Raw genomic sequence first — 115,343 nt, forward strand, 5'->3', positions numbered from 1 at the left:
CCCTCCCCAAAGGAGAGGGTGACAAAAGGAAAAATTATTTCATTAGTTTGTTTGGTTAAAACAATTTAGTAACCCTGGAGTGGGCTGAACGAAGTACTAAGTATGAAATACAAAGTGCGAAGCTTAAAAGTGTTGAAAAACCGCCTTACTGCAAAAAACATTTAAAATTATGCCAAGAGCAACAAATTCAGTAGCTACAAAAGCTAGAAAAAAAAGAGTATTAAAACAAGCCAAAGGTTTCTTTGGAAGACGTAAAAACGTTTGGACTGTAGCTAAAAACGCGGTAGAAAAAGCAATGTGCTATGCTTACCGTGATAGAAAACAAAACAAAAGAAATTTCCGTGCTTTATGGATTACGCGTATCAATGCTGGTGCACGTTTACATGGTATGAGTTATTCTCAATTTATGGGGAAAGCAAAAGCTAACAATATCGAATTGAACCGTAAAGTTCTTGCTGATTTAGCTATGAATCACCCAGCTGCTTTCACAGCTATCGTTAACAAAATTAAATAATTACGTCTAACTCAGTTTATCTTACTTATATATTAAACCCCGATGAAAATCGGGGTTTTTTATTTTTAGATACGGAATATAAATCCGCGGTATCGAGTCTATTAAGCTTATGATAAGAAAGATTTTGTTAACATTTCAAAAGCTTCATTATCACATAACTTTTTCATTCTTTCGATTGAAGATTTCCTGTATTGCTCAGAAGTTAAATTTTGAGAAATTATAGTTATGTCTTGTTTAAAATTCATTATTTCAAACCAATCTGAATTTTTATCAAAAAGTTCTCGTTCAGTTTTTAAAGCTATTCTAGCCAAACGATCTTCATCACCAGAATATTTTTCGTAAACTTTTAATTTCTCAATCGTAATCATTTATACATTTTTAATTTTGCTAACAACATAGTTTTATTGAAATTTGATTTTGATTGTGGGCCCGGAATGCAATTCATCAATATCGGGTTATCGGGATTTTCGATAACACTTATTTTTGAAGAGCTGTGTAATCAAGATAACTAATGAATAACCAAATAGAAGAATAAAAAATATTGAAACTACTGAAAGGAGCTTATTATTTTTATAAAAAAGTTCACCGACCCAACTGTATCGCCCAGTACCAGGTTTCCTCAATGATAATTCATTGGAATTTAAATATAAATATGTAAAAAAAACAAGCATTATGATTCCGAAAATGATCAACAGAATATTTTTTTTATAATTATATTTTGGTTTTATATTAGACATTTTGTTGTTATAAAATTTCTGGTAATTATTAAATATCATCAAATATAAACATCTTTTATAAATTATACCTTATTAACCTTCCCCAGAATTCAATACCTTTACACTTTAAAAACAATACCTTGAATACAACCAAAACCATAACCGGCTTTCATCCGAAAAACAAACACCACGGCAAATACGATTTCAAAACTTTAATTGCAGCGAATCCTGATTTAGCACCATTTGTTACGGTAAATGAATTTGGCACCGAAACGATTGATTTTGCGAATCCTGATGCGGTGAAAATGTTGAACAAAGCGTTGTTGTTGCATTTTTATGGTTTAAAAAATTGGGATATTCCAAAAGGATTTCTTTGTCCGCCTATTCCAGGACGAGCAGAATACATTCACCAAGTTGCCGATATTTTAGAAGATACTTACGGAACGATTCAAACCAAGCATAAAATTCGCATTTTAGATGTCGGAATTGGTGCGAATTGTATTTATCCGATAATAGGTGTTTCGGAATACGATTGGCGCTTTGTGGGTAGCGAAATTGACAAACAAGCTTTTGAAGCGGCTCAAGAAAATATTAATTCGAATCAAAAATTAAAAGAAAACGTTGCGTTGCGATTGCAAACATCTAAACGAAACATTTTCAAGAATATCATTCTTCCAGAAGATAAATTTGACATGACGATTTGTAATCCGCCTTTTCACAGTTCTAAAGAAGAAGCAAATAAAGGCACGATTCGTAAAAATAAAAACTTAGGCATTGAAGATTCTAAAAAACCAACCTTAAACTTTGGTGGCGTAAATAATGAATTATGGTGCGAAGGTGGCGAACTAACGTTCATCAGCAATATGATTTATGAAAGTGTGCATTTTAAAGCGCAATGCAAATGGTTTTCCTCGTTAGTTTCTAAAAAAGATAATTTAAAACCGTTGCTTTCGCATCTTAAAAAAGTAAAAGCAACCTACCAAATTACAGAAATGAAACACGGAAACAAAGTGAGTAGAATTTTGTTTTGGACGTTTAAGGAAGAGAAGAAAGAGTAAAGAGCAAAGAAATAAGAGAATAGAAAACCCGAAAGTGCTGCTTTCGGGTTTTGTGTTTATGTACTGAAAAGAATGTTATTACTCAAAAACTTCCTCATTTTCCCCATCAAAGCTGGCAAAAACCATACTTGGATGCGAATCTTGATGAAAGATGTTTCCTTGTTTATCAATTCCGATAGCACCTGCAAAACCATCATAAGGTTTTAATTCGGCAAAGGTTTTTTCGAAGGCTTTTTCTATTGCAAATCCGTCGGTAACTCGGGTTACAATTTTTGCTGCTGTGGCGTTACTTACAATGTCCTCGCCTACTCCTGTTAAGCTTACTCCACAAAATTCATTAGCATAATTTCCTGCTACGGTTGCCGAATCTGAGATTCTTCCTGGAATTTCAAATCCTTTTCCACCCGTTGAAGTCGCTACTGCAATTTTTCCGTTATTGTCTAAAGCTACACAACCTACAGTTCCCGTTCCTAATGAGTCTAATTTGGCTTCATATTCGGCTCTTCTTTGTGGAATTTCAGTTGAAAAAGGTTCAAATCCGTGTTTTCTGGCAAAATTTGTGGCACCGCTTCCACCTAAAATTCGGTCATCAACTTGCATTAAAACTTGTGCGACTTGGATTGGGTTTTTTACTTCTTCAATATTGATAACACCACTCATTTTCTGCGATTCGCCATCCATTAAAGAAGCACTCATTCTGATTTTTCCATCTGATTGAATTTGTGACCCAATTCCAGCATTAAACAATTCATCGTCTTCCAACTGAGAAACCGCATACACCACTGTTTCTAATGCCGAATGATTTTGTAAATAGGCATACGAATCTTTCACTATGCGTAAAAGGGCTTGTTGTTTTGCGATTTTTGTTTCTAAACTGGTTGATGATTCTGAGAAAAATCCGCCGTGGATAATTATTTTCATGTTTTTGGGTGAAGGGTGAAAGGTTTTGGGTGAAAGGTTTTGGGTGAAGGGTTATGAAACCTTTTACCTAAAACCCATTACCTTTTACCTAATTAAACGTGTTGTGATGAATGAATCGTCATTTTATGAGTATCTAAATTAAATCTATCATACTGACTCATTACATGTGTAACTAAATGATTGATTGAGATGGGTTGACCTAATTCTACTTGTGTTAAATTGGTGTCTTTTACTTCTCTTCCATCAACCAAAATAACTAAACCAGAACCAATAGCTTCCATTTGACGACCATTTGTAATTAACAAACCTGTATCTTCACCAAGTCCAACTCCTAGTACTTTTGGATTACCAACAACTGCTTGAAATAAACGTCCAATTCTTCCTCTTTTTACAAAATGAGTATCAATTACAACATCATCAATTAAACCTAAACCAGAAGTTATTTTTACTTCACCTTTAAGTAGAGCTTCAGAACTACTGCCTTGATAAATCATGTTATTTGAAGCTGCTGCAGCACCTGCAGATGTTCCTGCGTAGATAAAATCAGAATTTCTATATTTATCAATTAGAATTTCATCAAATGGTGTTCCTCCTAAAATTGAAGTTAATCGTAACTGATCTCCACCCGTAAACATAACAACATCAGCTGCCTTTAGACGTTCTAAAATTTCAGGATCACTAGCTTGTTCTCTTTTTTCAATATAAAGAACATCTGTATTATTTGCTCCTAAATAGCTAAATGCTTTTATATACTCAGGACCAATTTCTCTAGGAATTACAGAAGCAGTAGTTATGACCTCAATACGAGATTCCTCTTTATTTTTTGATTCTTTAATGATTCTTTTTAAGATTCCTGTTTCGAAAAAATTCAAATTCTTTGCAGCATCTTTATCCAAATTGGTTTCTGTAAAACTTCCTTTATCTACAGCACCACCAATAATTATTAATTTTCCTTGTATTTCCATGGCGTAAAAATAACTATTTCTTAATACTACACAAATCAAATTGAGATAAAGAAATGAAACTTTTTAATGATTTTTCAAGAAAGGGTAAAGATCATCTATAAATGCTTATCAAATAAAAACCAAAGTACAACAAAAGCTAAAATTTGATAATTTTACTTAAAAAACATCACACTGTAATATTATTTTTCTATTTTTAACAAAATCATTATCCATTTAAAATACAACTTTCAATTTTTATGAAAATATTAAAAATACAAGCACTTAGAGGTCCTAACATTTGGAGCGTTCAAAGAAAAAAATTAATTCAAATGCGATTAGATTTGGAAGAAATGGAACAATTTCCTACCAATAAAATCGAAGGATTTAGAGAGCGAATCGAAGCTATGTTCCCAACTATGATTGAACATCGCTGTTCAGAAGGTTGCAGAGGCGGTTTCTTTTCACGTGTTGAAAGAGGTACATGGATGGGACATGTAATTGAGCATATTGCCCTAGAAATTCAAACCTTAGCCGGAATGGAAACAGGTTTTGGAAGAACCAGAGAAACTAAAACTCCTGGTGTTTATAATGTAGTTTTTAGCTATACCGAAGAAAACGTAGGCTTATTTGCAGCTGAAAGCGCTGTCTCAATTGCCGAATCTTTAATTGCAGGAACTGAATATGATTTAGAAGCTGATATTCAGAAAATGCGTGAAATTAGAGAACGTGTTCGTCTTGGTCCTTCAACTGGAAGTATTGTAGAAGAAGCTGTTGCAAGAGATATTCCTTGGATTCGTTTAGGAACCAATTCACTAGTACAATTAGGTTACGGTGTTAATCAAATGCGCTTTCAGGCGACCATTACATGTAAAACAAGTAATATTGCTGTAGATATTGCTTGTAATAAGGAAGAAACTAAGCGAATGTTAGAATTGGCTTCGATTCCTGTGGCAAGTGGCGGTATTTGTGTTGATGAAGAAGATTTAGAAAATGTAATTAAGAAAATTGGTTACCCAATTGTAATCAAACCTTTAGATGGAAATCACGGAAAAGGCGCTTCCATCAATGTAAAAAAATGGGAAGATGCCGTTGCAGGATTAGCTTACGCGAAGAATTACAGCAGAAGAGTTATTGTAGAAAAGTTCATTACAGGTTTTGATTTCCGTGTTTTGATTATTGATAACAAATTGGTAGCTGCTGCTAAAAGAGAGCCAGCGCATGTAAAAGGAGATGGAACACATACGATTCAACAATTAATAGAAGAAACTAATAAAGATCCAAGACGTGGTTATGGACACGAAAATGTACTTACACAAATTGACGTTGATAGAGACACAACTGATTTATTAGAAAAATTAGGCTATACTTTAGAAACGGTTCCAAGAAAAGACGAAGTTGTTTATTTAAAATCAACTGCTAATTTAAGTACTGGTGGAACTTCAGTAGATGTTACCGATATGATGCATCCAGAAAATATATTCCTTTGTGAACGAATTTCTCGTGTGATTGGACTAGATGTTTGCGGTGTGGATATTATGGCAGAAAACTTAACACAACCTCTAAAAGAAAACGGTGGTTGTATTTTAGAAGTGAATGCAGCTCCTGGATTTAGAATGCACTTAGCTCCTTCCGAAGGTTTACCAAGAAACGTGGCTGCTCCAGTAATTGATATGTTGTATCCTCCAGGAAAACCAAGTCGTATTCCAATTATTGCAGTAACCGGTACTAATGGAAAAACCACCACTACTAGATTAATTGCACATATTGTAAAAAATAATGGATTCAAAGTTGGTTTTACTACCTCAGACGGAATTTATGTGCAAAATCACATGATGGAAAAAGGTGATACTACTGGACCGATTTCGGCAGAATACATTTTGAAAGATCCAACAGTGGAATTTGCTGTTTTAGAAACGGCTCGCGGTGGAATTTTAAGAGCCGGTTTAGGTTTTAGTCGTTGTGATATTGGTATAATCACTAACATTCAAGAAGATCATTTAGGATTGAATGATATTGATACTTTAGACGATTTGGCAAGAGTAAAAGCTACTGTAGTTAAAAGTATCAAGAAAGATGGCTGGGCTATTTTAAATGCTGAAGACGAATATTGCATGAAAATTGCAAAAGATTTAAGTTGCAATATTGCTTATTTTAGTATGGATGAAAATTCAGCTGTTGCTAAACAATTAGCAAAAGAAGGCAAAATTGTTGCAGTTTATGAAAATGGTTTCATCACTATTAAAAAAGGCGAATGGAAAATTAGAGTAGAAAGAGCTACTCACGTTCCGTTGACGTTAGGTGGAAAAGCAAAATTCATGATTGCAAATGTTTTAGCAGCTACTTTAGCTGCATATTTGCAAGGATTCAAAACTGAAGACATTAGCTTATCATTACAAACATTTATTCCAAGTGCAGCTCAAACGCCAGGAAGAATGAATATTTTCGAATTCAAAAAATTCAAAGTATTGATTGATTTTGCTCACAATCCTGCTGGTTATCGCGGTGTGGAAGAATATTTATCTTCTGTAGAAGCCACTAAAAAAATTGGAATTATCGCTGGTGTTGGTGACAGAAGAGATGAAGACATTAAAGAATGTGCTACTATTGCCGCTCGAATGTTTGATCATATTATCATTCGCCAAGAAAAACACTTACGTGGTAGAACCGAAGAAGAAATAAACAATCTTATTTTAGAAGGAATTGCTGCAAGCGGAAAAACTGTAACACACGAAGTTATAAGTAAAGAAGTAGAAGCATTGAAACATGCTATGAATAGTGCAGAAGATGGAAGTTTCATTACCGCTTTAAGTGATGTTATTACAAATGCAATTGAGGTTGTTCAGGAATATTTAGATAAAGAAAACGAAGAAGCTTAATAAAAGTTAATTCTAAAATATAAATCCCAAATTCCGTAATGGTCTTTGGGATTTTTTATATTTTTATATCATTAAAATAACAACATGCAAAACTTACAAAACTTAATTAGCCAGTTAGAATCTAAAATCTCACAATGTGAAACTACAAATCTTGCGGTTTCTGGTGGAAGTGTAGGTTGGCATATTGAACACAGTCTAAAAACGATTGATCAAATTGTTACAGCTTGTAAAAATTCGAATCCTTCAGATTATCAATGGCATTTTAATTTTAAGCGCTTTTTGATCATGTCAATTGCTAAAAAAATCCCAAGAGGAAAGGCAAGAGCACCAAAAATTGTTAGACCAGAAGGCGATATTTCTACTGAATCATTGACTTTGAGTTTAGAAAAAGTGAAGGAGAATTTAAAGAATTGGGGAAATTTGGACAAAAATGCTAATTTTCCGCATCCGTTTTTTGGAATATTAAACAAGAAAGAAACTGAGAAATTTTTATTACTTCACACGAAGCATCATTTGATGATTGTTAATGATATTTTGAAATCATAACTTTATAATACAAAGAATGTTTAGTACCAAAACAATCAATACTAATAAAACTAAAAATTTATTATTATATGTCTTCAAACTATTCAAATCATTAATTTTTAAGAACTTAAATTTAAACAACAGTAAAGCAAGATTTCCAAAAATGGTGTGAAATGCGATACTTTGTATACGAAAAATGAAAAAACTTATTTTTTATATTATTTTTAGTACAAAATTAAGTTTTCAATTTCTTCTTTCTAGCTGCAGGAAACAATACATTGTTTAATATCAAACGATAACCTGGCGAATTTGGATGTAAATCTAAAACTGTAGGAGCATCTCCTACTCTATGTTGGTAATCTTCTGGGTCGTGACCTCCATAAAAAGTAAACATTCCTTTTCCTTTGGTTCCGTGAATGTATCGTGCTTCTCCGTTGATTTTGCATTCGCCCATTACCAAAACATTAGATTTGATTTTCTCAGCATCAAAAGCAGTAGTTTGTCCCATAAAACCTTTAACTAATTGTGTATGATTTTGACACAACATCGTAGGAATTGGATCCCATTTTGCGGAATATTCCATTAAAGTAAAGTAGTCTTTATCCATAGAAAAAGCTCCTTTCCCGTGTTCTTCGGTGGTATCGATATCTGAAAACTCATAAACCATTGGATTACGAACTAACGTATAATCCTTAAAAGCAAAAGTACTTGTGTAATCTATACGGGATTGATAATTGGCTTCTGAATCATCTCCGTCAAACATCGGTTCGCAAATATCAACTCCTTCTGCCGAAAGCGCAATATCAAAGCTATCAGTAGCCGAACACATCGCAAACATAAATCCGCCACCAATAACAAAATCTCTGATTTTTTTAGCTACCGCTAATTTCTCTTCCGAAACTTTAGTATAACCTAACTTTTTAGCCAAAGCTTCTGCTTCTGCTTTTTGTTGGATGTACCACGGCGTACTTCTATAATTTCCAAAAAACTTTCCGTATTGACCCGTAAAATCTTCGTGATGCAAGTGCAACCAATCGTATAACAATAATTGATCTGACAAAACTTCTTCATCGTAAATTTCGGTAAACGGAATTTCGGCATACGTTAAAACCATGGTTACAGCATCATCCCATGGTTGCTTTCCTTTTGGAGTATAAACCGCAATTTTTGGCGCTTTTTCTAATACAACTGTTTCCATATTTTGTGATGGCGAACTAATTTCTTCTAAAATAGTATTAGTTGCCGCATCCGATAATACTTCAAAAGTTACGCCTCGAATTTGACATTCTTTTCTAATTTCTGGAGCATCAGGTAATAGAAAAGAACCACCACGATAATTTAACAACCAACTTACTTTGTAACTTTTATCTAAAGCCCAATAGGTAATTCCGTAGGCTTTTAAATGATTTTGTTGTCCTTCAGCTTCCATTGGTAATAACACAAAGGAGGCTTTGCTCGAAAAAGAGCTAAGAAAAAACAATATAATATATAAGCTGATCGCTTTAGATTTCATGGTTTGCTATTATAATTGGACTAATTTATAACATTTCTAACAAATATTATTTATTGAAATGTTAAAGTCGCACCCCCGTAAAAATACCTGGTTACCCCCGTAAAAATACCTGGTTTGAAAATCAGGTATTTCTACTCTTACACAGGAATATTTTTTGCTTTAGTTTTGACACATATCAAAATAAAAAAAGATGAACACGAACAGTCGAAATTTATCGTTAATAAACTCGAAAGAAATGAAATTATTAAAAAAAATTGGATATATAGTATTAGCAATAACTATCCTTGTGTATTTTGTTTTAGTTTTTCAATTCTGCAGAAATTACTAATTTCTTTCGAATTTTCAATTATTAAGACTCAATATCATTATTAGAGTCTTCTTCTTCTAAGTTGATAACTTTATTTTGTATGGCAAATATGACTAATCCTGCCATATTTTTTGAGTTGGTCTTTAACAAAAGGTTATTTCTATGACCATCAACTGTTCGAGTACTTAAACTCAACATCTCTCCAATTTCAACTGAACTGTATTGTTTACAAATTAATTCCAAAACTTCCTTTTCTCTTTCGGTTAAGAAATCCTCATCTAAAACAGTTCTTGAAGTTGCATTTGAAATCATGTTTTGATGAATTACTTCCATCACGATTTCATTATAATAAAATCCTTTTTGAGCCACTTCGTTAACAGTTTTAATCATATCAACCGGCGAAGCGTTTTTAACTAAATACGATGCTGCGCCCACGTTAATCATATTAGCAATAAACGATTTAGTATTATAACTAGTTAAGGCAATAATTCGAATTGCTGGAAAATCTTTGTGAATTAACTTAGTTGCTTCCACTCCGTTTAATAATGGCATTTTTAAATCCATCATTATAATATCGGGAAGTTCGGTAGTAGTTTTTAAATGTTCCACTAATTCACCTCCGTTTGAAGCTTCGAAAATAATTTCAATATTAGGTTCACGTTGAAGTAAGAAATAGATTCCTTTTCGGAATAATTCCTCATCATCAGCTAATATTATTCTAATCTTTTGTTCCATTAATTGAAATTAAATATCATTTTTACTCCTTCGTTTGGTTTTGAAGTAAAGCTAAAATTGCCTCCTAAAAAGTTAATTCTACTTTCTATATTCATCATTCCCAAACCTTTTTGATTTTCCTCACTCGAACTATCAAAACCTAATCCGTTATCGATATAAGTACATGTTTTTCGGTCTTCGAAAGTAGTAAATTGTATTGAAACTTCTGTGGCTTTTCCGTGTCGAAGCGAATTATTTAACAATTCTTGAAGGATACGAAATATATGTAAATGTTTTTCAATAGTATAGCTTACAAAATCAATGTTGTTTTCATACGAAACTTTAACAGTTTTGGTACTATTAAACTCTTCTACAAGTTCTTCAATTCCGGCATGAAGTCCAAATTTCTCTAAAACTGGTGGTAATAAATCGTGTGCAATGCGTCTAGAATTCTCTAACGCTTTTTGTGTTAACTCAATAATATTGTTGGTGATTTCTAATTGTTCGGTTTCGTTTAGATTTGGAGTTTTCAATAAATGACTGTTTAGTGAAACCACATTAAGTTTTGAACTAATATCATCATGCAAGTCTTGTGCAATACGTTTACGCTCTTCTTCCTGAGTAATTAAAACCGAATTTAATAACTCTTTTTGGTGTTCAATCTCTAAGTTTTTTTTATCTACTTCAATTTGGACGATTTTCTTTCTTGAAAAATAGAAAAATAAAATCAGCACCAAAAACATAGATAAAAAAGCTAGCAAAATAAAAAAAACCGCATTTGCTAACTCTGCATTCTCTATATTAATTGTATTTGCCATCTTTGTTAAAATAAATTAGTTTCAATTGGTAAAAGAAAAATCCAAATTTGATAAATTGTAGCGTTAAATTTATGGTCATTAAATTTTTATAAAAAATATTACTTCTATCAAAAAATGAATATAATTCGTAAAACAAAAAGACAAAAGTACTTCCAAATAAATATAATAAAATCCCTAGGTTAGCATAATAAAATTCAGTTCTTTGTCCTAAATTATTGTACAAATGCATGGTAGCATAAATGATTATAGGCATTGTAGCTAAATACATTTCTAACAAACTATACTCAAAAAACATTTGAGGGTTAAAAACATATCGCGACAATAAAAAAACAGGAAGTATAATTAATAGAAAATAGACAGATAATAACTGCTTTTTAGTTTGTAAAAGGGTGGCATAAAAATAACTCAGGATTACAAATTGGAACAAATCATAAAAATGCGATGTAAAAATATTATAAATCTTAAACCAATTCCATAAATTAGAGGCAACAAAGTCTATTATCAGCACTCCTAAAATATATAATGTAAAAATTTTATAGGTTTTTCCAAACTTGAAAAAACCTATAAAATAAAGTATGCATAAAATTGCAGAGGTACCAAATAAGTAATAGGAAGAATCCACCTATTTTAAATTAAGCAATTGGCTTTCAATACCACAATTTGGAGGACAAGGATAAGATTTATCAACCAAAATATGATTATCATCTATCAAATCTTGACCATTAGCATCTACACCTACTAATATTACTTTTTGAATGCCGTCGTCATCAACTGCCATATAAGCTCTAATTGCCACAACATCACTAGGCTCCATAACGTCTAATAAAGCTTGTTTTTGAATTAAGTGTGCTTTTGCAGGTTCTTTTGGTAGATTAGTTCTCCAATTTGTAATCCATTTAATTGCGTCTTCGAGAGTAATTTTAAAATCTGACATATTTTTATTTTTTATAATTGAATTATAAATGTAGTAAAAAAATTAATAAAAAAAACAGGCAATTTGCCTGTTTTTAACTTTATTTTGAATTATTTAAAATGGAACATCTGAATCATCATCAAACGAATTCATGGTGCTACCAAAAGCTTCGTTAGGCGTTGGTAAATTTGGCGTAATGAATGGATTATTATCATCCAAATTCATTTTAGAAGGCAATTCATCAAATGGAGAACTAAAATCGTCTAAATTTTCGAACTTTCCTAAGTTTCCTACGAACTTTAATCGGATTTCATCTAAACCACCATTTCTGTGTTTTGCTACGATAAATTCGGCCTGACCTTGTGTTGGTGTACGTTCTTCATCATCCCATTCGTCAATTTTATAATATTCTGGGCGGTAAATAAACGATACAATATCCGCATCTTGCTCAATCGCACCCGATTCACGAAGGTCGGAAAGTAAAGGCCTTTTACTAGAACCACGAGTTTCCACCGCACGCGATAACTGAGAAAGCGCAATAACCGGAACGTTTAATTCTTTTGCTAATGCTTTTAAGTTTCGGGAAATAGTAGAAATTTCTTGTTCACGATTTCCACCGCCTTTTCCATTTCCACCAGCTGTCATTAACTGCAAATAATCCACAACAATCATTTTAATTCCATATTGAGATGAAAGTCGTCTTGCTTTCGCACGTAAATCAAAAATGGATAATGAAGGTGTATCATCAATATATAAAGGTGCCTTTTCTAAGTTTTTTACTTTGATAGAAAGTTGCTCCCATTCGTGTTTTTCTAATTTTCCGGTACGAAGCTTTTCAGAAGACAAACCCGTTTCAGATGAAATCAAACGTGTAATTAACTGAACAGAAGACATCTCCAAAGAGAATAAAGCCACTGGATGATTGTAATCAACCGCCATATTTCGAGCCATTGAAAGTACAAATGCGGTTTTACCCATACCCGGACGAGCCGCAATAATAATTAAATCGGATGGTTGCCAACCTGAGGTTAATTTATCTAAGTTGTGGAATCCTGTTGCTATTCCACTCAAACCTTCTTTTCCTGCAATTTCTTCGATACGTTTTTTTGCTTGAATTACTAAACTTTGAGCCGTTTCTGAACTACGTTTAATATTACCTTGCGTTACTTCGTATAATTTTGATTCGGCTTTGTCTAATAAATCAAATACATCGGTAGATTCATCATAGGATTCTTCAATGATTTCGCTTGAAATTTTTATCAAACTTCTTTGAATGAATTTCTGTAAAATGATACGTGAGTGAAACTCAATATGTGCCGAAGAAGATATCTTTTGTGTTAGCTGAATCAAATAAAAATCGCCACCAGAAAGTTCTAGTTTTCCGTTTTTCTTTAATTGCGCCGAAACGGTTAATAAGTCTATCGGTTGAGTTTCATTAAATAACTGAACAATAGCCTCAAAAATATGCTTGTGAGCATCTTTGTAGAAGGCATCTGGTTGTAAAATATCAATTACTTCATCTACCCCTTTTTTATCAATCATCATGGCACCAAGTACCGCTTCTTCAAGGTCTAACGCTTGAGGAGGTAGTTTTCCTTTTTCCAAATTGATAATCGTAGTTTTATCTACTTTTATCGGGTTCATATTTCTGACATTTTCCATATTGCGAAGGTAACCAAATTTTATAAAATATCCTTTTGAGTTCTTAATAGTGAACTGTTAATAACTCAAATTTATTGTTGATAAGCCAAAAAAAATCCGAAACTTGCGGCTTCGGATTTTTATTTATAATTGAAAATAAGTGGTTATTCTTTGAATTCACCCATTTTGCTGTATTTATCCATTCGTTGCGCCACCAAATCTTTTGTTGATAAATCTTTTAACTCATTAAAAGCTTTAGTTACATACTCAGCAACCGATTTAAACGTAGTTTCTTTGTCGTAGTGAGCGCCACCAAGCGGTTCTGGAATAATATCGTCGATTAACTTTTGTTTTTTCATATCAAACGAAGTTAATTTCAATGCTTCAGCTGCTTGCTCTTTGTATTCCCAACTTCTCCATAAGATAGACGAACACGATTCTGGAGAAATTACAGAATACCAAGTATTTTCCAACATATATACTCTATCTCCTACTCCAATTCCTAATGCACCTCCTGAAGCTCCTTCACCAATAATAACTGAAATAATAGGAGTTTTTAAACGAGCCATTTCGAAAATATTTCTTGCAATAGCTTCTCCTTGACCTCTTTCTTCAGCTTCTAAACCTGGATAAGCTCCTGGAGTGTCTATTAATGTTAATACAGGAATATTAAATTTCTCTGCCATTTTCATTAAACGTAATGCTTTACGATATCCTTCTGGATTGGCCATCCCGAAGTTTCTGTATTGGCGCATTTTAGTATTAATACCTTTTTGCTGCCCAATAATCATAAAAGATTGTCCGTTGATTTGACCTAATCCACCAACCATCGCTTTATCGTCTTTAAAACCTCTGTCTCCAAAAAGTTCTAAAAACGTTCCATTAGTTAAATTTGTAATATATTCTAATGTATAAGGGCGATTTGGATGACGCGATAATTGCACACGTTGCCAAGCTGTAAGATTTTTGTATATTTTTTTCTTAGTTTCTTCTAATTTCTTCTCAATTTGCTTGCAAGTGTTAGACACATCAACATCTGATTCCTGACCAATGATTTGACATTTATCTAATTGGTCTTCAAGCTCTTTAATTGGTAATTCAAAATCTAAATATTCCATAATCGGTTTATTTGGGTTTGTGTTTGTTGTGACAAAGATAAAATTTTCAATTAACTTTGGTAAACTTATCGTTAATTAGTTGTAACTTTTTTATAACTTTTTACAATTCCGTTAGCAATAACAGTTGCTAAAATAATTAAAGCACCTACATAAAACAGAGGCGACATTTCTTCCCCATCTTTGAAAATTAGTAAGGCTAAAATGATTCCGTAAATAGGTTCTAAATTTATGGTTAACATTACTGTAAACGGACTTAAAAATTTCATCACTTTTACCGATGCTGAAAAGGCATAAGCTGTACAAATTGATGATAATAAAAATAACCATATTAAATCGTTTACAGAAAGCGCAAAGAAAGCAGGTGTAAAACTTCCTGCAAAAAACAAGTAAATACTTATGAAGAAAACACCGCTCGATAATTCGTAAAGTGAAATGATATTCGGATCGTATTCTTTAGCGTATTTACCATTAATAACTGAAAACAAAGCTGATAAAAATGCTGATGTTACGGCTAAGTAAATTCCGGTGGTATATTTGGTTTCTACATTGAAAATAATTCCTAATCCTACCACTACTATGATTCCAAAAAGCAACTCGTACCAAATAACTTTTCTCTTATAAAAAATAGGTTCTAAAATAGAAGCAAAAAAAGCACCTGTTGACAAACAGGCCAAGGTTATCGACACATTAGAAACTTTAATTGCTTGGTAAAACGTAAGCCAATGTGCAGCTATAATAATTCCGGAAACTATAAATCCAATTAAAACATTGAATGGAACTTTAATTTTTTCTTTATTGAAAAGCACTACAAAAGTCATAATTACCGATGCAAAAAGCATGCGATACCATACCAAATCTAAAGCTTCTAACGAAATTAATTTTCCAAGAATAGCGGTAAATCCCCAAATAAATACAATTACATGAAGATGTAAATAACTTTTTAAATTATCGTTTTGCATTGCGAAGTAAGTAGGCTGCTAAAATTCCAAAAACAATATTTGGAAACCATACAGCTAAAAACGGAGGAATACTCGATTTTTCAGCTAAAGTTCCGAAAACTTTATCGAAGAAGATAAAAGTAAAAGCGATAACAATTCCGATGGCTAGATTAATTCCCATTCCACCTCTACGCTTCATAGAAGAAACGGCAACTGCAATAATAGTTAGAATAAAAGCAGAAATTGGTAAACTAAATTTCTTGTAAAAAACTACCAAATAAGTATTGATATTTCCGTTTCCTCTAGCTCTTTCTTTATTAATAAACGAGTTTAATTGACCAATTGTCATCGTTTCAGCTACATAAATTACCGGTGTTAAATCATCCGGTTCAAAATTGTAAGCTACTGTTATTTTTTCGGAAGAAGTTAATTGGTCATTAGTTTCGCCAACAATTCTCTTATTATATCCGTACAACATATACTTTTTTGTCACTTCATTATAACGAATTCTATTAGCAGTAACTTTTTCAACCAATATATTATCTTGAAATTTTTCAAACGTAAAATTAAAACCTGTTTGCGATAAATAATTGTAATTACTTACGTAAATATTCTCTTCTATTTTACCTTCCTTTTTAATCTGCCTAAAAACATCTGTAGTTTCTCTGGTTTTAGAGTTGTTTTTTAAGTTTTCATATCTAAAATCATTAAATCCTTTACTTGCCTTTGGTACTAAAAAGAATCCCATTAACAAAGCGAAAACCGAAACAATTACAGCTCCATACATAAAAGGACGCAAGAATCGACCAAACGAAATTCCAGAACTCAAAATGGCAATAATTTCGGTATTGTTTGCTAATTTCGAGGTAAACCAAATAATCGATAAGAATAAAAAAATTGGAAATAATAAATTAGCAAAATACACGGTAAAATCACCATAATAAATTAAAATATCCTTTAACGGAATTTTCTTTTCGATCATTTTGTTTACTTTTTCCGAAACATCAATTGTAATTCCAATTGGAATAAACATAATCAACATAACCGAAAAAGTGACCAAATAGCGTTTTAAAATGTATTTATCTATTATTTTCATTGGCTGAATTTATAATCGTTGACTCATTTGAATCACCATTTTATCTTTCCATTCTCTAAATGTTCCTGCTATAATTTGTCTTCTTGCTTCGCGCACTAACCACATGTAAAAACCTAAATTATGAATGGTTGCAATTTGTTTTCCTAAGAATTCATCTGCTGCAAACAAGTGTCTAAGATATGCTTTTGAATATTCTGTATCTACCCAAGTGTGTCCCATTTCGTCAATTGGCGAAAAATCGGCTTCCCACTTTTTGTTTTTCATATTCATTGTTCCGTGAGCAGTGAATAACATTCCGTTTCTGGCGTTACGCGTTGGCATCACACAATCAAACATATCAATTCCTAACGCAATATTTTCTAAAATATTAATTGGCGTTCCCACACCCATTAAATATCTTGGTTTGTCTTCTGGAAGAATTGCCGTAACAATTTCGGTCATTGCGTACATTTCTTCAGCTGGTTCTCCTACTGAAAGTCCTCCAATAGCATTTCCTTGAGCGCCTGCATTTGCAATATATTCTGCCGATTGTTCTCTTAAATCTTTATAAGTACTTCCTTGAACAATAGGAAAAAACGTTTGTTCGTAACCGTATTTAAAAGGTAACTTTTCTAAATGATTGATACATCTGTCTAACCAACGGTGCGTCATATGCATCGAACGCTTTGCGTAACGATAATCGCACGGATATGGTGTACATTCGTCGAAAGCCATAATGATATCAGCACCAATGGTACGTTGAATTTCCATTACATTTTCCGGTGAAAAGAAATGATACGAACCATCAATATGAGATTTGAATTTTACTCCTTCTTCTTTAATTTTTCTATTCGAAGAAAGCGAATACACTTGATAGCCTCCAGAATCGGTCAAAATATTTCTATCCCAATTCATGAATTTATGTAAACCTCCAGCAGCTTCTAAAATTTTAGTTTGAGGTCTTAAATATAAATGATAAGTGTTTCCTAAAATAATATCTGGATTAATATCATCTCTTAGCTCGCGTTGGTGTACTCCTTTTACAGAAGCAACGGTTCCTACAGGCATAAAAATTGGGGTTTCAATAACACCATGATCGGTAGTTATTTTTCCAGCTCTGGCTTTACTTTTAGGGTCTTTGGTAATTAAATCAAACTTCATATTGTGCTTTTACGAACCGCAAAGATAATTTATTTTAGAATTTAGAAATTGGAATTTAGAATTATTTATGATTAACACTGATTATTAATAACTTCTAACAAAATGATTTGTACCACCAAAAAAATAAAATTACTTTTGCACCTAATTAACACATATATCTTTTATAATGTCTAACACACAACAACTACAAGATTTTACAACACAAGTTCGAAGAGATATTCTTCGTATGGTTCATGCCGTAAATTCAGGTCACCCAGGAGGTTCTTTGGGATGTGCTGAGTTTTTGGTTACCCTTTACCAAGACGTTATGAAACGTAACGAAGGTTTTGATATGAACGGAATTGGTGAAGATTTATTCTTCTTATCAAACGGACATATTTCTCCTGTTTTTTACAGTGTTTTAGCTAGAAGTGGATACTTTCCAGTAGCTGAATTAGCAACATTCAGAAAATTAAATTCAAGATTACAAGGTCACCCTACAACTCATGAAGGTTTACCTGGAATCAGAATGGCTTCGGGTTCATTAGGACAAGGAATGTCGGTTGCCATTGGAGCTGCACAAGCTAAGAAATTGAACAACGACAACCATTTGGTTTTTGCTCTTTTAGGTGATGGTGAATTACAAGAAGGACAAAACTGGGAAGCGATTATGTATGCTTCAGCTAAAAAAGTAGACAACTTAATTGCGACTATCGACTTAAACGGAAAACAAATCGACGGAACTACAGACGAAGTTTTAGCAATGGGAAGCGTAAAAGCGAAGTTTGAAGCATTTGATTGGATTGTATTAGAAATCAAAGAAGGAAACAACATCGACGCTATCAAAGCTGGTTTAGCTGATGCAAAATCAAAATCAGGTAACGGAAAACCGGTTTGTATTTTATTGCATACCGAAATGGGTAATGGTGTAGATTTTATGATGCACACACACGCTTGGCACGGAAAAGCGCCAAATGATGAGCAATTAGCAAAAGGTTTAGCACAAAATGTTGAAACTTTAGGAGACTATTAATTAGTGTTCAGTGTTCAGTTAAAAGTGTTCAGTTAAAAGTATTCCGTTGAATACAGTTAAATTTAAAAACAAATGAAAAAATATACCAACACAGGCAGTAAAGATACCCGTTCGGGATTTGGAGCTGGAATGACAGAATTAGGTCAAAAAAACGAAAACGTAGTAGCACTTTGTGCGGATTTAATTGGGTCATTAAAATTTGATGATTTCAAGAAAAACCACCCAGAGCGTTTCTTCCAAATTGGAATTGCAGAAGCCAACATGATTGGAATTGCAGCTGGATTAACTATTGGTGGAAAAATTCCTTTTACAGGAACTTTCGCTAACTTTTCTACTGGAAGAGTTTACGATCAAATTCGTCAATCAGTAGCGTATTCAGATAAAAATGTGAAAATTTGTGCCTCTCACGCAGGATTAACCCTTGGAGAAGATGGAGCAACTCACCAAATCTTAGAAGACATCGGTTTGATGAAAATGTTACCTGGAATGACCGTTATAAACACTTGTGATTACAACCAAACGAAAGCAGCAACTATTGCTTTAGCAGATCATCATGGACCAGCTTATTTACGTTTTGGTCGTCCAGTAGTGCCTAACTTTATGCCAGCTGACGAACCTTTCGTAATTGGAAAAGCCATTATGTTAAACGAAGGAACAGACGTTACGATTATTGCAACTGGACATTTAGTTTGGGAAGCATTAATTGCAGCAGAAGCGTTAGAAGCAAAAGGGATTTCGGCAGAAGTAATTAACATTCATACGATTAAACCATTAGATGAAGAAGCAATTTTAAAATCAGTGAAGAAAACAGGTTGTGTGGTTACAGCGGAAGAACATAATATAATTGGTGGTTTAGGAGAAAGTGTTTCTAGAACATTAGTTCAAAATCATTTGGTACCACAAGAATTTGTAGCGGTAAACGACAGCTTTGGAGAAAGTGGAACACCAGACCAATTAATGGAAAAATACAAATTAAACAATCAAGCGATTGTGGAAGCTGTAGAAAGAGTCATCAAAAGAAAATGATATTTTAATAAAAAAAAAATCTCGGTATTAACCGAGATTTTTTTTTTATTAAAATCTACAAAACGGATCTAAATGTTTCTTTTTACCATTGCCTCCTCCAGAACAAGTTGGAATATTAACAAAATCATAGTAAACTCCTGAACTAATTTCAATTTCATACTTTGTTAGTCTACCATCTCCATCATCATCTCCATCTAAATAGTCTGGTATATCATCACCATCAGTATCATCTGCTTCTAAATTAAAATTATCATCTTCAGCTCTATATTCATATTTTGAGAGTATTTCATCTCTATCATGGTCTCTATATCGCAAATTATACAACTTAAAATTAAAAATTAACGGAGAATATGAGGGTATATTTCCTGTAGCAGTATTAAAATAACCTAAACCAGAAGGTAAAAACATAACGCCTGCTCCATAATCATTAAATGTAATTGTGCCATCTGAGTTTACTACATTAGTCCCTGTTTTAAACTTTGGTATAATTTCTCCCCAGCCTCTAACAACATCTTCCAATGGAAACCAAACTGGAGTTATAGACTCATCAAATGTAATTGAAACATCAGAAATTAAATTCCCTTTGTAAGAAACAAAAGAAGAATCTACACGTGTTGGACTTTCGCCTATTCCCTCTCTTAAATTAAGATAGTATAACTTATAAGTAATATCATGAAAAGTAACTTCATAATTACGTATTAATTCAGGCATATCCCAAATTGCAGTCTGAGTTCCACCTTCAGGAATTTCAAAAAATTCAGTGTTATAATCCGAATCAATTGTAACATAATGAGTTTGAAGAAACTCTTCAATTTTAGGCAAATCTTCTAAATAAACCTCCTCATATGGTCTTGCAGGTGTAACTTGTGGTCCATTATCATCAGACGGACAAGCAAGAAAAGTAGTTGCAACTAATAACAAAAGTACTATTTTTAAAAGGCTTTTCATTTTTATTTAATTTATAGGGCGCAAGATACAATTTTCATTTATTTTTGTAGAAATATTAACATGGTTTTTTGAATTATATTATGCGAATAGATAAACTTTTATGGTGTTTACGGTATTATAAGACTCGAAGTATAGCTACTGAAGCTGTAAAAAAAGGGCATATAACCGTTAATGGTCAGGTGGCGAAGGCTTCAAGAGAAGTTTTTCCAACAGATAAAATTACACTTCGCAAAGACCAAATCAACTACAAATTAACCATTTTAGATATGCCTCAAAATCGCTTGGGTGCAAAATTGGTCGACATGTACCGAAAAGATGAAACTCCAAAAGAAGCTTTTGAACATCTAGAATTACTAAAATTGTCGAAAGAACATTACAGAGCCAACGGAACTGGAAGACCTACTAAAAAAGATAGAAGAGAAATCGACGATTATTTATGGGAAAGTGATGAAACCGATGATACCAATAAAACCGAATAAATGAATTACTGGGAAGAACGCTATAAAAAAGGAGAAACGGGTTGGGACGCAGGTCAAATTACTAGTCCAATAAAAGAATATATTGATCAATTGACCAATAAGAATCTAAAAATTCTAATTCCTGGAGCCGGAAATGGTTATGAATTTGACTATTTAATTAAAAAAGGGTTTCAAAATGTGTATGTTATTGATATTGCTGAAACGCCTTTAGAAAACATCAAAAAAAGAAAACCAGAGTTTGCTTCACATTTGATACATGCAGATTTCTTTACATTAGAAACTACTTTTGATTTAATCTTAGAGCAAACATTTTTTTGTGCTATACCACCCGAAATAAGACCTCAATATGTCGAAAAAATGGCAGAGCTTTTACTTCCGAAAGGAAAATTAGCAGGATTGCTTTTTGATTTTCCATTAACTACTGAAGGTCCGCCATTTGGAGGTTCAAAAGAAGAATATATCAACCGATTTACTCCAAAATTTGAAATTAAAAAACTAGAACGCTCATATAATTCTATAAAGCCACGAGAAAATAAAGAACTCTTTTTTATCTTTGAGGTCAAATAACAACAACACATGGAAAATATTATTTTAACGCACAAAGAAATTGCACACAAAACCAAACGAATTGCTTACCAAATCTTCGAAACTTTTGTTAATGAAGAAGAAGTTATTTTAGCTGGAATTGCTAACAACGGCTACCTATTTGCTCAAAAAATAGCAGCAGAATTAGCTTTGATTTCTGATTTAAAAGTGACGCTTTGTGAAGTTAAAATTAATAAACAAAATCCGCAATCTCCTGTAAATACCTCAATTACATCAGCCGAATATCAAAATAAAGCATTGGTTTTAATTGATGATGTATTAAGCACAGGCACTACACTAATTTATGGTGTAAAACACTTTTTAGAAGTACCATTAAGTAAATTTAAAACTGCAGTTTTAGTAGATAGAAACCATAAAAAATATCCTGTTAAAGCCGACTTTAAAGGAATTTCATTATCTACTTCTTTACAAGAACATATTCAAGTCGTTTTTGAAGAAAATAACTCGTACGCTTATTTAAGTTAATAAAGTTTCTATTTCATTTGCAATTTGCTCTACCGACTTATTATCAATTGTTACTATTTTAGTAGCTTGATGATAATAAAAGTTTCGGTCGAATAAATGCTTGTTGATAAAATCTTTCAAAGAAACCTCATCTTGATTGTGCAATAACGGACGCTTGTCTTTTTCGTTAATCAATCGATTAACCAAAGTATCCGTAGAAGCTTTTAAGTATATTGAAAAAATGTCATCTTGTTGCAACAATTCATGATTATTAAAGTAACAAGGTGCTCCTCCACCTAAACTCAAAACGAAATTTTCTTGCTTGTTTAGAAAATTTTTCAAGACTTCATTTTCTTTTTTTCTAAAGTAAATTTCTCCTTTGGTTTGAAACAATTCAGAAATAGAACTTTGAGTTACTTTTTCAATTTCTTCATCCAAATCATAGAAAGATAGTTGTAACTTTTTTGCTAAAAAATCACCAATTACCGACTTACCACAACCCATGTAACCTAACAATACTATTTTCATAAATAAATAATCCCTTAAAAATTAAAGGGTTAAGAAATTAATTTTAAAAAAAGACAAATTTATAATAAATTACCATTGCAAACTAAATAAATGTTTATATATTTGCACCCGCATTCAAGGAAATAAATGACTTGGTAGCTCAGTTGGTAGAGCACATCACTTTTAATGATGGGGTCCTGGGTTCGAGCCCCAGCCAGGTCACAAAAACAAAAAAACTTTTCTTGATTGCTACGACTTGGTAGCTCAGTTGGTAGAGCACATCACTTTTAATGATGGGGTCCTGGGTTCGAGCCCCAGCCAGGTCACAAAAACAAAAAAACTTTTCTTGATTGCTACGACTTGGTAGCTCAGTTGGTAGAGCACATCACTTTTAATGATGGGGTCCTGGGTTCGAGCCCCAGCCAGGTCACAAAAATCTAAAAGACGTTGCACTGCAACGTCTTTGTTGTTTTAAGGCCAAGTGGAGAAACGGTAGACTCGCCATCTTGAGGGGGTGGTGCTCGTAAGGGCGTGAGGGTTCAAATCCCTCCTTGGTCACTTTTAATCTTTGAATAATACGTTTAATGCCATTTTTTAAAGAAATTATACTTCCAAACAATACTTCTATTTATTTATGGAAAATAAATGAAGAGATTGCCGATTTAAAACAACATCTTCTTCTTACTGAAATTTCTACCAATCGATTGGTTAAAATGAAATCTGAAAGCCATATAAAAGGTTTTTTAGCCGTTAGAAAGCTATTAAAAGAAATCAGCTATACAGATTCTGATTTATATTATGATTCTTTTGGAAAACCACTTCTAAAGAACGGTAAAAACATATCGATTTCACACTCTCATGGATTTGCTTGTATAATTATTAGTGATAATAATGTTGGTATTGACATCGAATTAAAAAACGAAAAAATTCTGAAAAATATTTCGTTGCTTTTTAATGAAGATTTCATTCTGAATACTAAAGAAAATAAGGAAAGTGCAATTACACTAACCACTTTTGGTTGGGCAATAAAAGAAGCTTTATTTAAGTTAATTCCAGAAAATGATGTTAGTTTTAAAGAAAACATTTCAATACAACCTTTTCAAGTAAATGAAAATTCATGCATTGCGAATGTTGAGATTAATAACAAAAAAAATAGTTATACAATCCACCTTGAAACTATAGAAAACTATGTTTTAGCCTACGTAATTGAATAATAAAATTACTTTCTTAAATCTACAAAACGCGTTGGTTTTCTGTTCATCGGATTAAAGACAATTGGATTAAGAATCTCTTTAGAAACAAATTCAATTTTTGGTGTAACGCGCAATTTAGCTCTAAAATGATCTTTAACTTCAGTTAAGAACTCTTCTGTAGGCGAATTAACCGCTATTTTAATTACGATTTCATCCGTACCTAAATCATTGGTATAAATTTGAATTAAGTAGTTATCAATAGCTCCAAAATCATTCAATACGTCATTCATTGCTGGCGGATACAAAGTAGTGCCTTTGTATTTTATCATTTGTTGTTTTCTTCCCACAACTGGTCCAACACGAAGTGTATTTCTTCCACACGCACAAGAGTTTGTATGCAACTTAACAATATCACCTGTTTTAAAGCGAATTAAAGGCATTGCTTCAACGCCAATAGTAGTAATTGTAAGTTCGCCACTTTCTCCTTCTTTAACAGGCTTATTTTCGTCGTCTAAAACTTCAACAATAATCAATTCTGGATGATGATGACCTCCTACTCCATGCTCGCATTCTGTAAAAGCGGTGCTCATTTCGGTAGAAGCGTAGGTTGAGAAAAGTTTGATATTCCATTTGCTAGTAATTTTATCTGCCAAAATAGAATTTGAAAAATCTTGATTACGCAACGATTCTCCAATACAAATTGCGCCTTTAATTCCTAAATTATTATAATCGATTCCATGAGAATCTGCGTATTCAATAAGCTTTAGAAGAAATGATGGAACTGTAATTAAATACGTTGGCTTGTATTTTAAAATAGAATCCCATTGTAATTCTGGGATACCTGCTCCTACTCTAATTACTCCTACTTTCATTTTTCTAAGACCCAGAAAGTAGGCTAAACCAGCCATAAACCTTCTGTCCATTGTGGTCATGAGTTGCACAATGTCGCCTTCTTTTATTCCAGCACAATCAAACGAAATCGCTTCATTATAAGCTAATCTATCTAAATCGTTATCGGTTAATCCAAAAGTTACAGGATCACCTAAAGTTCCAGAAGTTGTTGCAAAATCAATTATTTTATGCGTTGGAACACACATAAAATCATCGTTATTTCGCTGTAAATCTTCCTTTGTAGTTGTTGGAATTAGTTGTAAATCTTCTAAAGTATTTATTTTAGAAATATCAATATTATGCTCTTGAAATAAATTTTGATAATAAACCGAATTTGCACTTACATATTGCAAAACTTCCTGCAATTTCAATTCTTGAAATGCTTTAATTTCAGCTGTTGTTTGTTTTTCAATATGTGGTATCATTTCAGTTTCTTTATTGATTTTTTTAAATATTTTTCAACCTGAACTTTACTTGTTAAGGTCGTTATTTCGCAGTGTAAAGCCTTTTCAAATTGGGTTTTAGCTTGAGCGAAATCTTTATTGTTGTAAAAGTATAAACCTGCTTTGTAATAAACTATCCAAAAATACGGATTTAAATACTGATATTCCTTAATTTGATTTGAATCGATGCTTTTCTTTTCATTTAAAGCTGAATCCATTTTGGCATCTTCAATTCTAAATTGCTCGTATTTTTTGTATTCTTCTGTTTCCAAAAATGGGTCTTTTGCTATTGATAAATCAGCGCGTTCAAATGATTCGAAGCTATTTTTATCTCTAGTTTCATTAAAAATTTGATTTAAATCATAACAAACAAATTTGCCTAATTGATAAGGATTTGCTGATACCCAAACCAACAATTCTTTTGGTTTAAAGATAATTCCATGATGCGCTAATAACTGATTGAGCGCTTTTTCATTTCCGTATCCAATTTCTTTATCGTTTAAGCCTTTAGTGTTTCTTAAAATTTCTGCAGCAATTGTTGGATTTATTTTTGGATTATTATCGAATAATTCCGTCATTTTATCAAATCTGTATTTAGAATGACTGCCTCTAATTTGGTCTTTATTTCGTTTATCATTTTTTAATTCTTCACTTTGAAAATGATTAGAACAAATAATTTGATTGCTATTTGGCACATCAAAAACTCCAAAATTATTAGGCGAAACTTCAATAAGAATTGCTTTGTTATCAGCTGCGCTTCCCACCATAATGGATTCAGAAACAAAAACCTTTCGTTTTTTAGCAATGGCAATGGCTTCATCAATTGAAGAAGCGTATTGTAAAATTTCTCGAGCTAAAACCGATATTGGTGTTTTTGCAATAAAAGGAATTTTTGATTTTCCTGCATTTATAGTAATCGTTAATCCTTTTGTATTCATTCCTGAAACGGCTCCTGTCATTCCTGCCCAAGTGTATATCATAAACGGATTTCCCTGAGTGGGTTTTATAAAAGCAATTACTTTGTCTTTGGCAAAATCATCTCCGGCATAGAAATCGAAATTTCTTCCTAAAATTAAATTTCCATCTTCTGATTTTGAATCCCAAGCGGCAAAAGAAGAACAACCTACTAATGCTAAATCTTGCAAAGCGTGACCAATATCGTGTGCGCCATGCAAATACAAACTACGCAAATATGCGGGCGCAATAGCATCAAAATCTTTTGAAGAATATCTTGAATAGCCGTAAATTTCTGTTTTGTATTCTTCAGGAATGTTTAGATATAACTTTCGATTGTACCATTTTAAAAAGAAACGCAGGAATTTTTGTTTGGATTCTGATGGAACTAAATCTTTGATTTTTGAGAAGAAAATAGTTTCTTGCTTTTTTAATAAAGAATCGGTTAATGCTCCAGAAATTAATCCAACTTGCAATGGGTCGCCTTCAACATATAGTTCCCAAAGTTGGTGTTTGTTTTTAAGTAACGAATTGTTTCCAGATACAAATAATGTAGCTGCTTTTTTATCTACAACCGGAATTGTTTGATCATATCCAGCAGTAATTGGTTGATGTTTTAATGATTTTGAAATTCCACAGGAAACCATCAATAAAAAAACAACCGCTGAATAAAAAAGAAAAGCAATTCTACTCTTCATAATGCTTACTTCGTTTCTTGATTTATTTTGTCTACCAAATATTCTTTTCCAACAATTTCCGAACAAGTTAAAACAGCTCCAATTGTAACGCCCAAAACACCATGCATATTAATACTTTGACCTGTTAGATATAAATTGTCTAATTTGGTTTTAGGTGCAATAAAAGTTAACATTGGATTATTACAATCTTTAACGTAACCATACATATTTCCACTATTTCCACCAATGTAATCTCTGTAAGAAAGTGGTGTAGAAGTATGAATAGATTGAATACAACTTCTAATATTTGGAAATTTAATTTCAATTTCGTTTAGAAATTTTTCGGTTTTTTGTGCTTTAAATTCTTCGTAGCTTATTCCTCTATCGCTTTTTTCTGAAGTTGTATTAAAGGTTTCCTCCCATTCTTTTACATCTTCATATTTCATGTAAGTAATAAAAGTCATTCCTTCTGCCCAATCACCATTTTTACCTGAATAGTTCATTGAAGCCATATAGGCTTTTGGCCATGAATTTTCATCATATTCGTATGCGATCCAAACGTCATTCGAATTTTTAAAATGATAATAGTTATAATTCAAATATTTGAACGTATTGGGTTTAAAAACAATATATAAACTAAAGGCCGAAATAACACTTTCTAATTTATCAATTCGCTCATAATAAGATTTTCTAAAATGAGACAAACCAACCATTTTTAGAGTTGCTTTTGGATCGATATTAGAGATAAATAAATCAGCTTTAATAACCTCATTTTTTTTTGTTACTACTGATACTACTTTATTATCTTCAACTTCAAATTTCGCAACATCTTTGTATTTGTAGATTTCTCCACCATACTTTTTTAATTGCTTGATTAATTGTTTGGTAATTTGACTACCACCATTAACACAACGCCACGAACTTTGTATGTATGAATTTACAGATAACGCATGCACGTAAAAAGGAGATTTATCAGGAATTCCCGCATATAAAAAATTAGTTCCGGCTAAAACGGCTTGTAATTTTTCGTTATTAGTAATTTCTGCAATGCAGTCTTTGGCATTTAATGCTAATATTTCACTTTGATATTTACCTTCTGCATTTAGATTATAAAGTGGAAAAGTATCGCAAACATCAACTACGAATTTGCAATATTTTTCTAAAGCTTCTTTTTCATCAGGAAAACCTTTAAGCAATTGATTTACAAAATTTTCATAGCCTTGTGCATGCGGAAACTCTTCATTTGTATCTTCAAAAGAAATAACATCAAATGCATCTTCATCCATTTTATGCAATCGTAATTCATCCATTATGCCTAAATACTTGAAGTATCGGTGTAAATTTTGACCTTCAGACAAACCGCCTATGTAATGAATTCCGGTATCAAAAATGGTTTTATCGCGCACAAAAGTTTGCAAATTTCCTCCAAATTGATTGTTTTTTTCTAAGACACAAACTTTGTATCCTTCTTTTGCTAAGATAATAGAAGAAACTAATCCGCCTAATCCACTTCCAACAATTACTATATCGTATTTATCTTTCACTTATCTTATTTTTTTAAAACAATAATTTTATCATCGTTTGAACTAATTTTAAAACCAGTTTGTTCAAATTTATGCAATAATATAGAACAATTGAACAAAATTACAGTTTGAAAATTATTTACGTTATTCAGAATATCTTCAAAATTAAAATCTGGATTAGAAATTAATAAAACATCATTCTTCTTATCATCAATTTCTAAAGTATCAACATAGTTGATATTGTATTTTTTTATCAAATAATTTGAACTTGCAATTTCTCTTTTTTCTATGTCTGAAATAAAAGAATTCACTTTTCTTTTAGGCTCTTGCATGCTTAATAGAAAATCTATTTGACCATAATCTGAAGCTAAATGAACTATTTTTGCTTCTGGATTAATTAAAGAATTTAGCTTGTAATAATTGCTTTTATTCGCTGAAAAATCTGATTTTACTTCCGAAATAATTTCACTTTCTTTATATAAGAAACTTAGGAACAATTTATTTTCAAAATAATTCTCATCTTCTAAATCTGAACGTAATTTATTGAATTCGGTTCTAAAATATTTATTGATAGATTTTGTTCGTTGCGAATAATTTTCACCGAAAGATGTGTCATCTGCTTTTATTCTTTTATCAATTACAACGGTTATGCTTTCATCGTAAATAATATGATCGCCTTTTGGTAAAGTTTCAGAATTTCCGTGAATGTAAACAGGTAAAACATCAATATTAAAATGTTCAGCTAAATAGAACGCTCCTTTATAAAAACGTCCAATTTCATTTGTATTAGAACGCGTTCCTTCTGGGAAAATCATTAACGAATAGCCTTTTTCAATTTTATCTCGAAGATGCTCTACACTTCCTTCAATTCCTTGCGAAGCTGGATAATAACCTGCTAGTTTTACAACTCTACCAAATATTGGTGAATTATAAACCCAATCATTTACTAAATAAATCATTTTTGGCGTTATCATTCCAACTGCCAAAATATCTAAAAATGAAGTATGATTTGAGATGATAACCGCTGGTTTACTAAAATCTTCTTTATAATTATTTATAATTTTTTTCTTCGCAAAAGGATTAGAATACAACACCGATTTCATGAAATTAGATATAATAATTCTAAACCACATCATTTTCTTTTCTTTATTAACAGGAATTAAGAAGAGAATAATTTTCCCAATTAACGAAAAAAACAATCCACCTAAACCATAATATAAAAACGATAAAGTGGAATGAACAAATAATCGCAACGATATAGGTGATTTCCCTTTTTTTACTCGATTAAAGAAACAAATGCGGAATAATATTGGATAGAAAATAAACGTAATTAATAACGCAGCAAAAACACCAATTAATGAAACTGATGAAATTGATTTTAAAGCAGGATGTTTTGCAAAAACCAAAGCTCCAATAGCCAAAATAGTCGTTAAAGCAGCTAAAATAATAGAAGTTCTATACGTTGGCATTTCGTTTTTACCTGTTGTATATTCTTTTTGTAAAGCACTAGTCATGAAAATACTAAAATCGACACCATGACCAAAAATTAGCGTACAAACGATTGTACTAAAAATGTTCAACTGAATTTCAAAAAACCACATTACACCTGCGGTTACAACACCTGTTAATACAATTGGAATGGTGCTTACTATAACTAATTCTGCTCTTCTAAAAAACACAAAAAGAATTAAAACAACGGCAATAAAAGAATAGTTTACTAATGAATTAAAATCGTCTCGAAGTTTTCCTAAAAACGTTTCATTCATTTGTTGTCTATCAATTGCTAAAACATTGGATTTACTATCAATATAATTCACAAATGTATCGCGTTGATTGTCTGAAACTTTTGCAACTGAAGTTATAGTATAAAATCCGTTTTTAGAAGCAACGAATTCATCTAAAAAAAGTGCATTTAATTGTTTGTAATCGTCAAAACTTAATACTTCAAATTTTTGATTTAACAAATCGTAAAAACCTTGATGCATTGTGGGTTTAAAACCAATTGAATTTCCGTTAGAAACAAGTGCATTTTGAACAAATTGCTTTTTATTTTCTGTCCAGAAAGTATTCCACAAATGTAGTTTTTCAGCTTGAGCTTCTTTTGATAATACAATTCCGCCAATAGAACTAAAGTTGATTATTTTATTCTCTGATTTTTCAGTCGAAAGTTTGTCAAAAAGTTTGCTATTGTTTTGGATAGCTTCTTCAATAGAATTTCCGTAAGCCGCCAAATAAATAGATTTTGAAGTTAGATTGGTTCTTTTTTCAAGCTTTTCTTCTGTTTTCTTAATTTCATCTGGAATAAAATTTAATTCGGATAAATTGTTGTTGAAAGAAACTTTTCCAAACGTAAAAAACGAAATGATAATTACAATAGTAGTTACACCAATTAAAATCTTATTGTTTTCAAACGAAAAAGCAGCCAATTTATCGAGTACATTTTCCTTTGGAATTGTATTGTTTTTAGGTTTATACAAATGCGGAATTAGCAAAAGAGAGAAAAAAGCGGATACAACAACACTAATTGCTGCAAAAATTCCTAAATCTTTTAATGCTTCTGAATTTACAAAAAGCAAACATAAAAATGCCACAGCTGTAGTTGTACTACTCATTACTAATGGCATTGTAATATCTTTATAAACGGTTTTTAAATCGTTATTATTCTTATAATGCGTGAGAATGTGAAGCGAATAATCGATTGTAACTCCTAACAAAACAGCTCCAACACTTAATGAAATTGCAGAAATAGTTCCTCTAATAAAATACAAACAAGCAATAGCAGTAACTACTCCAAAAATGGTTGGAATAAAAATAATAACCGGAATGAGTAATTTTCGATAAAAGACAATTAAAATAAGCATTAAAGTTCCTAATGAAGCTAAAATGGTAGTCAAAATATCGGTTTTTATTTGTTTGGCATTTGCAACTGCAATGAACGAAGAACCAAAATAGTCTAAAGTAACTTTGCCTCTATTTACTTCATTGAATTTTGATTTAATTTGGTTTAATTCATCGACAAATAGTGTGTTTTTTTCTGTTTCACTACCGCTTAATTTTGGGTTAATAAATAATAAAAGTGTTGATTCGTCTTTAGTAATTATGAATCCGTCTTTTAAAATAAAATCATCGCCAATGCTTAATTGCTGAAGTTTTTTTAGTGCGATGAACGAAATTCCCAAAGGATCGTTCACGATGAAATCTTTTGCAATTATTCCAGTTGGAGAAATTAAAGTTCTGTAATTGCTTTCAACTTGTTTGGAAATGCTATCATTGGTTAACTTTTTATCTAAAGTTGCATAATCGTTTTCATCTAAAAAGTAAGGCAAGTTTTGGTAAACAAAATCAAAAGTTTGCTGAATATTTTCATCGTCAACCTTTCCTTGAATATTTTTTATGTAAGGTTCGCACGTGTGTAAACTATCAATAAAATCAGTAGCGGTTTGCGTTAAATCATCAATTGAGCCATTTTTATCTTTTTCGATAATAACAGTAATTTTATCCGAAAAATTTAATTGTTTTAAAACTTTTGTCGCAACATCTACGTTTTCGTTTTTTGGAATAATTCGGGTAATATCCTCTTCAAATCTAATTTTTGAAGCAAAAAAACCAAACACTATTAAAAACAAAAATGCAGTTGCTAATGAGAGCAATCTATTATTATGAACAAAATAATGAACCCTAATAAAAAACTTATGCATTTTTAATATTATTTTTTTGATTTTCCCGTCAGCGAAAGTAAGAAATAACTAGAAAATCCGAAAACAAATGCAGTAATTGTAGCTAAAATAAAACTTCCTACAAGGTATTGAGTTGTGTGATTTTTAATTGTTTCAAAAGAAAACTCCTGATTTTGGTTAAAAAACACCTCACCTACAACAAAATATGAACCTACTTGTAAAGATGCAAAAATAATAAAAGGAATCATGGGAGGAATACTAATATTAGAAAATGTAAACGCTAATATTTTATTCCATCTAAATAAAACAGCTAAAAAAATAACTAAGACAGTTTGAAATCCCCAAAAGGGTGCAATTCCTATAAAAACTCCTAATGCAATTGATAATGATTTTACTAAATTAGAATCGTTACTTTCTAAAATTTCATCTTGTATGAATTGCTTTATTTTTTTTTTTTGGAAACTTCTAAAAAAATCTCTTGGTTTAATATATAAAAGGGTTATTAATACTAAAATGGTGTTTAGGATGCTAATTCTTGTAAAATCTTTAAAAGGTCTAAAATGCGTTACGCGTTCGGTTGGGTCGTATAAAATTTTTACAGGAATATTTTTCACAATAGAACCTTTCCAAGCAGAACGAACAATAACTTCGATTTCGAACTCAAATTTTTTGGTAAAATATTTCTTTGGAATGTGTAATAATGGATACAATCGATAACCTGATTGTGTGTCTTCTAATTGAATTCCGGTTTCAAACCAAAACCAAAAGTTAGAAAATTTATTTCCAAAACTACTTTTCTTTGGAACACCTTCCTGGTTCATATTTCGGCTACCGATAAGTAAAATATTACTATCGTTATTATCCAATTCTTCTAAAAAAACAGGAATATCATCAGGAAAATGTTGTCCGTCTGAATCTATTGTAATAGCATAATGAAATCCGTTTTCAATTGCTTTTTTAAATCCTAATCGGAGTGCATTACCTTTTCCTTGATTTTTGGAAATTGAAATAGAATCTATAGAAGAATACGAATTTATAATTTCTGAAGTACTATCAGTAGAACCATCATTCACAACAATGACATTGGTTGTATATTGCAATACACCATCTATAACTCTTTTTAAAGTTTTGTGATTATTATAAGTTGGAATAATAACACATACCTTTTTAAGATTCATTGTTTCTGAAATAGTAGAATTTGAAAGCATTCTATTTGTTTAATTGTTGTTTTTCAGCTTCAGTAAAAACTTTTGACTGATTTACAAAATCTCGTATATATTCTTTTAAATCAACTGATTGTTTGTTAAACAAAAGTACAATTTGTTTTTTATCACTTTCAATATTTTGTTTGTACTTTAATATTTTGGGCGTATTTTCTTGAATACTTAATCGAATTAAACGCGCTTCAATATTATTGGGATTCGATATAATTACCGATTCTAAAATAGTAATTCCTTTGACAAACTCTTCTTTCTTTTGTTTAATTCCAGTTGTATGTTTTGCTTTTAAAGCAATTGAAGCTCCTTTATAAGCTAATAAAGTTTCATCATTTTTTGAATAATTACTCATAAAATTATGGAACTTCATCGCATTGGTTTTAGAAACCGAAGATTCAACATACATTTTTCTAATGTCTGTAACATTATAACTTTGGAAATAAAAGAAAGTTATTAAAAATACTATTGATGAAATTAATTTCAAGAAGTTATTTTTTTATACGTATTTGAAAGTTTTAATGCTACAGTTTCGTCAAAACTTGTAGTGTTTTTTACTTTAATTTCTGAAGCTTCATTTTCAGAAACTTCTAATTCCAAAGTAAGTTTCGCATTAACTTCTGGATTAATTAAAGCCATAAACTTTACGTTTGAAGTGCTTACCATAGTCAAAGAAACATTTAAAATACTTTCTGTAATTTCTTTAATTATTTGCATCATGCAAACTCCTGGTGTTACAGGATTTCCTGGAAAATGTCCTTTAAAAATGGCGTGATCTTTATTTAAAGTAATCGAAGCAACATATTTGCTATCGCTAATTGTGTTTAATGAATCTACGCTATAAAAATCCTGTAACAACATAAGTTTTATTTTATTATTTTACGTCAAATTTATAAAATCCACCAAGAGAAAACACAACATTTGTATGATTTCCATCAGAGTAATCTAACACAGGAATAATTCCTTTTTTAACTCTTGCTTCAACACCAAAATTTGGAGTAATGTCGTATCCTAAACCTAAGAAAAATGCTAAATCTACACTTGCATCTGTATCAAAATTTTGATCTACAACAAATTCAAATGTTGGTCCAACATGAACATTAAATTTATTGAAAGTAAATTTATTAGCAATTCCTACAGCTAAATAAGACACTTCTAAATCTTCAGTTCTGTTTGACATAGAAGAATCATCATAATATTTATATTCCGAACCTTGTCGAGAGTAATTAATTTCTGGTTGTAATGAATAATATTTTGTTAATTTTAAATCTCCAAAAAAACCAAGGTAAAAATCGGTTCTAGATCCAAAATCTCTATCACTAGTAAAACCATCGTCATAGTATGAATCATTTCCTTTTGAAAAGTGTGAAAAATTAACACCACCTCTAAAACCCGGTTTAAAAGTAACTTGAGCATTACTAATAGTAACACATCCGAATAAAATGACTAATAAATAAAATGCTTTTTTCATGTTAATTGTTTATTTGATTAAAATCTATTTTAAGTTTAATATTATTATGTTGAATATTGATATTTTCAGCAAAAGTAGTTTTTTTTGATTGAAAAGTAAATAGAACTTTTTCCTTTCTTTTGTTAGTCTTAATTATCTTAGTTAAATTGTTTGAAAATTCATCAAAGAAGTAATAAACATTATTTTCTGTTTGATAAATTACTTCATTATTTCTTTTATAAGTTTTAAAAACTTTACTATTTACTTGTAACAACGTTCTAAAGTCGTCTCTTAGTGTATTAATGATTATTTTTTTATCGAGATTATCAATTACAAAATTTACTTTAAAACTGCTTTCTGAAATTTCAAAATCTAAGAGTTTATTTCCAAAATCGGTGGTTAAAACCATTCTATGAATACTGTCGTTAATACGTTTTGCAATAAAAATTCCGCCCATTTTGTTTCCATAAATCTCTATGTGCGTTTTATAAACATAATCCAACGAAGAATCTGAAAAGTATTGATTTTGAACAAATTGCAAAGAATTATCTACAGAAACAGCATCTTTAATTTGATACGATTTACATGATATAAAAAGGCTAAAGAAAGCACTAATTAGTAAATACCGAATCATCAAATTTTGCATTAATTACTTTGTTTTTGAAAATGATTTTTGTGTAATCTCCAGATGATTCAATTAATTTAACTTCTGAAACTGTAGCATCTTTTAAAGGAAAATACAAATCAATTTGCTTAATCATCTTTTTTATCGAGGCTATTTTTGGAATCAACTTAGCGATGTAATGTTCCTTTGTTTTGAAATACGAAATGTCAAATTCCTTATCATCAAACATATTACCACTAACACTTCCAACTATAAGCTTATTAATTTTTTCGAAAATTTTACTTTTTGCATCTACCGTACTTTTATTGCCTTGATCGTTTATGTACACTTTATTATTTTTAAAAACAATACTGTATTGGTAAGGCTTAGTGTATTGCCAATTTAACAAATTTGGAGATTTGAAGTACATTTTACCAGAAGTTTCAATGTCTTTCGTTAAAAAATCCATATGTTTTATTTGAACAAAATCAGTTTTTATAGTTTTAATACTTTTTGACTGATTTTCAATAGTTGCTTTAAATTTAACTATTTCCTGAGCCGCCATTTTTTGCTCTTGTGCGCTCATTTTAAAGCTACAAATTAAAATAATCAGCACTAAAAATTTAGTTTTCATAAGCAGAAATTTCTAATAATTCTTCAATAGTTACTGTTTGATAACCTTCTGATTGCAAAAATAGCAATAACTGTTCCAAAACTAATACTGTTTTAGCAGAAGTATCATGTAATAAAATAATTCCTCCAGGTTTTACTCTATTTTTAATTCGATTTGAAATAGAGTTTTCACTTTCAATAACCGTATCTAATGAACGAATATTCCAACCAATTACGATTTTATTTGTTTTAGCAACAGCTCTAGCTATATTAGGATTAGTCACTCCAAAAGGTGGTCTAAAAAGTTTTACTTTTTTATTAACGACTTGAGATACTAAAGCATTGGTTTGATCAATTTCTGAAACTATTTTTTGGGTAGAAAAAAAACCATTCCATTTAGGATGCGAATATGAATGATTTCCGATGTTATGACCTTCATTTAAAATGCGTTTAAGAATTTCAGGGTGCTTTTCAATTTGTTTCCCAATGCAAAAAAAAGTGGCTTTTGCATTATATTTCATTAAAACATCTAAAATCTCTGGAGTTTTTTCATGAGGACCATCGTCAAATGTGATAGCGATATTTTTTTTATGTCTTGAATTGCCTTTGCAAATTGCTTTAGTAAAATAATTCAATCTTATATCAAAAGCGCCCCAAGTTGTAATAATTAAAAAAGATAATAAAAGTAGTACATAAAAAAGCATACTCGCTTTAGTGAAAAACAAAATCGCAAGCAGTACAAAAAATATAAATACAGAATATTTATGTCTTAACATTTTGATAAAAGTACTAAGCTATGGTCTTTTCCTTGAAACTGATTATAAAGTAATACTTTTGAAAAAGTAGTTTTTTCAATAGAGTTCATTTTTACAATTTGTGGAATTGCTTGACTTTTAAGAATGGATGCACCAACCCAAAATCCAAATGCCGAAGCTGTATTGAATTCACCACATAAATGTTTGTAATAAACTTGCGGAATTTGGCTAAATAACGAACCAACAGCTGTGTAATAAGTATCAAAATTAATATCTCCGTTATTTCCTAAAACAACAACGTCAATATCTTGAATTTTTAAATGATTTTTATCTAAAAAATCTCCAATGAAATTATCAACATCATTAACATTCAATTCGTTTTGAATTTGTAAAGCTTCTAAAACGGCATACGAATTTTCCTTTTTTACATTTTCTAAAGTCACGAAAGTTGCGCCTTCGCTGTAAACAACACCTGTAGAATTAGAGTTTAAAACAGAATAAGGTTGATCGCTTTCTTTTTTAATGATGTTAACCAGTTTAAACAACTCCATTGTATGTGAAGAGGTTTCGTCTGCTGCACCAACTAAAATGGTATTTTCTTCTTCGTTTTCAAGTTGTAATTTTGCATCAAGCAAAGCTGATTCAAAAGAAATTGAACCATTAACATACGTGAAATTATAACCTTTACAACCTAATCCTAAAGCAATTTGTGCACCAACAGTATTGTGTGTAGATTGAATAAAATTGGTTGGTGTTAAGTATTCCTCGTTATTATCAATTAGTGCTTTTAAGAATTTTTCAGAATCTTCAATACAACCCATACCAGTTCCTGTAATTATGGCATCTGGAACTTCAACATTTGCTTCTTTCAATGCTTTTGTTGATGCTGCTAAACCCATTTTAACTCCTTTTGCCATTCGTCTTGCTGCGGCTGGCGGAATTAATTCTTTGTACGAAGGTTGTTTAGCATAAACTATGTTTTCGGTTGTATTAATTTCAACCGATTCTAAGAAAGATGTTTCATATGTATCTTGCGAAGAGACGCATCCCATTCCGTTAATGTAGCACTTTTGCATTAGTTCTTTGAAAATATTAAAGTGGAACAATTCCCTCCAAATCCGAAAGAATTTGAAAGCACATGATGTATCTCTTTTTCTTTAAGCGTAAGTTGTGGCGTTAAATTGAATTCTTCCATGTTTGTTTTAAAATTCAAATTAGGAAAAATAATATTATTCTGAATTGCCAAAATACTATAAACTGCTTCAATACCAGCAGCTGCTGCTAAAGTATGACCTGTAAAAGGTTTGGTTGAACTGAAATCAGGGACATTTTCTCCAAATATCCTGATAATAGCTCTTCCTTCAGATAAATCGTTATTTGGAGTTGCCGTTCCGTGGGCGTTTATATAATCAATTTCGCTTGGTTGAATTTTAGCCATTTTGAAGGCTTTGTTCATTGCTAAAAAAGCACCATCACCGTTTTCCGAAGAAGCTGTTTGATGAAAAGCATCGTTTGCATTTCCAAAACCGGTAACGTAAGCCAAAACTTCTTTGTTTTCATTTTTCACAATTGTCTCCGATTCTAAAACTAAAAATGCTGCTGCTTCACCTAAATTTAATCCTTTTCTGTTGTTATCAAACGGAGCATTGTAGTCATCAGACAAAATCATCAACGTTTTAAATCCATTTATGGTAAATTTTGCTAAAGCATCTGTTCCTCCAACCACTACTCTATCTAATTCGCCTGATTGAATTAATCTTGCGCCTAACATAATTGCATTTGCTGCAGAAGAACAAGCCGTACTAATTGTAGTAACCATACCTTTCAATCCGATACAATTAGCAATTTTTTGAGAATTATCGCCAATATCGTGACTGGCTATGTATTTTTGGCAAGCTTCGTTTTCAAAATATTCGTAATAATATTTTTCAGTCATATCCATTCCACCAACGCTTGTTGCTGAAATTAATCCTGACTTATATGCATTCATATCGCTAATTTTTGCATTTTCAACTGCTTGTTTAGCTGCAATAGCACCTAATAATGCGGTACGAGAATAATTATTATCACTTGGTAAATTAAGTTGCTCGGCTAATTGCTCATTAGTCAGTTTAATTTCACCCACTTTAATGATGTCTTTATGAATCGTTTTAATGTTTGAAATTGTAGAAAGTCCCGTTTTTAGGGAAACTAATGAATGGAAGTTTTCCTCAACAGTATTTCCTATTGAAGATATAATTCCCATGCCTGTAATTGCAACTTTCATTTATGATTGTATTATTTAGTTCTGTTTTCAGCAATATAAGCTGCCATAGTTTCAATAGATTCGAAAATTGCTTTTCCTTGTTTTGGATCGGCTAATCTAATTCCGTATTCTTTATCTAAAAGCACGATTAATTCTAAAGCATCAATTGAATCTAAACCTAAACCATCGCCAAATAAAGGATCGTTATCGTTAATATCTTCAATTGTAATATCTTCTAAATTTAAAACTTCAATGATTTTTGATTTTAATTCTTGTTTTAAAGCTTCCATAATTATTGATTGTATAATGTTTGTATATTTTGTTTATCGTGTGCAATTGTTCCTGATTTTTCTACTAAGTAAACAAAAGCTTTGTATTCGTTTTTATAATATTCTACCCAACCGCAAAGTACTTTTTCTGTTTTACCGCTTTCTAACAAATACGATGCGTAATTTGACATGAAATCGGGTTTAAAATCATCAAACACAAAAAAAGCATTCTCTGTTTTTAATTGATGTTTGATACTTATTTCGCCCACACAAATATTAGGTAATGTGTACACAAAAACGGCAGGACTTGGAAAATAATTTTCGGAATCAGAAATTGAATCTTGATATTTTACATCCGTATCTAAACTTGATGATTTATTAGCAAATACAAGTGCTATATCGTTTTCATTCTCTAAATCGATGTTATCTTTTAAGATTGCTTCTGCTCCTAAAAAGGCTAATTTACTTAAATTATCCATTTTAAAAAATTTTGGATATTCTAAGCCGATTGTTTTTGATGCATTTTTAATAAATTCAGGAAATAATACATCGTTCATTTCTAAAACGGTTGTTCCGTTTAGTTGAAGTGTATTATTTTCTATTTTGCAATAGCTTGATATGTGATAATTTGTTGTCAATTTTAATTTATTTTTTCAAACAATATTGCTGTATTACATCCGCCAAAGCCTGATGCTGTTTTTAAGAAATATTTGATTTCTTTTTTTCTATTTTCTTTTAAAATAGCAATAGGAATAGAAACCCCAGAGTTTTTAAATCCTTTTGATGCTAATAGTTCTTCGTTGTAAACCGATTGCAATCCGATTACAATTTCTAACAATCCAGAAGCACCTAATGTGTGTCCGTAGTAGCCTTTTAAACTATTTATAGGAACAGTATCAATATGGGAACGAGAAAAAGCTATTGCTTCCATTTCATCATTATATAAAGTTGCAGTTCCGTGAGCCGAAATGTAATCTAATTTATCTTTTGTAATATTTGCTTCTTTAAAAGCACTTTCAATACTTTTAAACAAGCCTTCACCTGTTCTTGATGGTCCAGAAATATGATTGGCATCGTTTATAGCTCCATCTCCAATAATTGCTACAGCATTGTCAGTTGGTTTTTCCGAAGAAACATAAACCGCTGCAGCTGCTTCGCCAAGAGTTACTCCATTTCGAGATTCATCATAAGGAGCACAAGGCAAACTACTCATCGCTTGAAAGGAATTAAAACCTGACAAAACGAATTCGGAAATTTCATCTCCAGCAATTACAAATGCGTTTTCATAAGCGCCAAATTGAATCATTCGTTTAGCAACAGAAACCGCTAAAACTCCAGAAACACAAGCATTAGAAACCACAATTGGCTCTGCTTTAAATCCAAAAAAAGTACTTATTTTTTTTGCCAATGTTGCTAATTGCGCTTCTTCAATTGGTAATTCTTGATTTTCTAATAACGAAATATTTCCTTTTGTTGTAGAAAGAATTAAAACTGATTTTTCGGCAACTTTATTTTTATTTACGATTGGATGTAATGCTAAAATGAGCATCTTTTCTAATTTGGTAAACGTGTTTTCATTAGAAACTTTTAGAAAACTTTCATTTAACTTTTCATCTTCAATGATAGAAGCATAAATAGAAGAAAGATTTCCGCATTTTTCTTGAAATTGAATTCCCGATTGCCCTTTTACAAGCGCACTCCAATTGGTTTCTAAATCAAAACCTAACGGAGTAACGCAATTCGCATCGGTAATGTAAATTGTTTTATTTGCTATCATTTTAATAATCCAACGCTTTTTTTCCATTCTTCATAAAAAGAAGGAGCATTTAAAACTAAATTTCCATCACTATCTAAAAACACTTGAACGGTTTCACCTGTACAAGCGACTTCATTATTGCTATCGTAAATTACATATCTAAAAATCATTTTAGCAGCTGGCGAATCTACAATTGTAGTTTCAATTCGAGCTACATCGCCATATTTTAATGACAATTTATGTTCGCATATCGATTTTACAATTGGTGTTGTATAACCGTGTTTTTGAACATCTAAATATGAAATACCGTGCAATCTTCCAAAAGCTTCTCTTCCATCTTCAAAATAAGTGATATAATAGCCGTGCCAAACAATTCCTAATGGATCTGTTTCGTTAAATCGAACTCTAATATCTTTAGAAACGCTTAAATGAGAGGCCTCGTTATACTGCTCTTTTCTTTTTATCATATTGGATGGCAATAAAAATTGTAATTATAAAGAACAAAAGTAGTAAAAATATTTCGGGAAGAATTTCTATAGCATCAGCTTTACGAAGTAAAACATCATAAAATGCGTTTAATCCCCAATTCATAGGTGAAATATGCGAAATAACTTGCATTACTTTTGGCATGGCAAATACGGGAACCCAAACACCACCAATGGCAGCCAAAATTACTACCGAAGTTGCTCCAAAAGGTGCTGATTGTTCTTGAGTTTTAGCAATAGTTCCAAGTAAAATTCCGAATCCAATTGCTGCTAATCCTGAAAATAATGCCACAACACTCATTAGAAAGAATTTTCCATCTAAATCTAATGTTGGTAAACTTAAATACGGAAATAAATACATTCCAACTAAAACCATTAGATAAAACTGAATCATACAAATTACCAAATACGTAATTGTTTTTCCAGCAATTACAACATAATATGGAACAGGATTAGTAAGTAATCGAATTTGTGTTCCTTGCCCTTTTTCTTTAACAATATTAATAGAAAGCGGAACAATTATAAAAAAGATGGCAAATAAAGTCCAAGCCGGAACGTTATGTTGCACCGAATTTGGTAAAATTTCTTTATTATCTACCGTTGGAACAATTTCTTTAAACGTAATGAAACTTTCTTGCTCAAAGATGGGTTCTTCTCCTTCACCTAATTGCTCTTGAAAAGTAGCGTAGATGGATTTGGTTTCAATTTGAGAAATCATTTTATCAATACTACTTTTTACATTACTTTTAAAAGTGGCTTGCGTAGCAGGATCAAAATAAAGTCGGACTTCTTTTTTGTTTATTATTTGTGGAAGTGAATCTTTTTTTGGCTCTTCTGAAAGATCACCAATTCCAAAATTTGAAATTATTTTGTCTACGTTTTGATTTACTTTTAATTGCAAATCTTTACTTAGATTTTCGGGAATAATAATAGCTAATTGAAATTTCCCTTTAAAAACAGCTTCTTTTGCTGAATCTTCTGTTAAGTTTTTTCCATCTAAAGAAGAAACAATTTCAAACTGACCACTATTATTTAGGTTTTCTATTACCGATTTAGAAATTTCGCCTTTATCGTTATCAATTAAAACAACAGGAATTTTACTTTCGGTAACCGTTCTAAACGTGCTATCTTGAATTAAAGTAATGGTAATAATTAATACCAAAGGCATCACAAATAAGATGATTAAACCTCCAAAATCTCTTTTCAATAAAAGAAATTCTTTGTAAACCGACATCCATAATTTATACATCATCGCGAAGTTCTTTACCGGTTAATGAAATAAAAACATCTTCTAAATTATGTGCACCAGTTGTGCTTTGAATCAATTCGCTTGGTGTTCCTTCTGCATAAATTGTTCCTCTATCGATAATGGCAATTTTAGTACAAAAATCCTGTGCTTCGGTTAAATGATGCGATGTATAGATAATTGTAGTTCCTTTTGCATTTAATTCTCTTAAATAATCAATAATTACATTTTTAGATTGCACATCAACTCCAACGGTTGGTTCATCTAAAAACAAAATTAATGGTTCGTGTAAAATTCCAGCAATAAGATTAATTCTGCGTTTCATTCCGCCTGAAAAAGTTTCGATTTTCTTATCAGCAAACTTCAATAAACCTAATTGGTCAAGAGCTAAATTTACTTTTTCTTTCAGAATTTTACCTTTAAGTCCGTACATACTTCCAAAATACAACAAGTTTTCTCTAGCCGTAAGTGTTGGATATAATGCGTATTCTTGTGGAACTACACCAATTGTTTTTTTAATTTCAAATGCGTTTTTTTCATAAGTAAGATTGTTAATGCTAAAATTACCCGAAGTTGGTTTAATAATTCCGCAAAGCATTGATATTAAAGTGGTTTTTCCGGCGCCATTTGGACCGAGTAAACCGTATATTTCTTTTTCCTCAATACTTAAATTTAGATTATTTACTGAAAAATAATCTGCCTCTTTATATTGCTTAAAAAGTTGATTAATTTGAATTATGTTTTTATTGCTACTCACTTTAGATGGCTTTTTTAAGTTTCTTAAAAAACGCTTCTTCTAAATCTGCAATATGAAGCAATTGATCTGCTAATGTATTGTATACATCTTCCAAATTACTTCGATTTTTGTATACGCGAGAAGCATCTACGGCGAAATCTCTCCATAAATCACCAATTTGAGTAATTTCTAACGAAAGTTCTTTTAGCTTATCATTTTTTAAAATTACTGCAGCTTCTTGTAAAAAAGCACCATAAATAAATCGGAAACCACCGCCTCCAGTTCCTATTTCTTCTTGCATACGAATCATTTGAGCTAAATAATGATTCGCTACCTTAACTCCTTTAGTTTTTGGCCATTTACGAATACTTTTTGCTAAAAATCGCATAGCTGCAACGCCAACAATTGGCACCGGAGCTAACATGTCGTTACAGGTATTCTTGATTCCTTTTTTAATGGCTTTTTCCCAATTAATTTCAGATGGAATATTAGTTGGATAATACATTTGTCCTTTTGGAGAAAGTACGCCTTTTGCAAATCTTACTTTTTCTAATTCAGATTCTGATAACGTTGTAACGGTTTCCATTACAGGATCGCTGATTAAAAAAGTATTATCTTTTTTTCCGTAAACTACTAAATTGTGAGCATTAAAATGAAAACGATATTCATCTGGAAAATATGTTAAATTATAAACTCCAACTTGTAAACCTGTTGGAATGTTATTTTTAAGGTTATTTTCTAATGCTATTTGTGCCTTTTCAGGACTTGAAAATTTTATTCTCTTAACTGTAATTCCTAATCGTTTTGCTGCTTTATTGAAAATAAAACCTGGCATAGGACGATAGCTTATTGCTGGTGCTTGATTAACTTTTAATAATGGAAAATAAAAAAAGAACAATCCCGAGCCAATACCAAAAACCATTGGTTCGCTGATATTTATTCCGTTGAATTTTAATAAATTAGAAGCAACTCCATTTTCACAATGTGCTGATTGATGATGTGTAAAATTGGTTTCCATTAAGCTCCTTTATAATTTGTTAATTCGGCTACCGAAATCTGAAAAGTATCTGCATATTTTTGCAGTATTTTTTGATTTAATTTTTTAAAAACAGCAGGTTTTGCATGTCTTTTTACTCTCCATTTCCACATTCCAACATAATCGGCTAGTGTAATCCAGTCCATTCTATGAAGTTCCATGAAATATACAATTGGACTTGCTTTTCCTGATTTTATATCTTGTTTTGCTTCTTCTATACGTTCGTTAATTGCATTTATAGAATTTTCTAAAGCAATTGTTTTAGGTTCCCAGCCGGTGCTTAATCCTGTAGTGTAATTTCCGTTTTCATCAGTTGCGTAACATAATTCTTTTACATTACTTTTAGATAAATTACTTTCATCTTGAGGTATTTCTTCTTTCTTCATATTACTTTACTTCTTGAATGAATAAATTTATTTCCGATTCTAATAAAAGATTTTCGTCTTGATAGGTTTGACATTTCATAGTACAAATACTGTAATCGTCAGTGTCAAATCTTGAAACTAATGTAGCAGATGTTTTAATCGTTTGATTTACCATAGGCAACATAAATACTGATGCTTTTTTGATTCCGCTAATAAAGCCAACTAATTTTACATCTTCTTTAATTTCATTATCTCTCGTAAGAAAATAAGATTGTCCTACAATGCAAGAACAAGTTTGTGCTGCATTTTCTATTAATCCTACTTCTGAAAAATAATTATTTTCTACAAAAACGTTACTTGAATTGATTTCAAAAACCGAAGTTACTGAAGTGGTTGTTATTTCTTTTAAAACATCAACCATAAGCATAGGTGCTCTATGTGGTAAAAAGTGATTGATATTTATTTCTGCTTCCTTCAAAACCTGATTCATTATGTTATGCTAAAACGGTTTTCATTTGTCCACGAGCAATTTCAACTTCATTAAGAAGTACTGAAATATCTACTAATGTAATACCTGCAAACTCTTGAAGCACATTTACTTTTGTGACAAGATTATCGTTTAATTTTGGTAATTGAAAAATCTCAATTGATTTAATTGACCCAATATAACCTGTTGGTGCTGGTTCCTGCTTTAAAAAAAACTGATAACCCGTATACAAAGCCACTGATTGTGCCATATGTTCGATTAAACCTGCTTCTTGAAAAATTGCGTTTTTGGTAAAAATATTTGTTTCTTCAACTGTAAATCCTGAATTGATGAAATTTTCGCCAAAAGCCAAAACTTTATCTACCATTACAAATGGAAACTTTTGCGGAATAAGATTTCCTACAAAATTGCGATCTAAAATTGGTAAAGTAATGTTTTCCATTAGCAAACCGTTAAATAAGCATATGAATATGAAAAACGTCCGCTTTCTGGGACAGATAATAATACTTTATCACCTTTTTTCAAATTACCCGAATTCATTAATTCTTCTAACATCAAATAAATAGATGCTGAACCAACGTTTCCAACGTGTTTTAAATTCATAAACCAACGTTCCATTGGAATCTCTGTATTTTGCTCTTTTAAAGCTTCATATAAACCTTTTACAAAGTAATGAGAAGAAACGTGAGGTAAAAAGTAAGTTATTTGATCTGCACTTAAATTATTTTTATCCAAAGCTGCTTTCATACTCAAGGCACCTTTTTGTAAAATATGAGCGTCTAACAATTTTACATCTTGCTTAATAGCAAATACAGATTTTGAAAGCCATTCTGAAGATTTATAATCGCTCCAAGGTTTTATGCTTCCGTCTGGTCGTTTGTCTCCTCCAGCATACATACAAGTTTCTAACTCATATGCATATGAAAAAGCTTCCATCCATTCTATTTTTAAAGAAATATTTCCACTTGGTTTATTTTCTAATAAAAATGCAGCGGCACCATCTGATAACATCCATCTTAAAAAATCTTTTTTGAAAGCAACGATTGGTTGTTCTTCTAATTTTTTAAGATTGATAATTTCGTTTTCAAATTTATCGGCTAACATCCAAGTTGAAACTCTTTCAGAGCCAGTACAAATTGCATTATTCGTATTTCCTGATTTTACAGATAAATATCCGAATTTTAAAGCATTCATACCTGCATTACAAACTCCAGAAGAAGAATTTAATTCAACTGATTGATTTTGTAACAATCCGTGAACCATAGCGGAATGCGATGGCAAAAGTAAATCGGGAGTTGAAGTTCCACAAGATAATAATTCAACATTTTGAGAAGTAAAATGGTCATCAAATAAACCATTAATTGCTAAAAAGGTTAAATCGGCATTAGAATGAGTAGGATTCCCATTTTCATCAATTGCATAGAATCTATTTTTAATTCCGTTATTTCTCAAAACTATTCGTCTTGCTTTTGAGGTTTCATCATTAATTAGACCCAACATATTTTCCATTTCATCATTTGAAATAGGATTATTCGGCAAGAACTTACTAGATTTTGTTATGTAAACTTCAGACATTCTTATTAAACTTTATATCTTTTTGTAAAGAGCTTTTTCTTTTGCTATTTTATTAGCAATAAATGGATATTTTAAAAGGTGCAATATAAATACAATTGGTGAAATTACCCAAATAGCAACCCACAAATATGCATTAAACACTTTTAACCAAAATTCTCTTGATTTTTTTTTATTTATGATAAAATTTGACCATGTTTTAAACATTTTATTCGCTTTTTTGTCCATTTCAACTAAAAACGGTCTAATTTCAACAGCGTCTAATTTTAATAATTCGTCTTGCAAATTGTTAAAATTTTTATTTAAGAGCGATTCTTTGATAACATTTCCAAATTTTGAGGCATTTTTAATTTCAGAATCGGCAACTCCTGGCAAAGGAAAAATGCCAAGATATTTTGTTTTTTTGCCTGAAAACATCCAATGCACAATTGTAACCACGCTAATATGATTAATATTTCTATCTACCAAAGCTATATTACCCACTAAATTTGCTTGTACATCTAAAAGCAAAACTTTCATTTTTTCTTGTGCCTTTACCCACATATTTCTTGCTCCAATAACTGTAATTACGGGAGTGTTTTTGAATAGTTGCTTTGCAAAAGAGCTTTTAAGAAATGAATTAACTGGAATAGAAGGCGATAAATACCAAACTTGATAACCTAATATAATTAAATCATATTGTTTTTCTAAAATGGCATTTGATGGTGCTTTTATTGGTGCTGGAATTTGTAAAAAAGATTCGGGAAATGCATTAAAAAAAGCTGATTTTTTCCAGGGAAAAGGAAAATCATTCTCCATTTCAATGGTATAATGCGTAATATCAATTTCTTCATCTGAAGAAAATGGAAGTGTCAAATTATCAAGAATTTCAGTTAATTGACCCGATTGCGAGTAGTGTATTACTAAAACGTTTTTCATGTTTACTGTTATTAACTTACGTTAATTTTCTTAAAATTTCTGATTTTATCTTCTCTTTTCTTGTGAACAAACACGCTCCATGTTGTGCTATCTTCGGCATCATAAATTTTAATTTTCTGAGAATCATCATTAATTAATAAATCATCTGAAGTACAATTTAAAATTTGAGCAGCTGCTGCTAAACCAGAATAAGTAGCGCCCGTTACCCCATGAGATAATGTACTTGCTCCACATAAATACAAATTCTCAATTTCGGTTTTATTTTTATATGAAAATGGCCCTACTTGATTTAGTGTTTTATTTGTTCCGTATACATTTCCGTTTGTAGAATTGATGTAAAACTGATTGGTTTTTGGAGTTCCTAATTCGGCTTGAACGACATAATTTCGTACATTAGGAATAAACTCATCCATATTGTTTAGGAATTTCTCAACGATTCTTTTCTTATATAACTCATAAGCTTCTGAATGATAATCTTCTGAAGAATTAAAGTCTTTAAAACTATCATAATCTACATAAGTAACCACTTCAAAATTATGGTATTTCCCATTATAACTAACTGGATCTTTAAGCGTAGTGCAACTAATAAAAAGGGCTGGAAATTTATCTCCTTCAATAATATTCCCTTTTGTTAAAGTATCAAAATGATTGTCTATATTTTCGTCTTCAAACTTCCATATATTACCCGAATCGATACCATATTTGGTTACATCTACTTCTAGAGTTAAAAATAAGATTAAAGAAGTTACTGAATATTTTGTTTTAGATAGTTTCTTGTCTAATTTTTTACTGATATTTTCTTTACCTATTAACTTTAAAAAAGTGATAGATGGATCGGCATTTGAAACAATTGTATTAGCTAGAATAGTTTCACCCGTTGCTAATTCGACTCCTTTTGCTTGGTTATTTTCAACAATAATTTTTGTAACTTTTTGACTCACTCGAACTTCTCCGTCAAAACTTTTAATTTTACTAGTCATAGCTTTAACTATGCTACTTGCCCCACCCATTGGGTAAAATCCACCATCAAAATAATGATTCATAACCGAGCAATGAACAGGAAAACAAGCTTGTGAAGGAGGTAAACCATGATCGCCACATTGCGAATTTAATATAGCTTGAAGCTTTGAATCTTTAATATGCCAACCTATTACACGCTTTAAGCTAAAAAGGGCAAACTTTCCAAAATGTTTTGTTCGAAAAGGAACGGTGATTTTTTGCCATAATCCTTTTAATTTTGGCATTAATTGAAGTTCGTAATTTACTTTTTGAATTAAAGAAAGGTATTCTTTGATGTTTTTTTCTTCTTTAGGAAATGCTTCAATTAATTTGTTTTGAAAATTATTAATTCCTGCTGGAATATCGAATTTTTGGTTACCAATTATGCAATGATCATAACCGTTTTTGTTCATTCTAAAAAAGGTTAAGTCATTAGCAATTCCTAAACCTTTATATAAGTCATTTGTTGATTGCCCTTCATCGAGTAAACCAATATAATGTACGCCTGGACTAAACCGTTGCCCATTTAACGTAAAAGTATGACACCATCCTCCTGGAACATAATGTTGTTCTAACACTAAAACTTTTTGACCACTTCGAGCCAAACATAAAGCAGTAGACAAACCACCAGCTCCCGAACCTATAACAATTGCATCAAATTTTTCCATTATTTCTACATAGCAATAACTGAAAAATACAATTTTGCTTTTTAATTATTACTATTTATTTCCAAAAATCAAAATAATTGAACCATTGTAAAGGATATTTTTTCAACATACTTTCAAGGCTTTCAGTGTATGATTTTAGAAGTGCTTTTTCATCTCTATGTTTTGCATTTGATTGTCTCGTATAAAGATGATAATGCAAGTTAGCTTCTTTCATTACATAAACAAACACTACAGGAACATTTAATCTCGAAGCAATTAAGAAAGGGCCAGATGGAAAACTTGCTTCTTTTCCTAAAAGAGTTTCTCTCATTACTTTTGTTCCTTCAAAATATCTATCTCCAGTAAAACATACTAATTCATTATTTGCTAAAGCACCATTAATTTCATAAATATGAGATAAATCGTCTTTAATTAGAATAAATTTTATAGATGATTTTTGAGTGACTGTATCTAAATATTGTTTTATAGCCGAATGTTCTCTATCTGTAGTAACAAGATTTATTTGGCAATCAAAATTTATATCTCCAAAAAAATGTTCTGCTATTTCAAAATTTCCAATGTGAGCACTTATTAAGACTCCTCCTCTTTTTTGAGCTTGTAAATCTTTTAGAATATCGATACCATCAAACTCGTACGTGAATTTATTTCGTAATCCAGCAGAAATAGCTGTTTTATCAATAATGGTTTGCCCAAAAGTAAAGTAACTTTTGAAAACCATGAGTTTAGACTTAAAATAAGAATAATTAAGCCTTTCGTGAAAATAATAAAATATTTGTTTGTTACTTTCTTTTAAGAATATAAAATAGTAAAAAGCTACAAAAACTAAAACAGTGTAAGCTGCTTTAATTCCGAGCTTTTTTATACAAAAAACAAATATTTTATATCCAAGTACAGTACCTTTAGATTTTCCATCCCACTGACTCATGATATTTTATTTATTAGCGTTCTGTATTTTAGTATCAATTAAATTATAAAAATCTTGAAAAGAAGCAATTCCAACGAAGTCTGCTTCTCCTAATTTAACCCCAAAATTTGATTCAATTGCAACAACTAAATCTACATAATCTAAACTATCTAAACCAAGAGTATCTTTTAAATTTAATTCAGGAGAAATTACATCACCATCTACTTCAAATTCATCTACAAAAATCTCGTTTACTTTTTCAATAATTTCTTCGATTACCATAATCATATTAACTTTCTATTTTTTTTACTACAATTGCTGAATTTGTTCCACCAAATCCAAAAGAATTTGACAAATATACATCAAATTTCTTATTTATTGTTTTGGTCGCAATATTTAATTTTTTTGAATCTTCATCAGGGTTTTCGAAGTTTATATTAGGTGCAATAAAATCATTTTGCATCATAATAGTAGAGTAAATAAGCTCGCTTGCACCTGCCATCCAACATTCGTGACCTGTCATCGATTTTGTAGAACTAACATGAGGACCATTCTCTCCAAAAACTTCAAATATTGCTTTTGCTTCGTTAGCATCTCCTAAAGGAGTTGATGTGGCATGTGCATTAATATAACCTACTTCAGATGGATCGATATTTGCTTGCGCTAGTGCTCTTTTCATAGCCGTTGCAGGCCCTTCAACGTTTGGAGTTGAAATATGACCTCCGTTTGAAGAAAATCCGTAACCGATGATTTCGGCTAAGATGGGTGCTCCTCTTTTTACAGCAGATTCATAACTTTCAATAATTAATGTAGCGCCACCACCACTTGGAACTAAACCATTTCTACTAGTATCAAATGGTCTTGACGCTTTTGTTGGATTAGCTTCATCTGGTGAAAAAACACCAAGTCCATCAAAACTTGACATGGCATATTTATTAATTTCTTGCGCTCCACCGCTGATAACAATATCTTGTAAACCACTACTTATTAAAAGGTAAGCCAAACCTACAGAATGCGAACCACTAGCACAAGCTGCACTAATAGTCATATTTACACCACGCAATCTAAATATTGTAGATAAATTCATGGTAACGGTTGAATTCATTGACTTAAAAATGGCTCCTGAACCAATTAAAGCGGTATCTTTTTTTTCTCTAACAATATCAATTGCATCAATAATTGCTTTAGAAACGCTGTCGTTTCCATACAAAATACCAACTTCATTTTCATCAAAAAAAGCATCTTCAATTTTGGCATTTTTTAATGCTTCTATGGTTGCTAAATAAGCATATTCTGTTTCTTCACCTACACTTACTCTTTGTCTTCTGCTTAAATGATTTTTTAAATCAGGTTTAGGAACGCTGCCTGTTAATGCAGATTGAAATCCGAATTCTTTTCGTTCTTCATCAAAAATAATTCCTGATTTACCCTCATATAAAGATTGTTTAACTTCTTCTATTGAAGTACCAATACAAGAATAAATTCCCATTCCAGTAATAACAACTCTTCTGCTCATAGCTAATTTTTATGAATAAATTCCACCATTAATATTGATAACTTCACCTGTAATATAACCCGCTTTTTTTGAAGTTAAGAAACCAACTAAATCGGCTACTTCTTCTGCTTCTCCAAAACGGTTTACAGGAATCATTTTTATCAATTCTTTTTCGTCTAATTCACCAGTCATATCGGTTCTAATAAATCCTGGGGCTACAGCATTTACGGTTATATTTCTTTTAGCAACTTCTTGTGCTAATGCTTTTGTTGCAGCAACTACAGCTCCTTTTGCAGCAGAATAATTAGTTTGCCCTGGTGTTCCTTTTACACCAGAAACTGAAACCATATTTACAATTCTGCCATATTTATTGCGTAACATTTTTTGAATAAAAAAATTAGTTACATTAAAAAAACCATTCAAGCTTGTGTTGATTACGTTATTCCAGTCTTCATAAGACATCCACATAAACAAGCCGTCTCTTGTGATTCCTGCATTGTTTACAATAACTTCAACTACAGCTGTTGGATTTGCTTCTTGCCATTTTGTTAATGCTTCTTTTACTTCATCTGCATCCGAAACATTAAATTTAATAATTTCTCCTGTTGAACCATTTTCTTTTACAGCTTCTAGTGTTTTTTCAGCTGCTTCAACATTTGATTGATAATTGATTAATATATGATATTCTTTAGACTCTGCTAACTTCTTACAAATTGCACTTCCAATTCCTCTTGATCCACCTGTAACTAATGCACACTTCATTTTTCTTATTTTTTTATTGAAATAATTCTGCGTTATCAAACCATTTATCTCCTAATGCTTTACCCTCTTTTGTGATAAAACCCCATTTTCCTTTATGTTTAACTCTTGCCAAACCATTAACAAATCCTTTATCATCTTCTTTAAACATAGAAGCTAAACCTCCAGCTGTGATTTGGTATTCAGCAGGAATTACTAATTTACCAGTTTCATCAATAAAACCCCATTCTTTGATTTTAACTGGAGCCAATCCATCTTTACTAAAAATTTCTGCATCTGGATAGCTTAATCCAATAACAACTTCGCCTTTTAAATTAACGTAACCCCATTTTTTGTTGATACAAACAGGTGCTAAATTTTTATGGAATGCTTTTGCTTTATCGAATTTTGGTTCGATAATCCAGTTTCCTTTTAAATCGATGAATCCAATTTTATCATTTTTTCTGGCATAGGTAACATCTTGATATAGGAAATCCCAAATCTTATCTACTCCATCAATTGCTTGAAATTTATTTGAAATTACTAAACCAAAAGCAGTTCCTAAACGAGCCCAAGTGCTGTTTTTGTAGTAACTTCCCACTTCATCATAAATAGTTTCTACAACTAACTTTCCTTTGTTATCGATAATTCCCCATTTATCATTTTGCTTTACTTTTGCAAAACCATTTTCAAAAGATTTTATTACCTGATAAGTAGACTGAACGATTATTTCACCCTTTGGATTGATTAAGCCAACTTTATCATTTACTTTAATAAAAGCAACCCCATCTTCAAAATCATATACTTTATCAGAAGCTGGCATTTTTAATTCTTCACCTTTTTTATTAATGTAGAACCATTTTTTATCTTTCTCTACAACACAAATTCCACTATTAAAATATTTAGCATTAGAATAGGTAGGAGCAATAACCATTTCGCCTTTAGAATTTATAAAGCCCCATTTATCATCTTTTTCAACTGCTGCCAAACCATCAGAAAAGTTTTTAGCTACTTTATATTGAGGTTCGATACTAAAATTTCCTGTTTTGTTGATATAACCAAATTTATCATTCTGCTTTACAAGAGCAATTTCTTGAGCATAAAAAATTTGACTAAATAAGAATAATAATAAATACTTTTTCATATTGGGTAGATTTTAATTTTAAGCAATTTAATCTTTATTGTGAAATAATGAAATTTTTGAAAAATAAATTATTGCATCAAATAATCTTTTACTTTTTGAACAATTGGATACATGATTTGATCTTCTTTAAACTCTGGTACGATTGCTCTAATATCATCATACATTTTTCTAGTTACAGAAGATATTTCGTTTTTATAATTCAATACATCAATAGCTTGAACAATTGTAATTAACTCAATTGCTAATACTTCATATGCATTTTCAATTACTTTACTTGCAATTACAGCTGCATTTGTACCCATACTAACAATATCTTGGTTGTCGTTATTATTAGGAATACTATGCACATACATTGGATTAGAAAGCATTTGACTTTCTGCCGTAGTTGAAGTTGCTGTGAACTGAACACCTTGCATTCCGAAATTAAATCCTAGAACACCTAAATTTACGAAAGGAGGTAAAATTTCGTTTAATTTAGAATTTAATAAATAGTTTAATTGACGTTCAGATAACATGGTTAATTTAGCAATTACAATTTTTAACTTATCCATTTCAAGAGAAATGTAATCTCCGTGAAAATTTCCACCATGATAAACGTGTTTGTTTTTAACATCAACAATTGGATTATCGTTAGCCGAGTTAATTTCGTTTTCAAGAACTTGAGATGTATAATTAATCGTATCTAAAACAGGTCCTAAAATTTGTGGAACGCAACGTAACGAATAATATTCTTGTACTTTTTCTTTAAATACATCTTCGTTGTTATTTCCTGAATATAAATGATCTTCTCTTTTTCTAACTAAAGTACTATCAGACAAATTATCACGCATCATTTTTGCAATTTCTTGCTGTCCGAAATGTTTCTTAGCATTGTTCAATTCAGAAGAAAGGTGATCGTCATATGCTTTTACAATTTCATTAATTGCACAAGAACATTTAACAGACCAATCTAATACTTTTCTTGAATTGTGCACATTAACAATTCCGATTCCTGTCATTACCGAAGTTCCGTTCATTAAAGCTAAACCTTCACGAATTTCAACTTTTATAGGTTCTAATTTTTCAATTTCAAAAACTTCTGATGTAGCTCGTCTTTCACCTTTATAAAACACTTCACCTTCGCCAATTAGTGTTAATGCTAAGTGTGCTAATTGCACTAAATCGCCACTGGCACCTACTCCACCGTGTTCAAAAATCAAAGGTGTAATATCTCTATTTAAAAATTCTTTCATTAAATGAATTACCGAAGGATGAACCCCAGAATTCCCTAAAGAAAGCGTGTTTAATCGAGCAAGAATTATTGCTTTTACGTTAATTGGACTGATTGGTTTTCCAGTTCCTGAAGAATGACTTCTAATTAAATTATATTGAAGTTGTAATCTATCTTCGTCTTTAATTCTGTATTGAGCCATTGGCCCAAAACCAGTATTTACACCATAAATTACTTTATTACCAGAAAACTCTTTTAAAAAGTCAAAACTTTCTTCAACTCTTTTAATAACCGAATCACTTACAGCTACTTTATTGTTGTTAAAAATTATAGATGTAAAATCTTCAATAGACAGATACTCGTTTAACGTGCTCATTATTAATACTTTAAATTTATTTGAAAAATCACAAACAATTTATGCGTAAATAAAAAATATGTGATTAAATTTGAAGCGTCAAAGGTAACATATTCTTACAAACAAAAAAGAAAAATATGACACAAGAATTCATTGATGTTTTAGTAATTGGTGCTGGACCATCGGGTTGCGTATCTGCTTCCTACTTGCATAATAATAATGTTAAGGTAAAGGTGGTTGAAAAAACTAAATTTCCTAGACTAGTAGTTGGGGAAAGTTTAATTCCAAGAGTAATGGATCATTTTGATGAAGCGGGTTTATTTCCTGCTTTAGATAAAATGAATTTTGAAAAGAAACTTGGTGCTCGTTTTATTCGTGGTAATGAAATTTGCGTTTTTGATTTTAGCAAGAAATTTTCAGAAGGATGGGATTGGACTTGGCAAGTTCCAAGAGCTGATTTTGATAATACATTAGCAAAAGAAGTTATAAATAAAGGAATTGATTTAGAATTTGAATCTGAAGTTATTGCTGTAAAATTTGAAGGAAAAAATTCAATTACAACTATAAAAGACAAAGACGGTAATTTAAGAGAAATTCACGCAAAATTCATTATCGATTCTAGTGGATATGGTCGTGTTTTACCACGTTTATTAGATTTAGATACACCATCAAAATTAGATCCACATTCTTCTATTTTTACACATGTTCAAGATAAAAACAGACCAGAAGGTGAAGAAGGAACTTTAATTTCGTTTGATATTTTAGAAACCGAAGTTTGGTTATGGGTTATTCCGTTTTCTAATGGAAATACAAGTTTAGGTGTAGTTGGGCCAACATCGTTTATAAATGCTTTATCAGATGGAAATAATGCCGAAGCTTTAAGAAACGCTATTCAGTTATCTGATTATTATATTAAACGTTTTGGCGATGTTGAATTCTTGTTTGAACCAGTAAAATTGGAAAATTATTCGCGTTCTGTAAAACAAATGTACGGAGATGGTTTTGCCTTAACCGGAAATAGCTCAGAATTCTTAGATCCTGTTTTCTCTTCTGGAGTTGCTTTTGCTACCGAATCTGGAATGTTAGCAGCAAAATTAATTCACAAAGAATTGAATGGAACAGAAGTAAATTGGGAAAAAGAATTTACAGAATATATGAAAAGTGGTATAGGTGTTTTTACAACTTATGTAAAAGAATGGTACACTGGAAATTTACAAACGCTTTTCTTTCATCAGCCTGAAAACCCGGATGTAAAAGAAAAAATATGTGCTGTTTTAGCGGGTTATGTTTGGGACCAAAACAATCCTTTTGTTAAAAAACATGACAACGTTATTAAAAACATGGCACACATGATAAACTTAGAAAAACATCAATAATAAAAAAGGCAATTTTAAAATTGCCTTTTTTATTAATCAATATCTTATAAATCAAATATTTACGATTTTACTTTAATAAATTACTTCGTAAATAACAATTCTCTGTATTTTGTTAAGGTCCACAATTCATCGTCTACTAACAATTCTAATTTGTCAGCGTGGTAACGAATTTCTTCGAAGTATGGTTTTACTTTATCGCAATATGCATCTGCCATTTTTTCTGTACTAGTCAAGGCGTTAGCTTTTTTACGTTCTTCGGTCATTTTTTCTACTTTCGTATTGATGCCTTCGATGTGTTCTGAAATTTCTTTGATTAACGAAATTTGCTCTTTGGCGATTTTCTCAAAATCTTTACCAAAGATTTCTTTTAATCCTTTTACGTTTTCAATCAACACATTTTGGTAACGAATAGCCGTTGGAACCACATGATTACGAGCAATATCACCTAAAACACGACCTTCAATTTGGATTTTTTTCACGTATTCTTCCAATTCAATTTCGTAACGCGCTTCTACCTCAACGTGGTTCATTACGCCCATTTCTCCAAACAAATCAATTGCTTTTTTAGAAACTTTTGCTTTTAACGCTTGTGGTGTAGTTTTGTGATTACTTAAGCCTCGTTTTTTAGCTTCTTTTTCCCAAGCTTCGCTATAACCGTCGCCTTCAAATAAAATTGCTTTTGTGCCTTTAATATATTCTCTTAATACATTGAAAATTGCTTCATCTTTCTTTAAATCTTTTTTCTCAATTAAAGCGTCAACTTCTTTTTTGAAATCTTTTAATTGTTTTGCAACAATTGTATTTAAAGTCGTCATAGAAACCGCACAGTTTGCTGAAGAACCAACTGCTCTGAACTCAAATTTGTTTCCTGTGAAAGCAAATGGCGAAGTTCTATTTCTGTCTGTATTGTCTAATAAAACGTCTGGTAATTTCCCTACTACGTTTAATTTTAAATCTGTTTTTTCTTCTGGCGATAATTTACCTTGAGAAACTCCTTCTAATTCGGCTAACACCTTAGTCAATTGTTGTCCAATGAAAACCGAAATAATTGCTGGTGGCGCTTCGTTAGCTCCTAAACGATGGTCGTTACTTGCAGAAGCAATTGATGCTCTTAATAATTCTTCGTTATCATGAACTGCTTTAATCGTATTGATAAAGAAAGTCAAGAATTGTAAGTTGCTCATTGGCGTTTTTCCTGGAGACAATAAGTTGATTCCAGTATCTGTTGCTAATGACCAGTTATTATGTTTACCTGAACCATTTACTCCTTTGAAAGGCTTTTCGTGGAATAATACTTTAAAATCGTGACGCTCTCCTACTTTTTGCATCACATCCATTAATAATGAATTGTGATCTACCGCTAAATTCGTTTCTTCGAAGATTGGTGCTAACTCAAACTGATTAGGTGCAACCTCGTTGTGACGCGTTTTAACGGGAATTCCTAATAACATACATTCGTTTTCTAAATCACGCATATACGTTAAAACTCGTGTTGGAATCGAACCAAAATAATGGTCGTCTAATTGTTGACCTTTTGCCGCAGTGTGACCTAATAACGTTCTTCCAGTTGCTAATAAGTCTGGTCTTGAGTTGGCTAAAGCTGTGTCAACTAAGAAATATTCTTGTTCCCAACCTAAAGTTGGTGTTACACGTTTTACATTTTTATCGAAATATTTTGCTACATCAATCGCAGCAGCATCAATCGCATTTAAAGCTCTTAATAAAGGTGTTTTATTATCTAAAGCTTCCCCTGTGTAGGACACAAAAACTGTTGGAATACACAATGTAGTTCCAAAAATAAATGCTGGAGATGTTGGATCCCATGCGGTATAACCTCTTGCTTCAAAAGTATTTCTGATTCCTCCATTTGGAAAAGAAGAAGCATCTGGTTCTTGTTGAGCTAATTGACTTCCACCAAATTTTTCAACTGGATCACTTCCGTCAGGAAAAGTTTCAAAAAAAGCATCATGCTTTTCCGCAGTGGTTCCAGTTAAGGGTTGAAACCAGTGCGTATAATGAGTTACACCTTTTGATAATGCCCACTCTTTCATTCCCATAGCAATATAATCGGCAATTTTTCTATCTATTTTTACTCCCTCAGCAGCAGCTTTAACTGCTTTGTAAGCTTCTGATGTTAAAAATTGTCGCATAGCTTTGTCTCCGAAGACATTACTACCAAAAATAGCTGATTTTTTGTCCAATTCTTCTACATGAACAGGTTTTCTGTCTGTTGCTTTTCTTAAAGCTTGAAAACGAAATGTTGACATAAGTTGTGTGTGTTAAAAGTTAAACCCTTGAAAAGTTATGCAAATATATAATTTTTTTATATATTTTTACATATACCCTATTTTTTTAGGGGCAAAAATATTATTTTATTATATTTACAATATGAAAACAGTAAATTTACATATGATAATGTTAGGATGTACCCCAAAAGGACGCTACACTGAACAACATGATATTTTTTTTGGTATTGGAACGAGTTTAAAAGAACTAATTCCAGATATGAATGCTTTTTGGCCAGAAGCAAAAGGAAAAATTCATATTGATGCATGGCAAAAAGTGACTTCTGTTGATGGATTTACTATCAAAGTTGTTTCCAAAGAGGAAAATTTAAATCAAGATGAACAATTATTCTTTTTGAACTTAGGAGGCTATAAAGAAGGCGAATTTGAAGAATACCATTATAAAGTATTAGTGGTTGCCAAAACAAAAGCCGAAGCCATCAAAAAAGCGAAACAAACTACTTTCTTTAAACATTGTGGCTTCAAAGGCGCCGAATCGCACATTGATGATAAATATGGAGTTGATGTAGATGATGTTCACAAAATTGAAGATATTCTTTCGAAAAAATTTAAATTAAAATATCGTTTAAAAATAACAAAAACCAATGTGTTTTCAGAAGATGAAAAAAACATTGGTTATTTAAAGATTGATAAAATATCAGTATGAAAAAAGAGCTATCGGAATGGATAGCTCTTTATGTTTTTTTACATTTTAATCTTAGTTACTTTAGCAGTATCTAATTTATAGTAGTCTTTAACAGAATTATAATCATCAAAATCTAATTTTCCAGCCGCTGTTTTATTTCCAAAATAAGCTGGAATAACCACTACTCTAAACACTTGGTCTAACTTATATGCGTTAGATAAGTTTGGTAAATCATATCCAAATAAATTTACTTGTGCGTCGTAACGTGTAAAATCATTATCGTAACCAAAATCTAAAGTTCCATCATTAAAATAATAGGTTTCTGGTAGTAATTTCCATACATCACCAGCAGAACCATAATCTGCTAAACGATACACCAAAACCATATCAGAAGTATAGGTAGCGTGTGGAAAAGTTAATAAAGCAGAATAACCATTTCCAGAAGTTAAGTCTACGTTTGAATATTCAAAAACTTCACTAATAGTGTCATTATCTATATTATCTTCAACTTCATTTACTGTACAACTTTGTAGTGATATCATCCCGATAAAAACCAACAATAAAGTAATTTTCTTCATAATTTTTAAATTTTAAATTATTTCCTATGTAAATATAACCAATTCTTGTGCCAAACTTTAATAAAATATAAATGAGTATATTTGAAATCTCTAAAAAGACCATAAAAATGGGAAGAAACAATCCAAAAAATATTAAAGCACACAACGATAAATTACACAAAGAGCAAGCTAAAGAAAAAGCTAAAAAGAATGCTCGTGCCGAAAAATTAAAAGAAATTCAACGAAAATTCAACGAATCTAAACAATAATTTATGTCGGGTTGCTACTGCGGAAATTCTGTATCCTTTCAAGATTGTTGTGAACCTTATTTAAAAGGTATTAAAAATGCTCCAACAGCTGAAGCTTTAATGCGTTCGCGTTACAGTGCATTTGCAACAAGCGCTGCCGATTATTTGGTAAACACTACCCATATTTCAAAAAGAAAATACCACAACAAAAAAGATATTTTAGCTTGGAGTCAAACCAACAAATGGTTAAAACTAGAAGTTCTAACCTCAACTGAAACCACAGTAACCTTTAAAGCATATTTTTTAGACAAAAATTTAATAGCAGAAGTTCATTACGAACACTCTACTTTTAAGTTAGAAAAAGGAAAATGGTTTTATGTGGATGGAGAATATTAAATTCTCTTTTTGATTGGAATCCAAATTTCCTCTTCAGAGTTCGGATCATTATTTTTATATTTTTCTCCTAAAATTTCAAATTGAGGACGATTATCAAATTCATATTCGGAATTTGGCAGCCAAACACCAAAAATATAACCAAATGTTTCTCTTGCTTTTGAAGCCTCTCCTACATGATTAAAAACAGCATACAATCCTTCCTCAATAATTAATCTTTGCATTCCTTCAGGAATAAAATCAAAATTTGACACAGGAACTACAGCCCATTTTGCAAATTCGGTTTGTGGATTGAAATCAAAATTTTCGGGATTGATTTGAATGTTGAATAATTCTGTTCCTATTGTATTTTGAATTTCATTTCGTCTAGACATATATTTTCCCCACAATTCTCCTATTCGATAATCTGAATATGAAAATTGACTATTAATTCCTATGAATTTCGTTGTTGGAAATGTTTTAGTTATTGGCTCCATTCTTCAAAAATAAAAAAACCTTCCATATCTGAAAGGTCATTTTTATAAATTATTTTAATCTCTTTTTAATTACATATTTCTTCTATACTGACCACCAACCTCAAACAACGCACTTGTAATTTGTCCTAACGAACAAACTTTGGTTGCATCCATTAATTTTTCGAAAATGTTTTGGTTCTTAATCGCTGCTTCTTGTAAAATGTTGATGTGCTCGGCTACTTTTTCTGCACTTGTTTTATGCAAATCGGTTAACATATCAATTTGATATTGTTTTTCTTCTTCAGTAGCACGAATAACCTCAGCAGGAATAACCGTTGGCGAACCTTTTGAACTCAAGAAGGTGTTTACACCAATAATTGGGAATTCTCCCGTATGTTTCAAAGTTTCATAATACAATGATTCTTCTTGGATTTTCGAACGTTGGTACATCGTTTCCATTGCACCTAAAACACCGCCACGCTCAGTAATTCTATCGAATTCTTGTAAAACAGCATCTTCTACTAAATCGGTTAACTCTTCAATAATGAACGAACCTTGGATTGGATTTTCGTTTTTAGCTAAACCTAATTCTTTATTAATAATCAACTGAATTGCCATTGCTCGTCGCACTGATTCTTCTGTTGGAGTTGTAATCGCTTCATCGTATGCATTCGTATGTAACGAGTTACAGTTATCGTAAATCGCATATAACGCTTGAAGAGTCGTACGAATATCATTAAAATCAATCTCTTGCGCATGTAACGAACGACCAGATGTTTGAATGTGATATTTCAACATTTGCGCTCTTTCGTTAGCTCCGTATTTGTTTTTCATGGCTTTCGCCCAAATTTTACGCGCCACACGACCGATTACAGCATACTCAGGATCAATTCCGTTTGAGAAGAAGAATGATAAATTCGGACCGAAATCATTGATGTTCATTCCACGACTCAAATAGTATTCCACATAAGTGAAACCATTTGCTAACGTGAAAGCTAATTGCGTAATTGGATTTGCACCCGCTTCCGCGATATGATAACCTGAAATAGAAACCGAATAAAAATTACGAACATTTTGTTTGATAAAATATTCCTGAACATCACCCATTAATCGTAACGCAAATTCAGTTGAGAAAATACACGTATTTTGCGCTTGATCTTCTTTTAAAATATCGGCTTGAACCGTTCCACGAACTTGTGCTAAGGTTTTTACTTTGATATCTTGATATACTTCAAAAGGTAAAACTTGGTCTCCCGTTACTCCTAAAAGCATCAAACCTAAACCATTATTTCCTTCTGGTAAAGCGCCTTGATATCTTGGACGCTCCACTCCTTTTTTCTTATAGATTTCGTTGATTTTAGCTTCTACTTCATCTTGAAGATTATTCTCAATAATGTATTTTTCACAGTTTTGATCGATGGCAGCATTCATGAAGAATCCTAACAACATAGGTGCAGGACCATTAATCGTCATTGAGACCGAAGTTAACGGATGACTTAAATCGAAACCTGAATATAATTTCTTAGCATCGTCTAAACAACAAATTGAAACTCCCGCATTACCGATTTTTCCATAAATATCGGGACGAATGTGTGGGTCATTTCCGTATAAAGTAACCGAATCAAATGCGGTTGACAAACGTTTTGCTGGTAATCCGGCAGAAACATAATGAAAACGCTTGTTTGTTCTTTCTGGTCCGCCTTCTCCGGCAAACATTCTACTTGGATCTTCTCCTTCACGTTTAAATGGATATAATCCTGACGTAAAAGGAAATTCTCCTGGTACATTTTCTTGTAAATTCCATTTTAAAATATCGCCCCAAGCTTGGTATTTTGGTAAGGCTACTTTTGGAATTTGAGAATGTGAAAGCGATTCTGTATGTGTAGCAATTTTGATTTCTTTATCACGAACTTTAAAACTATAAACTGGATTTTTGTATTTGTTTACTTTTTCGTCCCAAGTCAAAATGATTTCCCAGTTGTATGGGTCAAGATTCATTTTTACACGGTCGAATTCTTTAGTTAATAACGAAACGAAATCTTTGTTATCAGCAGTAATTTTTAGAGAACTTTCAACAATTCCTGCTTTGTCTAATTGCGGAAGATTTCCATTTACCGATTCAATGGTTTTGAAAATTCCGTATAATTTTTGAGCTACTTCTACTTGAGAAAGTGCTGTTTCGTCGTATTTTCTATTGTTTTCTGCAATTTCAGATAAATAACGTGTTCTGTGAGGTGGAATTACGAAAATTTTCTCACTCATTTCACGTGTGATTTCGAAAGTCGAATTTAAATCGGCTCCTGTTTTCTCTACAATCTTATCCATGATAGATTTGTAAAGCGTATTCATTCCTGGGTCGTTGAATTGCGAAGCGATAGTTCCAAAAATTGGCATCGTATCCGTATCCACATCCCATAAATTATGATTGCGTTGGTATTGTTTTTTCACATCACGAATCGCATCTAAAGCACCACGTTTGTCGAATTTATTTAACGCCACTAAATCTGCAAAATCCAACATATCGATTTTTTCCAACTGAGTTGCTGCTCCAAATTCTGGTGTCATTACATATAACGAAACATCAGAATGATCCATAATTTCAGTATCCGATTGTCCAATTCCTGAAGTTTCTAGAATGATGATATCGTATTTAGCTGCTTTTAAAACCTGAATCGCTTCTGCCACATATTTAGACAATGCCAAATTAGATTGACGAGTAGCCAACGAACGCATGTAAACACGAGAATTATTGATGGCGTTCATACGAATTCTATCCCCTAACAAAGCACCACCAGTTTTACGTTTTGATGGATCAACTGAAATTAATCCGATTGTTTTTTCTGGGAAATCAATTAAGAAACGACGAACTAATTCATCAACTAAAGATGATTTTCCAGCTCCACCTGTTCCTGTGATTCCTAATACTGGGATTTTTGATGTTTCATTCTTTAGGTGAATTTCGTCAAAAACCGATTTTGCAATTTCTGGAAAATTCTCAGCTGCTGAAATCAATCGTGCAATGGCAGTTGGGTTCTTCTCTTCGATATGCGATAATTCTCCCGTAAGTTTATCTCCAATTGGATAATCGGAACGTTGTACTAAATCGTTAATCATACCTTGTAATCCCATAGCACGACCATCGTCTGGAGCATAAATTCTTTCGATTCCGTATTCGTGTAGTTCTGAGATTTCAGAAGGTAAGATTACTCCTCCACCTCCACCAAATATTTTGATGTGACCTGCTCCTTTTTCCTTAAGCAAATCATGCATGTATTTGAAATATTCGTTATGACCACCTTGGTAAGAGGTCATCGCAATCGCATTCGCATCTTCTTGAATAGCTGTATTTACTACTTCTTCCACACTTCTATCATGTCCAAGGTGAATTACCTCAACACCAGTAGCTTGAATAATTCTACGCATGATATTAATGGCTGCATCGTGTCCATCAAAAAGTGACGCTGCAGTCACAATTCTTACTTTATTTTTAGGAATATAAGGAGTTTGTAGTTCCATCTGTAATTTTTATTCGTTTTAAAGGGTGCAATTTACGAATTTAATAATTTTATTTCATTCAAATTTTAGAATAAATTGTGTTGAAAATTGGCACTATCTTTGTAAATTAGTTAGCAAAATATAAAAACATGAAAAAAATAGTATTTAGTTTAGTAGCGTTTAGTTTGTTTAGTTGTGCCGAAATGCAACAAGTTATGGATCAATTACCACAAGGAACTGGCGTTTTGAGTCAGGCAGAAATTGGTAACGGATTAAAAGAAGCTTTGAATAATGGAATTACAAATCAAGTTTCAAAATTAACTGCAACAGATGGTTTTTTTAAAAATCAAGCTGTAAAAATTTTATTACCAGAAGAACTTCAGACGGTTGACAAAAAATTACGTCAAATAGGAATGAGTAGTTTAGCCGATGAAGGTTTAAAAGTAATTAATAGAACTGCAGAAGATGCCGTTAAAGAAGCAACTCCAATTTTTGTGAATGCTGTAAAACAAATGACTTTTAACGATGCAAAAAACATTTTAATGGGAAATGAAAGTTCGGCTACAACTTATTTACAAAACTCAACTTCTACTGCTTTATACGGAAAATTTAATCCAGTAATTAAAAATTCATTTGCAAAAGTAGGAGCTGATAAAGTTTGGACAAATATTATCACCAAATACAATTCGATTCCGTTAGTTAAAAAAGTGAATCCTGATTTAACAGATTACACTACAAACAAAGCAATGGAAGGTGTTTTCAAAATGATTGCTGTGGAAGAGAAAAACATTAGAACTAATTTATCTTCCAGAAGTTCCGATTTATTAAAGAAAGTTTTTGCTATACAAGACAAAAAATAATTGTTTTGTAATTCAATATTTACAGAAAAAACGTTTTTGTAAAAATTTAATAATCAATAACATAAGTATAACATAACCTTAACATTACAAGTCAAAAATTCATCGGATATTTGCATTGTAATAAATAAGAGATTTTCTCATTTGGTTAGGGTTAGTTTAAAAAATCACCACGCTTTAGAGTGTGGTTTTTTTTTAACTATTCTAACACAAAAGAAACCGAAACATTTGAAATAATCTCAATTTCACCAATTGCTAAGGTCTCTTGAGGCACAGAACCTTCATCTGACATAACCATAGTTTTCATTTCGGCATATACTGGACGTGGATAGTTCGTAAATGAGTTATCTGAAATCACTAACGCCTTCCCTACTTTTTGTCCCACTAAAACAGAAACGTAATCTTCTGCTTTTTTATTTGCATCTAACATAGCTTTCTTACGTGCTTGGCTTTCGTATTCTTTAATTTTAGACGATTTGAATTCTACGCCTTGAATCGAATTCATTCCGCTATCTACCAAATCCAACATCAATTTATCATATCTTGATAAATCTTTCAAATGAATTGAAATGGTTTGATTGGCTATGTAATTGTATTTTTTAGTATTATAATCATAATTTTTATATAAATTCACGCGTTGCGTTTGATAATCTACCGAAGAAATACCTCGTTGCTTAATTAATTTTAATACTTTATCAACGATTTCGTCATTTTTCTTTTTTACATCGATTGCTTCTTTTCCTGAATTTTCTACTGCTACCGTGATAACAGCTTCATCAGGTGTAACCTTGATTTTTCCTTCACCAGAAACACTAATTTGTGGAACTGTTTTTACTTCTTGTGCTTGTACCATAAATACTGAGAATAATAGTATAGTTACTAAATTTTTCATATGATTAAATTTTATTAGTGTATTGTTTTCAAGTATTGTGCCAAAATATCAAATTAATAATTTTATAATTTATTTATCTTATGCAAGAAAAACAAAACTATAATTGGAACTAATAAAGCGCCAACAATTACTGGCTCAGTTGTAATGAGTTGAGGATATTTTGTCAAAGTAAATAAATATCCACCAATAGCTCCTCCAAAATGCGCCACATGACCAATATTATCTCTTTTTGCTTTCATTCCGTAAATAGAAAACAACAAATAGGCGAATCCAAAGATATATCCTGGTATTAATCCATACATTCGAATATTTGGTTCTAATAAAATAGCACTAAAAACAATACCTGTAACCGCTCCAGAAGCTCCAACTGCTCTGTACGAATAATCGTTTTTATGAAAATAAAACGTAAGTAGGTTTCCTGCAATTAAACTTCCAAAATAAATATACAAAAAGTACAGTGCATTTGTGCTCTCAATTACATATGGAGCAAAAAAATACAAAGTAAACATGTTAAAAAACAAATGCTGAAAATCGACATGTAAAAATCCAGAACTCAATATTCGTATTTGTTCACCCGATTTTATACTTCCTATATGAAATTCATATTTTCTAAAAAAAGAAACATCAAGTATTCCTTTATAACTAATTAAAGCGTTTATTATAATTATACCTAATAAATTGATATTCATAAAATCTATTTTTTTGTAAATTTAAGAATACTTTGTCAAATTTACTTGGAACTAAAAAAGTATATTTGTAAAAAAAATAAACAAATGCAATTATTAATTTATATACTTATTTATCCCATTTTATGGATTATATCCATACTTCCTTTTCCGATTTTTTATTTGCTTTCCGATTTTGTTTACTATTTAACTTATTACGTTATTGGATATCGTAAAAAAGTAGTTCGCGAAAACATCCAACTAGCTTTGCCTCATTTATCTGATAAGGAAAGACTTATTATAGAAAAGAAATTTTACAGTCATATGTGTGATATGTTTTTAGAAATGATTAAAACCATTTCTATTTCGCAAAAAGAAATTGAAAAACGATACACATTTTCTAACTTAGACGTTTATTTAGAATTAGAAAAAAAGAATAAAAGTATTGCCCTTTTATGTGCTCATTATGCAAGTTATGAATGGGCAGTTTCAATGAATTTCCACATTAATCACAAAGGTTTTGGGATATATAAGAAATTAGCTAATCCATATTTTGATAAATTAGTAAAAAAAATTCGATCAAAATTTAGAAGTGAATTAATTACAACAAGAGAAACAATTTCTACAATCGTTAAAAATTATAAAAACAAAACTTTAAGCCTATATGGTTTTGCGAGTGATCAATCTCCTAAACCGAGTGCTGCATTTCATTGGGCTGATTTTATGGGACATTATGTTCCTGTACATACAGGTGCTGAAATGTTAGCCAAACGATTTGATATGAATGTTATCTTTTTACAAACAAGAAAAATAAAACGCGGTTATTATCAAGCAAGTTTTCAGGTTCTTTCAGAAGATGCTAAATCGGTTCCAAATTATGATATTACAGATACTTTTTTAAAATTAGTTGAACAACAAATTTATGAAGCTCCAGAATATTATTTGTGGACACATAAAAGATGGAAACATAAAAAAGAAAAAGCTCTGTAAAAACTGAGCTTTTTCTTTTTATAAATTAAACCAATTGTGAACCATTTCTTTGATTTCACCTTTGGCATTTTTGTAAACAAATTCATTGGTTTTTGGATTGTACTCGTAATCCATTCCCCATTCTTTATGATTGGCTGCTAAAGCTTTAATATTTTTGCAAACGAATTCGATTTCTTCTGTTGTAGTCGTTGGGTGAATTGACATACGAATCCATCCTGGTTTTTGGATTAAATCTCCTGAAGAAATTTTACAAACCAAATCGTGCGAAGTTTCTTGATCTACGTGTAACAAATAATGTCCGTATGTACCGGCACAACTACATCCTCCTCGTGTTTGGATTCCAAATTTGTCGTTTAGTAATTTCACGCCTAAATTGAAGTGCAAGTCGTCTATGTAAAATGAAATTACTCCTAACCTATCTTGATGTTGATTGGCCAAAATATGTAAATTATCAATCGAATTTAGTTCCGAAAAAATGTAATCAACCAACTCGTGTTCTCTATCTAAAATATTTTGAACACCCATTTTTTCCTTCAACTGAATCGCCAAAGCAGTTTTCATAACTTGTAAAAATCCTGGCGTACCTCCATCTTCTCTATCTTCGATATTGTCAATGTATTTGTGTTCTCCCCAAGGATTTGTCCAACTTACGGTTCCGCCACCAGGACAATCGGGAACATTGTTTTTATATAAATTTTGATTAAAAATCAAAACTCCTGAAGTTCCAGGACCTCCTAAAAATTTATGCGGTGAAAAGAAAATAGCGTCTAAATAACTTTCTGCATCTTCTGGATGCATATTGATATTTACATACGGACCTGAACAAGCGAAATCTACAAAACAAACACCATTATTTTGATGCATTAACTTCGCCACTTCATGATAAGGTGTTCTAATGCCGGTTACGTTAGAACATGAAGTAATTGACGCGATTTTAAAGCTTCTATCTTTGTATTTTTCTAATAACGTTTTCAGTTCTTTAATACATAAAAGTCCATTTTCATCAGCCGGAATTACTTCAACATCAGCAATTGTTTCTAACCAAGACGTTTGATTGGAATGGTGTTCCATGTGCGAAATAAAAACGATTGGTTTCAATTCGTTTGGAATTGATGTAAAGTCTTTTAAATTTTCTGGAATACGTAGTCCTAAAATACGTTGAAATTTATTCACTACACCCGTCATTCCAGTTCCATCAGTTATCAATATATCTGATTCCGATGCATTTACATGATGTTTGATAATGTGGCGTGCTTCATGATACGCCATGGTCATAGCTGTACCTGTAACCGAAGTTTCAGTATGTGTATTGGCAACAAAAGGACCAAATTCATTCATCAATTTTTCTTCAATTGGTCTGTATAATCTACCGCTTGCAGTCCAATCGGTATAAATTATTTTCTTTTCACCAAAGGGAGATTGAAAAGTTTGATTGACTCCAATTATATCTTTTCTAAACGCATCAAAAAGACATTCTAATTGGGATTTGGTTGTAGTAGTCGACATTATGTTGTATTTTAATTATTCTTTCTTTTGTCTTTCATATAAAACTGTTTCTACAGTTTCAAAATCTGTGGGTTTACTTTCAGAAACAAAATATTTTAATAAAACTTGTCCCCATAAATCACCACAAGAAAATTCTGCAATTATCCATCTGTGATTTAAAATCTTAGATGTATTAATTAAGAAAGGAATTCCATCTATAGGTTCATATGGCACTAAAGGATTCCCTTTTTTATTTTCGTTTAATGTTAAAAGATCTTCTTTTACTTTAATAGCTACTTTTTCATAATCTAAATTGTTTGAAAAAAAATACTCTTGAGCATCTTCATCGCTTTCTAAAGCGAAATAATTGGCATTGGCTAAAGTAGCGACAGAATCTCTCGAAGTTTTTAAATTCGCTTTTACTTTAAGTACTTCTTTATCTTTTGCGTCTAATATTTTAGTTGAATTCACATATTGAAACACATTAAATAATAAAGAAAAAATTAAAGCATACAAAATTACGTTTTTCATAAAGTAAAATTTATTTGTTAAATGTCATTATCGACACTGTTCTATTAAAACTATTAAATAATTAATTTATTATTATTCTATTTTTATTTCAAGATTATCATATGCAACAAAAACATTTTCTGGTAATTTTTGTTGAATTTCTTCATGAAAACCAAACAAATGACTTATATGTGTTAAATAAGTTGATTTTGGTTGCACCAAAGATATAAAATGTAAAACTTCTTCTAAATTAAAATGTGTTGCATGTGGCTCTTCTCTCAAACAATTAACAACTAAAATTTTGCATCCTTTTATTTTTTCAATTTCTAAATCATCTACTGATTTTACATCTGTTAAATACACAAAATCTTGAATACGATATCCAAAAACTTGCAAATCACCATGAAAAGCATTTATTGGAATTATTTTCTCATTATTAACTGCAAATGGTTGATTGTTTTTAACCTCATTTTCAACAATAGATGGCGCCCCTGGATATTTATTTTCGGTTTGAAAAATATAATCAAAACGTCTCTCTAAATTATTCAAAACCCGCTGATGAGCATAAATTGGGATAGCACCTTGTTTGAAAAAAAAAGGGCGAATATCATCCAAACCTGCAGTATGATCAGCATGTTCGTGTGTAAATAACAACGCATCAATTTTAGGACACTTAGAACGCAACATTTGTTGTCTGAAATCTGGACCACAATCTATCACAATAGAATTTTGTTCGGTTTGAACCCAAACAGACACACGTAATCTCATATCCCGTATATCGGTACTTAAACATACAGAATGAGAACTTACAATCACTGGAATTCCTTGCGATGTTCCGGTTCCTAAAAAATAAATTTGCACCACTTAATCTTTTGCACAAAAATAACAATAATTATGGTAGTTTTTATAAAATGTTTAACTTTGCATGTAGAGTTTATTTATAACCCTAAAGCCTTAAAGGTAAATTAATGAAAAGTATAGTAACCGATATTAAAGTTCGTGGAGATAAAGCAATTGAGCAAATACCTTCAATAAAAGATAAAGCATTAAGAATAAATCTTAATGATAGTATTTACGGTACGTTTGCTGAAATTGGTGCTGGACAAGAAACCGTTCGTAATTTTTTTAGAGCTGGTGCGTCTTCAGGAACAATTGCAAAAGCAATGTCTGCCTATGATAAAGACTTTAGTGATGCTATTTATGGTATTGAAGAAGACGGCAGATATGTAACTGAAAGCCGATTACGAAAGATGCTAACTCATGAAATTAATCTAGTAGAACAACGTTTAAGTAGAGATAAACATCCAGATAAATTATTTTTCAGTTATGCAAATACGGTTGCAACAATTGATTTTGCAAAACAATTTAAAGGACATGGTTGGGTTGGAATTGTCTATCAGGTTGAACCAGATGAAGATTATAATGAAATTATTCTTCACATTCGTTTTAAAGAGAATGATGCTAAACTGCAACAAGAAACTTTAGGTATTTTAGGTGTAAATTTAATTTATGGTGCCTTTTACAAATACAATGACCCTAAAAAATTACTACGTTATTTATATGATCATTTAGATAAAGACCAATTAGAAATTGACACCATAAACTTTTCAGGACCTCGTTTTGCAAATGTAGACAACCGTTTAATGAGTTTGCAATTGGTTAAAAATGGAATGACCGATGCCGTAATGTTTGGCCCTGACGGAAAAAACATACTTCCAGCAGCTGTTTTATATAAAAAAAACATCTTAGCCTTAAGGGGTAGTTTTAGACCTGTTACAACTGTAAATATGAATATGTATAAAAAATCATATGAAATGTTTATTCAGGAAAACAAGGTTGACAAAGAAAATACATTTGTGATTTTCGAAATTACACTTTCAAATTTAAAAGCTGAAGGGGAAATTGATGAACGTGATTTCTTGGACAGAGCTGAGTTACTATGTAAATTAGGCCAAACCGTTATGATTTCTAATTTCCAAGAATATTTTAAAGTAGTTGAATATTTTTCAAATTACTCGAAAGCACGTATGGGATTAGCAATGGGAGTTAATAATTTAGTTGAAATTTTTGACGAAAAATATTATCGCCATTTATCTGGGGGAATCTTAGAGGCTTTTGGTAAACTTTTCTATAGAGATTTAAAAGTCTATTTATATCCGATGAAAGATGAAAACGGAAATATAGTTACTTCTGAAAATTTAAAAGTACATCCTAGAATGAAAGAATTATACAAATTCTTTAAATTCAACGGAAAAGTGATTGACATTAAAGACTTTGAAGAGAAAAATTTAGATATTTTCTCTAGAAAAATATTGAAAATGATTTGCAAAGGAGAATCAGGTTGGGAAGATATGCTTCCAGCTGGAACGGCAGATATCATTAAAAAAGAAAAATTATTCTCTTTTGATTGTGAAGTAGATTTTAAAGAAAAGGAAACCGAAGAAATTAACTAATATCGAAAATCACTCCCCAAAAGAGTGATTTTTCGTTTCACAAATAAACCACATGAACATTCGTCTTTTAACTATTGGAAAAACCGACAATAAATCGTTACAAACCTTAATTGATGATTATACCAAACGTTTGTCTTTTTACGTGAAATTTGATTTGGAAATTATTCCCGATATCAAAAACGTAAAGAATTTATCGGAAGCACAACAAAAAGAAAAAGAAGGCGAATTAATTTTATCTAAAATCACACCAACCGACCATTTAATTCTACTCGACGAAAACGGAAAAACGTTCAGTAGTGTTAGTTTTTCCGACTTTCTACAAAAGAAAATGAATGCTGGAACTAAAACTTTAGTATTCGTAATTGGTGGTCCGTATGGATTTAGTGAAACCGTTTACCAAAAAGCACAAGGCAAAGTTTCGTTATCCGAAATGACGTTTTCGCATCAAATGGTGCGATTATTTGTAATCGAACAAATTTATAGAGGTTTTACGATTTTAAGAAATGAACCGTATCATCATCAGTAAGTTGGAAGTTACTAAAAAGTTCCAAAACAATGAACTATTAACAAATATTAATTATAATTTTCTAATGCAAAATATACATTAGGATTATTTAGGCTTTTTAATTTTTCAATATAGTGATTAGATTTTTTAGAATTTATTTGCTTTAATGCATGTATGCATTTTCTAAGTGTAGATTCATTTTCATCGTCATATTTTCTGTAAGTTTCAGAATCAACAGCTATTAAATATAAAACATCTGAAAAAACATCATCATTAAGATTATGTAACCAAATTAAATTAATTATTTCTTCATGTTCTTCATGCCATGTTTCAGGCAATAATCTCATAAAATAATTGACATAATCTTTATCAATTTTTTCTTTAAATGTATAATTTAAAGTTCTTGAAAGCATTTCATTATTTTTTGCTTCAATTGCCTTATCAAACAAATTAAAAATTTTTGATTTTTTAGAAAAAGAAAAAAGTTTCTTAATATTCATAATTACTTTTTTTCATTTAAAAACTCCCAACTTCCTACTCCTAACTCCCAACTACAACTTACACCCACATTCAGGCAATTTTTTCTCATCGTACACAAACTCAAAAGAAGACAATTGGATTTCGTTATTAGTTGCTTTCCAAACTAAAATTTTATTTTGAATGTATTGATCATACGTTAAACGATTATCAAAATTCAAATGTAGCATGGTGATTTTTCCATCGCTTGTAAAATCAGCAAAATCTCTGATGAAATCTATAAATTCTTCTCTTGAAACATCGTTTCCGTCAACAGTGATTTTATTGTCTTTGTTGAAATTTACCGTGAAATTGTGGAAGTTTCTATAATGTTCCGCGTGTTTTTTAATGAAAAACTTAGAAAAATGCTTACTATACTTGAACTCTACATCCGTAAAAGGAAAAAATGCTAAATTCTTCGCCACACTATCCGAATACGTAAAAACGTTCATGGTTCCGGTTTTAGAGTGCGAACTGCTTTTCTTCTTTTCTTGTAATTGCAATACTTCAGGAATGACTAATTTCAACGGCAAACGTTTGTCGATATTGAAAACCCAATTCGTTGAAGCGATAGAATTCTTGCGATTTACTTCTACAATTGTATCTAATTTTTCTTTGTTATCAGGATTTTCTTCCGTTTTAAAAAACATATAAATAGGTGAATGATCGGTCATTTCTTTTAAAACCGAAACACTTTCTTGAGGCAACAACACTTCTTCGTTATTACACGAAAACAAGCCCATGAAGGCTACAATAGCAACTAATTTCTTCATTCTTTATTTTAATTTACTGACTAATTTTATACATTCCACGGCTTCTTTTACGTCGTGCACTCGGAGGATTTTAGCTCCTTTTTGTAAAGCGATGGTATTCAAAACTGAAGTTCCATTCAAGGCTTCTTGTGGCGAAGTTTCCAATACTTTATAAATCATCGATTTTCTTGAAATTCCTGCTAATATTGGCAATTCTAACATCGAAAACAATTCCATTTTATGCAAAACTTCGTAATTCTGTTCCAATGTTTTTGCAAAACCAAACCCAGGGTCAATCACAATATCTGAAATTCCAAAGCTTCTCGCCTTTTGAATTCGCTCTGAAAAGTAGAAAATCATTTCTTTTACAATGTCGTTATAATCTGTCAAACTTTGCATGGTTTGAGGATTTCCACGCATATGCATCATAATGTATGGCACTTTTAATTCGGCAACAGTTTCCAACATTTTATCATCTAACAAACCTGCTGCAATGTCATTTATCATCGCCACCCCATTTTCAACAGCAGCTTTCGCAACATTAGCACGAAACGTGTCAACTGACAAAACAATAGTAGGAAATGTTTCAACTAATTCTTTAATAATATGAACCAAACGCTTTATTTCTTCTTCTTCCGAAACAAATTCGGCACTTGGCTTACTTGAATACGCGCCAATATCAATGAAATCAGCACCTTCCGACAGCATTTTATCTACCTGATGAATAATGGAATTGATTTCTTTGTGCTTACCTCCATCGTAAAACGAATTGGGCGTCACATTTAAAATCCCCATCACTTTTGGAGTTGATAAATCGATTAATTTTCCGTTGCAATTGATATTCATCTTAATTTTAATTTCTTTTCACTTTTGACTTTTCACTTTTGACTTAATTCATTACTTTTGAAAAATCTCACACAAATATAAAGCAAATAATGTCGAATACTTCTCAACAATATGATAAAGTTATAGCGGTTTGTCGCGATTTATTTTCAAAAAAAGCACATGATTATGGTACTGCTTGGCGTATTTTACGTTTGCCATCGTTAACCGATCAAATCTTTATAAAAGCACAAAGAATTAGAAGTTTACAAGAGAATGAAGTACGAAAAGTTGATGAAGATGAAACTTCAGAATTCATCGGAATTATCAATTATTGTGCAATGGCTTTGATTCAAATGGAAAAAGGAGTTGCTAGTCAACCTGATCTTTCGGCAGATGAAGCGGTGAAATTGTACAACGAAAAAATCGCGGAAACAAAAGCCTTAATGGAAAACAAAAACCACGATTATGGCGAAGCTTGGCGCGAAATGAGAGTAAGTAGTTTAACTGATTTGATACTTCAAAAATTATTGCGTGTTAAACAAATTGAAGACAATAAAGGAAAAACATTGGTTTCGGAAGGAATTGACGCTAATTATCAAGACATGATTAACTATTCGGTTTTTGCATTAATCTTAATAGGAAATAAATAACAATATTATGAAAAATATATTTTTAAAAATCAGCATTGTATTGTTAGTGATATTATCTTCAATCTATTTCTATATTTCTTCAAACAAAAAAGTTACTCCAAAAGAGAAATTATTAATTGAGGTTGAAAATCAATTAAAAAATAAAATGAAAGACCCTTCAAGTTATGAATTAATTAGCTTTGAAAAAGATAATATCAAAACAAATGAAGAATCTTCAGATAAAGAATATTACGAATTGATATTTCGAGCAAAAAATAGTTTTGGTGCTTTTGACATTGAAGAAGTTAAAATCGAAACAATAAAAAACAATCCTGAAGATTACTATTCAGACTACACTATACTAAGTATTATTACTAAATAAATAACAAGTCGTTAACAAACTGTTTTTATTTTAAATACTAATTTTATAAAAAATTAAAATTTATATGAAAAAAGAGTACCTATCTTGGATTTTACGCCTAATTATTTCTGCATTATTTATACTTTCAGCTGTAGCCAAATTATATCCTTCACCTTATTTTGCAATTTCTACTTTCGAAGTTAAACAATTGTATACACTTGGGTTTTCAGAAAGTGTAGCACCCTATTTCTCCAGAATATTAATTGGTATTGAGTTTGCTTTAGGAATATTAATTCTTATCAATCATCATTTAAAAAAGATTACAATACCAGCAACAATTGCTTTACTAGCTATTTTTATAATTCATTTAAGTTATGAAACTTTTATCAGTGGAAATTCTGGTAATTGCGGTTGTTTTGGAGAATTAATTCCAATGACACCAGTAGAAGCAATCATCAAGAATATTATTGCGATTGGTTTGTTAATTTGGTTATTCAAATTACTTCCTGCTGATGGAAAATCAAATTTTTGTTTGTTAAAATCTGTCACTTTAGGCTGTATTTTATGTCTTTTTATGGTGGCACCAATTCGTCCAATTACTGAAATTGCAGAAGAACCAATATCTGAAATTCAAGAAAATTTAGGCGTTATAGCGGATTCTACTGCTTTATTAACTACAGAAGTACCAATTAAAGAAGTTCCTACAACCGAAGTACCTTCTGTAGAAGCTCCAAATAGAGAAAAGAAAACCGAAGACGCTCCTAAAAAAGTAAAATCGGGTTACGAGAAATATTTCCCAGGAATTGATACCGATAAAAAGATTCTGTGCTATTTTGTTCCAGGTTGCGACCATTGTATGGATACCGCAAAAGAATTGAACGAAATGCGTAAAAAAGACAAGAACTTCCCTCCTGTTTATGTGATTTTCATGAATGAAGAACCGGAAAAAATTCCAACATTTTTTGAATTTGCTGGAACGAAATTCCCTTATAAAATGATTGATGTGATTCCGTTTTGGACCGAACTAGGTTCAGGAAGAGACACGCCAGGAGTAAAATATCTTTGGAATGGTAACGAATTCAAATACTACGATGGTATTAATGAAAACAAATTCAATGGTACTGAGTTCAAAAAACTGATTAAGAAATCATATTCGGAATTAAAAAAATAAACTATGAAAAAAATGTTCGTTTTAGCAACCATGCTAATCAGCACTTTAGGGTGTGCCCAAAAAGAGGAAACAACTTTTAAAAGCGAAAGTCTTGACTATGTTTTAAAAACAACTGAAGACACGCCAATTACATTCCAAGAAATAGTAAAAAAACATGTAGGAAAGACGATATTTATAGAAATTTGGGCTTCATGGTGTTCGGATTGTATCAAAGCAATGCCAGAAGTGAAAAAATTAAACCAAACTTATAACAAAGACGTTGTTTTTGTAAACTTATCCTTTGACAAAACAGTTGATAAATGGATTCAAGGAATCGAAAAACATGAAGTAGAAGGTGAAAATTATTTTATTGGTGATGGAATGAAAGGAACATTTGGAAAATCATTAAACGTAGATTGGATTCCAAGATACCTTATAGTAGACAAAACGGGTAAAATTGTTTTATACAGAGCCATTGAAAAAGATTTTGATAAAATAAGAGAAGTATTAAATAAAGTCAAATAATTAGCAGCGTATCTTCGAAAACCTTTGCGTAATTTTATTGCCATCAAGTAGTGAAAAAGCAATCAAATTAGTACTTTTGAAATTATTAAAATCAAATCTTATGAGAAAAAATATCGTTGCCGGAAACTGGAAAATGCACAAAACACAAAAAGAATCCGTTGCATTATTAGAAGAAATTATCGCTAAAAAACCAAATACAACTACCGAAATTATTGTAGCACCAACATTTGTCAACTTATCAAAAGCAGTTGAAACTACAAATGGAAAAGGAATTACAGTGGCTGCACAAAATATGCATCAAGCTGAAGGTGGTGCTTTCACAGGCGAAATCGCAGCTTCTATGTTAACCGATATTGGTGTAAACACCGTAATCTTAGGTCACAGCGAAAGACGTGCATATTTTCATGAAACCGATGCTTTGTTAGCGAGTAAAGTGGATACAGCTTTAAAACACGAAATGCGAGTTATTTTCTGTTTTGGGGAAGAATTAAAAGATCGTCAAACTAATAATCATTTCAATATTGTTGAAAATCAATTACGTGATGGCTTGTTTCATTTAGAAAAGAAAGATTGGACGAGTATTGTTTTGGCTTACGAACCCGTTTGGGCTATTGGAACAGGAGAAACTGCTTCTCCAGAACAAGCACAAGAAATGCATAAATTCATTAGAACTTTGGTAGAAAAAGTATACGGATTCGATATTGCAGACAACTTAACTATTTTATACGGTGGAAGCGTAAAACCAGACAACGCCAAAGAAATTTTCTCAAAACCTGATGTGGATGGTGGTTTAATTGGTGGTGCTGCATTAAAAGCAGATGACTTTTTGGCTATTGTGAATGGGTTTTAATTTTTTTGGAACGCGGATAACACAGATTTAACGGATTTACACAGATTTTTTTAAATTACTTACATTTGTTTACTATAATAGAATTAAACACTCCGAGACTTCTCGGAGTTTTTTATTGTATTTGGTTGTTTATGTCTTAATCAAATTATTTTAATTTTAATTCACTGGCTAACGCGAGCGTCACGCTCGTGCTTAAACCTTCACGAGCGTGACGCTCGCGTTAGCAAAAAATACTATCAAAATTAAACTCCATAAAAAACTCCGATTTTCATCGGAGTTTTTATTTTATTGATTCATGGAAATTAAAAATTCTTCGTTGTTTCGGGTTTTCTTAAATCGGTCGTGGATGAAATCCATAGCCTCGATTGGGTTCATATCGGCTAAGTATTTACGCATAATCCACATTCTATGAATCGTGTTTTCATCTAATAACAAATCATCACGACGTGTACTTGAAGAAACCAAGTCGATTGCAGGGAAAATACGTTTGTTAGCAATTCTTCTATCCAATTGTAATTCCATGTTACCTGTTCCTTTGAATTCCTCAAAAATAACTTCGTCCATTTTAGAACCAGTTTCTGTTAATGCTGTTGCGATGATACTTAACGAACCACCGTTTTCAACATTACGAGCCGCTCCAAAGAAACGTTTCGGTTTTTGTAACGCATTCGCATCTACACCACCACTCAATACTTTTCCAGAAGCTGGTTGAACCGTATTGTAAGCTCTTGCTAAACGTGTAATAGAGTCTAATAAAATCACTACATCGTGACCACATTCTACTAAACGTTTTGCTTTTTCCAATACAATATTGGCAATCTTAACATGTTCTTGTGGCTCTCTATCAAAAGTAGAAGCAATAACTTCACCTCGCACGCTACGTTGCATATCGGTTACCTCTTCTGGACGTTCATCAATAAGTAATACTATTAGATAAACTTCTGGATGATTAGCCGCAATCGCATTCGCAACATCTTTCAATAACATGGTTTTACCTGTTTTTGGTTGCGCTACAATCATACCACGTTGTCCTTTTCCAATTGGCGAAAACAAATCAATAATACGCGTTGAAACCGTACTACCACGTTCAGCTAAATTGAATTTTTCTGTTGGAAAAACCGGAGTTAAATGTTCGAATGAAATTCTATCACGCACCACTTGTGGGTCGTGACCGTTGATTTTTAATACTTTTACTAATGGGAAATACTTTTCTCCTTCTTTCGGAGGACGCACTACTCCTTTTACAGTATCACCCGTTTTTAATCCGAACAAACGAATTTGAGACGTTGACAAATAAATATCATCTGGAGACGCTAAGTAGTTGTAATCTGACGAACGTAAAAATCCGTAACCATCAGGCATCATTTCTAAAACGCCTTCACTTTCAATAATTCCATCGAACTCAAAATCGGGTTCTCTAAAATTTTGTTTTTTGTTTTGATGTGGATTTTTGTTGGTATTTCCGTTGTTCCCGTTATTTCCTTCGGCAGGATTACTTTTTTTGTAATCTGGATGGTTGGGATTATTTTGATTTGCCTTGAAATTAGGATTTTTAGGCAAATTTTTATCGTTTTGAGGTGTTTCTGCAGTAGTAGCTTCTGTTGTTGGCTTTTCTGTCGTAGTTGATTCGTTAGCAACTGCTTTATTTGGTAAAGGCTTCTTATTTTTAAAATCTTTACGAGGCAACTTATCGTTTGGCTTAGGCGAAATAGCTTTATTCTCAGTAGCTTTGATTTCTTCTTCTACTTTTTCAGTAGCAACCGGAATAATTTCTTCTGGTAAGTCTTTCAAAGGTTTCGAAAACAAATCTTTTTTGATTTTTGGCGCTTGGTTAACTTCTTTTTTAGGAAGCATTCGCGCTCTTTTTTCTTTAGGTTGGTCTGCGGCTGTTTCTTTAGGTAATTCAGATTTAATTACTTCTGGTTTAGCTGCTTGTAGGTCTAAAATCTGATATACCAAATCATCTTTTTTAAGAGAGCGGTATTTATTGATTTTAGCCACTTTTGCAATCTCTTGCAAATCAGAGAGTTTCATCTCCTTTAATACTTCAATATCAAACATGGATATAAGTTGAATAAAATTGTTGATTGAGTTAAAACAAAAAAAAGATAGATTTTTTTTTGAGGCGTAAGGTGTCGTAGAATGAAGTACTTACGACTAATACTATGCAATAATACGAATAAATTTGGATATAACAATAGTTTTAATTGAAAAGAAATACTATTTTTGCTTTACAAAAGTAGAGAACAATGTTACAAAGAATTCAAACGGTTTATATGGCAATCAGCGCAATAGCTATGGGTGCTTTGCCTTTTGTATTTTCCTTATGGACGACAACAGATAAAAAAGAGGTGTTTTTTACATCTTCTTTATTATATATTGTGTTTTTTGTAGTATCGGCTTTATTGGCGGTTTTTAGTATTATCAATTTTAAAAAGAGACAACATCAATTTGTGTTAAACAGATTGAATATGATATTTAACTTTATTTTACTAGGATTTTTTGTGTATCGCTCGCTAAACTTATCCGGAGAAACCATGGTTTCAGAGAAGGGTATTGGGATGTTTCTTCCTGCAATTTCTATCGTTTTATTAGTCTTGGCCAACAAGGCAATTAAAAAGGACGAAGATCTCGTAAAATCTGTTGATCGATTACGATAAACCTATCATCTTAGTTTATTAGTGCGAAGAAAAAATCCGAAGCGAAAGTTTCGGATTTTTTTGTTTTATGATTGAACTGATGAATAACAAACTTGGAACAACGAATTTTGAAGTTTTAAACTACTTCTTACCCAATTCAATCACCTCTAAACTCTGAATTTTGTCACCATCGATTTCAAAGCGCAACATTGTTCGTACTTGATGAAAACCATATTTTCCACAAGCACCGGGATTCATGTGTAGTAAATTTAATTTCTTATCAAATTGTACTTTTAAAATGTGAGAATGTCCGCAAATGAATAATTTCGGAGGGTTTTTAGTGATTTCGGCACGAATTGCTGGGTTGTATTTATCAGGATAACCACCAATATGCGTAATCCAAACCTCCACTCCTTCACAGAAAAAACGATTGTTTAATGGAAATTCCATTCGCGCTTTATCATCGTCGATATTGCCATAAACGCCTCGAAGTGGTTTAAGTTTTTTTATCGCATCGGTAACTGCTAAATCGCCAATATCACCAGCATGCCAAACTTCATCGGCTTGGTTGACATATTTCAAAATGGCATCATCAATGTGACTGTGGGTATCGGATAACAAAAGAATTTTCTTCATAAAACAAAATTAAGTTTTTATTATTAATATTTGAAATTGTCATTGCCTTTGAATTTTGTAAATTTGCAAGCTAACCGGAAAAACTGAACACTAATTACTGAATACTGACCACTATATTTTGAGATATTTCATAGAATTTGCCTACAACGGAAAAAACTTCCACGGATTTCAGAGTCAGCCTGACGCCGCTTCGGTACAGGAAACTCTGGAAAAAGCGCTTTCTACCCTTTTCAGAGAAACTATCGCTATTGTAGGTGCCGGAAGAACCGATTCAGGTGTGCATGCTAAGCAAATGTTTGCGCATTTTGAAACCGAGTTGGAAATAGATTCCCATTATTGGTCACACAAATTGAATTCGTTTTTACCACCATCAATTGTGGTGTATCGTATTTTTAAAGTGGCTGATGATGCTCATGCACGTTTTGATGCGACTTCAAGAACCTACGAATATTACATGCACACGTTTAAAGATGCCTTTATTACCGATGGAAGTTGGTATCATTCCCATCTTTTGGATTTGGAAAAAATGAACGAAGCGTGTAAAATTTTATTCGAATACATCGATTTTGAGTGTTTTTCCAAAGTACATACCGATGTGAATACCTTTAATTGTAAAATTTCGGAAGCGCATTGGAAACAATCGGGAAATCAACTTATCTTTACCATCACTGCCGATCGATTTTTGCGCAATATGGTAAGAGCAATTGTGGGAACCATGGTAAACATCGGGCTAGGCAAAATAGAAGTCGCAGATTTAAGAACGATTATCGAAAGTAAAAACAGAGGAAAAGCCGGATTTTCAGTTCCAGCGCATGGTTTGTATTTGGTTAATGTAAGATATCCATACATAAAAGAAAAAGAACAAAATTAATGAGTAAAAGTAAAAAATCGTCGTTTAATAAATTGCTAGTTTACGCAAAACCGCACAAAGGAAAATTATACTTTGTTTGCTTTTGGGCTGTATTCTTAGCTATTATTAGTGCTTTTAGACCATTTTTATTAAATTTTACGATTGATAATTACCTAATCGAAGTAAAAAAAGAAACAAACGTAATTCAGCAATATTTTGAAGGTTTGATGCTTTCCATTTTTCCCGGAAACGATAATTTTTCCAACCTTAAAATATTAGTAATTATAATGTTTGTGGCACTTATACTTGAAGCTATCTCACAATTTTACTTTACTTACATAGCGAATTGGTTAGGACAAGACATCATTAAAGATTTACGAAATAAACTATACGATCATATTACTTCTTTTAAAATGAAGTATTTTGATAATGAACCTGTTGGAAAATTAGTAACACGCTCCGTTTCGGATATCGAATCGATTGCTAGTATTTTCAGTCAGGGATTATTTATGATTATCAGTGATGTTTTAAAAATGATAATTGTAATTATTTTCATGCTTGTTGTGAATTGGAAAATTACAGGAATTGTTTTGGTTATCATGCCAATCATTTTAATAGCTACTAACATTTTTAACAGAAAAATGAAAGTCGCTTTTAATGAAGTTCGAAACGAAGTAGCTAACTTAAACACTTTTGTTCAAGAGCGTTTAACTGGAATGAAAATTGTACAATTATTCAATAGAGAAGCGATTGAATTAGAGAAGTTCAAAGAAATAAACCAAAAACACAATGTAGCATGGTTGAAAAACATTTTGTACAACTCTATCTTCTTCCCTATTGCCGATATTATTTCTAATATTAGTATTGGATTGGTTGTATATTTTGGTGCTTTGTGGATTATTAATGGCGATGTTGATACTTCCATCGGTCAATTAGTTGCCTTTAATATGTATATTTCCATGTTATATAACCCATTACGTCAAATTGCAGATAAATTTAACGTGATGCAAATGGGTATCGTTGCGGCCGATAGAGTTTTTGAAATTCTAGAAAAAGACGAAAACGTTCAAGATAAAGGAACTGTTGATGCGATGCATTTTAAAGGGTTGATTCAGTTAAAAGATGTTCGTTTTAGTTATATTAAAGACGAAGAAGTTTTAAAAGGCATTAATTTAGAAGTTCAACCTGGTGAAACTATTGCTATTGTTGGAAGTACTGGCGCTGGAAAATCAACCATCATTAATTTATTGAATCGTTTTTACGAAATTAATTCGGGTGAAATTACAATTGATAATCGAAATATTAACGAATATACCTTAGAAAGTCTACGCAAGCAAATTGCTATTGTTTTACAAGATGTTTTCTTGTTTGCCGATACCATTTACAACAACATTACACTACATAACGAAGCGATTACTAGAGAAGATGTTATTACAGCCGCCAAGAAAATTGGGGTGCACGATTTCATCATGAGCTTACCTGAAGGCTACGATTACAACGTTAAAGAACGCGGAGTGATGTTATCTTCTGGTCAGCGCCAGTTGATTGCCTTTTTGAGAGCGTATGTAAGTAATCCAAGTATTTTAATTTTAGATGAAGCAACCTCGTCTATAGACACGCATTCTGAGGAATTAATACAAAAAGCAACTGAAACAATTACTAAAGACAGAACTTCTATCGTTATCGCCCATAGATTAGCAACCGTTATCAACGCGAGTAAAATCATCGTAATGGATAAAGGACAAATCGTAGAATTCGGAAAACATAGCGAATTGGTGAATAAGCCAAATGGGTATTATAAGAAATTGTATGATTCTCAGTTTGCAGTTGAAGTGGATTAGTTTCAGGTTTCAAGTTTAAAGTTCCAGGTTTCAAGTTACACGCAACGTTTGTCATGCTGCTAAGCATCTCTTGAACTAATGATAAGTTTTTAAAATACAGATTCCACAAATTACCACAGATTTCCTTTGCGTTTCTTTGCGTAAAACTTTGCTAACTTTGCGTTTAAACTTTTAAAATAATTCCTTAAATTCGCAACTTATAAATAAAACTGAAATACTTTTAAAAAATGAAATACGATATCATAGTTTTAGGAAGTGGTCCTGGTGGTTATGTAACTGCTATTAGAGCATCACAATTAGGCTTCAAAGTAGCCGTTATCGAAAAAGAAAATTTGGGTGGAATTTGTTTGAATTGGGGTTGTATCCCAACAAAAGCATTATTAAAATCGGCTCAAGTTTTTGATTACCTAAAACATGCTTCAGATTACGGATTAACCGTTAAGGAATTTGACAAAGATTTTTCTGCTGTTGTAAAACGTTCTCGTGATGTAGCAGAAGGAATGAGCAAAGGTGTTCAATTCTTAATGAAGAAAAATAAAATTGACGTTATTGATGGTTTTGGAAAAGTAAAACCAGGTAAAAAAGTTGATGTTACTGCTCCCGACGGAAAAGTAACTGAATATACTGCTGATCATATCATCATCGCAACAGGAGCACGTTCTCGCGAATTACCTAACTTACCTCAAGATGGTAAAAAAGTAATCGGATACCGCCAAGCAATGACGTTAGCTGAGCAACCAAAGAAAATGATTGTAGTAGGTTCTGGTGCGATTGGAGTTGAGTTTGCTCATTTCTACAACGCAATGGGAACTGAAGTTACAATTGTAGAATTCATGCCAAATGTAGTTCCAGTGGAAGACGAAGACATCTCAAAACAATTTGAGCGTTCGTTGAAAAAAGCAGGAATCAACGTAATGACGAATTCTTCTGTAGAAAGAATCGATACTTCTGGAAACGGAGTGAAAGCATTCGTTAAAACAGCAAAAGGAGAAGAAGTTTTAGAAGCTGATATCTTATTATCAGCAGTTGGAATTAAAACCAACATCGAAAACATTGGATTAGAAGAAACAGGTATTGCTACCGATAGAGATAAAATCTTAGTAAACGCTTATTACCAAACTAACGTTCCAGGTTACTACGCTATTGGTGATGTAACGCCAGGACAAGCTTTAGCACACGTTGCTTCTGCAGAAGGTATTTTATGTGTGGAAAAAATTGCAGGTTTACACGTAGAAGCTTTAGATTACGGAAACATTCCAGGTTGTACGTATGCAACTCCAGAAATTGCTTCTGTGGGTATGACTGAAAAACAAGCGAAAGAAAAAGGATACGAAATTAAAGTAGGTAAATTCCCATTCTCAGCTTCTGGAAAAGCAAAAGCAGCAGGAACGCCTGACGGATTTGTAAAAGTAATTTTCGATGCAAAATACGGCGAATGGTTAGGTTGCCACATGATTGGTGCTGGCGTTACCGATATGATTGCAGAAGCAGTTGTAGCACGTAAATTAGAAACTACAGGACACGAAATCTTAAAAGCAGTTCACCCTCACCCTACTATGAGTGAAGCGGTTATGGAAGCTGTGGCTGAGGCTTACGGTGAAGTGATTCACTTGTAGTCTTTAGAATAAAGAAAATAGATTAAATCCGATTTGTGAAAGCAGGTCGGATTTTTTTGTTGATAACTTGGAAAGGGTTTGTAGGAAAAATTGATTATTTTTGAGAAACGTAAATGGATTATACCTATCTTACTGAATGGACAAGATATGGGTTTAAAATATGTTATTTATACTATTTAGCGGTAATTTTAAAACAACATCCTTAATAAATTAAACCAGAAGATATGTCTGAAGTAAAAGAAGTATCAGAACAAGAAGCAATGGATACTATTTTAAAGTATCTAATTGAAAATAAAAGTCACAAGCCTATTCATTCACATACTATTTGGAAACAATTATATCCAGAACAAGATGAAGAAGTAGTTTATTTTATTTTGACAAAAATAATGAATACCGTTGACAATATTGTTACTACTCATATCAGAAGTAATGAATTACATAATTTTGATGTTTTTTTTTGAAGCTAATGGTTTAACCAAAAAATATCTTTTCGATAAAGGCGGTTTCACAAAATTATATGAAGACAGACAACGAGAAAAAATTGAACAGGATAGAATAGAATTACTAAATAAACAGAAGTTAGAAACAGAAATTGACATTATTAAATTTCAAAAAGGATTAGGAAAAAAATTGACAATTTGGGGCTTTATCGTTGCGGTAATTTCTGTTTTAACTTCAGTTTTGTTTTCAGTAAATACAAATAATTCAAATCAACTTGAAAATTCTAAAATTGACTCATTAAATATCAAAATAAAAAACATTGAAAAAGAATTGTTTGAGCTTAAAAAAACAAAAACAAATAATCACGATAGTGCTGATTTAATATCCGTGCCCACAAAGTAAAATATTAACAAAACTCAGTTAAAAAGAGCCGTTCCAGTAAGTGAGAGATTAAAAAAGTTGGATTTATTTAATTAATCTTAAAATGATATTTTGGAAAAACCTCTTATAGCAAGTTAACAGAGAATTGGTCATGCTATAAAAAATCTAATAAAAAAAACAGACAATTACAATGAAATTTTCACAAAGAATTGGTAAAGTACCCTCGATAAAACAGCTACAAATTGAATCACTCGACGATGACTTAAAAAATGGACTTTGGAATGGACTGAAAATATATGTTCTTGACAATCTTTCTAAGCATGACAATTATGGAAACGATACAGAATTTGATGTTTTCTGTTCAATTCTTTGGCATAATTATTATAAATTACCCATTGACACAATACCAAAATATGTTAGTAGTTCAGAACATTTTATTAGAGACACTTTTTACAAAGGACAATGGTACGAAACGTATGACCTAATTGAGTTTATTGCAAACATTGACTCAAATTCTTTTAGTATTGATACATCTGAATTTAAAGAATTCTGTAATGGAATATTAGAAAGGGAATTTTCAGGTTATCGATTTATAAATGACAAGATTTCGCCGATTACAAATGAAAATGAAATTGCGGAAATTGAGAATGCCATAAATCAATCTGATCATTTTACATCATTAAGAGGAGCAAACATTCATCTAAAATCCGCATTAGAAAAACTTTCAGATAAAAAATCCCCTGATTATCGAAATTCGATTAAAGAATCTATTTCCGCAATTGAATCGGTAACAAAAGTAATCTCTGAAAATGCAAAGGATAGTTTAGGAGCAGCTCTTGACAAATTAAAAGGAAAGATTAAACTGCATCCTGCTTTAGAAAGAGGTTTTAAACAACTTTATGGCTACACCAGTGATAGTGATGGCATTAGACATGCATTAATGGAAGACCATAACTGTGATTTTGAAGACGCAAAGTATATGCTTGTTTCAAGTAGCGCTTTTATAAACTATCTTATAATTAAAGCTAACAAATCTGGTGTAAAATTTAAATAAATCCCAACAGCGTGGATTACCGTTAGCGCTGATTTACAATCCGTGACAACAAAATAAATATTAATTATCAACCAGATAATATAAGAATTACAAAAATGACACAACAAATTTTATTTCTTATCGTAGTTTTAATTGGAGCCTATTATGCTCGAAAATACGGAAATAAAGCAAAACGTGACATTGAAAAATACAATCAGAATAAAGAACAAGATAAGATTAATAAGGAGCTTGATTAACCTTACAGCATAGATTTCCAAAACCGATTGCGCTGAATTGCATTCCGTGCTCACAAAAAAACACAAAATCCAACTCCACCACAAGTCGGATTTTTCACTACATATCTTACAAATATCATGTAGTATCTGATTAAAAATCACTATATTTGATTGTAATTGCGATGCTTCATGAAAAAATATTTCGCCAATCTTACTGAAGCTTTACAAAACTTTCTCATCGAAGTAGGAGAACTTTCTTACTTTGCAGGTCGCTTTTTCAAAGAATTTTGGAAACCGCCATACGAATTCAAAGAATTTTTACGTCAGTGTTTTTATATTGGAAATCGGTCTTTACTTTTAGTAAGTGTAACCGGATTTATAATTGGTGCCGTTTTTACTCTACAATCACGTCCTACACTACAAGAATTTGGTGCTGTTTCATGGATGGCTTCTATGGTAAGTGTTTCCATTATTAGAGAAATTGGTCCTATTATTACCGCTTTAATTTGCGCCGGTAGAATTGGTTCTGGCATTGGTGCCGAATTAGGCTCTATGAAAGTAACCGAACAAATTGATGCCATGGAAGTTTCGGGAACGAATCCATTTAAATATTTAGTCATTACCCGAATTTTAGCGACCACATTGATGTTGCCTTTATTAGTTATTGTTGGCGATTTAATAGCTATTTACGGTTCCTTTTTAGTGGAAAACATCAAAGGAAATGTCTCGTTTACTTTATACTTTAATCAAGTTTTTAATATTTTAGAATACAGCGATATTGTGCCGGCTACTCTTAAAACTTTCTTTTTTGGGTTTGCTATTGGACTAGTTGGATGTTTTAAAGGCTACAACTGTAAAAAAGGTACAGCTGGCGTTGGAAAAGCAGCCAATGCAGCGGTAGTTTATACATCTATGTTGCTTTTTATTATTGACTTTGTGGCGGTTTTTGTTACTAATATTTTTTACGATATATAACCATGAAAACAAATTCAACTTCAAAAAATGCGATTATTACTATCAAAGACTTACATAAAAGTTTTGGTAGCAACGTAGTTTTGGATGGTTTTGATTTGGAACTGTATGAAGGCGAAAATTTAGTGGTCATGGGAAAATCAGGTTCTGGAAAATCAGTAATGATAAAATGTGTGATTGGCTTAGAACAACCCAATAGCGGTTCTATTTTAGTGATGAATCAGGAAATCAATAATTTAGAACGAGAAGATTTAGATGAATTACGTACTGAAATCGGCTTTCTATTTCAAGGAAGCGCCTTGTATGATTCGATGTCGGTTCGAGAAAACTTAGAATTTCCTTTACGTCGTCACACGAAAAAATTTGGAATTATTGAAGATACAACTCCTTTGGTGATGGAAGCTTTAGAAAGCGTAGGTTTAGCACACGCCATCGATTTAATGCCAAACGAACTTTCGGGCGGTATGAAACGTAGAATTGCTTTAGCCAGAACGTTGATTTTAAAACCAAAAATTATCTTATATGACGAACCCACAACGGGTTTAGACCCAATTACATCTAAAGAAATTGTACTTTTGATGAATTCGGTACAAAAAAAATACAACACCTCTTCTATCATCATTACACATGATGTAGATTGTGCCAAAGTAATTGCCAATCGCATGATTTTGTTAATAGACGGAGTAAATTATATAGAGGGAACGTTTGGCGAATTATCAAGCTCAAGCGATCCTAAAGTGCAAGCGTTTTTTAAATAATGGAAAAATGGAAAAATCAAATTCACAAAAAATACAACTCGGAATCTTTGTCATTATTGGAACATTAGTTTTCTTAGCCGCGATATATTTTGTTGGAAACAAGCAAAACATGTTCGGAAACACGTCTAACTTAAAAGCCGTTTTTGCTAATGTAAACGGATTACAACCAGGCAACAATGTCCGTTATGCTGGAATTGATATTGGCACCGTAACCGAAATCGAAATGATAAACGACTCCACAATTAATATAAACATGTTAATTGATAATAAAATAATGCATCATATTCAAAAAAATGCCGTGGCTACTATTAGTTCAGATGGTTTGGTTGGAAACATGATTGTTAACATTATTCCAGGCAAAGGTGTCGCAAAAAAGGTTGAGAATGGTGATACAATTCAATCTTACAGTCGCATTGGAACTGATGCTATGCTGGAAACATTAAATGAAACCAATAAAAATGCGGCACTTTTAACAGCCGACTTATTGAAAATAACTAACGAAATCAATCAAGGAAAAGGAACGGTTGGTACTTTATTAAAAGATAGTGTCATGTCGAGAGACTTGATAGAAACAATTCATAATTTGAAAGAAACTTCTTTGGGAACTGTAAAATCAATTGATAATTTAAATCATTTGATACTTTCTTTAAATCAAAAAGACAATGTAATTGGGGTTTTAAATGATAAAGATGTGGCAGTAAAAATGAAAAACATCATTACCAATTTAGAAAAATCAAGTGCCGAAATTGATAAAGTAGTAACCAATTTAAACGCAACCGTTGTAAACATAAAAGACGGAAAAGGTGCGTTGAATTATTTATCAAATGATGAAAAATTGGTTAAAAAAATAGATTCAACCATGACGAATTTAAACGATGCCAGTGGAAAGCTTAACGAAAATTTAGAAGCGTTGAAACACAACTTTTTGTTTAGAGGTTATTTTAAGAAACAAGCTAAGGAGAAAGCGAAGCAAGGAAAATAGTTATTGAAGTAAATAGCTGTTGTAACAAGTTTTTTATTCAGAAAAGTCAAAACCATACATAAATTCATTAAGTAGACCTCCTGAACTTTCTAATCCAACGATATCCATTAGCTCTTCGTAATAAGTGCATATTCTTTCACGATTTTCTGTATCTAATTCTAAATATATTTTTGAGAATCTATCTAAGCCTTTTTCAATTGCATTTTGGTATTCATTATCAGAAGCAATTCCTTTAATCGCAACATTTTGAAAATCTTTAGCCGATTCATTTATCAATTCGGTTAATATTGGTTTCAATTTTTCGTCTCCAATTCCAGGGTAAAATATTTTCGAATCAGGTAAAAATTTTTCTTTTGAAATAAATTCTTCAAACTTACTCATAGCGGTTTTTGGAGTGTTAATTTTATTTTGACCACATGAATTAAATGTGGTTAAAAAGATAATTGAAATTAAAAAAGTAAACTTTTTCATTTAGTTGGTTATATAATTTATTACAACTATAAATATATCAATTTTTATATAATTTATTTAATCTGTTCGCTACGTTCAAGTCTCCTCCGTCGAAATAACAAAATGGATTTACAATTTCTCCTTCACTAAATTCAAAACAATCTCAAATTGTTCTTTTTTACTTAGCGACGAATTATCAATTTCAATAGCATCATCTGCTTTTACTAAAGGAGAATCTTCTCTATGCGTATCAATATAGTCGCGCTCTTCTACGTTTTGAAGTACGTCTTCGAAAGTAATGTGTTGCCCTTTTTCTACCAATTCGTCAAAACGGCGTTGCGCTCTGGTTTTTGAACTTGCTGTCATAAATAATTTCAGTTCAGCATCAGGAAAAACTACGGTTCCAATGTCTCTTCCATCCATCACAATACCTTTGTCTTTTCCCATGGCTTGTTGTTGCTCTACTAATTTAGCACGCACTTCAGAAATTTCGGCTACTTTACTTACCATACGAGAAACTTCAATTGTACGGATAGGGTTTTCAATGTTTTCATTGTTCAAATACATTTCAGCAAATCCTAAATTCGGATTAAATTGAAAACGCAAATTGATATTGGGTAATTGAGCGACCAAACCTGCTTTATCTAAATGCGTTTCAGAAACCAAGTCATGTTGCATAGCAAAATAGGCCACCGCGCGATACATCGCACCTGTATCTACATATACGTAACCCAATGCTGCAGCCAATTGCTTAGCCAATGTACTTTTTCCTGTTGACGAAAAACCGTCTATTGCTATGGTAATTTTTTTCATATGTTTTGCCACGAAGACGCAAAAGCGCTAAGTTTTATCATTATTAAATCTATTGACTTTTATTTAAACATATAAGTCATATAAGTTTTTTAAGTATCCTTTGTGAATAATTAAGATCATTTAAGCTAATCACTAATTACTTTTCACTAATCACTCAATTTCTACTCCAAATCAATCGTTAAACCAAACAAACTTGTGTTAGCTGCCACGGTATATCTAGAATACGAATAATCAAATTTAACTTTTCCAAAACGCAATCCAAAACCTGCAGAAATTCCAGAAAAATGACGTTGTTCTAAAATTCTCAATTCTTCGCTTCTTCTAAAATTGTATCCTAATCGAATATTAAAACCTTTTTCTGGAAACAATTCGGCACCCAAAATCACATGTCGCAAAGCATTATTAAAAAAAGATACTTTTTCTTCTTCCGAACCTCCATCTAAACTGCCTTCCGCCCTATTTGGATTAGAAAAAGCAATATTCCATTGTTGCAAATTTTCAAAAGTCATGTGCCAACGAATTGGGACATTCTCCATTAATTGCGAAATTCCAGCATCTATCGCTAGCGGAAGCTTCTCATTCGTATCTTGATACGGCTTAATTTGAAATCCTAAGTTTCGAACCGTTAAACCATAATTGATATCATTATCGTAATCCACATACAAAAAGCCTAAATCTACTGCAGCTCCCCAAGAATTGTAACTTTCTAAAGTTGACGAAATTAATTTAGCATTAGCGCCTACAAACATATCGGTCCAAGGAATGTTGTAAGCATATCCAAATGATAAGGCCGCTTCACTTCCTGTAAAATCGGAAGTCAAATTACCTAATTCGTCTCTTCCTTCAAAAGTTCCATAATTAACATAACTTATTCCGGCATGAAATGTTTGCAAATGGCGGTCGTAGGTATACGCATATGCAGCAGTTCCATAAGTAACTTCCCCAAAATAACTTCCATAATTTACTGATAATCGCTTGTGCATTTCGGCATTAATTGTAGCTGGATTATAAAACGCTTGATTTACGTCATAATCCACAACAGTAACCGTTTTTCCTCCTAAAGCAGCTTGTCGTGGTGATTGTGCTAAGTTCAAAAACTGATATACTGCTTGACCTCCTATTTGGCTAAAAGATGCAGCCGATAGTAGAAATAAAAAAAGGAATAAGAGTTTTCTTAGCATTTTTTGGTGTTAATCTTACATATAACGCAACTGCGAAGATAAAATTATATCAGTTAGTAAACAAAAAAAGAACTCTCAATAAGTAATTTATTGAGAGTTCTTTTTGATATTATATTGAAATTACTTTTTGGTTTCTAAAACTTTAGCGTTTTTGACCTTTTGATTCGTAATGGCAATATCTAAAACTTCGCTCATTTTATCCACATAATGAAACGTTAAACCTTCAATGTAGTTTGGTTTGATTTCCTCAATATCACGTTTATTTTCTTTACATAGAATAATTTCTTTGATATTCGCTCTCTTAGCTGCTAAGATTTTTTCTTTGATACCACCAACAGGTAATACTTTTCCACGAAGCGTGATTTCGCCTGTCATGGCAATGTTTTTCTTGATTCTTTTTTGAGTGAATGAAGAAACCATTGAGGTTAACATTGCAATTCCGGCACTTGGTCCGTCTTTTGGCGTTGCTCCTTCTGGAACGTGAATGTGTATGTTGTAATTGTTTAAAACTTCTGGAACTATTCCTAAAAATTCTGCGTTAGCGCGAATGTACTCCAATGCAATCGTAACCGATTCTTTCATGACAATTCCTAAATTCCCAGTCATGGTCATGGCTCCTTTTCCTTTCGAAATTAAAGATTCGATAAACAAAATATCACCACCAACAGATGTCCAAGCTAAACCTGTCACAACTCCTGCTACATCATTGTTTTCGTATTTATCGCGCTCCATTCGTGGCGATTTTAATACTTCTAAAATATCAGCATCGGAAACTTTTACGTTATAAGTTTCGTCCATTGCAATTGATTTTGCAGCATGACGCACTACTTGAGCAATTTTTTTCTCTAAACCACGCACACCTGATTCACGAGTGTAACCTACAACGATTTTTTCTAATTGTTTTTTTCCAATTTGTAAATCTTTAGTCGTTAATCCGTGTTCTTTTAATTGTTTTGGTAATAAGTGCGTTTTAGCAATTTCAATTTTTTCTTCGATTGTATAACCTGTCATTTCGATGATTTCCATACGGTCACGAAGTGCTGGTTGAATTGGAGATAAACTATTGGAAGTTGCAATGAACATTACTTTTGATAGATCGTAGCCTAATTCCAAGAAATTATCATGGAATTCTTTGTTTTGTTCTGGATCTAAAACTTCTAACAAAGCCGAAGATGGATCACCATTATGACTCGAAGATAATTTATCAATCTCATCTAAAACAAATACCGGATTTGATGTTTTCGCTTTTTTAATGTTTTGAAGAATTCGTCCTGGCATCGCACCAATATAGGTTTTTCGATGACCACGAATTTCTGCTTCATCACGCAAACCGCCTAATGACATTCTGATGTATTCTCTACCTAATGCTTCGGCAACTGACTTTCCAATTGAGGTTTTTCCCACACCTGGAGGTCCGTATAAACAAAGAATTGGCGATTTCATGTCGTTACGCAATTTTAAAACTGCTAAATGTTCAATAATACGTTTTTTTACTTCTTCTAATCCGTAATGGTCTCTGTCGAGAATTTTTTGAGCACGTTTTAAATCGAAATTATCTTTGGTAAACTCGTTCCAAGGCAATTCTAAAAACAACTCAATATAATTACGTTGGATACCAAAATCAGGTGAATTTGGATTCGTACGTTGCAATTTTGATAATTCTTTTTCGAAATGCTTTGCTGTTTTTTCGTCCCATTTTTTCTTTAAACCTTTAGCACGCATTTCTTCAATTTCGGCTTCATACGAAACGCCACCCAATTCTTCTTGAATGGTTTTCATTTGTTGCTGTAAGAAATATTCGCGTTGTTGTTGGTCTAAATCAAAACGCACTTTAGACTGAATATCGTTGCGAACTTCTAATTTTTGAAGCTCTAAGTTCATGAAACGTAAAGTTTCAAGTGCTCTGTCTTTTAAATTTGGAATCGAAAGTAACTTTTGCTTTTCTTCAACTGAAAGATTCATGTTAGAAGAAACAAAATTGATTAAAAACGGATTACTTTCAATGTTTTTAATAGCAAAAGTAGCCTCTGTTGGAATATTTGGACTTTCCTTAATAATTTGGATAGCCAATTCTTTAATGGACTCTATAATAGCCTTAAACTCAAGGTTTTTACTTGAAGGACGAACTTCTTTTACTTCTTTTATCCTAGCTCTTAAATAAGGTTCTTCTTGTGTGAATTCTTCAATTTCAAAGCGCTTTTTTCCTTGTAGTATTACCGTTGTATTACCATCAGGCATTTTTAAAACCCTCATAATTCTGGCTACAGTACCTATATGATGAACATCATTTGGTGTTGGCTCTTCAACATTTTCGTCTATTTGAGAAACAACTCCAATAATTTTACCTTTTGCATTAGCATCATTAATTAATTTAATCGATTTATCTCGTCCAGCGGTAATTGGAATTACAACTCCCGGAAATAAAACCGTATTACGTAAAGGTAAAATAGCAATATCATCAGGCAAAGCCTCGTTATTCATTTCTTCTTCATCTTCAGGAGTCATCAACGGAATCAATTCCGCATCTGGGTCCATTTCTTGAAGTGACAAATTGTCAAGCGCTAGTATTTTTTGATTTGGCATAATAATATTTATGGTCTTTTTGTCAGTAATTGTAATTTGAAATACCATTCAAAGGTACACAGAAAAGCGTTATTCTATTGATAATCAAATCATAAAATAAATTTAAATAGCAATTTCAAGAGTAATAATTCAAGATGTATGCCAAGAGCATTATTTTCTTGGAACTCTTAATAAAAGAAGTAAACCAACGACAAAAAATAAGATTAAAAACAGAATAGCATTTTGAATTTTACCCGTTACATCAGCAATATATCCATAGGTAAACATTCCGATTACAATTCCAATTTTCTCAGATACATCGTAAAAACTAAAGAAAGAAGTCGTGTCTTTCGTTCCTTCAGGGATAAATTTAGAATAGGTTGAACGCGATAACGATTGAATTCCTCCCATAACCAATCCAACGAAAGCTGCCGCAATGTAAAAATCATTTGGAGTAACTACGAAATAGGCATAAGTACAAATTAAAACCCATGAGAAATTAATAAAAATCAGCACTTTTATATTCCCAAATTTAGCCGAAGCTTTAGAGGTTAACCAAGCTCCTAAAACTGCAATCAATTGAATTAGTAAAACACTCACAATCAATCCAATTGTTCGCTTACTATCACTTCCCCATTTCACTTCTTTTTCACCAAAATAAGCAGCAATAATCATGATAGTTTGAACTGCCATACTGTAAACAAAAAAAGCTGCCAAATAACGTCGTAATGATTTCAATTCTTTAATTTGTTTCCAAACTTTTAATAACTCTTTGAAACCATTGAGTAATACATTTTTATGTAGCTTATTATCGTTTTTGTTGTTAGGTAAATAATAATACGAATATTGACTAAATCCTATCCACCAAATTCCAACCAAAAGAAAGGAATAGCGCATCATTTCAAGTTTCATATTATCTCCTACAGACATTACTCCAATTAAACAAATTACTAAAAGAGCAACACTGCCAACGTAGCCTAAGCTAAATCCTTTTGCACTAATAGCATCTTGTTGTTCTTTGTGAGCAATGTCTGGTAAATAGGAATTGTAAAACACCAAACTTCCCCAAAAACCAATTAAAGCCAATAAATAGGAAATTAAACTCAAAACAATCTTTTCTTCATCTATAGAAAAAAAATACAAAGACAAACAAGAAATAGCTCCAATATAACAAAAAAGTTTCAGAAAAAACTTCTTATTTCCCATATAATCCGCAATTCCAGACAATAAAGGCGAAATAAAAGCAATGATTAGAAAGCCTAATGCCGTTACATAACTTATTAAGGCTTCGCTTCGAATAGACAAACCAAAAAGAACAATTTCATCAATATTTTTTTGACGAAATAATGCGCCATAGTACAATGGAAATATTGTAGACGAGATCACCAAAGCATAAACCGAATTTGCCCAATCGTAAAATGCCCAAGCGTTTAAAAGTTTTGAATCTCCTTTTTGAAGTTGTTGCATACCAATTATTTTAAAATAAAAAATCCCGACGGTGTCGGGATTCAAATATAATAGTATTTTTTTAATTATTTGAAAGTAACTCCATACTTAGCAGCTTCTGCTTTTGCTTGTGGAATTAATGCGGTTAATTCTTTAATACGTGTTTGGTTACTTGGGTGCGTACTTAAAATTTCTGGTGGTGCTTGTCCTCCCGAATTAGCCGCCATACGTTCCCAAACTTTTACGGCATTAATTGGATCATAACCTGCTATTGCCATTAATGTTAATCCAATCATGTCTGCTTCACTTTCGTGAGAACGACTAAAAGGTAACATTCCTCCTACTTGTGAACCTACACCATATGCTTGCATAATTAAAGCTTGCGTTTGAGGGTCTTTGTTACCAACTGCTACTTGGGTTCCCATGGCTCCTAATTGTTGTAAAAGACCAGCACTCATTCTTTGTTGTCCGTGATTTGCTAAAGCGTGCGCTACTTCATGCCCCATTACTGCGGCAATTCCGGCATCGTATTTGCAAATTGGTAAAATTCCAGTATAAAAAACAATTTTTCCACCTGGCATACACCAAGCGTTTACTTCTTTACTGTCTACCAATTTATATTCCCATGCATAACCTTCTAAATAATCGGCATGACCTTTAGCTGCTAACCATCTTTCTGAAGCTGTTTTAATTTTGGTTCCGATTGTTTCGATTCTCTTAGCATCTGTAGTTCCTTTAATTACCTTGTTTTCAGATAAAAATTGGTTATACTGTTGAAAAGCAGATGGAAAAATTTCACTATTTGGTACTAAAGCCATAGTACTCTTTCCAGTAAATGGATTTTTAGCACAAGAAACTACCAGTACAAAAGCAAGGAGAGCAACAATTTTATATTTCTTATTCATAAGTAATCGATTTTTTACAAATTTACACCTTTTTTAATTTTAACAAGTTCTCTAGATTCAATTTTTATACCATTTTTAACTATATTTTATAATCTCTTTTGAAAATCAATTTTATATAAGTTGTAACTTGCTTAAAATTTTAAAAAATGTCTAAAAAGAAACAAAAACAAGCTCAAGTTATCGAAATCCCAAAAGCTATTTTGTTTACCACAAAATTTTTACACGCTATTTCTCCTTCGCTTACGACCAAATTTGCAGCGAAACTTTTTACAACTCCAATTCGCCATAAATTACCCAAGCGAGAACTACACATGGAACATGAAAGTGTTCAAAAAAGTATTATGGTTTCAGCCATAAATAAAGAAATTGTAATATATGAATATGGAAAAAGCGATAAAAAAGTACTTTTAGTTCATGGTTGGTCAGGGCGAGGAACACAATTAGTTAAAATTGCTGACGAGCTACTAAAAATGGGTTATATGACGATTAGCTTTGATGCTCCAGCTCATGGAAAATCAAAAGGGAATTATTCTATCATGACCGAATTTATCGCATCGATTTTAGAATTGGAAAAACAATATAATTCGTTTGAATATGCAATAGGACATTCGCTTGGAGGTATGTCGGTTTTGAATGCAATTAAGCAAAATCTTCAGGTTAAAAAAGCAGTTACTATTGGAGCTGGAGATGTTATTCAAGATATTATTGATGATTTTATCAAGAAACTACAATTAAAACCAGAATATGGAATGAAATTAAGGGATCATTTTGAAAATCGATTTGCAGGAAAAATGGATGATTATTCAGCTTACAAAGCAGCTGCTGAAATCAAAATCCCAGTTTTAATTATGCACGATAAAAAAGATGATGATGTTTCGGTTAAAGCTGCTTATCATATTCATGAAAATTTACAAGGTTCAGAACTTTTAATTACAGAAGGTTTAGGTCATCGTAAAATTTTAGGCGATGAAGCTGTGATAAACAAAATCAAAGAATTCATTTCAAAATAAAAAAAGTCCTTCAATTGAAGGACTTTTACTTTTTTAGAAATTCGGTGACAAATTGTATTTTTTGTAGAAGTTATCTAATGCTTCTAATACCTCATCTTCTGTATCAACCACTTTGATTAAGTTCATATCTTCTGGACTCGCGTTTTTCATTTTGTCAATCATAACGGTTTTAATCCAATCTAATAAACCTGACCAAAATTCGGTTCCCACTAAAATAATAGGGAATTTTCCAATTTTCTTCGTTTGAATCAACGTTACGGCTTCGAACAATTCGTCTAATGTTCCAAAACCTCCTGGCATTACCACGAAACCTTGTGAATATTTCACAAACATTACTTTTCTCACGAAGAAGTAATCAAAGTTTAAGTTTTTATCTTTATCGATATACGGATTAAAATGTTGTTCGAAAGGTAATTCAATATTTAAACCTACTGAAGTTCCGCCTCCATAATGTGCTCCTTTATTACCTGCTTCCATGATACCAGGACCACCACCAGTAATTACACCATATCCTCCTTTACTGATTTTGTAAGCGATTTTTTCAGCTAACAAATAATATTTGTCTTCTGGTTTTGTTCTTGCCGAACCAAAAATAGAGACACAAGGACCAATTCTTCCCATCGATTCGTAACCATTTACGAATTCTGACATGATTTTAAAAATTGCCCATGAATCATTGGTTCTTATTTCATTCCAAGTCTTTTGCTTGAATTTCTCCTGAATTCTGTGGTCTTCGTTTTCGTACTGATCTGCTGCCATAATAAATTTAGTTAATTTGTTTGTAAACAAACTATTACGTTTAATTAATAAAGTTTTAGCAGTGTTGTTGTGTGTAGTAATTAGGTCGCTAAGATAATTCTTTTTTCAAAAACTGCGCTGTATAACTTTTTTTATTTTTTACAATTTCTTCGGGAGTTCCTTTAGCGACAACTTCTCCGCCGCCTTTTCCTCCTTCGTAACCAATATCAATTACATAGTCGGCTAATTTTACAACATCTAAATTATGCTCGATAATTAATACTGTATTTCCTTTTTCAACCAAAATATTGATTACATCCATCAAAACTCGAATGTCTTCAAAATGCAATCCAGTTGTGGGTTCGTCTAAAATATAAAAGGTATTTCCTGTATCTTTTTTAGATAATTCGGTAGCTAATTTGATTCGTTGTGCTTCACCTCCTGAAAGTGTTGTACTTTGTTGACCCAATGTGATATAACCCAATCCAACATCTTGAATCGTTTTAACTTTTCGATAGATTTTCGGAATATTTTCAAAGAATTCTACTGCTTCATCAACCGTCATGTTCAATACATCAGAAATTGATTTTCCTTTATAGCGAATTTCTAAAGTTTCTCTATTGAAGCGTTTTCCCATACAGGTTTCACATTCTACATAAACATCAGGTAAAAAGCTCATCTCAATCGTTCTTACACCCGAACCTTCACAAGTTTCACATCTTCCGCCTTTTACATTAAAACTAAATCTTCCTGGTTTATAACCACGAATCATTGCTTCTGGCGTTTGTGTGTATAAACTTCTAATTTCTGAAAACACATCGGTGTAAGTTGCTGGATTAGAACGTGGTGTTCTTCCAATCGGACTTTGGTCGATGTCGATTACTTTATCAATATGTTCTAAACCTTCAATTTTTTTGTAAGGTTGCGGTTTCTTAACTGCATTAAAAAAATAGGCATTTAAAATCGGATACAAGGTTTCGTTAATCAATGTTGATTTTCCACTTCCCGAAACACCAGTTACACAAACTAATTTCCCTAGCGGAATTTCAATAGTAACATTTTTTAAATTATTTCCCGTAGCACCTGATAATTTGATGGATTTTCCGTTTCCTTCTCTGCGCGTTTTTGGCACTTCAATCTGCATTTTACCATTTAAATATTGTGCAGTAATCGTATCTTCTTGTAATAATTCTTTCGGTGTTCCTTTGCTGATGATTTGTCCTCCAAAACGACCTGCTTTCGGACCGATATCAATCACATAATCGGCGCGTTCAATCATGTCTTTGTCGTGTTCAACTACGATTACTGAGTTTCCAATGTCACGTAAACTTTCTAACGATTTAATCAAGCGTTCGTTATCTCTTTGGTGCAAACCAATACTTGGTTCATCTAAAATATATAAAACACCAACCAATTGCGAACCAATTTGCGTAGCCAATCGAATACGTTGCGCCTCACCACCAGAAAGCGATTTTGAACTTCGATTTAATGATAAATAATTCAAACCAACATCTAACAAAAATTGCAATCTCGCTGTAATTTCTTTAACAACCTCAACGGCGATAACTTTTTGTTTTTCAGATAAATGATTATCTAAATCCGCAAACCATTCGGATAATTCGGCAATATCCATTTGGACTAATTCACCTATATTTTTTCCGTTTAGTTTGAAATACAACGATTCTTTTCTCAATCGAGTTCCTTTACAATCTGAACAAGTGTTTTCGTCCATAAATTCTTTTGCCCAACGTTTAATGCTTGCCGAATCGGAATTATCGTATTGATTTTTAATGAAGTTTGAAATTCCTTCAAAATCGATTTTATAATCTTTGGTAATTCCCATAACCTTTGATACGACTGAGAATTTTTCGTTTCCACCATACAAAATCATATCCATTGCTTCCTGCGGAATGTCCTCAATGGCATCGGTTATTTTGAAATCGTATTTCTGTGCGATAATTTCCAATTGCTTGAAAATCCAAGAACTTTTATATTCTCCCAAAGGTGCAAAACCACCATTTTTAATCGATGATTTCGGATTTGGAATGATTTTCTGTAAGTTGATTTCATTCACCGTTCCTAATCCATTACAACACGGGCAAGCGCCTTTTGGAGAGTTGAAAGAAAAGTTATTGGGTTCTGGATTTGGATACGAAATTCCAGAAGACGGACACATTAAATTACGGCTGTAAAAACGTACTTCTTGACTTTCTTGTTCAATCACCATCATCACATCATCACCATGATACATAGCGGTTTTAATACTTTCCGATAAACGTTTTTCGGTATCTTCTTCGGTATCAATTGCCATTCTATCAATAACAATTTCGATATCGTGTGTTTTATAACGATCGACTTTCATGCCGAATTCTAAATCCCGAATTTCGTTATTCACACGAACTTTTAAGAAACCTTGCTTAGCAATTTGCTCAAATAATTCGCGATAATGTCCTTTACGAGAACGGACAACCGGTGCTAAAATATTGATTCGTTTTCCATTAAAATCTTCTAAAATCAGCTGTTTTATTTGGTCATCAGAATACGAAACCATTTTTTCGCCTGAATTATAACTAAAAGCATCCGCACCTCTCGCATACAACAAACGTAAGAAATCGTAAATTTCTGTAATCGTTCCAACAGTTGAACGAGGCGATTTACTCGTGGTTTTTTGCTCAATGGCAATCACAGGAGAAAGTCCGTCGATTTTATCTACATCTGGACGCTCTAATCCGCCAAGAAATTGACGAGCATAGGCTGAAAAGGTTTCGATGTATCTTCTTTGTCCTTCGGCATAAATCGTATCAAAAGCCAATGACGACTTCCCAGAACCCGATAAACCAGTAATAACTACTAGTTTTTCACGCGGAATAGATACGTCAATATTTTTAAGATTATGGGCTCTAGCACCAATAATTTCGATAGTTTCTTCAGTTGTGTGTTGCATAATTTTTGGCAAAACGCAAAGATACTGATTTTAGTGCTAAAATTTGGGTTGAAGTAAGAATAAGAATTTGTTAAATAAAGACCTTTTATTCAATTATCATCGATTTTAATCGCATTCTGTATTTTTCTAAAATAAGTTGTTTGTAAATAAACCCAAGAAAAATTCCATTTTTTAAAACTGGCAATACTTTACAGCCCGAAGCATCGAACTTTTCCATTATGGTTTCTAATGTCTCATCATAGAATATAATTTCTTTTGGATATTTCATCACCTCATCTGTTGCGGTATAGTTAATCTTAAATGATGAAAAAATAATTGGACGAATTTCATCTAATGAAATAATTCCCAATAGCTTATTTTTCTCATCCAAAACAGGAAAAATATCAGCATCTGAATGTTGTATTTTTTCAACTAATTCGTTTAAATTATCACTTACTGAAACAGATTTAAAATCAGTTTGAATTAATTTGGCAACATCAATAGAATTCAAAATATTAGCATCGCGATTATCGGTAAATACTTCGCCTTTGTCAGCTAAATTTTTAATATCAAATGAATGAGGTTCAAATCGTTTAGAAATAGCAAAACTTACCGAAGAAACCACCATTAATGGCACCATTAAATTATAACCTCCAGTAATTTCTGCAATTAGAAAGATTGCTGTTAAAGGCGCATGAAATAAGCCACTTAAAATTCCGGCCATTCCAACAAGAGTAAAATTACCAATGGATAGTTTAGCAAATCCTGTCAAATTAATAAAATAAGCTACACAAAACCCCAAATATGAACCAACAAATAATGAAGGTGCGAAATTTCCGCCATTACCACCAGCCCCTAAAGTTAAACTTGTAGCATATACTTTTATTAGCATTGTAGCTCCAACAAAAAACAATAAAACCCAAGAGTTATTTTCAAATCGTTCAAAAACTGTATTTTGGACTAAACGTTCAGGATCATTGTCGGCTAGAATTTTAATACTTTCATAGCCTTCACCAAATAAGGATGGAAATAAAAAAATTAAAACTCCTAATATACCTGCTCCAAACAAAGCTTTGTTAATAATATTGAATTTTAGATTTGAAAAATAATGTTCAATTCTGCGAAACGTTCGTGCGTAATTTATTGACACAAAACCACTTAATATACCAAGCAAAATATAATATAAAAGATTATGATAATCAAAAAATTGTACTTTTTTGAACGAAAATAAAATGTTTTCATTTAGAACAATTGTTGACATTAAAGCGCCGGTTGCTGCACTAATCATAATTGGAATAAATGCTGTAATACTAATTTCAGCTAAAATTACCTCTATGGCGAATAATACTCCGGCAATTGGCGCATTAAAAGCTGCACCAATACCTGCTGCAACACCACAAGCTAATAATAGCGTTCTATCTTTATAACTTAATCTGTAGTTTTGAGCATAATTACTTCCAAAAGCCGCTCCTGTTATGGTAATCGGAGATTCAAGCCCTGCACTTCCACCCATTCCGACTGTAAAGGAGCTTGTAACGATTTGAGCATACATTTGCTTACGTGACATAACTCCACGCTTTTTAGCAACTGCATACATAATTTGAGATGTCCCTTTTTCGATAGAACCATCAAGTAGTTTTTTTACTATGATAACTGTAATAATAATACCAATTATAGGAAGTGTACTATTACTAAATGGCAAATGCAATAAATCATCTAATTGTTGAGAGGATTTATAAACCCAATGTGCAAATGTTTTTAAAATAATTACAGCTAAGGCAGAAGAAATACCAACTAAAACACAAGAAACATAAATAAACTGTCTTGGTGTTAAAAGTGATTTTAAAAGAAAAATAAACCGTTCTAAACGTCTGAAGGTTTTAAGTAAAAACGTTTTTATTGAAAAGGATTTATTTCTTGGCATTATCTATGATTTAAATACAAAATTAAGTTTTAAAATCAGAAGTTAAAAACTATAGCTTATTTAATTCGGTAATTTTCTTTTGGCAGGAAATTATTAATTCTTGAAAGAAAAGAAAAAATTCCGATTCAAATTCGGTATAAAAAGCTTGCAATTCCACAATAGCTTCTTGCATATTAGCTCTGTGCTTAGTCTTATAATCCATCTGAAAAAGTATCATTTCTAAGCCAGCAATAGATGCATAACTCACAAACCAATTTCTAGCAATCATATATGGCATCATACCTTTTATCCTCTCGGTTAAAATATCATAATTGTCTTGTAATAATAGATAGAAATCGTTGGCATAATTTTCTAATTTTTCATTTGAATACTTGCTCCAATTTTTTGCTAAAAAATGATCATATAAAATATCCATAATCACACCAGAATAATGTCCGTATTTTTCGTGTAAACGATGTTTACTTTGCCTGTAAATAGGATGCATATCAGTAAAACTATCAATGTGACGATGTAATAAAATACCTTTTTTAATTTCGGAATCAAACTTTTCGTAGTCGTGTCCTTTGATACTATCTGCCATGAAATTCCCGATTTTTAACAAATCGTTAGTTCCTGATAAGTAAATATGTGCTAGATAGTTCATTGTTATGCTTTCTTTTTGTAAATATATAAAAAAATCTTCGCGTCTTTGCGTCTTTGCGAGCTACATCTTTTATATTTGTATTTCAAAATTAAAACTACACATGACATTAATAAAATCAATATCAGGAATTCGTGGCACAATTGGTGGTGCTGTCGGCGATAATTTAACTCCAGTTGATGCCGTAAAATTTGCATCAGCTTACGGTTCGTTTTTAAAAATAAGACATGCTTCAAAAGGAAACGAACGATTAAAAGTAGTTATTGGAAGAGATGCACGAATTTCTGGGCCAATGATTCACAATTTAGTTATGAACACATTAGTTGGGCTAGGAATCGATGTAATTGATTTGGGTTTATCAACAACACCAACGGTTGAAATTGCTGTTCCGCTTGAAAAAGCAGATGGTGGAATTATTTTAACCGCTTCGCACAATCCAAAACAATGGAATGCACTTAAATTATTAAACGAAAAAGGTGAATTTTTAAGTGGAAAAGAAGGTGAGTTAATCTTAGAGATTGCCGAAAATGAAGCTTTCGATTTTTCGGATGTAGATAGTTTAGGCGAAGTTATTGAAAACAATGCTTACATGGATATTCACATTGATGAAGTGCTAGAATTACCTTTAGTTGATGCTGATTTGGTAAAAACGAAGAAATTCAAAGTAGTAGTTGATGGTGTAAATTCGTCAGGTGGAATTATTATTCCAAACTTACTGGAACAAATGGGAATTGAAGTAGTAAAATTGTACTGCGAACCAAACGGTCATTTTCCTCACAATCCAGAGCCTTTAAAAGAACACTTAGGTGATATTTGTAAATTGGTTGTAGAAGAAAAAGCCGATTTCGGAATTGTAGTTGACCCTGATGTAGATAGATTGGCTTTCATTTCAAATGATGGTGAAATGTTTGGCGAAGAATACACTTTAGTAGCTGTTGCCGATTACATTTTATCAAAAACACCAGGAAATACAGTTTCTAATATGTCGTCTTCTCGTGCTTTGCGCGATATTACTGAAAAACACGGTGGAACATACCAAGCAAGTGCTGTTGGTGAAGTAAACGTGGTAGAATTAATGAAGAAAACTAACGCTATAATTGGTGGAGAAGGAAATGGCGGAATCATTTATCCATCATCTCACTATGGAAGAGATAGTATGGTAGGTGTGGCTTTGTTTTTGACTTATTTAGCGAATCAAGATAAAACCGTTGCCGAAATTAGAGCTTCATATCCTCAATATTATATGAGTAAAAACAAAATTGAGTTAACACCTCAAATTGATGTGGATAATGTTTTAGCGACGTTAACCGAAAAATATAAATCGGAAAACATTACAACAATCGACGGAGTAAAAATCGATTTCCCAACTGAATGGGTACATTTGAGAAAATCGAACACCGAACCAATTATTAGAATTTATACAGAAGCTCCAACACAATCAGAAGCTGATGTTTTAGCCGAAAGATTTGTTAACGAACTAAAAGAAATTGCTGGAATTTAAAAAGTAAATGGTCAGATTTTATCTGACCATTTTAATTATTTTATTACTATTTTTTTGGTTGTTGATTGTAATCCGTTTGTTACTTTTACCAGATACATTCCAGAAATCAAGTCTAAATTTATTTGAATTTCATTATCAAAATCTTGCCTTTTAACTAATTGCCCCGTTATTGTAAAAATTTCTACTTTTGAAGTTCCTTCTAATCCAGAAACAATCAAATAGTCAGAAGCTGGATTTGGATAAATCGCTATTCTATTTTCAATAGGATTTTGAGTCGATAAAGTTGAAGACCAAGGTTGACCAAAATTAGCTCCAAAAATATAATCCGCTAAATTTGGATAATCTATAAAAGGATTACGATTCATTTGCCATGTATAAATATAATTGTTGCGATTCATTTCAAAATCATCACTTGGATCGGTTGAATTCCAAGTTAGTAAAGTAGCTAAATCTCCCATTTGACCAACAATTGCATCAGAAGGATTACCATTAACTAAATTTAGTCCATTATATCTAACTGCCATATAAAATAATGCTCTTGCAACATCACCATTCCAACTACCTTGGCTTCCAGTAGGCCCATTGTAATCTGAACCATAATCTCTATTACTTCGAGTAGAATTTTCGGCGCCATCTTCAGCTCTCAAATGATGAGCATCTGCATGTCCTGCCAAGATATCATCTGCATTTGTAGGAAGCCAAATACCAATTCCATCAGCGGTAGAAGAAGTTCCTCCAGAAAAACCTCCTCTTGATTGAGGAAAAATATGCTCTCTATTCCAAACTCCAATATTACTAGAACCTGTTTGATAATCTAAAATTGATTTTGGACTTTCAACATACATCTGCCAAACTTGATTAGAGTTTAGTGGGTTTTTATCTGCTTCTTTAAGAATAAACTCAATATCACCATAATTGTGAGCACGAACAACCGCTGGATTTGCAATAATATCTTGAACCGCTTGTTTTAAAGCATTTCCAGACAATCCTTCTAATGAATCATAATATCCTGCTGGAATGGTTGGAGTAACTAAACCATAAGTTGGATTTAATGGAGTTCCATAGGTTTGTACAACATAATCATTATCATAAATTCTAATTAAAATGTTATCATTATTTGCTACATAACCAAATGGTAACGCTTGCAAATCAATTAACATTTCTTCATCACCTTCATCTGTTGTATCATCAAATAAATAGACTGAATTTTGAGCGGTAGATAAACCTACTGGAATACTTACTGTTAAATTTGTCCCTGCATAATCATTAACCATAAAATTACCATTAACAATAGTAAAATTAAAAATCAAATCTGTTCCAGATACTGGTTGACTTGTTGTAAATGTTATAGGAATTTCTTCTCCCTCGATGTAATTATTTTGTGGAATTGTTACAGTAATATAATTAAGAACTACACCACTTCCGTCATTATTAACACCAGGAGTTGGTGACTTAACCTCGTATGTTCCATCGTTTTTTCTTTGAATTGAATGGGTTGTAACACTTGCTGTTGCATTTTCATTTGTAAACACTGACAAGCCTAAGATAGCCATTAAATTAGTTGGTGGTGTATTATTGTTTGAATAAGCTAAGGCATCAACCAAATTTGTTGTAGTAGCAATAGTTCCTGGCTGAACAGCAAATTGAAAATCTGAAGCATCTCCTAGATAAAGTGCTACCACATCAGGTCCGTTTTGAATTCTACCGTTAGAAAATATTCCAAGAGGTGAAGGTGTAACTTGATTATTTCCAAAATGAGCAATTCCATTTATATCCGTTGCAAATCCATCTAAATCATAGGCATAATAACACGAAGTATTGGTTTCATTAAAAAAAACCAAAACATAACCATCTAAAGAAAAATTTGGAGTATCAGACTTCAATTCAACAAATTCTAATAAATCTGAACTAGGTGTATCTGCATCTATCTCATTAATAACTACTTGAGCATATTGAGAGACTCCTAATAAAAGGAATAATAAAGTAAGTAATTTTTGGGGCATAAAAACTATTTTTATCAAAATTACGAATATAAATACAACAACAACAACATTTTATCAGATATCACATTAAATTTTAGCCAAAATTAATGCTATTGTACGAGTATTTTTATATTTAACTTTATTTTAAAGCAACTTTTTGCTTTATTTGCCATCTAACAATAAAACCTATTTATTCCATTTTGAAATTTTTAATCAAAATAGTATTTTTAATTTTTCCTCTTCTGATTTTTTCTCAGCATACTTCAAAAATGACTGTTAGAATTAATACTGAAGAGAAAACACTATTGATTAATCAGATTCTTACTTTTAACAATACAAGCAACGATACTTTAAAGCATATTATTTTAAATGATTGGAACAATGCTTTTTCATCAAAATCGTCTGCTTTGGCAAAAAAATATTCCGATGAATTTATTAGAGCTTTTCATTTAGCAAGCGAAAAAGAAAGAGGCTATACTTCTATCAAAACAATTGTAGATGCTAATTTTCAATCTATAAATTGGAAAAGACCTAATGGAAAAGTTGATTTGGTCAAACTAGATCTAAACCAACCAATTCTGCCATGTTCAAAACAAACTTTTACTTTAAATTACGAAGTAAAAATTCCAAATGCTAAGTTTACGAGATATGGCTATGACGATAAAGACAGGATTACTTTAAAAAATTGGTATTTAAATCCATCACGATATGAACACAAACAGTTTGTACAACTTAGCAATGAAAATTTAGATGATATTCCAAATGCATTTTCAAATTTTGAAATTGAATTTGAACTTCCAATTAAACATCATTTATCAAGTAATTTATTAGAAATCAACACTTTTGAACTTGTAGATACTAAAAAAACAGTGTTAAATTCAAAAAACAAGAGTGAGGCAATTATTACTATTCAACCTTCAAACACCTATCAAACTTATAAAAACGAAATCATTGAAGCAAGTTGTGGCATTGAAGATTCGAGAGTAAATGATATTGATAAAGCTATCATATTTGATAGAGTTAGTCGCTTTACAGCATCAAAATTAGGTTTACCACTTACATCAAAAATTTTAATTTCTCAGGAAGATTATGCGCGTCAGCCTTTTTATGGTTTAAATCAATTACCTAATTTTTTAAGCCCATTTTCAGATAATTTAATGTTCGAATTGAAGTTTCTAAAAACCTATTTGAACAATTATTTAAAAGAAAATTTAAATCTAAATCAAAGACGCGACTATTGGATATACGACGGAATTCAGATGTTCATCATGATGCAATATGCCGATGAATATTTTCCCGATTTAAAAATGACTGGCAATGTAGCCAATTTAAAAATATTAAAATCGTACCATTTCATTAATCTCGATTTTAATCAACAATACAACTATTTATATATGTTAATGGCACGTAAAAATTTAGATCAACCACTAAACGAACCCAAAAACAAATTAATAAAATTCAACGAGCAAATTGCCAGCAAATACAGAGCTGGTTTAAGTTTAAAATATTTAGATAGCTATTTAGGAAACGATATTGTTCACAATACTATTAAAGAATACATTCAAGAAAATCAATATTTTGGGACTAATTCACGTCAGTTTGAAACCATTTTAATCAAAAACAGTCCAAAAGACATCGATTGGTTTTTCAGAACCGTAATAGAAACTCGTGATTTGATTGATTATAAATTTGGAAAAGTAACCAAAACAGAAGATTCGCTTTCTGTAAATATTATTAACAAAACCAATACTGACGTTCCTATTTCTTTGTATCAAATAAAAGATAATCAGGTGGTTAATAAAATGTGGTTAACCAATATTAAAACCGATTCCACTATCGTAATCCCAAGAATGGGAGCCGATAAGTTAACTCTTAACTACAATAACGAAGTTCCCGAATACAATTTAAGAAACAACTGGAAATCATTAAAAGGCTATTTCTTCAATAATCGCCCGTTTAAATTTGTTTTTTTTAAAGATTTAGAAGAACCTTATTACAATCAAATTTTCTTTGTTCCAGAAGTAGAATTTAATATATATGATGGAATTGCATTAGGAATGCGAATCAATAATAAATCTATTTTAAATAAGCCATTTAGTTTTAGTGTTACACCAATGTATTCAAGCAATACCGGAACGCTTGTGGGTAAATTTTCTACATTTGTTGATGATAATATTAGAGAAAAAGGAAAACTTTATAACATAAGATATTTAGTATCTGGAAGTCGTTTCCATTATACAAATAATGCCTTTTACAATACATTAATTCCGATTATTCAATTTCGTTTCAGAGATCAAAATCTTAGAACAAATAAAAATGAATTTATTCAATTAAGACAAGTATATGTTAATAGAGATAAATCAAATTCTACATTAAATTCTAATACAGAAAATTACAATATTTTTAATGCAAAATACGGTAATTATCAATCCGAAGGAACCAAACATTATTCAATGCTTAATGACCTTCAGATATCTAGCAAATTTGGAAAAATTAGCACTGAAATCCATTACAGAAAACTATTCCAAAATAATCTTCAAATTAGCTTACGATTATTTGCTGGAGCATTTATGTTTAGAAGTACTAGTTCTAATTTTTTTAATTTTGGATTAGATAAGCCAAATGACTATATGTTTGATTACAATTTACTAGGAAGAAGTGAAACAACAGGAATTTATAGTCAACAATACATATATGCCGAAGGCGGATTCAAGTCAAAACTTGATACTCGATTTGCTAATCAATGGATAACTTCCGTAAACGGAACAATAAACATTTGGAATTGGATCCAAGTTTATGGCGATGCTGGATTACTAAAAAACAAATTCAGCAGCACCAAATTTGTCTACGATTCGGGTTTACATTTAAACTTAGTTCCTGATTATTTTGAGCTTTTCTTACCCATTTATTCTTCAAACGGATTTGAGTTAAATTCAAATAATTATGGCGAAAAAATTCGTTTTGTAGTTACTTTAAGCCCAAAAACATTAGTGTCTCTATTTACAAGAAAATGGTTTTAATACAAAAATATTGATTTTATTGCGAAATTCACAACAATAACCATTCAAAACATAAATTCATTAGTTTTTCAAAACCAAAACCTTTGATAAATTACTAATAATTAAATAAAACATTGCTACTTTATTGTTTTATAAATCCTTTTAATTAAATTTGTTGAATTATCAATTTTGATTGGATTAGTTATGAATACACCAACAACAGCTGAAGTAGTTTCTTTTGAAGATTTTAAAAAAGAAGTGATTAACGATTATAAAATCGCCCGAATTAGTAGAGAATGTAGTCTTCTTGGAAGAAAAGAAGTACTCACAGGTAAAGCCAAATTCGGAATTTTTGGCGATGGTAAAGAAGTGCCTCAATTGGCATTAGCGAAAGCATTTCAAAACGGAGATTTCCGTTCAGGATACTATCGTGACCAAACGTTTATGATGGCAATTGGTGCTATGAATATCGAGCAATTCTTCGCTGGATTATATGGTCATACTGATATTAATTTTGATCCAATGAGTGCTGGACGTCAAATGGGCGGTCACTTCGCAACCCATTCATTAGATGAAAACGGAAATTGGAAAAACTTAACCCAACAAAAAAATTCGAGTGCTGACATCTCTCCTACTGCTGGGCAAATGCCGCGTTTATTAGGATTGGCTCAGGCTTCAAAAATATACAGAAATGTTTCTGGTATCAACCAAACCAACTTCTCCGAAAACGGAAACGAAGTCGCTTGGGGAACTATCGGAAATGCTTCCACTTCAGAAGGTTTATTCTTCGAAACTATAAACGCTGCCGGTGTTTTACAAGTACCAATGGTAATGAGTGTTTGGGACGACGAATACGGAATTTCAGTTCACGCACGCCATCAAACAACTAAAGAAAACATCTCAGAAATCTTAAAAGGTTTCCAACGTGATGAAGAAAACAATGGTTACGAAATCTTACGCGTTAAAGGTTGGGATTACCCAGCTTTAGTAGAAACATACCAAAAAGCATCACAAATTGCTCGTGAAGAACACGTTCCTGTTTTAGTTCACGTACAAGAATTGACACAACCGCAAGGTCACTCAACTTCTGGAAGTCATGAGCGTTACAAAAATGCAGAACGTTTGGCTTGGGAAGCAGAATTTGACTGTTTAGCTAAAATGAAAACTTGGTTAATCGAAAACAATATCGCTACTTCAGAAGAATTAGAAGAAATTGATAATCAAGCTAAAAAAGACGTTTTAGAAGGTAAAAAGGCAGCTTGGAATAACTTTACGGCTCCAATAAAAGCAGAACAACAAGAATTAGTTGGTTTGTTAAATACCATCGCTTCACAAAGTGAAAACAAAGTATTTATCGAGAAAATTGCTAACGATCTTGCGTCAATAAAAGAACCAATTCGTAAAGATATTTTAGTAGCGGCTCGCAAAGTATTACGCATGATTATCAAAGAAAATTCTCGTACTACTTTAGCTACTTGGATTGAAAATTATACGGAGAAAATTCAACCAAAATTCAGTTCGCACTTATTTTCGCAATCAGATAAAACCGTTTTAAAATCTAAAGAAGTAGCTCCAACATACGATGCAACTGCTGAAGATGTGGATGCCCGTTTGGTGTTAAGAGATAACTTTGATGCTATCTTTTCAAAATATCCTGAAACCTTAATTTTTGGTGAAGATTCAGGAAACATTGGTGACGTAAACCAAGGTTTGGAAGGCATGCAAGAAAAATACGGAGAATTACGCGTTGCCGATGTCGGAATTCGTGAAGCTACGATTTTAGGTCAAGGAATTGGGATGGCGATGCGAGGATTGCGTCCAATTGCTGAAATTCAATATTTAGATTATTTGTTGTATGCTATTCAAATCATGAGTGATGATTTAGCAACATTACAGTACAGAACGGCTGGTCGCCAAAAAGCACCATTAATCATCAGAACTCGTGGTCACCGTTTAGAAGGTGTTTGGCATTCAGGTTCTCCAATGGGAATGATTATCAATGCGATCAGAGGAATTCACGTTTTAGTTCCAAGAAACATGACCAAAGCAGCTGGTTTTTATAATACTTTGTTAGAAACTGACGAACCTGCATTAGTAGTAGAATGTTTGAACGGTTATCGTTTGAAAGAAAAAATGCCAACGAACTTAGGTGAATTCAAAACGCCTATCGGAGTGGTTGAAACTATCAAAACTGGAACTGATATCACTTTAGTTTCTTATGGTTCAACATTACGTTTAGTTGAACAAGCGGCAAATGAGTTAGAATCAGTTGGAATTAGCGCTGAAATTATTGACATTCAATCGTTATTACCTTTCGATATTCATCATGATATTGTGAAATCGGTAGCGATAACAAATCGTTTGTTAGTTATTGATGAAGACGTTCCTGGTGGAGCAAGTGCATACATTTTACAAGAAATTGTAGAAAATCAGAATGCGTATAAACATTTGGATAGCGCTCCGCAAACATTGGCTTCAAAAGCACACCGACCAGCTTATGGAACTGACGGAGATTACTTTTCAAAACCTTCAGCAGAAGATATTTTTGAGAAAGTATATGCGATTATGAATGAGTCAAATCCAACAAAATATCCAAATTTGTATTAAAAAATTTGTTTATTCGAAAATTAATTAGAAATATTTGCAACATACAATTAAGAAAATGATTTCAATTTTAAATAATATTTGGTGGTGGTCTAACTTACGTCGAACTTCGTGAGCGAAACCTGCTATAGTATCATTTAAAACCAAATACATAGAAAAGGCTTGTCAATCACGACAAGCCTTTTTTTATTGCCAAAAATTCAAAATCACATGAAAAAATATAAATTACATACCAACTACAAACAAATTCTTGCCGACACTATTACGCCAGTGAGTGTTTACTTAAAAATTCGTGATAAATTTCCAAACAGCATTCTTTTGGAAAGTTCGGATTATCATGCGAATGACAACAGTTTTTCATACATCTGTTTCAATCCGATTGCTTCCATAAAAGTTGAAAATCAAAAAATTGAAACGAATTTTCCTGATGGATTTTCAGAGATTATTCCAATTGATACTGATCTA

The 115,343-nt window shown here is 31.8% G+C and carries 111 protein-coding genes and 4 tRNA genes (1 of these 115 running past the window's edge); 43 read left to right on the plus strand and 72 right to left on the minus strand.

Going from position 1 to position 115,343, the window contains the following annotated elements; translation table 11 throughout:
* Nucleotides 1–169 precede the first annotated feature (169 nt).
* Nucleotides 170–514: a 50S ribosomal protein L20 gene (gene rplT, locus GFJ94_RS00345; RefSeq protein ID WP_133610711.1), complete on the plus strand. Its 345-nt coding sequence runs from the start codon at nt 170–172 to the stop codon at nt 512–514.
* A 107-nt stretch (nt 515–621) separates the two neighbouring features.
* Here the strand turns inward: rplT and GFJ94_RS00350 are convergent, their stop codons facing one another.
* On the minus strand, nt 622–882 hold the full coding sequence (locus GFJ94_RS00350; protein WP_153199300.1) for a hypothetical protein: 261 nt from the start codon (nt 880–882) through the stop codon (nt 622–624).
* 488 nt (nt 883–1,370) lie between these two features.
* On the opposite strand from GFJ94_RS00350, the gene rlmF reads away from it, so the two are divergent.
* Nucleotides 1,371–2,288: a 23S rRNA (adenine(1618)-N(6))-methyltransferase RlmF gene (gene rlmF / locus GFJ94_RS00355; protein WP_153199302.1), complete on the plus strand. Its 918-nt coding sequence runs from the start codon at nt 1,371–1,373 to the stop codon at nt 2,286–2,288.
* 78 nt (nt 2,289–2,366) lie between these two features.
* Here rlmF and GFJ94_RS00360 read toward each other — a convergent pair whose 3' ends face one another.
* Nucleotides 2,367–3,209 carry an isoaspartyl peptidase/L-asparaginase gene (locus tag GFJ94_RS00360; protein ID WP_153199304.1) on the minus strand — a complete coding sequence of 281 codons (843 nt, stop codon included), beginning with the start codon at nt 3,207–3,209 and terminating at the stop codon, nt 2,367–2,369.
* A gap of 92 nt (nt 3,210–3,301) precedes the next feature.
* On the minus strand, nt 3,302–4,174 hold the full coding sequence (locus tag GFJ94_RS00365) for a cyanophycinase (protein WP_153199306.1): 873 nt from the start codon (nt 4,172–4,174) through the stop codon (nt 3,302–3,304).
* 236 nt (nt 4,175–4,410) lie between these two features.
* Between GFJ94_RS00365 and cphA the strand changes: the two genes are divergently transcribed.
* Together cphA and GFJ94_RS00375 are read left to right on the plus strand one after the other, a co-directional pair.
* Nucleotides 4,411–7,029 (plus strand): cyanophycin synthetase, encoded by a 2,619-nt coding sequence (cphA, locus tag GFJ94_RS00370; RefSeq protein ID WP_153199308.1) that lies wholly within the window; start codon nt 4,411–4,413, stop codon nt 7,027–7,029.
* Between the two features lie 84 nt (nt 7,030–7,113).
* Nucleotides 7,114–7,575, plus strand: coding sequence for a DUF1569 domain-containing protein (locus tag GFJ94_RS00375; protein ID WP_153199310.1), 462 nt, complete (start codon nt 7,114–7,116; stop codon nt 7,573–7,575).
* A gap of 214 nt (nt 7,576–7,789) precedes the next feature.
* Here GFJ94_RS00375 and GFJ94_RS00380 read toward each other — a convergent pair whose 3' ends face one another.
* The 10 genes from GFJ94_RS00380 to tgt all read right to left on the minus strand — a co-directional run bounded on the left by GFJ94_RS00380 (nt 7,790) and on the right by tgt (nt 17,752).
* Nucleotides 7,790–9,067, minus strand: a complete 1,278-nt coding sequence (locus tag GFJ94_RS00380) for an asparagine synthetase B (RefSeq protein ID WP_153199312.1) — start codon at nt 9,065–9,067, stop codon at nt 7,790–7,792.
* A gap of 349 nt (nt 9,068–9,416) precedes the next feature.
* Nucleotides 9,417–10,109 (minus strand): response regulator transcription factor, encoded by a 693-nt coding sequence (locus GFJ94_RS00385; RefSeq protein ID WP_153199314.1) that lies wholly within the window; start codon nt 10,107–10,109, stop codon nt 9,417–9,419.
* Nucleotides 10,109–10,906: a sensor histidine kinase gene (locus GFJ94_RS00390; RefSeq protein ID WP_153199316.1), complete on the minus strand. Its 798-nt coding sequence runs from the start codon at nt 10,904–10,906 to the stop codon at nt 10,109–10,111. The genes GFJ94_RS00385 and GFJ94_RS00390 overlap by 1 nt, the downstream gene beginning before the upstream one ends.
* A complete protein-coding gene (locus GFJ94_RS00395) occupies nt 10,890–11,414 on the minus strand; it encodes a hypothetical protein (RefSeq protein ID WP_153199318.1) in 525 nt (174 codons plus the stop codon). The genes GFJ94_RS00390 and GFJ94_RS00395 overlap by 17 nt, the downstream gene beginning before the upstream one ends.
* Before the next feature lie 114 nt (nt 11,415–11,528).
* Complete coding sequence (locus tag GFJ94_RS00400; protein WP_153199320.1) at nt 11,529–11,840, minus strand: hypothetical protein; 312 nt, start codon at nt 11,838–11,840, stop codon at nt 11,529–11,531.
* Nucleotides 11,841–11,933: 93 nt separating this feature from the next.
* Nucleotides 11,934–13,481, minus strand: a complete 1,548-nt coding sequence (dnaB, locus tag GFJ94_RS00405) for a replicative DNA helicase (RefSeq protein ID WP_153199323.1) — start codon at nt 13,479–13,481, stop codon at nt 11,934–11,936.
* A 143-nt stretch (nt 13,482–13,624) separates the two neighbouring features.
* Nucleotides 13,625–14,578, minus strand: a complete 954-nt coding sequence (locus GFJ94_RS00410) for an acetyl-CoA carboxylase carboxyltransferase subunit alpha (RefSeq protein ID WP_153199325.1) — start codon at nt 14,576–14,578, stop codon at nt 13,625–13,627.
* A 71-nt stretch (nt 14,579–14,649) separates the two neighbouring features.
* Entirely contained in the window at nt 14,650–15,537 is an 888-nt protein-coding gene (locus GFJ94_RS00415) for a DMT family transporter (protein ID WP_153199327.1), read from the minus strand.
* Nucleotides 15,524–16,612, minus strand: a complete 1,089-nt coding sequence (locus tag GFJ94_RS00420; protein ID WP_153199329.1) for an LptF/LptG family permease — start codon at nt 16,610–16,612, stop codon at nt 15,524–15,526. Before GFJ94_RS00420 ends, GFJ94_RS00415 begins: the two co-directional genes overlap by 14 nt.
* 9 nt (nt 16,613–16,621) lie before the next feature.
* Complete coding sequence (gene tgt, locus GFJ94_RS00425) at nt 16,622–17,752, minus strand: tRNA guanosine(34) transglycosylase Tgt (protein WP_133610747.1); 1,131 nt, start codon at nt 17,750–17,752, stop codon at nt 16,622–16,624.
* 166 nt (nt 17,753–17,918) lie between these two features.
* On the opposite strand from tgt, the gene GFJ94_RS00430 reads away from it, so the two are divergent.
* Together GFJ94_RS00430 and GFJ94_RS00435 are read left to right on the plus strand one after the other, a co-directional pair.
* Nucleotides 17,919–18,764 carry a transketolase gene (locus tag GFJ94_RS00430; protein WP_153199331.1) on the plus strand — a complete coding sequence of 282 codons (846 nt, stop codon included), beginning with the start codon at nt 17,919–17,921 and terminating at the stop codon, nt 18,762–18,764.
* A 72-nt stretch (nt 18,765–18,836) separates the two neighbouring features.
* A complete protein-coding gene (locus GFJ94_RS00435; RefSeq protein ID WP_153199333.1) occupies nt 18,837–19,790 on the plus strand; it encodes a transketolase family protein in 954 nt (317 codons plus the stop codon).
* 48 nt (nt 19,791–19,838) lie between these two features.
* On the opposite strand, the gene GFJ94_RS00440 is transcribed toward GFJ94_RS00435, so the two are convergent.
* Nucleotides 19,839–20,738: an FKBP-type peptidyl-prolyl cis-trans isomerase gene (locus tag GFJ94_RS00440; protein ID WP_153199335.1), complete on the minus strand. Its 900-nt coding sequence runs from the start codon at nt 20,736–20,738 to the stop codon at nt 19,839–19,841.
* An 80-nt stretch (nt 20,739–20,818) separates the two neighbouring features.
* On the opposite strand from GFJ94_RS00440, the gene GFJ94_RS00445 reads away from it, so the two are divergent.
* Genes GFJ94_RS00445 through GFJ94_RS00455 form a run of 3 tightly spaced genes read left to right on the plus strand, consistent with a single transcriptional unit; the run spans nt 20,819 to nt 22,288 of the window.
* On the plus strand, nt 20,819–21,217 hold the full coding sequence (locus tag GFJ94_RS00445; protein ID WP_153199337.1) for an RNA-binding S4 domain-containing protein: 399 nt from the start codon (nt 20,819–20,821) through the stop codon (nt 21,215–21,217).
* Nucleotides 21,218–21,784 carry a methyltransferase domain-containing protein gene (locus GFJ94_RS00450; RefSeq protein WP_153199339.1) on the plus strand — a complete coding sequence of 189 codons (567 nt, stop codon included), beginning with the start codon at nt 21,218–21,220 and terminating at the stop codon, nt 21,782–21,784.
* 9 nt (nt 21,785–21,793) lie between these two features.
* Complete coding sequence (locus tag GFJ94_RS00455) at nt 21,794–22,288, plus strand: phosphoribosyltransferase family protein (protein ID WP_153199341.1); 495 nt, start codon at nt 21,794–21,796, stop codon at nt 22,286–22,288.
* Here GFJ94_RS00455 and GFJ94_RS00460 read toward each other — a convergent pair.
* Nucleotides 22,280–22,795, minus strand: a complete 516-nt coding sequence (locus GFJ94_RS00460) for a shikimate kinase (protein WP_153199342.1) — start codon at nt 22,793–22,795, stop codon at nt 22,280–22,282. The two genes, GFJ94_RS00455 and GFJ94_RS00460, sit on opposite strands and share 9 nt — an antisense overlap.
* Nucleotides 22,796–22,923: 128 nt before the next feature.
* On the opposite strand from GFJ94_RS00460, the gene GFJ94_RS00465 reads away from it, so the two are divergent.
* From GFJ94_RS00465 to GFJ94_RS00485, 5 genes are all read left to right on the plus strand, one after another.
* Nucleotides 22,924–22,996 (plus strand) — tRNA-Lys (locus tag GFJ94_RS00465).
* Nucleotides 22,997–23,027: 31 nt separating this feature from the next.
* A tRNA-Lys gene (locus GFJ94_RS00470) sits at nt 23,028–23,100 on the plus strand.
* Nucleotides 23,101–23,131: 31 nt separating this feature from the next.
* Nucleotides 23,132–23,204: transfer RNA gene (locus tag GFJ94_RS00475), tRNA-Lys, on the plus strand.
* Between the two features lie 45 nt (nt 23,205–23,249).
* Nucleotides 23,250–23,332, plus strand: a tRNA-Leu gene (locus GFJ94_RS00480).
* A gap of 26 nt (nt 23,333–23,358) precedes the next feature.
* Nucleotides 23,359–23,988 (plus strand): 4'-phosphopantetheinyl transferase superfamily protein, encoded by a 630-nt coding sequence (locus tag GFJ94_RS00485; RefSeq protein WP_153199344.1) that lies wholly within the window; start codon nt 23,359–23,361, stop codon nt 23,986–23,988.
* A gap of 5 nt (nt 23,989–23,993) precedes the next feature.
* Here the strand turns inward: GFJ94_RS00485 and GFJ94_RS00490 are convergent, their stop codons facing one another.
* The 32 genes from GFJ94_RS00490 to hutH all read right to left on the minus strand — a co-directional run bounded on the left by GFJ94_RS00490 (nt 23,994) and on the right by hutH (nt 55,416).
* Nucleotides 23,994–25,283, minus strand: a complete 1,290-nt coding sequence (locus GFJ94_RS00490; protein ID WP_153199346.1) for a phenylacetate--CoA ligase family protein — start codon at nt 25,281–25,283, stop codon at nt 23,994–23,996.
* Nucleotides 25,280–26,953 carry a C45 family peptidase gene (locus GFJ94_RS00495; RefSeq protein ID WP_153199348.1) on the minus strand — a complete coding sequence of 558 codons (1,674 nt, stop codon included), beginning with the start codon at nt 26,951–26,953 and terminating at the stop codon, nt 25,280–25,282. Before GFJ94_RS00495 ends, GFJ94_RS00490 begins: the two co-directional genes overlap by 4 nt.
* Nucleotides 26,954–26,958: 5 nt before the next feature.
* Nucleotides 26,959–28,476: an NAD(P)/FAD-dependent oxidoreductase gene (locus GFJ94_RS00500; protein WP_162523758.1), complete on the minus strand. Its 1,518-nt coding sequence runs from the start codon at nt 28,474–28,476 to the stop codon at nt 26,959–26,961.
* 5 nt (nt 28,477–28,481) lie between these two features.
* Entirely contained in the window at nt 28,482–32,153 is a 3,672-nt protein-coding gene (locus tag GFJ94_RS00505) for a 1-acyl-sn-glycerol-3-phosphate acyltransferase (protein WP_153199350.1), read from the minus strand.
* 8 nt (nt 32,154–32,161) lie between these two features.
* Entirely contained in the window at nt 32,162–33,340 is a 1,179-nt protein-coding gene (locus GFJ94_RS00510; RefSeq protein ID WP_153199352.1) for a DUF2062 domain-containing protein, read from the minus strand.
* A gap of 1 nt (nt 33,341) precedes the next feature.
* Nucleotides 33,342–33,833, minus strand: coding sequence for a hypothetical protein (locus GFJ94_RS00515; protein WP_153199354.1), 492 nt, complete (start codon nt 33,831–33,833; stop codon nt 33,342–33,344).
* A complete protein-coding gene (locus tag GFJ94_RS00520) occupies nt 33,830–34,207 on the minus strand; it encodes a 3-hydroxyacyl-ACP dehydratase (protein WP_153199355.1) in 378 nt (125 codons plus the stop codon). The genes GFJ94_RS00515 and GFJ94_RS00520 overlap by 4 nt, the downstream gene beginning before the upstream one ends.
* A gap of 13 nt (nt 34,208–34,220) precedes the next feature.
* The gene (locus GFJ94_RS00525) at nt 34,221–34,817 is read right to left on the minus strand and encodes an outer membrane beta-barrel protein (protein WP_153199357.1); all 597 of its coding nucleotides are present in this window, start codon (nt 34,815–34,817) and stop codon (nt 34,221–34,223) included.
* Between the two features lies 1 nt (nt 34,818).
* The gene (locus GFJ94_RS00530; RefSeq protein ID WP_153199359.1) at nt 34,819–35,430 is read right to left on the minus strand and encodes a hypothetical protein; all 612 of its coding nucleotides are present in this window, start codon (nt 35,428–35,430) and stop codon (nt 34,819–34,821) included.
* Entirely contained in the window at nt 35,408–36,034 is a 627-nt protein-coding gene (locus GFJ94_RS00535; RefSeq protein WP_153199361.1) for an outer membrane lipoprotein carrier protein LolA, read from the minus strand. Before GFJ94_RS00535 ends, GFJ94_RS00530 begins: the two co-directional genes overlap by 23 nt.
* Nucleotides 36,024–36,716, minus strand: coding sequence for a polysaccharide deacetylase family protein (locus GFJ94_RS00540; RefSeq protein ID WP_238989417.1), 693 nt, complete (start codon nt 36,714–36,716; stop codon nt 36,024–36,026). The genes GFJ94_RS00535 and GFJ94_RS00540 overlap by 11 nt, the downstream gene beginning before the upstream one ends.
* 65 nt (nt 36,717–36,781) lie before the next feature.
* Complete coding sequence (locus GFJ94_RS00545) at nt 36,782–37,843, minus strand: beta-ketoacyl synthase N-terminal-like domain-containing protein (protein WP_153199365.1); 1,062 nt, start codon at nt 37,841–37,843, stop codon at nt 36,782–36,784.
* Entirely contained in the window at nt 37,843–39,033 is a 1,191-nt protein-coding gene (locus tag GFJ94_RS00550) for a beta-ketoacyl-[acyl-carrier-protein] synthase family protein (RefSeq protein ID WP_153199368.1), read from the minus strand. The genes GFJ94_RS00545 and GFJ94_RS00550 overlap by 1 nt, the downstream gene beginning before the upstream one ends.
* 11 nt (nt 39,034–39,044) lie before the next feature.
* Nucleotides 39,045–39,302 (minus strand): phosphopantetheine-binding protein, encoded by a 258-nt coding sequence (locus GFJ94_RS00555; RefSeq protein WP_153199370.1) that lies wholly within the window; start codon nt 39,300–39,302, stop codon nt 39,045–39,047.
* A 2-nt stretch (nt 39,303–39,304) separates the two neighbouring features.
* The gene (locus GFJ94_RS00560; RefSeq protein ID WP_153199372.1) at nt 39,305–39,919 is read right to left on the minus strand and encodes a 3-oxoacyl-ACP synthase; all 615 of its coding nucleotides are present in this window, start codon (nt 39,917–39,919) and stop codon (nt 39,305–39,307) included.
* Nucleotides 39,920–39,921: 2 nt separating this feature from the next.
* Nucleotides 39,922–41,058 carry a beta-ketoacyl synthase gene (locus GFJ94_RS00565; protein ID WP_153199374.1) on the minus strand — a complete coding sequence of 379 codons (1,137 nt, stop codon included), beginning with the start codon at nt 41,056–41,058 and terminating at the stop codon, nt 39,922–39,924.
* Nucleotides 41,055–41,504 (minus strand): thioesterase family protein, encoded by a 450-nt coding sequence (locus tag GFJ94_RS00570; protein WP_153199376.1) that lies wholly within the window; start codon nt 41,502–41,504, stop codon nt 41,055–41,057. Before GFJ94_RS00570 ends, GFJ94_RS00565 begins: the two co-directional genes overlap by 4 nt.
* On the minus strand, nt 41,479–42,774 hold the full coding sequence (locus tag GFJ94_RS00575) for an ABC transporter permease (RefSeq protein WP_162523760.1): 1,296 nt from the start codon (nt 42,772–42,774) through the stop codon (nt 41,479–41,481). Before GFJ94_RS00575 ends, GFJ94_RS00570 begins: the two co-directional genes overlap by 26 nt.
* Nucleotides 42,764–43,525: an ABC transporter ATP-binding protein gene (locus GFJ94_RS00580; protein ID WP_370513774.1), complete on the minus strand. Its 762-nt coding sequence runs from the start codon at nt 43,523–43,525 to the stop codon at nt 42,764–42,766. Before GFJ94_RS00580 ends, GFJ94_RS00575 begins: the two co-directional genes overlap by 11 nt.
* Before the next feature lies 1 nt (nt 43,526).
* Nucleotides 43,527–44,522, minus strand: coding sequence for a BtrH N-terminal domain-containing protein (locus tag GFJ94_RS00585; protein WP_153199377.1), 996 nt, complete (start codon nt 44,520–44,522; stop codon nt 43,527–43,529).
* Nucleotides 44,522–44,926, minus strand: a complete 405-nt coding sequence (locus GFJ94_RS00590; protein WP_153199379.1) for a hypothetical protein — start codon at nt 44,924–44,926, stop codon at nt 44,522–44,524. The genes GFJ94_RS00585 and GFJ94_RS00590 overlap by 1 nt, the downstream gene beginning before the upstream one ends.
* 1 nt (nt 44,927) lies before the next feature.
* Nucleotides 44,928–45,395 (minus strand): ABC transporter permease, encoded by a 468-nt coding sequence (locus GFJ94_RS00595; protein WP_153199380.1) that lies wholly within the window; start codon nt 45,393–45,395, stop codon nt 44,928–44,930.
* A 4-nt stretch (nt 45,396–45,399) separates the two neighbouring features.
* Nucleotides 45,400–45,834 (minus strand): hypothetical protein, encoded by a 435-nt coding sequence (locus tag GFJ94_RS00600; protein ID WP_153199382.1) that lies wholly within the window; start codon nt 45,832–45,834, stop codon nt 45,400–45,402.
* A complete protein-coding gene (locus GFJ94_RS00605) occupies nt 45,834–46,967 on the minus strand; it encodes a beta-ketoacyl-ACP synthase III (protein WP_153199384.1) in 1,134 nt (377 codons plus the stop codon). The genes GFJ94_RS00600 and GFJ94_RS00605 overlap by 1 nt, the downstream gene beginning before the upstream one ends.
* Nucleotides 46,968–46,979: 12 nt before the next feature.
* The gene (locus GFJ94_RS00610; RefSeq protein WP_153199386.1) at nt 46,980–47,882 is read right to left on the minus strand and encodes a dialkylrecorsinol condensing enzyme DarA; all 903 of its coding nucleotides are present in this window, start codon (nt 47,880–47,882) and stop codon (nt 46,980–46,982) included.
* Nucleotides 47,883–47,893: 11 nt separating this feature from the next.
* The gene (locus tag GFJ94_RS00615) at nt 47,894–49,549 is read right to left on the minus strand and encodes an NAD(P)/FAD-dependent oxidoreductase (RefSeq protein WP_153199388.1); all 1,656 of its coding nucleotides are present in this window, start codon (nt 49,547–49,549) and stop codon (nt 47,894–47,896) included.
* Nucleotides 49,550–49,604: 55 nt separating this feature from the next.
* On the minus strand, nt 49,605–50,474 hold the full coding sequence (locus GFJ94_RS00620) for a lipid A biosynthesis acyltransferase (RefSeq protein ID WP_153199390.1): 870 nt from the start codon (nt 50,472–50,474) through the stop codon (nt 49,605–49,607).
* Between the two features lie 6 nt (nt 50,475–50,480).
* The gene (locus GFJ94_RS00625; RefSeq protein WP_153199591.1) at nt 50,481–50,735 is read right to left on the minus strand and encodes an acyl carrier protein; all 255 of its coding nucleotides are present in this window, start codon (nt 50,733–50,735) and stop codon (nt 50,481–50,483) included.
* 7 nt (nt 50,736–50,742) lie between these two features.
* Entirely contained in the window at nt 50,743–51,969 is a 1,227-nt protein-coding gene (locus tag GFJ94_RS00630) for a beta-ketoacyl synthase (RefSeq protein ID WP_153199391.1), read from the minus strand.
* A 9-nt stretch (nt 51,970–51,978) separates the two neighbouring features.
* Nucleotides 51,979–52,710 (minus strand): 3-oxoacyl-ACP reductase FabG, encoded by a 732-nt coding sequence (gene fabG, locus GFJ94_RS00635; protein ID WP_153199392.1) that lies wholly within the window; start codon nt 52,708–52,710, stop codon nt 51,979–51,981.
* Nucleotides 52,711–52,723: 13 nt separating this feature from the next.
* A complete protein-coding gene (locus GFJ94_RS00640; RefSeq protein ID WP_153199394.1) occupies nt 52,724–53,830 on the minus strand; it encodes a WG repeat-containing protein in 1,107 nt (368 codons plus the stop codon).
* 68 nt (nt 53,831–53,898) lie between these two features.
* Entirely contained in the window at nt 53,899–55,416 is a 1,518-nt protein-coding gene (hutH, locus tag GFJ94_RS00645) for a histidine ammonia-lyase (RefSeq protein WP_153199396.1), read from the minus strand.
* Between the two features lie 116 nt (nt 55,417–55,532).
* On the opposite strand from hutH, the gene GFJ94_RS00650 reads away from it, so the two are divergent.
* Entirely contained in the window at nt 55,533–56,771 is a 1,239-nt protein-coding gene (locus GFJ94_RS00650; RefSeq protein ID WP_153199398.1) for an NAD(P)/FAD-dependent oxidoreductase, read from the plus strand.
* Between the two features lie 80 nt (nt 56,772–56,851).
* On the opposite strand, the gene GFJ94_RS00655 is transcribed toward GFJ94_RS00650, so the two are convergent.
* The gene (locus GFJ94_RS00655) at nt 56,852–59,038 is read right to left on the minus strand and encodes a glutamine synthetase III (RefSeq protein WP_153199400.1); all 2,187 of its coding nucleotides are present in this window, start codon (nt 59,036–59,038) and stop codon (nt 56,852–56,854) included.
* 121 nt (nt 59,039–59,159) lie between these two features.
* Between GFJ94_RS00655 and GFJ94_RS00660 the strand changes: the two genes are divergently transcribed.
* Nucleotides 59,160–59,723 (plus strand): DUF1543 domain-containing protein, encoded by a 564-nt coding sequence (locus GFJ94_RS00660; protein WP_153199402.1) that lies wholly within the window; start codon nt 59,160–59,162, stop codon nt 59,721–59,723.
* A gap of 38 nt (nt 59,724–59,761) precedes the next feature.
* Here the strand turns inward: GFJ94_RS00660 and GFJ94_RS00665 are convergent, their stop codons facing one another.
* A complete protein-coding gene (locus tag GFJ94_RS00665; RefSeq protein WP_153199403.1) occupies nt 59,762–60,280 on the minus strand; it encodes a hypothetical protein in 519 nt (172 codons plus the stop codon).
* A gap of 71 nt (nt 60,281–60,351) precedes the next feature.
* Here GFJ94_RS00665 and GFJ94_RS00670 point away from each other — a divergent pair, with 71 nt between their 5' ends.
* Together GFJ94_RS00670 and GFJ94_RS00675 are read left to right on the plus strand one after the other, a co-directional pair.
* Nucleotides 60,352–60,528, plus strand: coding sequence for a hypothetical protein (locus tag GFJ94_RS00670; RefSeq protein WP_153199405.1), 177 nt, complete (start codon nt 60,352–60,354; stop codon nt 60,526–60,528).
* A gap of 3 nt (nt 60,529–60,531) precedes the next feature.
* Nucleotides 60,532–60,903 (plus strand): YchJ family protein, encoded by a 372-nt coding sequence (locus tag GFJ94_RS00675; RefSeq protein ID WP_153199407.1) that lies wholly within the window; start codon nt 60,532–60,534, stop codon nt 60,901–60,903.
* Here the strand turns inward: GFJ94_RS00675 and GFJ94_RS00680 are convergent.
* Together GFJ94_RS00680 and GFJ94_RS00685 are read right to left on the minus strand one after the other, a co-directional pair.
* Nucleotides 60,900–61,376: a GyrI-like domain-containing protein gene (locus GFJ94_RS00680; protein ID WP_153199410.1), complete on the minus strand. Its 477-nt coding sequence runs from the start codon at nt 61,374–61,376 to the stop codon at nt 60,900–60,902. The genes GFJ94_RS00675 and GFJ94_RS00680 overlap by 4 nt on opposite strands.
* A 69-nt stretch (nt 61,377–61,445) precedes the next feature.
* Nucleotides 61,446–64,871 carry a methylmalonyl-CoA mutase family protein gene (locus GFJ94_RS00685; protein ID WP_153199412.1) on the minus strand — a complete coding sequence of 1,142 codons (3,426 nt, stop codon included), beginning with the start codon at nt 64,869–64,871 and terminating at the stop codon, nt 61,446–61,448.
* A gap of 128 nt (nt 64,872–64,999) precedes the next feature.
* Here GFJ94_RS00685 and GFJ94_RS00690 point away from each other — a divergent pair, with 128 nt between their 5' ends.
* The gene (locus GFJ94_RS00690) at nt 65,000–65,710 is read left to right on the plus strand and encodes a DUF4197 domain-containing protein (RefSeq protein ID WP_153199414.1); all 711 of its coding nucleotides are present in this window, start codon (nt 65,000–65,002) and stop codon (nt 65,708–65,710) included.
* Between the two features lie 196 nt (nt 65,711–65,906).
* Here the strand turns inward: GFJ94_RS00690 and GFJ94_RS00695 are convergent, their stop codons facing one another.
* Both GFJ94_RS00695 and GFJ94_RS00700 read right to left on the minus strand, forming a co-directional pair.
* Nucleotides 65,907–66,599, minus strand: a complete 693-nt coding sequence (locus GFJ94_RS00695) for an SIMPL domain-containing protein (RefSeq protein ID WP_153199416.1) — start codon at nt 66,597–66,599, stop codon at nt 65,907–65,909.
* Between the two features lie 62 nt (nt 66,600–66,661).
* Complete coding sequence (locus GFJ94_RS00700) at nt 66,662–67,288, minus strand: rhomboid family intramembrane serine protease (RefSeq protein ID WP_153199418.1); 627 nt, start codon at nt 67,286–67,288, stop codon at nt 66,662–66,664.
* Nucleotides 67,289–67,351: 63 nt separating this feature from the next.
* On the opposite strand from GFJ94_RS00700, the gene GFJ94_RS00705 reads away from it, so the two are divergent.
* Nucleotides 67,352–68,254 (plus strand): lysophospholipid acyltransferase family protein, encoded by a 903-nt coding sequence (locus GFJ94_RS00705; protein WP_370513776.1) that lies wholly within the window; start codon nt 67,352–67,354, stop codon nt 68,252–68,254.
* Between the two features lie 18 nt (nt 68,255–68,272).
* Here the strand turns inward: GFJ94_RS00705 and GFJ94_RS00710 are convergent, their stop codons facing one another.
* The 3 genes from GFJ94_RS00710 to GFJ94_RS00720 form a co-directional block, all read right to left on the minus strand.
* On the minus strand, nt 68,273–69,760 hold the full coding sequence (locus GFJ94_RS00710; RefSeq protein ID WP_153199422.1) for an aminotransferase class V-fold PLP-dependent enzyme: 1,488 nt from the start codon (nt 69,758–69,760) through the stop codon (nt 68,273–68,275).
* Nucleotides 69,761–69,775: 15 nt separating this feature from the next.
* Complete coding sequence (locus GFJ94_RS00715; protein ID WP_203228634.1) at nt 69,776–70,270, minus strand: hydrolase; 495 nt, start codon at nt 70,268–70,270, stop codon at nt 69,776–69,778.
* A gap of 72 nt (nt 70,271–70,342) precedes the next feature.
* A complete protein-coding gene (locus GFJ94_RS00720; protein ID WP_162523761.1) occupies nt 70,343–71,110 on the minus strand; it encodes an MBL fold metallo-hydrolase in 768 nt (255 codons plus the stop codon).
* Between the two features lie 116 nt (nt 71,111–71,226).
* Here GFJ94_RS00720 and GFJ94_RS00725 point away from each other — a divergent pair, with 116 nt between their 5' ends.
* Nucleotides 71,227–72,702 carry a TonB-dependent receptor gene (locus tag GFJ94_RS00725; protein WP_162523766.1) on the plus strand — a complete coding sequence of 492 codons (1,476 nt, stop codon included), beginning with the start codon at nt 71,227–71,229 and terminating at the stop codon, nt 72,700–72,702.
* 52 nt (nt 72,703–72,754) lie between these two features.
* Nucleotides 72,755–73,228 (plus strand): 23S rRNA (pseudouridine(1915)-N(3))-methyltransferase RlmH, encoded by a 474-nt coding sequence (gene rlmH, locus GFJ94_RS00730; protein ID WP_153199426.1) that lies wholly within the window; start codon nt 72,755–72,757, stop codon nt 73,226–73,228.
* Nucleotides 73,229–73,275: 47 nt separating this feature from the next.
* Here rlmH and GFJ94_RS00735 read toward each other — a convergent pair whose 3' ends face one another.
* From GFJ94_RS00735 to folP, 3 genes are read right to left on the minus strand one after another with little or no spacing between them, the layout of a single operon-like run.
* On the minus strand, nt 73,276–73,707 hold the full coding sequence (locus tag GFJ94_RS00735; protein WP_153199428.1) for a hypothetical protein: 432 nt from the start codon (nt 73,705–73,707) through the stop codon (nt 73,276–73,278).
* A gap of 51 nt (nt 73,708–73,758) precedes the next feature.
* Complete coding sequence (locus GFJ94_RS00740; RefSeq protein WP_153199430.1) at nt 73,759–74,496, minus strand: hypothetical protein; 738 nt, start codon at nt 74,494–74,496, stop codon at nt 73,759–73,761.
* Between the two features lie 3 nt (nt 74,497–74,499).
* Nucleotides 74,500–75,321, minus strand: a complete 822-nt coding sequence (gene folP / locus GFJ94_RS00745; protein ID WP_153199432.1) for a dihydropteroate synthase — start codon at nt 75,319–75,321, stop codon at nt 74,500–74,502.
* A gap of 89 nt (nt 75,322–75,410) precedes the next feature.
* Between folP and GFJ94_RS00750 the strand changes: the two genes are divergently transcribed.
* From GFJ94_RS00750 to tpiA, 5 genes are all read left to right on the plus strand, one after another.
* Nucleotides 75,411–75,950, plus strand: coding sequence for a DUF1599 domain-containing protein (locus GFJ94_RS00750; RefSeq protein ID WP_153199434.1), 540 nt, complete (start codon nt 75,411–75,413; stop codon nt 75,948–75,950).
* A gap of 7 nt (nt 75,951–75,957) precedes the next feature.
* Nucleotides 75,958–76,311 (plus strand): hypothetical protein, encoded by a 354-nt coding sequence (locus GFJ94_RS00755; protein WP_153199435.1) that lies wholly within the window; start codon nt 75,958–75,960, stop codon nt 76,309–76,311.
* Nucleotides 76,312–76,375: 64 nt separating this feature from the next.
* Nucleotides 76,376–77,461 (plus strand): MauE/DoxX family redox-associated membrane protein, encoded by a 1,086-nt coding sequence (locus GFJ94_RS00760; RefSeq protein WP_153199437.1) that lies wholly within the window; start codon nt 76,376–76,378, stop codon nt 77,459–77,461.
* Nucleotides 77,462–77,464: 3 nt separating this feature from the next.
* Nucleotides 77,465–77,965, plus strand: a complete 501-nt coding sequence (locus tag GFJ94_RS00765) for a TlpA disulfide reductase family protein (protein WP_153199439.1) — start codon at nt 77,465–77,467, stop codon at nt 77,963–77,965.
* A gap of 100 nt (nt 77,966–78,065) precedes the next feature.
* Nucleotides 78,066–78,815 (plus strand): triose-phosphate isomerase, encoded by a 750-nt coding sequence (tpiA, locus tag GFJ94_RS00770; RefSeq protein ID WP_153199441.1) that lies wholly within the window; start codon nt 78,066–78,068, stop codon nt 78,813–78,815.
* A 285-nt stretch (nt 78,816–79,100) separates the two neighbouring features.
* Here the strand turns inward: tpiA and rho are convergent, their stop codons facing one another.
* A complete protein-coding gene (rho, locus tag GFJ94_RS00775; protein WP_153199443.1) occupies nt 79,101–80,876 on the minus strand; it encodes a transcription termination factor Rho in 1,776 nt (591 codons plus the stop codon).
* 188 nt (nt 80,877–81,064) lie between these two features.
* Here rho and GFJ94_RS00780 point away from each other — a divergent pair, with 188 nt between their 5' ends.
* Nucleotides 81,065–81,475 (plus strand): DUF4293 domain-containing protein, encoded by a 411-nt coding sequence (locus GFJ94_RS00780; protein WP_153199445.1) that lies wholly within the window; start codon nt 81,065–81,067, stop codon nt 81,473–81,475.
* A gap of 120 nt (nt 81,476–81,595) precedes the next feature.
* On the opposite strand, the gene GFJ94_RS00785 is transcribed toward GFJ94_RS00780, so the two are convergent.
* Nucleotides 81,596–82,090 carry a metallophosphoesterase gene (locus tag GFJ94_RS00785; protein ID WP_153199447.1) on the minus strand — a complete coding sequence of 165 codons (495 nt, stop codon included), beginning with the start codon at nt 82,088–82,090 and terminating at the stop codon, nt 81,596–81,598.
* Between the two features lie 118 nt (nt 82,091–82,208).
* On the opposite strand from GFJ94_RS00785, the gene truA reads away from it, so the two are divergent.
* The 10 genes from truA (at nt 82,209) to GFJ94_RS00835 (ending at nt 91,200) form a co-directional block, all read left to right on the plus strand.
* Nucleotides 82,209–82,961 (plus strand): tRNA pseudouridine(38-40) synthase TruA, encoded by a 753-nt coding sequence (gene truA / locus GFJ94_RS00790; protein WP_153199449.1) that lies wholly within the window; start codon nt 82,209–82,211, stop codon nt 82,959–82,961.
* A complete protein-coding gene (locus tag GFJ94_RS00795) occupies nt 82,961–84,781 on the plus strand; it encodes an ABC transporter ATP-binding protein (protein WP_153199451.1) in 1,821 nt (606 codons plus the stop codon). Before truA ends, GFJ94_RS00795 begins: the two co-directional genes overlap by 1 nt.
* A gap of 227 nt (nt 84,782–85,008) precedes the next feature.
* Nucleotides 85,009–86,397: a dihydrolipoyl dehydrogenase gene (lpdA, locus tag GFJ94_RS00800; RefSeq protein ID WP_153199453.1), complete on the plus strand. Its 1,389-nt coding sequence runs from the start codon at nt 85,009–85,011 to the stop codon at nt 86,395–86,397.
* A 224-nt stretch (nt 86,398–86,621) separates the two neighbouring features.
* Nucleotides 86,622–86,858: a hypothetical protein gene (locus GFJ94_RS00805; protein ID WP_153199455.1), complete on the plus strand. Its 237-nt coding sequence runs from the start codon at nt 86,622–86,624 to the stop codon at nt 86,856–86,858.
* Entirely contained in the window at nt 86,827–87,240 is a 414-nt protein-coding gene (locus GFJ94_RS00810) for a hypothetical protein (RefSeq protein WP_153199457.1), read from the plus strand. Before GFJ94_RS00805 ends, GFJ94_RS00810 begins: the two co-directional genes overlap by 32 nt.
* A gap of 169 nt (nt 87,241–87,409) precedes the next feature.
* Nucleotides 87,410–88,273, plus strand: a complete 864-nt coding sequence (locus GFJ94_RS00815) for an AbiJ-NTD4 domain-containing protein (protein ID WP_153199459.1) — start codon at nt 87,410–87,412, stop codon at nt 88,271–88,273.
* 95 nt (nt 88,274–88,368) lie between these two features.
* The gene (locus GFJ94_RS00820; protein ID WP_153199461.1) at nt 88,369–88,509 is read left to right on the plus strand and encodes a hypothetical protein; all 141 of its coding nucleotides are present in this window, start codon (nt 88,369–88,371) and stop codon (nt 88,507–88,509) included.
* A 168-nt stretch (nt 88,510–88,677) separates the two neighbouring features.
* Complete coding sequence (locus GFJ94_RS00825; protein WP_153199462.1) at nt 88,678–89,463, plus strand: ABC transporter permease; 786 nt, start codon at nt 88,678–88,680, stop codon at nt 89,461–89,463.
* A gap of 2 nt (nt 89,464–89,465) precedes the next feature.
* Entirely contained in the window at nt 89,466–90,218 is a 753-nt protein-coding gene (locus tag GFJ94_RS00830; RefSeq protein WP_153199464.1) for an ABC transporter ATP-binding protein, read from the plus strand.
* Between the two features lie 7 nt (nt 90,219–90,225).
* A complete protein-coding gene (locus GFJ94_RS00835) occupies nt 90,226–91,200 on the plus strand; it encodes an MlaD family protein (protein ID WP_153199466.1) in 975 nt (324 codons plus the stop codon).
* Nucleotides 91,201–91,233: 33 nt separating this feature from the next.
* Here GFJ94_RS00835 and GFJ94_RS00840 read toward each other — a convergent pair whose 3' ends face one another.
* The 6 genes from GFJ94_RS00840 to GFJ94_RS00865 all read right to left on the minus strand — a co-directional run bounded on the left by GFJ94_RS00840 (nt 91,234) and on the right by GFJ94_RS00865 (nt 98,557).
* Nucleotides 91,234–91,671: a DUF4844 domain-containing protein gene (locus GFJ94_RS00840; RefSeq protein ID WP_153199468.1), complete on the minus strand. Its 438-nt coding sequence runs from the start codon at nt 91,669–91,671 to the stop codon at nt 91,234–91,236.
* Between the two features lie 108 nt (nt 91,672–91,779).
* Nucleotides 91,780–92,463, minus strand: a complete 684-nt coding sequence (cmk, locus tag GFJ94_RS00845) for a (d)CMP kinase (protein ID WP_153199470.1) — start codon at nt 92,461–92,463, stop codon at nt 91,780–91,782.
* Nucleotides 92,464–92,624: 161 nt separating this feature from the next.
* Nucleotides 92,625–93,644 (minus strand): type IX secretion system protein PorQ, encoded by a 1,020-nt coding sequence (gene porQ / locus GFJ94_RS00850; protein WP_153199472.1) that lies wholly within the window; start codon nt 93,642–93,644, stop codon nt 92,625–92,627.
* A gap of 120 nt (nt 93,645–93,764) precedes the next feature.
* Entirely contained in the window at nt 93,765–96,227 is a 2,463-nt protein-coding gene (gene lon / locus GFJ94_RS00855) for an endopeptidase La (RefSeq protein ID WP_153199474.1), read from the minus strand.
* A gap of 150 nt (nt 96,228–96,377) precedes the next feature.
* The gene (locus GFJ94_RS00860; RefSeq protein WP_153199476.1) at nt 96,378–97,673 is read right to left on the minus strand and encodes an MFS transporter; all 1,296 of its coding nucleotides are present in this window, start codon (nt 97,671–97,673) and stop codon (nt 96,378–96,380) included.
* 65 nt (nt 97,674–97,738) lie between these two features.
* The gene (locus GFJ94_RS00865; protein ID WP_153199478.1) at nt 97,739–98,557 is read right to left on the minus strand and encodes a M48 family metallopeptidase; all 819 of its coding nucleotides are present in this window, start codon (nt 98,555–98,557) and stop codon (nt 97,739–97,741) included.
* A gap of 146 nt (nt 98,558–98,703) precedes the next feature.
* Here GFJ94_RS00865 and GFJ94_RS00870 point away from each other — a divergent pair, with 146 nt between their 5' ends.
* Nucleotides 98,704–99,567: an alpha/beta fold hydrolase gene (locus GFJ94_RS00870; RefSeq protein ID WP_153199480.1), complete on the plus strand. Its 864-nt coding sequence runs from the start codon at nt 98,704–98,706 to the stop codon at nt 99,565–99,567.
* A gap of 33 nt (nt 99,568–99,600) precedes the next feature.
* Here the strand turns inward: GFJ94_RS00870 and GFJ94_RS00875 are convergent, their stop codons facing one another.
* The 4 genes from GFJ94_RS00875 to GFJ94_RS00890 all read right to left on the minus strand — a co-directional run bounded on the left by GFJ94_RS00875 (nt 99,601) and on the right by GFJ94_RS00890 (nt 105,795).
* Complete coding sequence (locus tag GFJ94_RS00875) at nt 99,601–100,326, minus strand: TIGR00730 family Rossman fold protein (RefSeq protein ID WP_153199482.1); 726 nt, start codon at nt 100,324–100,326, stop codon at nt 99,601–99,603.
* An 88-nt stretch (nt 100,327–100,414) separates the two neighbouring features.
* Complete coding sequence (uvrA, locus tag GFJ94_RS00880) at nt 100,415–103,249, minus strand: excinuclease ABC subunit UvrA (RefSeq protein ID WP_153199484.1); 2,835 nt, start codon at nt 103,247–103,249, stop codon at nt 100,415–100,417.
* 85 nt (nt 103,250–103,334) lie between these two features.
* The gene (locus GFJ94_RS00885; RefSeq protein ID WP_153199486.1) at nt 103,335–105,152 is read right to left on the minus strand and encodes a chloride channel protein; all 1,818 of its coding nucleotides are present in this window, start codon (nt 105,150–105,152) and stop codon (nt 103,335–103,337) included.
* 49 nt (nt 105,153–105,201) lie between these two features.
* Nucleotides 105,202–105,795 (minus strand): ACP phosphodiesterase, encoded by a 594-nt coding sequence (locus GFJ94_RS00890; protein ID WP_153199488.1) that lies wholly within the window; start codon nt 105,793–105,795, stop codon nt 105,202–105,204.
* Between the two features lie 100 nt (nt 105,796–105,895).
* Between GFJ94_RS00890 and glmM the strand changes: the two genes are divergently transcribed.
* On the plus strand, nt 105,896–107,293 hold the full coding sequence (glmM, locus tag GFJ94_RS00895) for a phosphoglucosamine mutase (RefSeq protein WP_153199490.1): 1,398 nt from the start codon (nt 105,896–105,898) through the stop codon (nt 107,291–107,293).
* 35 nt (nt 107,294–107,328) lie between these two features.
* Here the strand turns inward: glmM and GFJ94_RS00900 are convergent, their stop codons facing one another.
* The gene (locus GFJ94_RS00900; RefSeq protein ID WP_153199492.1) at nt 107,329–109,296 is read right to left on the minus strand and encodes an endonuclease; all 1,968 of its coding nucleotides are present in this window, start codon (nt 109,294–109,296) and stop codon (nt 107,329–107,331) included.
* 248 nt (nt 109,297–109,544) lie between these two features.
* Here GFJ94_RS00900 and GFJ94_RS00905 point away from each other — a divergent pair, with 248 nt between their 5' ends.
* The 3 genes from GFJ94_RS00905 to GFJ94_RS00915 all read left to right on the plus strand — a co-directional run.
* The gene (locus GFJ94_RS00905; protein ID WP_238989418.1) at nt 109,545–112,295 is read left to right on the plus strand and encodes an aminopeptidase; all 2,751 of its coding nucleotides are present in this window, start codon (nt 109,545–109,547) and stop codon (nt 112,293–112,295) included.
* Between the two features lie 183 nt (nt 112,296–112,478).
* Nucleotides 112,479–114,881, plus strand: coding sequence for a thiamine pyrophosphate-dependent enzyme (locus GFJ94_RS00910; protein ID WP_153199593.1), 2,403 nt, complete (start codon nt 112,479–112,481; stop codon nt 114,879–114,881).
* A gap of 207 nt (nt 114,882–115,088) precedes the next feature.
* On the plus strand, nt 115,089–115,343 hold the beginning of the coding sequence (locus GFJ94_RS00915; RefSeq protein ID WP_153199495.1) for an anthranilate synthase component I family protein. Its footprint extends 1,146 nt past the window's final position; only the first 255 of its 1,401 coding nucleotides appear in the window; its start codon is at nt 115,089–115,091; its stop codon lies beyond the right edge, outside the window.

The organism is Flavobacterium sp. LMO8 (assembly GCF_009495755.1).
Classification (GTDB): Bacteria; Bacteroidota; Bacteroidia; order Flavobacteriales; family Flavobacteriaceae; genus Flavobacterium.

Excerpts from the sequence above, each read along its gene's own strand:
- GFJ94_RS00905 (WP_238989418.1), top strand. The coding sequence starts at position 109,545 with ATGACTGTTAGAATTAATACTGAAGAGAAAACACTATTGATTAATCAG.
- GFJ94_RS00605 (WP_153199384.1), bottom strand. The coding sequence starts at position 46,967 with ATGTCTGAAGTTTACATAACAAAATCTAGTAAGTTCTTGCCGAATAAT.
- GFJ94_RS00750 (WP_153199434.1), top strand. The coding sequence starts at position 75,411 with ATGTCGAATACTTCTCAACAATATGATAAAGTTATAGCGGTTTGTCGC.
- GFJ94_RS00420 (WP_153199329.1), bottom strand. The coding sequence starts at position 16,612 with ATGAAAATAATAGATAAATACATTTTAAAACGCTATTTGGTCACTTTT.
- GFJ94_RS00910 (WP_153199593.1), top strand. The coding sequence starts at position 112,479 with ATGAATACACCAACAACAGCTGAAGTAGTTTCTTTTGAAGATTTTAAA.
- GFJ94_RS00820 (WP_153199461.1), top strand. The coding sequence starts at position 88,369 with ATGACACAACAAATTTTATTTCTTATCGTAGTTTTAATTGGAGCCTAT.
- GFJ94_RS00510 (WP_153199352.1), bottom strand. The coding sequence starts at position 33,340 with ATGCTTTCAAATTCTACTATTTCAGAAACAATGAATCTTAAAAAGGTA.
- GFJ94_RS00585 (WP_153199377.1), bottom strand. The coding sequence starts at position 44,522 with ATGGAAACCAATTTTACACATCATCAATCAGCACATTGTGAAAATGGA.
- tpiA (WP_153199441.1), top strand. The coding sequence starts at position 78,066 with ATGAGAAAAAATATCGTTGCCGGAAACTGGAAAATGCACAAAACACAA.
- GFJ94_RS00540 (WP_238989417.1), bottom strand. The coding sequence starts at position 36,716 with ATGCTTTTTTATGTACTACTTTTATTATCTTTTTTAATTATTACAACT.
- GFJ94_RS00535 (WP_153199361.1), bottom strand. The coding sequence starts at position 36,034 with ATGAAAACTAAATTTTTAGTGCTGATTATTTTAATTTGTAGCTTTAAA.
- GFJ94_RS00690 (WP_153199414.1), top strand. The coding sequence starts at position 65,000 with ATGAAAAAAATAGTATTTAGTTTAGTAGCGTTTAGTTTGTTTAGTTGT.
- GFJ94_RS00505 (WP_153199350.1), bottom strand. The coding sequence starts at position 32,153 with ATGCATAAGTTTTTTATTAGGGTTCATTATTTTGTTCATAATAATAGA.
- GFJ94_RS00440 (WP_153199335.1), bottom strand. The coding sequence starts at position 20,738 with ATGAAAAGCCTTTTAAAAATAGTACTTTTGTTATTAGTTGCAACTACT.
- GFJ94_RS00490 (WP_153199346.1), bottom strand. The coding sequence starts at position 25,283 with ATGATACCACATATTGAAAAACAAACAACAGCTGAAATTAAAGCATTT.
- GFJ94_RS00640 (WP_153199394.1), bottom strand. The coding sequence starts at position 53,830 with ATGAAAAAGTATTTATTATTATTCTTATTTAGTCAAATTTTTTATGCT.
- GFJ94_RS00840 (WP_153199468.1), bottom strand. The coding sequence starts at position 91,671 with ATGAAAAAGTTTACTTTTTTAATTTCAATTATCTTTTTAACCACATTT.
- GFJ94_RS00765 (WP_153199439.1), top strand. The coding sequence starts at position 77,465 with ATGAAAAAAATGTTCGTTTTAGCAACCATGCTAATCAGCACTTTAGGG.
- GFJ94_RS00655 (WP_153199400.1), bottom strand. The coding sequence starts at position 59,038 with ATGTCAACATTTCGTTTTCAAGCTTTAAGAAAAGCAACAGACAGAAAA.
- GFJ94_RS00825 (WP_153199462.1), top strand. The coding sequence starts at position 88,678 with ATGAAAAAATATTTCGCCAATCTTACTGAAGCTTTACAAAACTTTCTC.
- glmM (WP_153199490.1), top strand. The coding sequence starts at position 105,896 with ATGACATTAATAAAATCAATATCAGGAATTCGTGGCACAATTGGTGGT.
- GFJ94_RS00590 (WP_153199379.1), bottom strand. The coding sequence starts at position 44,926 with ATGAAGAAAGAAGAAATACCTCAAGATGAAAGTAATTTATCTAAAAGT.
- GFJ94_RS00525 (WP_153199357.1), bottom strand. The coding sequence starts at position 34,817 with ATGAAAAAAGCATTTTATTTATTAGTCATTTTATTCGGATGTGTTACT.
- GFJ94_RS00360 (WP_153199304.1), bottom strand. The coding sequence starts at position 3,209 with ATGAAAATAATTATCCACGGCGGATTTTTCTCAGAATCATCAACCAGT.
- GFJ94_RS00675 (WP_153199407.1), top strand. The coding sequence starts at position 60,532 with ATGTCGGGTTGCTACTGCGGAAATTCTGTATCCTTTCAAGATTGTTGT.
- GFJ94_RS00795 (WP_153199451.1), top strand. The coding sequence starts at position 82,961 with ATGAGTAAAAGTAAAAAATCGTCGTTTAATAAATTGCTAGTTTACGCA.
- GFJ94_RS00365 (WP_153199306.1), bottom strand. The coding sequence starts at position 4,174 with ATGGAAATACAAGGAAAATTAATAATTATTGGTGGTGCTGTAGATAAA.
- GFJ94_RS00455 (WP_153199341.1), top strand. The coding sequence starts at position 21,794 with ATGGAAAATATTATTTTAACGCACAAAGAAATTGCACACAAAACCAAA.
- GFJ94_RS00680 (WP_153199410.1), bottom strand. The coding sequence starts at position 61,376 with ATGGAGCCAATAACTAAAACATTTCCAACAACGAAATTCATAGGAATT.
- GFJ94_RS00870 (WP_153199480.1), top strand. The coding sequence starts at position 98,704 with ATGTCTAAAAAGAAACAAAAACAAGCTCAAGTTATCGAAATCCCAAAA.
- GFJ94_RS00670 (WP_153199405.1), top strand. The coding sequence starts at position 60,352 with ATGAGTATATTTGAAATCTCTAAAAAGACCATAAAAATGGGAAGAAAC.
- GFJ94_RS00530 (WP_153199359.1), bottom strand. The coding sequence starts at position 35,430 with ATGATTCGGTATTTACTAATTAGTGCTTTCTTTAGCCTTTTTATATCA.
- GFJ94_RS00415 (WP_153199327.1), bottom strand. The coding sequence starts at position 15,537 with ATGCAAAACGATAATTTAAAAAGTTATTTACATCTTCATGTAATTGTA.
- GFJ94_RS00600 (WP_153199382.1), bottom strand. The coding sequence starts at position 45,834 with ATGGAAAACATTACTTTACCAATTTTAGATCGCAATTTTGTAGGAAAT.
- GFJ94_RS00545 (WP_153199365.1), bottom strand. The coding sequence starts at position 37,843 with ATGCAAAAGTGCTACATTAACGGAATGGGATGCGTCTCTTCGCAAGAT.
- GFJ94_RS00625 (WP_153199591.1), bottom strand. The coding sequence starts at position 50,735 with ATGGTAATCGAAGAAATTATTGAAAAAGTAAACGAGATTTTTGTAGAT.
- GFJ94_RS00400 (WP_153199320.1), bottom strand. The coding sequence starts at position 11,840 with ATGTCAGATTTTAAAATTACTCTCGAAGACGCAATTAAATGGATTACA.
- GFJ94_RS00715 (WP_203228634.1), bottom strand. The coding sequence starts at position 70,270 with ATGAAAAACGTAATTTTGTATGCTTTAATTTTTTCTTTATTATTTAAT.
- GFJ94_RS00385 (WP_153199314.1), bottom strand. The coding sequence starts at position 10,109 with ATGGAACAAAAGATTAGAATAATATTAGCTGATGATGAGGAATTATTC.
- GFJ94_RS00450 (WP_153199339.1), top strand. The coding sequence starts at position 21,218 with ATGAATTACTGGGAAGAACGCTATAAAAAAGGAGAAACGGGTTGGGAC.
- fabG (WP_153199392.1), bottom strand. The coding sequence starts at position 52,710 with ATGAAGTGTGCATTAGTTACAGGTGGATCAAGAGGAATTGGAAGTGCA.
- rplT (WP_133610711.1), top strand. The coding sequence starts at position 170 with ATGCCAAGAGCAACAAATTCAGTAGCTACAAAAGCTAGAAAAAAAAGA.
- GFJ94_RS00900 (WP_153199492.1), bottom strand. The coding sequence starts at position 109,296 with ATGCCCCAAAAATTACTTACTTTATTATTCCTTTTATTAGGAGTCTCT.
- GFJ94_RS00860 (WP_153199476.1), bottom strand. The coding sequence starts at position 97,673 with ATGCAACAACTTCAAAAAGGAGATTCAAAACTTTTAAACGCTTGGGCA.
- GFJ94_RS00875 (WP_153199482.1), bottom strand. The coding sequence starts at position 100,326 with ATGGCAGCAGATCAGTACGAAAACGAAGACCACAGAATTCAGGAGAAA.
- lpdA (WP_153199453.1), top strand. The coding sequence starts at position 85,009 with ATGAAATACGATATCATAGTTTTAGGAAGTGGTCCTGGTGGTTATGTA.
- GFJ94_RS00380 (WP_153199312.1), bottom strand. The coding sequence starts at position 9,067 with ATGAAATCTAAAGCGATCAGCTTATATATTATATTGTTTTTTCTTAGC.
- GFJ94_RS00435 (WP_153199333.1), top strand. The coding sequence starts at position 18,837 with ATGAAAAAATATACCAACACAGGCAGTAAAGATACCCGTTCGGGATTT.
- folP (WP_153199432.1), bottom strand. The coding sequence starts at position 75,321 with ATGAATATCAATTGCAACGGAAAATTAATCGATTTATCAACTCCAAAA.
- GFJ94_RS00620 (WP_153199390.1), bottom strand. The coding sequence starts at position 50,474 with ATGAGTCAGTGGGATGGAAAATCTAAAGGTACTGTACTTGGATATAAA.
- GFJ94_RS00495 (WP_153199348.1), bottom strand. The coding sequence starts at position 26,953 with ATGAAGAGTAGAATTGCTTTTCTTTTTTATTCAGCGGTTGTTTTTTTA.
- GFJ94_RS00885 (WP_153199486.1), bottom strand. The coding sequence starts at position 105,152 with ATGCCAAGAAATAAATCCTTTTCAATAAAAACGTTTTTACTTAAAACC.
- GFJ94_RS00785 (WP_153199447.1), bottom strand. The coding sequence starts at position 82,090 with ATGAAGAAAATTCTTTTGTTATCCGATACCCACAGTCACATTGATGAT.
- GFJ94_RS00565 (WP_153199374.1), bottom strand. The coding sequence starts at position 41,058 with ATGATAGCAAATAAAACAATTTACATTACCGATGCGAATTGCGTTACT.
- GFJ94_RS00815 (WP_153199459.1), top strand. The coding sequence starts at position 87,410 with ATGAAATTTTCACAAAGAATTGGTAAAGTACCCTCGATAAAACAGCTA.
- cmk (WP_153199470.1), bottom strand. The coding sequence starts at position 92,463 with ATGAAAAAAATTACCATAGCAATAGACGGTTTTTCGTCAACAGGAAAA.
- GFJ94_RS00710 (WP_153199422.1), bottom strand. The coding sequence starts at position 69,760 with ATGTCGACTACTACAACCAAATCCCAATTAGAATGTCTTTTTGATGCG.
- GFJ94_RS00445 (WP_153199337.1), top strand. The coding sequence starts at position 20,819 with ATGCGAATAGATAAACTTTTATGGTGTTTACGGTATTATAAGACTCGA.
- GFJ94_RS00350 (WP_153199300.1), bottom strand. The coding sequence starts at position 882 with ATGATTACGATTGAGAAATTAAAAGTTTACGAAAAATATTCTGGTGAT.
- GFJ94_RS00575 (WP_162523760.1), bottom strand. The coding sequence starts at position 42,774 with ATGATGTATAAATTATGGATGTCGGTTTACAAAGAATTTCTTTTATTG.
- GFJ94_RS00830 (WP_153199464.1), top strand. The coding sequence starts at position 89,466 with ATGAAAACAAATTCAACTTCAAAAAATGCGATTATTACTATCAAAGAC.
- rho (WP_153199443.1), bottom strand. The coding sequence starts at position 80,876 with ATGTTTGATATTGAAGTATTAAAGGAGATGAAACTCTCTGATTTGCAA.
- GFJ94_RS00805 (WP_153199455.1), top strand. The coding sequence starts at position 86,622 with ATGTCTGAAGTAAAAGAAGTATCAGAACAAGAAGCAATGGATACTATT.
- GFJ94_RS00685 (WP_153199412.1), bottom strand. The coding sequence starts at position 64,871 with ATGGAACTACAAACTCCTTATATTCCTAAAAATAAAGTAAGAATTGTG.
- uvrA (WP_153199484.1), bottom strand. The coding sequence starts at position 103,249 with ATGCAACACACAACTGAAGAAACTATCGAAATTATTGGTGCTAGAGCC.
- GFJ94_RS00660 (WP_153199402.1), top strand. The coding sequence starts at position 59,160 with ATGAAAACAGTAAATTTACATATGATAATGTTAGGATGTACCCCAAAA.
- GFJ94_RS00700 (WP_153199418.1), bottom strand. The coding sequence starts at position 67,288 with ATGAATATCAATTTATTAGGTATAATTATAATAAACGCTTTAATTAGT.
- GFJ94_RS00595 (WP_153199380.1), bottom strand. The coding sequence starts at position 45,395 with ATGAATCAGGTTTTGAAGGAAGCAGAAATAAATATCAATCACTTTTTA.
- GFJ94_RS00695 (WP_153199416.1), bottom strand. The coding sequence starts at position 66,599 with ATGAAAAATTTAGTAACTATACTATTATTCTCAGTATTTATGGTACAA.
- GFJ94_RS00780 (WP_153199445.1), top strand. The coding sequence starts at position 81,065 with ATGTTACAAAGAATTCAAACGGTTTATATGGCAATCAGCGCAATAGCT.
- GFJ94_RS00375 (WP_153199310.1), top strand. The coding sequence starts at position 7,114 with ATGCAAAACTTACAAAACTTAATTAGCCAGTTAGAATCTAAAATCTCA.
- GFJ94_RS00630 (WP_153199391.1), bottom strand. The coding sequence starts at position 51,969 with ATGAGCAGAAGAGTTGTTATTACTGGAATGGGAATTTATTCTTGTATT.
- GFJ94_RS00460 (WP_153199342.1), bottom strand. The coding sequence starts at position 22,795 with ATGAAAATAGTATTGTTAGGTTACATGGGTTGTGGTAAGTCGGTAATT.
- GFJ94_RS00865 (WP_153199478.1), bottom strand. The coding sequence starts at position 98,557 with ATGAATAAGAAATATAAAATTGTTGCTCTCCTTGCTTTTGTACTGGTA.
- GFJ94_RS00610 (WP_153199386.1), bottom strand. The coding sequence starts at position 47,882 with ATGAAAAACGTTTTAGTAATACACTACTCGCAATCGGGTCAATTAACT.
- tgt (WP_133610747.1), bottom strand. The coding sequence starts at position 17,752 with ATGAAGTTTGATTTAATTACCAAAGACCCTAAAAGTAAAGCCAGAGCT.
- GFJ94_RS00810 (WP_153199457.1), top strand. The coding sequence starts at position 86,827 with ATGAATTACATAATTTTGATGTTTTTTTTTGAAGCTAATGGTTTAACC.
- GFJ94_RS00760 (WP_153199437.1), top strand. The coding sequence starts at position 76,376 with ATGAAAAAAGAGTACCTATCTTGGATTTTACGCCTAATTATTTCTGCA.
- GFJ94_RS00570 (WP_153199376.1), bottom strand. The coding sequence starts at position 41,504 with ATGATAAAAAGAAAAGAGCAGTATAACGAGGCCTCTCATTTAAGCGTT.
- GFJ94_RS00835 (WP_153199466.1), top strand. The coding sequence starts at position 90,226 with ATGGAAAAATCAAATTCACAAAAAATACAACTCGGAATCTTTGTCATT.
- GFJ94_RS00430 (WP_153199331.1), top strand. The coding sequence starts at position 17,919 with ATGTCTAACACACAACAACTACAAGATTTTACAACACAAGTTCGAAGA.
- GFJ94_RS00650 (WP_153199398.1), top strand. The coding sequence starts at position 55,533 with ATGACACAAGAATTCATTGATGTTTTAGTAATTGGTGCTGGACCATCG.
- porQ (WP_153199472.1), bottom strand. The coding sequence starts at position 93,644 with ATGCTAAGAAAACTCTTATTCCTTTTTTTATTTCTACTATCGGCTGCA.
- GFJ94_RS00665 (WP_153199403.1), bottom strand. The coding sequence starts at position 60,280 with ATGAAGAAAATTACTTTATTGTTGGTTTTTATCGGGATGATATCACTA.
- GFJ94_RS00555 (WP_153199370.1), bottom strand. The coding sequence starts at position 39,302 with ATGGAAGCTTTAAAACAAGAATTAAAATCAAAAATCATTGAAGTTTTA.
- GFJ94_RS00550 (WP_153199368.1), bottom strand. The coding sequence starts at position 39,033 with ATGAAAGTTGCAATTACAGGCATGGGAATTATATCTTCAATAGGAAAT.
- GFJ94_RS00485 (WP_153199344.1), top strand. The coding sequence starts at position 23,359 with ATGCCATTTTTTAAAGAAATTATACTTCCAAACAATACTTCTATTTAT.
- cphA (WP_153199308.1), top strand. The coding sequence starts at position 4,411 with ATGAAAATATTAAAAATACAAGCACTTAGAGGTCCTAACATTTGGAGC.
- GFJ94_RS00390 (WP_153199316.1), bottom strand. The coding sequence starts at position 10,906 with ATGGCAAATACAATTAATATAGAGAATGCAGAGTTAGCAAATGCGGTT.
- hutH (WP_153199396.1), bottom strand. The coding sequence starts at position 55,416 with ATGAGCACGTTAAACGAGTATCTGTCTATTGAAGATTTTACATCTATA.
- GFJ94_RS00735 (WP_153199428.1), bottom strand. The coding sequence starts at position 73,707 with ATGAATATTAAGAAACTTTTTTCTTTTTCTAAAAAATCAAAAATTTTT.
- GFJ94_RS00520 (WP_153199355.1), bottom strand. The coding sequence starts at position 34,207 with ATGTTGTTACAGGATTTTTATAGCGTAGATTCATTAAACACAATTAGC.
- GFJ94_RS00890 (WP_153199488.1), bottom strand. The coding sequence starts at position 105,795 with ATGAACTATCTAGCACATATTTACTTATCAGGAACTAACGATTTGTTA.
- dnaB (WP_153199323.1), bottom strand. The coding sequence starts at position 13,481 with ATGGAAAATGTCAGAAATATGAACCCGATAAAAGTAGATAAAACTACG.
- GFJ94_RS00410 (WP_153199325.1), bottom strand. The coding sequence starts at position 14,578 with ATGGAATATTTAGATTTTGAATTACCAATTAAAGAGCTTGAAGACCAA.
- rlmH (WP_153199426.1), top strand. The coding sequence starts at position 72,755 with ATGAACATTCGTCTTTTAACTATTGGAAAAACCGACAATAAATCGTTA.
- GFJ94_RS00755 (WP_153199435.1), top strand. The coding sequence starts at position 75,958 with ATGAAAAATATATTTTTAAAAATCAGCATTGTATTGTTAGTGATATTA.
- GFJ94_RS00615 (WP_153199388.1), bottom strand. The coding sequence starts at position 49,549 with ATGGAAAAATTTGATGCAATTGTTATAGGTTCGGGAGCTGGTGGTTTG.
- GFJ94_RS00740 (WP_153199430.1), bottom strand. The coding sequence starts at position 74,496 with ATGAAGAAATTAGTTGCTATTGTAGCCTTCATGGGCTTGTTTTCGTGT.
- lon (WP_153199474.1), bottom strand. The coding sequence starts at position 96,227 with ATGCCAAATCAAAAAATACTAGCGCTTGACAATTTGTCACTTCAAGAA.